We start from the raw sequence: 110,149 nt of genomic DNA, 5'->3' as shown, positions 1-110,149 counted from the left end.
GCAGATGGCGGGTATAGGCATGCTGGGGATTGGCGAAGATCTCGGCGGTCGGCCCGGTCTCGACGATCTTGCCCTTGGTCATCACGCAGACCCGGTCGGCGATCTTGCGCACGATGCCGAGGTCGTGGGTGATGAACAGCATCGACATGCCATGCTCGTCCTTGAGCGTCTTCAAGAGCTCGAGGATCTGCGCCTGCACGGTGACGTCGAGCGCCGTCGTCGGTTCGTCGGCGATCAGCAGTTCGGGCCGGTTGGCGAGTGCCATCGCGATCATCACACGCTGGCGCTGGCCGCCGGAGAGCTCGTGCGGGTAGGCGCTGAGCCGCTTCTCCGGCTCGCGGATGCCGACCTGGTTCAACAGCTCGAGGATGCGCGTGCGCCGCGCAGCACCCTGCAGCCCCTGGTGCAGCTCAAGGATCTCACCGATCTGCCGCTCGATCGAGTGCAGCGGGTTGAGCGAGGTCATCGGCTCCTGGAAGATCATGGTGATGTCGTTGCCGCGCGCATGGCGCAGCTCGGCATCGCTGGCCCTCAAGAGGTCCTTGCCGTTGAACAGGATTTCGCCGCTCGGATGGCTGGCCGACGGGTAGGGCAGGAGCTTCAGGATCGAGTTGGCCGAGACCGATTTTCCCGAACCGGATTCGCCGACAAGCGCCACGGTTTCCCCGCGCTTGATGTCGAAGGAGATGTGGTCGACGGCAACGGAGGTGTTGCCGCCCTGGTGAAAGGCGACGGAGAGGTCGCGGACGGAGAGAAGGGGGTCTGTCATCGTCGCGCTCACCGGAACGTCTTTCTCGGATCGAAGGCATCGCGCGTGGCTTCGCCGACGAAGATCAACAGCGACAGCATCAGAGACATGACGCAGAAGGCCGTAAGACCCAGCCAGGGCGCTTGCAGGTTGGACTTGCCCTGGGCGATCATCTCGCCGAGCGAGGGCGATCCGGGCGGCATGCCGAAGCCGAGGAAGTCGAGCGAGGTCAGCGTCGTGATCGAGCCGGAGAGAATGAAGGGCAGGAAGGTCAGCGTCGCCACCATCGCGTTCGGCAGGAGGTGGCGATACATGATCGTGCCGTTGCCGACGCCGAGCGCGCGTGCCGCGTTGACGTATTCGAAGTTGCGCGCCCGCAGGAACTCGGCGCGCACGACGCCGACGAAGCCGACCCAGGAGAATAAGAGCATGATGCCGAGCAGAATGAAGAAGCCCGGCGGCAGGATCGCGGCGATGATCAGCAGAATGTAGAGAACCGGCATCGACGACCAGATCTCAATGAAACGCTGCATCAGGAGGTCGGTCCAGCCGCCGAAATAGCCCTGGATGGCGCCGGCGGTGACACCGATCACCGCCGAGGCGATGGTGAGCGTCAGGCCGAAGAGCACCGAAAGACGGAAGCCGTAGATCATGCGCGCAAAGACGTCGCGAGCCTGGTCGTCGGTGCCGAGCCAGTTGAGGTTGCCGACGATGCAGTTCCGGTCGCTCGTCTTGTCCGGATAGGCGGAGCAGCGCTCTTCCTTGTCCATCAGCCAGAAGGGCTTGGTCGGCGCCGAATGCGGGATGTTGGAATTGACCGTCTGGTAGGAATAGCGCACCGGCGGCCAAATCATCCAGCCATTGGCCTCGATCTCGTCGCGGATGAAATCGGAGCGGTAGTCGGTCTCGGCCAGGAAGCCGCCGAACTTTTCCTCCGGATAGTCGATGACGACGGGGAACAAGAGTTCGCCCTTGTAGGAGGCGATGATCGGCTTGTCATTGGCGATGAGTTCGCCGACCAGGCTGAGCCCGAACAGCGCCAGGAACAGCCAGAGCGACCAGTAGCCGCGCCGGTTCGCCTTGAAATTCTGCCAGCGGCGCTGGTTGACCGGTGACAGCCAGCCACGCGGCGCCACAGCGGCCGGGGAGGTCGTGACGCTTGCCATCAGACATCCCTCCGCTCGAAGTCGATGCGCGGATCGACCCAGGTATAGATGAGGTCCGACAGCAGACTTACGAGCAGGCCCATCAGCGAGAAGATGAAGAGGGTAGCAAAGACGATCGGATAGTCGCGCTTGACGACCGAATCATAGCCGAGACGGCCGAGGCCATCGAGCGAGAAGATGTATTCGATCAAAAGCGAACCGGTGAAGAAGGCCGAGATGAAGGCGCCGGGGAAGCCGGCGATGATGATCAGCATGGCATTGCGGAACACATGGCCATAGAGCACCTGACCGTCGGTGAGGCCCTTGGCCCGTGCGGTCGTCACATACTGCTTCTTGATTTCGTCGATGAAGGAATTCTTGGTGAGCAGCGTCGTCGTCGCAAAGGCCGACAGCAGCAGCGTGATCAGCGGCAGCGTCATGTGCCAGATGTAGTCGAGGATCTTCTGCCACCAGGGCAGTTGCCAGAAATTGTCGGAGACGATGCCGCGCAGCGGAAACCAGTCGAAGAATGAGCCGCCGGCAAAGACGACGATCAGCAGGATACCGAAGAGGAAGCTCGGCACGGCGTAGCCGACGACGATGATGCCGGAGGTCCACACGTCAAAGGCGGAACCGTCGGACACCGCTTTCTTGATGCCGAGCGGGATGGAGATCGCGTAGGAGAACAGCAGGATCCATAGGCCGAGCGAGATCGAGACCGGCATCTTCTCCTTGATCAGATCGATCACCGAGGTGTTGCGGAAGAAGCTCTCGCCGAAATCGAAGCGCATATAGTTCCACATCATCGTGGCGAAGCGCTCGAGCGGCGGCTTGTCGAAGCCGAACTGCTTTTCGAGCTTGGCGATGAATTCCGGATCGAGGCCCTGAGCGCCGCGATAGCGCCCGCCCTCGTCTCCGCCGGCTTGCATCAGGTCGCCGCTGCTGCCCGACAGGCGATCGGAGCCGCCGGCATTGGTCAGGTCCGAGATCACCTGCTCGACCGGGCCGCCCGGCGCGAACTGCACCACGATGAAGGAAATCGCCATGATCCCGAAGATCGTCGGGATCATCAGAAGCAGGCGGCGCAGGATATAGGCACCCATCAGGCGGGCCTTTCGATCGACGTGTGGGCGGTGGCCCGGACCGGCGAAGCGTCGGCATGCCGTCTATGGTGTCTCAATCCCTGTGTCTCCTTGCGGGCCCCGGATCGGGGCTTGTTTCAGTGATTCGTTTTTTTGCATTTGGAATCGAGACGCCATCCGAGCGCAAGGACTTCATTTGGGGGAGGCGTTTTTCGACCACCAGCTGTCCGGGAAGCCTATTCCGTAGTAGGGAAGCTCCTGCGGGCGGACGAGCTGTTTCCAGTAGGCGACACGAACGTTCTTCGAATAGAACAGCGGCACGACGTAGTGGTGGGCGAGAAGGACCCGATCGAGTGCCCGTGTCGTTGCCACCAGCTCCTCGCGGTTCGGTGCAAAGATGATCCGGCGGATGAGCTCGTCGATTGCCGGATCGGATATGCCGGCATAGTTTCTCGATCCCTGCTGATTGACGGAGCCGGAGCCCCAGTAGTCGATCTGTTCGTTGCCCGGCACGAGCGTCTGCGCCCAGATGCCGTAGATCATGTCATAGTCAAAGCTTCGGACGCGGTTGGTGTACTGCGAATCATCCACCGTGCGGATGCGGGCATCGATGCCGATCTTCTTGACGCTGTTGATGAAGGGCGTGACGGTGCGCTCGAAGGACGGATTGGACAGGAGCAGTTCGAAGGTGAAGGGCTCGCCGGTCTTCGTGTTCACCAGACGCGTGCCCTTGAGCTCGTAACCCGCCTCCTTGAACAGCGCGAGTGCCTTGCGCAGGTTGTCGCGCACCTTCTGCGGCTCGCCGTTGACCGGGTTCGTATAGGGCGTTGTGAAGACCTCAGGCGGAACCTTGTCCTTCAGCTCCTCCAGAATGGCCTTTTCGCGCCCTTCCGGCAAAGCCTTGGAGGCAAGCTCGGTGCCCCAGAAATAGCTGTCGACGCGCTGAAAGGCATTGTAGGCAAGGCTGCGGTTCAGATCCTCGAAATCAAAAGCGTAGTTCAGCGCTTCGCGCACCCGTTGGTCTTTGAACTTCTCGCGGCGCATGTTCGGTACGAAGGCCTGCATGATGCCCGTTGCGCGCAAGGGATTCTCGATCTCCTCGCGGACTACACGGCCATCCTTCATCGCCGGAAAGTCATAGGCGGTCGCCCAGTGACTGGCGCTGTTGTCCTGGTAGAAGTCGACATTGCCGGCGCGGAAGGCCTCGAACTGCACGTTTCGGTCGCTGAAGAAGGCATAGCTGATCACGCCGAAATTATATTGCCCGACGTTGACGTTGAGGTTCTTTCCCCAATAGTCGTCTCTAAGCTCGAAGCGGATCGAGCCGCCGGCCTGGAACGAGGCGATCTTATAGGGGCCTGAGCCCATTACCGGCTCCAGAGTCGTACGGCTGATGTCGCGCTTGTTGCCTTTGGCGTCCTGCCCCTCCCACCAGTGTTTCGGCACGATCGGGAATTGACCGAGAATGTTCGGCAATTCGTGATTGTTCTTTTCGTCGAAGCGGAAGGTGACGTCGCGCTCGCCCGTCTTTTCCGCCGAAACCACGTGGCGGTAGTAGTTGGAGAGCAGCGGATTGTGCTCTTTCACCTTTTCAAACGAAAAGACGACGTCCTCCGGCGTCACGGGCTGGCCATCGGCCCATTTGGCCTCGGAGCGTAAGCGAAACGTCGAGGAGGAGATATCGTCGGGATAGGAAACGCCCTCGGCGAGCAGCCCATAGGCGGTGGTGATCTCGTCCTCGGCCGATTTCATCAACGTATCGAAGACGAGAGAGGTTACGCCGCTCGCCGCCTCGCCCTTGGAGAGTATAGGATTGAAGGTGTCGAAGGTACCGCTCTCCGACAGGCGCAGCTCTCCACCCTTGGGAGCGTCAGGATTGACATAGTCGAAGCGCGCAAAACCAGGCTTGTATTTCAACTCACCGATTGACGATGTTCCGTGACGCCAGACGGGCTGTTCTTGGGCATTGCCTGCAGCAGGGAAGAGAAGAAACGCCGCTGTTAGTAGCGAGGCAGCGAGGCCTGATTTCATGGTCCTGCAGACGTATGGCATCCAGCCCTTACCCCTTTATATTTCAATCTTCTTTTGCGAGAGCATAGGCGAAATCAGGGCAAATGACAGGCACCGCCGCAAATCAGGCCAAATTTTTGAGTCACATCCCGGTGATTCACACGCGTGTAACGCGTAAGGCTGAGGCAAAGACGGGGCCTTAGGATGGGGTTCGCCGGACACGGCATGCGTAGATCGGCGCTGCTGTCTGCGAGACAAACGGGACGAAATTCAATGATTGCTCCATTTCGACGTTGCGGCTCGGCGTTTCTTGCGCTGCTGCTTGGAACCAGCCTCCTGATCGCCGACAACGCCGCGGCCGACGACGTGCCGGCAAAGACGCTCTTCGGCGCCAAGGCTCTGCCTGCCGAGATGGCGGCAAATTCCTACGGCTTCTATGCCAAGGGATGTCTTGCCGGCGGTGTCGCCATCCCGACCGACGGGCCGACCTGGCAGGCAATGCGGCTGTCGCGCAACCGCCGCTGGGGCCACCCGCAGATGATCGCGCTGATCGAGCAGTTTTCCCATGACGCCGCCAACAAGGTCGGCTGGCCGGGTCTGCTGCTCGGCGATATCTCGCAGCCACGCGGCGGGCCGATGCTGTCGGGCCACGCCTCGCATCAGATCGGGCTCGATGCCGATATCTGGCTCACCCCAATGCCGCAACGCACGCTCACCTATCGCGAACGCGAGGATATCTCCGCCACCTCGATGCTGCAGAAGAACAAGTTCCTGACGGTCGACCGTTCGATCTGGACGCCGAAGCACGCGCAGCTGATCATGCTGGCGGCGAGCTATCCGCAGGTCGAGCGCGTCTTCGTCAATCCGGCGATCAAGAAGAAGCTTTGCGATACCTGGACGGGCGACCGCACGAATCTCGGCAAGGTTCGGCCGATCTACGGCCACGACTATCACTTCCACATCCGCATCAAGTGCCCCGCGGGTGCTTCGACCTGCAAGGACCAGGCGGAGGTGCCGGCCGGCGACGGCTGCGACAAGTCGCTGGCCTGGTGGTTCACCGACGAGCCGTGGGCAAAACCGACGAAGAAGCCGGTCAAGCCGAAGGTGACGACGCTTGCCGACCTGCCGAAGGCCTGCGCTCTCGTGCTCAACGGCCCGGCGCCCGCCTCGGAAGCGGCCGCCACTTTTGGCACGGCCTACCGGGCTGCCGCGCCGGCCGCAGCGAGTGATAGTATCGAGCAGGTGATCGGTGCGTCTGGCGATGTCCCGCCGGCCGATATCCCTGTGCCGATGGCGCGTCCGACGCTGCAGTAGGCCAGCGACCCGAGCGGGGTGGGGAGGCATCAGCCTTCCCATTCCCGTGGCGCTCATGTATAGGGCAATCAAATCGATTTAAATATTGATGCGAGGCCCGGCATGGCGGATCGGAAATGTGTTGCGCTGATCGCGCATGATCAGAAGAAGGACGATCTTGCGGACTTTGCCAAGACGCATGAGGCGGTACTGGCTGACTGGCGGATCGTCGCCACCGGCACGACCGGCGGCCGTGTTCTCGACGTCTGCCCAGGCCTCGATATCACCCGGCTGAAAAGCGGTCCTCTGGGCGGCGACCAACAGATCGGCGCGATGATCGCGACCGGCGAAGTGCAACTGCTGATCTTCTTCGTCGACCCACTGACCGCCATGCCGCACGATGTCGACGTCAAGGCGCTGATGCGTCTCGCCATCGTCTACGACATTCCGATGGCGCTCAACCGTGCAACGGCCGAGCAGTTGATCGACCTCAACCCCAGATGATGCGGGCTCCGGCGGGTGGATACGACAATCCTCCCGCACTTTTCCTCATCCCGTTCTGTCTGATAGACAGTTCAGCAACCCAAGATGACGATCAGGATGGATCTTGCGATGTCCGGCACCAATGAACACAGCTTTCCTTTTCCGATCCTGATCGGCGACATCGGCGGCACCAACGCGCGCTTTGCCTTGCTCATCGACGCCTTTGCCGACCCGAAGCAACTGCCGCCGATCAAGACCGGCGATTTCGAGACGATCGAGGAGGCGCTGCAAAAGAGCATTCTCGACAAGACCTCCGTGCAGCCGCGCTCGGCGATCCTGGCGGTGGCCGGTCCGATTCGGGGCGATGAAATTCCCTTGACCAACGCCGGCTGGGTGATCCGGCCGAAGGACATGCTTTCGAGCCTCGGCCTCGAAGACGTGCTGATCATCAACGACTTCGAGGCTCAGGCGCTTGCCGTCGCCGCTCCGGCGGACGAGGACCTGGTGCAGATCGGCGGCGGCAGCATCCGGCCGCTGACCTCCCGCGTCGTGCTCGGACCGGGAACGGGCCTCGGCGTCGGCGGCCTGGTCTTTGCCCAGCACACCTGGTTTCCGGTGCCGGGCGAAGGCGGCCATGTCGATATCGGCCCGCGCACCGAACGCGATTTCCACATCTGGCCATTTCTGGAGCCGATCGAAGGCCGCATGGCCGGCGAGCAGATTCTCTGCGGCCGTGGCATCATGAACCTCTACCGCGCCGTCTGCGCCGCCGATGGCGTGGATCCGGTTCTGACGGACCCCGCGGAAGTGACGACACACGCTCTTGCGGAGAGCGACAGGGCGGCGATCGAGACCATCTCACTGTTTTCGACCTATCTCGGTCGCGTGGCCGGCGACATGGCGCTGATCTTCATGGCCCGCGGCGGCGTTTTCCTGGCGGGCGGTATCTCGCAGAAGATCCTGCCGGCGCTGATGAAGTCGCCCTTCCGGGCCGCCTTCGAGGACAAGGCCCCGCATTCGGCGCTGATGAAAACGATCCCGACCTTTGCCGTCATTCACCCGATGGCCGCGCTCTCGGGATTGGCTGCCTTTGCCCGCACGCCGAGGGATTTCGGTGTGGCAACGGAGGGACGCCGCTGGAGAAGCTGAGACCGTGGCGTGCGCAAAGACTCGCCAAAGCGATATCAAACCACTATAGAGCCCCGGGAAAGATCGGGCCGGATGCCGGCCCTCCAGATTGGTTCCAGGGAAGACGGGCTTTTTGAGCGCCAGCAAGAAAAAACAGCACGCGGTCGATTCGGATACGATCAGCGGGATCCTCAAGCGGGTCATTGCGGAAAACGGTCGTGACCACATTCGCGGCTATGCTTTTGCCATCGGCTGCCTGGCGGTGGTCGCTGCCACGACAGGCTTTACCGCCTCGATCATGGAAACCGTCATCAACGAGGCCTTCGCCAACAAGCGGGCGGACATCGTTCTGCTCGTCTGCGGCGCGATCCTCGCCGCCTTCGTGCTGCGCGGCTTTGCCACTTACGGCCAGGCCGTCGCGCTTTCGAAGATCGGCAACAACATCGTCGCGCGCTACCAGCGCCGTCTTTACGCCCATCTGATGGCGCTCAGCGTCGGCTATTTCAACGAGACCCGTTCGGCGCAACTCGCCGCCCAGATCAGCCAGAACGTCAGCGGCATTCGCGACGTCCTCAATCTGACCGTTACCTCGATCGCGCGCGACCTGCTGACGCTGATCGGCCTGGTCGGCGTCATGTTTGCCAAGGACTGGCTGCTGTCGATCATCGTCTTCGTCGCCGCACCTCCGCTGCTTCTGGGCCTGCGCTATGTGTCCAAGCGCCTGCGTTCGGCCACCCGCGAGGCGATCGAAGTCAACAGCCGCGTTCTCGGCGCGATGCAGGAAACCATTCAGGGCATCACCATCGTCAAGGCCTTTACGATGGAGAGCGAGCTTCGCGGCAAGGTCGAGGCGATCGTCGATCGCGCCGAAAACCGCGCCAACCGCATTGCCCGGTTGAGCGAGCGCACGGCGCCGATGACAGAAACCTTCGCCGGCCTGGCGATCTCGGCGGTGCTTGCCTATTCGGCGTTCCGCGCCATCTATGCCGACGTACCGCCCGGCGCCTTCTTCGCTTTCGTCGTCGCTTTGCTGATGGCCTATGATCCGGCCCGCCGCCTGGCGCGGCTTCAGGTCTCGCTCGAGCGTGCCGCCGTCAACGCCCGCATGGTCTACGAGATCCTCGATACCGTGCCGCACCAGCGCGACAAGCCCGATGCCAAGGAACTGGCGTTTACGAGCGCGACCGTCGAGCTGCGCGACGTGCGCTTCAAGTATCCCAATGGCGACGACGTGCTGCGGGGCGTGAGCTTCATGGCTGAGGGCGGCAAGACGACGGCGCTCGTCGGTCCGTCAGGGGCCGGAAAATCGACCGTCATCAGCCTCATTCCGCGGTTCTACGATCCGGCGTCCGGCCAGATCCTGGTCGACGGTCAGGATATCGCCGACGTCACCAAACTGTCGCTGCGCAAGGGCATCGCCTATGTGTCGCAGCAGCCTTATCTTTTCGAAGGCTCGATCCGCGACAACATCCGCTACGGCCGTATCGACGCGACGGATGCCGAGGTGGAGGAAGCCGCACGGCTCGCCTACGCCCATGACTTCATCCTGGCGCAGCCGCAGGGCTACGATACGCCGGTGGGCGAGAACGGCATGACGCTCTCTGGCGGCCAGCGCCAGCGCCTGTCGATTGCGCGCGCGCTCGTGCGCAACGCGCCGATCCTGCTGCTCGACGAGGCCACCTCGGCGCTCGACACCGAATCGGAAGCGGCGGTGCAGAAGGCGCTCGACCACGCCATGGATGGCCGCACGGTAATTGTCATTGCCCATCGTCTTTCGACCGTCGTCAATGCCGACAAGATCATCGTCATGAAGGATGGTTGCGTCGTCGAGGAAGGCACCCATGCCGACCTTGCACGGCGGCCGGACGGTCTCTACGCTCGGCTCCACAATCTCCAGGGCCAGAATTCGGAGGAGCAGTCTCCGGATGGCGAAACGCCCGAAGCGCCGGCCGGCGCCCAAATCCACTAGCGGACAAGAAGGAACTCACCGATGGGCGCGAACGATATGAAGCTCGTGGTGGTGGGTGCGGCAGGCCGTATGGGCCAGACGCTGATCAGGACGGTTCATGCGATGGACGGCGTGCGCCTGCATGCGGCCGTCGAGCGCACGGGTTCTCCCTTCATCGGCCGCGATGCGGGCGAACTCTCCGGGCTTGGCCCGATCGGCGTGCCGGTGACCGACCAGCCGCTCGAAGCCTTCGTCGAAGCCGAGGGCGTCCTTGATTTCACCGCACCGGCGGGCACCGTCGAGTTTGCCGGTCTCGCGGCCCAGGCCCGCATCGTCCATGTGATCGGCACCACCGGCTGCTCGTCCGACGACGAGGCGAAGATCCGCGCCGCCGCCCGCCACGCCCGTATCGTCAAGTCGGGCAATATGAGCCTCGGCGTCAACCTGCTCGGCGTGCTGACGGAGAAGGCGGCGCGTGCGCTCGGTCCGGCCGACTGGGATATCGAAATCCTCGAAATGCACCACAGGCACAAGGTCGATGCGCCCTCGGGCACGGCCCTGCTTCTCGGTGCGGCGGCGGCGAAGGGGCGGGATATCGCGCTTGCCGACCATTCGGTGCGCGTGCGTGACGGTCATACGGGCCCGCGTCCGGCCGGCACCATCGGTTTTGCCACGCTGCGCGGCGGCTCGGTCATCGGCGAACATTCGGTCATCCTGGCCGGCGAAGGCGAGCAGGTGACCCTGTCGCACAGCGCCACGGACCGTTCGATCTTCGCGCGCGGTGCCGTCACCGCCGCACTCTGGGCTCGCAGCCAGAAGCCCGGTTTCTATTCGATGCTCGACGTTCTCGGGCTCAACTGACCTTTCCACTCTCAAGTCTCAAGGGGAATTCGACATGAGCGGTACTCTCGTCCTCGTCCGGCATGGCCAGAGCGACTGGAACCTGAAGAACCTGTTCACCGGCTGGCGTGATCCGGATCTGACGGAACTCGGCGTCGAGGAAGCCAAGGCCGGCGGCAAGGCGCTTGCCGACTACGGCATCAAGTTCGACATCGCCTTCACTTCGGATCTCGTCCGTGCCCAGCGCACCTGCCAGTTCGTGCTCGACGCCGTCGGCCAGTCCTCGCTCGAGACGATCCGCGACCAGGCGCTGAACGAACGCGACTACGGCGACCTCTCGGGCCTCAACAAGGATGACGCCCGCGAGAAGTGGGGCGAAGAGCAGGTGCATATCTGGCGCCGCTCCTATGACATCCCGCCTCCGGGCGGCGAGAGCCTGCGTGACACCGGCGCCCGCGTCTGGCCCTATTACCTGACCGAGATCCTGCCGCGCGTGCTCTCCGGCCAGAAGGTGCTGGTCGCCGCCCACGGCAACTCGCTGCGTTCGCTGGTCATGGTGCTCGATCGCCTGTCGAAGGAAGAGATCCTGAAGCTCAACCTCGCGACCGGCGTGCCGATGGTCTACAAGCTCAACGCCAATTCGACCGTCGCTTCCAAGGAAGTGCTCGGCGACATGTCCGGCGCCCATTGAGCGCTGATGGCCAGGAAATGAAAGAGGGGCGCTGGGCGCCCCTTTTTTGTGTCTCCGACAATGCCGGCAAACCTGGCGATCAGATCGTGCCGTCGGCCGCCTTTCCGGCTTCCCAGCCGAGGATGGCGCGCTTGCGCGTCAGGCCCCAGTGATAGCCGGTGAGGTCCCCACTCTTGCCGAGCGCGCGATGGCAGGGGACGACGAACGAAATCGGGTTGCGCCCGACAGCAGCACCGACCGCGCGCGATGCCGTCGGCTGTCCGATGTTCCCGGCGATGTTCGAATAGGTGGTGGCGCAGCCGAGCGGGATCTTCAACAGCGCCTGCCAGACCCGGATCTGGAAGTCGGAGCCGATCAGGAAGATGCGCAGCGGCTCGTCCTGTCGCCAGCGCGACGGATCGAAGATGCGCGCCGCATATTGGGCGGTCGCAGCGCTGTCCTCGATGTAGCGGGCGTTCGGCCAGCGTTGCGCCATGTCCTCGAAGCTCGCCTGCTCGCCGCCCATATCGTTGAAGGCAAGGCCGGCGAGGCCGCGCTCGGTGATCATCACGAGGGCCGTGCCGAAGGGCGAGGGGTGGTAGCCGTAGCGGATCGTCAGACCCTCGCCGCGCGCCTTCCATTCGCCTGGCGACATCGCCTCGTGGGTGACGAACAGGTCGTGCAGCCGGCTTGGTCCTGAGAGGCCCACTTCGATGCTGGTCTCAAGCAGCGGCATGTCTTCCTGGCGCAGCAGGCGCTTGGCATGGTCGAGGGTCACGGCCTGGAGGAAGGCCTTCGGCGACAGACCCGCCCAACGGGTGAAGACCTTCTGGAGCTGGGTCGGCGACTGCTTCAGGCGCTGCGCCACGGATTCGAGCGACGGCTGGTCGCGATAGTCCTCGGTGAGCATTTCGATCACGCGGCTGACCGTATCGTAGTCGGTGCCCTTCGGCGTGATGTCGGTGGGTACGGATGTCGCAATGTTCATGGCTCTTCTCCTGTCTTGCCACAGGTAACCACTTGCTGGCCCCGTCAACCACCCGAAACTTGAAAACATGCGATCGCCGGGTGCCGCGATTGCAAGCGCCGGGCGTCAGCGGCGGCGCACGGTCGCAAGCGCCCCCGAGAGCGCCAGCGCAAAGGTCTCGCGATCGTCGCGGTTGAGGAACGAGCCGATATCGGTTCGGCGGCCGCCGCCGCTGATCGTCATCGAGACGATGCCGATTTCCTGATGCCGGGCGACATTCAAGCGTGCCCAGAACGGATTGAAGCGATGTTCGCTGATCTGGCCCGAGGGCGTGAACTTGCGCACCGAAACGTCCGTCCTGCTGACGCTGACCTCTTCGCGGCTCAGCCCCGAGCGGTTGTTCAGCCAGAAGGCACCGAACAGCAGCAGGTAGTCGAGCCCGAAAAAGAACACCACCGGCCAGGCGCCGATGATGAGGAAGACGATGCCGTGAACGAGGCTCAGGAGCCCGGCGATCAGGAAGAACATCTTGAAGCCGCGCCGCCCGAGCGAACGATAGGGCGTGAGCTCGGCGGTGAAGACCGGAGCGTCCTCGGATGGGGTGGTGGCGTTGCCATGGATCATGACCTTTGACTATAGATGCATCATGAAAAACGTGAAGCCGAAATTGCCTGTTCGCGCCGCCAAACCAAAGCCTGCAGCCGGCCGCCGCGCCACGCCGCGGGTGAAGAGCCTCTATAGCCAGGACGAGCTCAAGGAGATTTTCCGGCGCTTCTCGATCCAGCGGCCGGAGCCGAAGGGCGAACTGGAGCACGTCAATCCGTTCACGCTCGTTGTCGCCGTGGCGCTCTCGGCACAGGCGACCGATGCCGGCGTCAACAAGGCGACGCGCGCGCTCTTTGCCATCGCCGATACGCCGGAAAAAATGCTGGCGCTCGGTGAGGAGAAGGTTCGGGACTACATCAAGACGATCGGACTTTTCCGCAACAAGGCAAAGAACGTTATCGCCCTCAGCGAGATGCTGATCCGCGATTTCGGCGGCGAAGTGCCCCGCACGCGGGAGGAATTGGTGAAGCTGCCGGGCGTCGGCCGCAAGACCGCCAATGTCGTGCTTTCCATGGCCTTCGGTCAGTCGACGATCGCCGTCGACACACACATCCTGCGCATCGCCAACAGGATCTGTCTGGCGCCGGGCAAGACCCCGGACGAGGTGGAAGACAAGCTGATCAGGATCATCCCCGATGAGTATCTCTACCACGCGCACCACTGGCTGATCTTGCACGGGCGCTACTGCTGCAAGGCGCGCAAGCCCGAATGCGAGCGCTGCGTCATTGCCGATCTCTGCAAGTCGCCGGAAAAGACCTGCGACATCCCGGCGCCACTGGTCGAACTGCCGCCACAGATGATCTCGGCTGCTGGTTGAGCCGTCAGGCCGAAACCATCCGGTCGATCAGCGTGCCGATCGTTTCGACGTAAACCTCGCTCGACGCGCCATCGGCTATGTCGAGCGCCGCACGATCGAAGGCAGCTGACAGTAGCGATGCCATGGCCGACAACCTGTCGGCCGAAACGGTGGCCGGAGCCATTGCCTCGGCGATCCCTTCTTCGAGCGTTCTTTGCGCGTTGGCCGCGTCGATCGCCATCATTTCCCGCTTGCCGAGGACGGCCGGCCCATCGTGCAAGAGCAGGCGAATACGCCCCGGCTCGCGCATGGCGTCGAAATAGGCGCGGGCGCCGACCTTCAGTGCCTCTCGGGCCGAGAGGTCGCGTGATGTCGCTTGTTCGATCGACGTCGCCACCGAAATTGCTTCCCGCTCTGCCACCGCGCGAAACAGCGCCTTCTTGTCCTCGAAGTGGTGATAGAGCGCGCCGCGGGTCAGGCCGGCGGCTGCGACGATGTCCGGCGTCGAGGTGTCGGCATAGCCCCTGGTGACGAAGAGGCCGCGGGCAGCGTCAAGGATCGCGGCACGGGTCGTGTCGGATCGCTCGCGGTTGGAGCGGCGGGAAATGTCCTGTTGCATACATTCAGCCTGTATGTTAATTAAAGAAACATACAGATTGTATGACATTGCAGGAGCGAGGAAAAGCCATGAAATCGACGAGCTACTATCCGGTCATCATGACGGCTGACGTTGCCGCCACTGCCGCCTTCTACATCGATCACTTCCGTTTCCAGGCGCTCTTCACCAGCGACTGGTATGTGCATCTGCAATCGATCGAGGACGAACATGTGACGCTTGCCGTGCTCGACTACCGCCACGAGACGATCCCCGAAGAGGCGCGCGCGCCCACCCGCGGTCTTCTTCTGAACTTCGAGGTCGAGGATCCCGATCGCATCTATGCGCAAGCGCTTGCCTCCGGCCTGCCGATCCTGAAGACCTTGCGCGACGAGGATTTCGGCCAGCGTCATTTCATCACGGCCGATCCGAATGGCGTGCTGATCGACATCATCAAGCCCATTCCCCCGAGTGCCGAATTCGCCGCCGCCTATGACGAAAGCGCGCTTCCTACGGCGTGAAGCCGCCCGCACGCGTCTTTTGTCTTCCAAATGGCCGGAAAACCGGTATTAACGAACACCGGCCATCACGGAGACCGGACGAGGTTCATGACAAAATACGACGTGCTGACGATCGGCAACGCCATCGTCGATATCATCGCGCGCTGCGACGATGCCTTTCTCAACGAAAACGGCATCATAAAGGGCGCGATGAACCTCATCGACGCCGAGCGAGCCGAGTTGCTGTACTCGCGCATGGGCCCGGCGGTCGAAGCCTCCGGCGGCAGCGCCGGCAACACCGCAGCCGGTGTCGCCAGCCTCGGTGGCCGTGCCGCCTATTTCGGCAAGACCGCGAGCGACCAGCTCGGCGAGATCTTCGCCCATGATATCCGCGCCCAGGGCGTCTATTTCCAGACGAAGCCGCTCGAAACCGTGCCGCCGACCGCGCGCTCGATGATCTTCGTCACCGAGGACGGCGAGCGCTCGATGAACACCTATCTCGGCGCCTGCGTCGAGCTCGGCCCAGAGGACGTGGAGCCCGAGGTCGTCGCCCAATCCAAGGTTACCTATTTCGAAGGGTATCTCTGGGATCCGCCGCGCGCCAAGGACGCCATTCGCGAGACCGCGCGGATCGCCCACGCAAACGGCCGCGAGACCGCGATCACGCTGTCCGACAGTTTCTGCGTTCACCGTTATCGCGACGAGTTCCTGGACCTCATGCGTTCCGGCACGGTCGATATCGTCTTTGCCAACAAGCAGGAAGCGCTGGCACTTTACGAGACCGAGGATTTCGATCTGGCGCTGGAGAAGCTGTCGAAGGATTGCAAGCTCGCCGCCGTGACGCTTAGCGAAGAAGGTTCGGTGGTCGTGCGTGGAGAAGAGCGGGTTCGTGTCGGCGCAACGCCGATCGCCCAGGTGGTCGACACGACAGGTGCCGGCGACCTCTATGCCGCGGGCTTCCTGCATGGCTACACGACGGGGCGTTCGCTGGAAGACTGCAGCAAGCTCGGCAATCTCGCCGCCGGCATCGTCATCGGCCAGATCGGGCCGCGGCCGATGGTGTCGCTGGAAACGGCCGCCAAGCAGGCTGGTCTCGCCTGATCCGACCCAATTGATTTTGGTTAAAGACGGGCGCGGCCTTACTTGAAGGCCTCGCCCGGATAGGCGCCCCAGATTTCGCCCTGGGCGATCCAGCCTTCGACGCCTTGCGCTTCGGCATGGCACCAGTCGCCATTGCACTCGCCGACTTTCACGATGACACCGGGCTCCATGCGGGCGACGATCGGGGAATTGCCCTGCGCGTCGCGGCGCATGTTGACGAAGACGCCTTCGCCCTTGCCGCGCATCCAGGGGGCTGCGACGGCCGTGCGGTCGCCGGAGAGCAGCGCCTGGTTCACCCAGCCTTCGGTGCCGTCGGCGTCGCGGATGCGGCGCCAGTTATCGTATTCCTGGATGATCTCGACCGGCACGCCCGGCTTCATGTAGCGGAAGGCGACCGCGTAATCGACGCTCGGGCCGATCCTGAGATTGACGCTCTTGGATTTCAGGCTGACGAAGCGCGGCAGCGGCAGCCCGCTGGCGCCCTTGGCGGCCTGAGCGTAAGCCGCCGACGTCATGATCGCGGCGCCAAGGCAGGCGGCGATCAACGAGAGCGAGAATCTGGAAATGACGTGACGCATGACGAAGCCCATATTCCGTGGCACTAGCTTTTGCAGGCGCAGTTCACTTGAGGCCCATGGGTCGGGCGGAAATCGCGGGGACGACGACGCGAGTTTTGTTTGTCTTCCCGGTGGGGTCTGGTAGAAATTGCGGCTACAGGGAGAAAGTATCGCCCAACTTGGTTAAGGACCCGTCAACAAGGCCCGTCGCAGCAATGACAAGCAAGAAGAAGCCCACGGTCTACATCACCCGCAAATTGCCAGACATCGTCGAGACGCGCATGCGCGAACTCTTCGATGCGGAGCTGAACATCGACGATACGCCGCGCAGCCAGCCGGAGCTTGTGGCCGCGGTCAAACGCGCCGACGTGCTGGTGCCGACGGTGACCGATCGCATCGACGCGGCGTTGATCGAGCAGGCCGGCCCGCAGCTGAAACTGATCGCGAGCTTTTCCAACGGCGTCGACAACATCGATGTCGATGCCGCCGCCCGCAAAGGCATCACCGTCACCAACACGCCCAACGTGCTGACGGAAGACACTGCCGACATGGCGATGGCGCTGATCCTCGCGGTGCCGCGCCGGCTTGCCGAAGGTGCGCAGATCCTGACCGACCGCAAGGGCGAATGGGCCGGCTGGTCGCCGACCTGGATGCTCGGCCGCCGCATTGCCGGAAAGCGCATCGGCATCGTCGGCATGGGCCGGATCGGGACGGCTGTGGCCCGCCGCGCCAAGGCCTTCGGCCTCTCGATCCACTACCACAACCGTCACCGGGTGAAGGCCGAAACCGAGGAGATGCTGGAGGCGACCTATTGGGACAGCCTCGACCAGATGCTCGCTCGCGTCGACATCGTTTCGGTCAACTGCCCGTCGACGCCAGCGACCTATCATCTGCTCTCGGCCCGCCGGCTCGCCCTGATGCGGCCGGACAGCTACATCGTCAACACCGCCCGCGGTGGCATTATCGACGAGACGGCGCTGATCAAGTGCCTGCGTGAAGGCAAGATCGCCGGCGCCGGCCTCGACGTCTTCGAGAACGAGCCAGCGGTCAATCCGAAGCTGATCAAGCTTGCCGGCGAAGGCAAGGTCGTGCTCCTGCCGCATATGAGTTCGGCCACGCTCGAAGGCCGCATCGACATGGGCGAGAAGGTGGTGATCAACATCCGCACCTTCTTCGACGGCCACCGCCCGCCGGACCGGGTTCTGCCGGGCCGCGACTGATCGCGAAACGCCGCACGATCCTGTCGTGCGGTCGCCAGCTGCTTTGCTGACGTTTGAAAACTAAAGCGCCTTGCGCATCTCGATCGCTGTCGGCCGGGTAAAACCGGGATGGCACATCGTGTCGCTCTGAACGAAGCCCCAGGCGGCAAAAGCGCGGTGGTTGTCGACGAGTTCGACGCGGGTGAGCAGCCTCAGCGCCGGAAGTTTCAGCGCACGCGCCGTCGCTTCGGCTTCAGCGAGCAGCATGCGGCCGATGCCCTTTCCTTGCGTCTCAGGCGCGACGGCAAGCTTGCCGATATAGAGGCAATCGTCCTCGGGTTTGCAGAAGATGCAGCCGACCAGCCGTTCGCCATCGCTGACGCCGAAGGCGATCTCGTCGGCAATCTTGTCGCGCAGCGATTCGATGTTCAAAGCATGCGCCGACGAGGGCGGGTCGATCCGCCCGTCCATGTAGGAGAAGGCGCCAAGGATCAGCGCCAGCAGTTCCTCGTGCCGGTCGAATGCTTCGTCGATACGAAAGATCTGCACCATCGCCTATGCTCTCTTGCGGTAACGGATGGTGTTGAACTGTGCCGTCAGCGCGTCATACATCAACAGCCGCCCGACCAGCGGTTCGCCAAAGCCGGCAATCACCTTGATCGCCTCCATGGCCTGCAGCGTGCCGATGACGCCCGTCAGCGCGCCGACGATGCCGGCCTCGGCACAAGAGGGCACGACGCCGGCCGGCGGCGGCTCGGGAAACAGATCGCGGTAGGAGGGGTTCGGTCGTCCATCGGGGCCGGCGCTGTAGGGCATAAGCACCGTCAGCGAGCCGTCGAAGCGGCCGACGGCGCCGGTCACCAGCGGAATGCCGACCGCTGCCGCCGTATCGGCGGCGAGGTAGCGGGTATCGAAATTGTCCGAGCCGTCGATCACCAGATCGTACTGCCGGAAAAGCGCCTCGGCATTGTCGGCGTTGAGCCGCAGCCTGTATTCGTCGACGCCGACATGCGGGTTGAGCGCGGCGATCGCTTCGGCGGCCCGCTCGACCTTGGCGCGGTCGATGTCTTCGGTGCGGTGGATGATCTGCCGCTGCAGGTTGGAAAGCGCGACCGCATCGTCGTCGACGATGCCGATCCGGCCGATGCCGGCGGCGGCAAGATAGACGAGCACCGGAGCGCCGAGGCCGCCGGCCCCGATCACCAGCACGCGGGCTGCCTTCAGCCGTTGTTGCCCGGCGCCGCCGATTTCCGGCAGCACGATATGACGGGCGTAGCGGGTGATCTCCGATTGGTCGAGCTTGTTCTCACCGGTCATGGCAATCCTCCTCGGTGACTTCTGCTTACCCGGTAACGCTGCCGTGCGAAACGGTCAGGAAGCGGCCGCGTTCGCCGAGCGCCTCAAACATCGATTGGTCCGTCCCGGTCATGAAGGACTGGCCACCAAGCCCATCGACGAGATCGAACAGCGCCGCGCGCCGGTTGACGTCGAGATGGGCGGCGATCTCGTCAAGGAGCAGCACTGGCGCGTGGCCGGTCATGTCGCCGACGAGGCGCGCATGCGCAAGCACCAGCCCGACGAGCAGCGCCTTCTGCTCTCCGGTCGAGCATCGCGCCGCCTCCATGTCTTTCTCCCGGTGACGCACGAGCAGGTCGCTGCGGTGCGGCCCGTCGAGCGTGCGGCCGGCTGCCGCATCGCGCGGCCGCCCGTCGCGCAGCATCGTCAGATATTGTTCTTCCAGATCATAGGCCGGACGATGGCCCTCGTCGTCGAGAAAGCCCGATAGCGCCAGGCGGGCCGACGGAAAGACGCTCTCGTCGACAGTGCGCTCGACGAGAGCCGTCAGCAGGCCAAGCATTTCCTGCCGCGCCAGCGCCATGGAGACGCCGAGGCCGGCCATTTCGCGCTCGATCGCCGTCAGCCAGGCCGGGTCCGGACGGAACTCGCCGAGCAGCCGGTTGCGGCTGCGCATCGCCCGGTCGAATTCGCTGGCGCGCCGGCCGTGTTCCGGGTCGAGCGAAAGCACCAGCCGGTCGAGGAACCGCCGCCGGTCGGCTGAAGGGCCGGTAAAGAGCCCGTCCATCGATGGCGTCAGCCAGAGAACGCGCAGGTGGTCCGTCAGTTCGTCGACGGTCGCCGCCGGGGTTCCGTTGAGCCGCAGCCGCCGCGATTGACCTTCCGTCAGCCCGGCCGTTCCGGTGCCGATCTCGACCGACCCCTCCATGCCCTCGACCTCGGCAAAGACGGAGAACCCGTCGCCGGCGCCGACGCGGGCGACGTCGGCATAGGCCGCACGCCTGAGGCCCCGTCCGGGCGAGAGGAAGGAAACGGCTTCCATTAGATTGGTCTTGCCGGCGCCGTTCTCCCCCGTCAGCACCACATGGCGCTGATCAAGCTCAAGCGACAGCCCCGCATAATTGCGGAACTCGGTGAGCTTCAGGCGATTGAGGAAGACCTTGTGTGGCATCGGCAGACCGGATTCGACGTTGGGCGCCAGCTAGGACGAAAGCGCCTTTCAAGGCAAGGCGAAATGGCCCGGGCGCACCAATCGTTCCAAATAGGCGGATTTCGGCAGGGGAAAGGCGCGGAACCCCTTTGATTCAGTGCTTTTCTTCAAGCAGCTGGTGAAATATGACAGCCGCATGACAATCCACAGATGGATACACATGTGATGCTGGCTTGGTTCCGCAAACTTCTTCCCCGTGAGGATCGCTTCTTCGACCTCTTCGCAAAACACTCGCGCACCGTCGTCGGTGCTGCCGATGCACTCGACAAGCTGCTCGCCGGTGGCGACGACATGGAGAAGCATTGCGACCGGATCGTCGCGCTCGAGGACGAAGCGGATCACATCACCGCCGAAGTGCTGCTCGCCGTACGCCGGTCGTTCATCACGCCGTTTGATCGCGGCGATATCAAGGATCTGATCCAGTCGATGGATGACGCCATCGACATGATGCACAAGACGGTCAAGACCATCCGGCTCTTTGAGCAGAAGAGTTTCGATCCCGGCATGCGCGAAATGGGAACGACGGTCGTCAACGCCGCCCACCTGATCGCCGAGGCCATTCCGCTGCTCGACCGGATCGGCGCCAACCACGACCGCCTCATCGCCATTGCCGAGCAAATCACCCGGATCGAGGGTCGCTCCGACGAACTGCATGAACAAGGCCTCAAGGATCTCTTCCGCCGCCACGGCGCCAGCAACCCGATGGCCTACATCATCGGCAGCGAGATCTATGGTGAGCTCGAAAAGGTGGTCGACCGCTTCGAGGACGTCGCCAATGAAATCAGCGGCATCGTGATCGAGAACGTCTGATGGATGCGACGCTCGCCTTTCCGTTGCTCGTCGGGCTGATCGGCATCGCGCTGTTCTTCGACTTCCTGAACGGTCTGCACGACGCCGCCAACTCGATCGCGACGATCGTCTCGACGCGGGTGCTGCGGCCGCAATACGCGGTCATGTGGGCGGCGTTTTTCAACTTCATCGCCTTCCTGTTCTTCGGCCTGCATGTGGCCGAAACGCTCGGCAAGGGCATCATCGATCCCGGCATCGTCACGCCCCTGGTGATCTTCTCGGCGCTGATCGGCGCGATCGTCTGGAACATCGTCACCTGGCTCTTCGGCATCCCGTCGAGCTCGTCGCACGCGCTGATCGGCGGCCTCGTCGGCGCCGGTCTCGCCAGCACCGGTTTCAGTTCGATCGTCTGGACTGGCCTTTTGAAGACCGTCGGCGCCATCTTCATGTCGCCGGCGATCGGCTTCTTCCTGGCGCTGCTTTTGGTGCTGATCGTCTCCTGGATCTTCGTGCGTCAGACACCGTTTGCGGTCGATCGCACCTTCCGGGTCATGCAGTTCATCTCGGCCTCAATGTACTCGCTCGGCCACGGCGGCAACGACGCGCAGAAGACCATGGGCATCATCGCCGTGCTGCTCTACTCGCAGGGCTATCTCGGTTCGGAATTCTACGTGCCCTTCTGGGTGGTGATCACCTGCCAGGCGGCGATCGCGCTCGGCACGCTGTTCGGCGGCTGGCGGATCGTGCACACGATGGGATCGAAGATCACCAAGCTCAATCCGATGCAGGGCTTCTGCGCCGAGACCGGCGGGGCGATCACGCTCTTTGCCGCCACCTGGCTCGGCATCCCGGTCTCGACCACGCACACGATCACCGGCGCGATCATCGGGGTCGGCGCGGCCCGCCGGGTCTCGGCGGTCCGCTGGGGGCTTGCCGGCAACATCGTGATTGCCTGGTTCATCACCATGCCGGCGGCGGCGGCGATTTCGGCGCTCGCCTACTTCACCATCGATCTCTTGTTCTGATCGATGCGGAAATCGCCTCCCGCCTGCTTTAAGGCGGGAGGCGACTATCATTTCGAGACCCGAGGCGCGGGGCTGTTCTGCCCGCCCTGGTGCAAGGTCAGGCTTTCGGCACGGTCACCCTTGAGCGTGAAGCTGATCTGGGCATCGATGAGCTTCGTAAAGAAGCGGTGCTCGGCCTCCGGAAGGATTTCGAGCCGATCCTGCCCGGTCGCCTGGGCAAAAAGGCTTTCACCATCCCGAAAGATCGTAAGTTCGAAATCCGGCGCCAGCCTGTAGGTGCCGATATAGGCATCATAGCGCGCCGGATCGATCGCTATGGCCGTGCGCTTGACGGTTGGCGGCGCGAGCGGCGCGTTGCGATTGAGCAGATGGCGGCCGATGTCGTCGACGCCGACGTCGGTCGACGCATTCGACAGGGCGACCACGCCGACACCCGTCGACGGACGGTAGCCGACGAAGGATCGGTAACCGCCGGTGCCGCCATTGTGCCAGATGAACTGCTCGTCGCCCTTGCCCGAGACGACCCAGCCGAGCGCCTGCTGATCGCGATCGCCGTTGCCGATCGGTTGGCGGGTCGCCAGCAACGTGGTGAAGGCGGGAGCGAGCGGCGATGCCGTCTTTCCCATGGCCGCCTCGAGGAAAAGCAGGAGATCGTCCACGGTCGAGCGGAGGGCGCCTGCGCCCTGCAGAACGTCGAGATCCCAGTCGCTGACCGGCTCCAGGGCCGCGTCGTGGCCCGTTGCCCGGCGTTCGGCCCAGTCGGGTCGCGACGTGATCGCCGTATCCTTCATGCCGAGGGGAAGGGCGATGCGGCTGACGATGAGATCTTCATAGGAGAGCCCGGACTTCAGCGCGATCGCGTGGCCGAGAAGCCCGGCGCCGAGGTTGGAGTATTCATGCTCGACGCCGGGGCGGCGCTGCGGCTTGTGGCTGGAGAGGAAGGCATAGAGCTTTTCCGCGTCATAGCCGGCATAGGGATTGCTCATGTCGGCCGGCACCAGATTGCTGGGCAGCCGCGGCAGGCCGGACATGTGCGTTGCAAGGTCGCCGAGCGTGATCGAGGTCTGCTTGTCCTCCGGCATGATCACGCGCTCGGGCAGAAGCGTGGCCACAGGTGTGCCGAGGCTGAGCGTGCCTTTCTCCATCGCATCGGCCAGCAGCAGCGCGGTAAAGACCTTGGTGATCGAGCCGATCTCGAACACCGTCTGCCCGTCGACGGCGCCCGGATCGCCTTTGGCCGGATGGCCATGCGCGATGACGCGCCGGCCATTGGCATCGATGATGCCGACGACGATACCGACCGACTGCTGCTGCTTGTCGATCCGGTCGGCCAGGATCTCCTGAATTTCTGCGTCGGTGGGCGGGGGAAGCGGACTTGCGTGAGCGTTGGTGCCAAGCGCCATAAGGACGATCCAGTTCAGAAAGCGGTTCCGCATGAGAGATAGGAATCCAGTTTTCGGTTGTCAGGGGATACGCTGACGATGCCAGCCGGTTTCGGTCAAGCGTTGGTCAAGACTTGATCGGCGATCGGCGCGATACCGTCGCCCGCAACGATTGTGCCGGCATTGCAGCAGCCGTCACGGATCCCAATAGGGCGGATCGCCGAAGGCTTCCTTGAGGTGCTGGGCGATGGCTCTGAGCTTGGTGGAGGCGCGCCGGCCCTCCGGATGCGCCATGTAGATGAACTCCGGCTCTGGACTGAGCCCGACGTCGATCTCGCGCAGTTGCCCCTGGCGCAGCGCCGGACCGGCGATGAAGGCGGGCAACAGCGCGATGCCGAGCCCGGCGACGGCGGCGTCGTGCAGCATGTCGCCATTGTTCATGCCAAGCGCCAGTCGGGCCCGCACGACCGTCGCCCCTCCGGGCCCTTCGAAGCGCCAGTCGGCAGCGCCGCGATTGGTGTAGAAGATGCCGCGATGGCCTTCGAGTTCGGCAAGCGACGCCGGCGTGCCGTGCTGATCGAGATAGTCGGGCGCGGCGACCAGCAGGCGCCTGCTTCTGGCAAGCTTCCACACGACCAGGCGCGAATCGGCGATCACCCCATGGCGCACGATCGCATCGTAGCCTTCGGAGGCGGCATCGACCCGCCGGTCGTCCAGGTCGAGCGTCAGCTCGATCTCCGGGTGTTGGGCAAGGAAGGGATAGAGCGCCGGGCCGAGATGCCGTCTGCCGAAGCTGACCGGGGCTGCGATCCGAAGCGGTCCCGTCAGCAGCCCGCGGCGTTCGGCAAGATCGTCGGCGGCGGCCTGCACTTCGCCGACGATCCGGATGGCGCGCTCGCGAAAGGCGATGCCATCCTCCGTGAGCGTCAGCTTGCGTGTGGTGCGGTGGAGAAGCGTGGCGTTGAGCCCGCGTTCCAGTTCTGCCACTCTCTCGCTGACGACGGATTTCGACAGCCGCAGGCGACGTGCCGCCTCGCTGATCGAGCCGGCTTCGGCCACGGCGACAAAGGCAGCTATTCCTTCGATCTTCATCATCGTTCGGCTTTTCCGAATTCGAGTTCCACAATTGGAAGACTAATCCGAACGAACGTTTTCCGCCATATCTGTGGGCATCGAAGGACGGCCAATCGAACCGGCCTCCTCATCAACCCAGCAAGAGGATTTCATCATGTCACGTTTGGAGAACAAGACGGCGCTCATCACCGGCGGCACCAGCGGCATCGGTCTCGAAACCGCCCGCCAGTTTATTGCCGAAGGCGCACGCGTTGCCGTCACCGGCACCAACCCGAAGAACATCGCGGAAGCTCGCGCTGTCCTTGGCGAGGCCGCGCTTATCATCGAGGCCGATGCCGGCAATGTCGCCGGTCAGGCGGCCGTTGCCGAAAAGATCCGTGCCACTTTCGGCACGCTCGACATCCTGTTCGTCAATGCCGGCATCGCCAAGCTGCAGCCGGTCGAAGCGTGGGACGAGGCAAGCTTCGACCGCTCGGTCGCCATCAACGTCAAGGGCCCGTATTTCCTGATCCAGGCGCTGCTGCCGATATTCTCGAAGCGCGCTTCGGTCGTGCTCAACACGTCGATCAACGCCCATATCGGCATGCCGACCTCCAGCGTCTATGCGCTGACCAAGGCGGGGCTGCTGTCGCTCGCCCGCACGCTTTCGGGTGAACTCATCGGTCGCGGCATCCGCGTCAATGCCGTCAGCCCCGGCCCGATCCGCACGCCGCTCCATGACGGCCACGCCCCGACGCCCGAAGAGAACAAGCAGGTGGTCGATGCGATCGCGGCGCAGATCCCGCTCGGCCGCTTTGGCGACGCGAGCGAGATTGCCAAGGCGGTGGTCTTCCTCGCCTCCGACGAAGCCACCTTCACCGTCGGCGCCGAACTGATCGTCGATGGCGGCATGGCGACGCTCTAGGACGGGCGTCGACCCAAAGCGCAAATGCCTGATCATCCAAGAGCCGCGGGTCCAGCCGATCCGCGGCGCTGTCGTGTTCCCGCCTCTGGCATTGCCCGCCGTTGGCATCGGCTACGGAGAAGAGTATATTTTCCAACTCTAATAAAAGGCATCCGTTTGCGCGAATACGCGAGACGAACACCGATCAGATCCCAGGAGGAGACGATGACGAGTGTCAGATGGATGATGAAGGGGCGTGAGTTCATTCATTGCAATTGCGCCTATGGCTGCCCCTGCCAGTTCAATGCCCTGCCGACCCAAGGCCATTGCAGCGCCGTTGGCGCCTTCGAGATCGAGGAAGGTTATCACGGCGATACGCGGCTCGATGGGCTTCGCGGCGGCCTGATCGCCGCTTGGCCTGGCGCGATCCACGAGGGCAGGGGGCAGGTGGTACCGATCGTCGATATCCGCGCATCGGACGAGCAGCGCGGCGCGCTGCTGCGCATCATGAGCGGCGAGGATACGGAGCCCGGCGCAACCTTTTTCCAGGTCTTCGCGACCACCTTCGAGACCATGCACGATCCGGTCTTTGCCGACATCGATTTCGAGGTTGATATCGGCGCCCGAACGGCGCGGCTGGAGGTGCCGGGCTGGCTGGTCGCGCGCGGTGAGCCGATCCTCAATCCGGTGACCGGCATGGCTCACCAGGCACGCATCAATCTGCCTCACGGTTTCGAATACGATCTTTGCGAGGTCGGACGCGGATGGGCCGATACGAAAGGGCCGCTGACCTTGGCGCTTGCGGATTCGCATGCCCATTTCGCCCGGATGCATTTGACCGAAAGCGGCGTGATCCACTGACGCCGATGGGAGACACGGCCCTCGAAACCCTGCTCAGGCGTGACCGCGTCGTCGTCGTGGCGGCGTTGGTTACCCTGACGGTGATCAGTTGGCTCTACGTCCTGTGGCTGGCGTCGGCCATGGACATGGCTGCTCCCCCGGTTCCCTCCGGCAGCATGGATATGGGCTCCGGCATGGACATGGATATGCCCATGGACATGCCCACGGAGATGCCAATGACCATGGGCGCGCAGGAGGGCTCGATGGCATCGATGGTGGGCACGGTTGCCGCTCCCTGGACCGTCACGACCTTCGCCTATGCCTTCGTCATGTGGGCCGTGATGATGGTCGGCATGATGGTGCCGTCGGCGACGCCGATGATCCTGCTCTACGCCCGCGTCGGCCGCCAGGCGGCACAACAAGGCAAGCCCTTCGCCGCCACCGGTTTCTTTGCCGTCGGCTACCTGTCGGCGTGGCTCCTGTTCGCGCTCGTCGCCGTTCTCGGGCAATGGCTGCTTGATCGCGCCCTGTTGCTCACACCGGCGCTTGCAAGCGCCAGTGGGCTTCTCAGCGGCATCGTGCTGGTCGCTGTCGGCCTGTTCCAGTTCACGCCGCTCAAGGATCGCTGTCTCAGCCAATGCCAGGCGCCGCTGCTTTTCATCCAGAACCACGGCGGCTTTCGTCGCGAAGCGGGCGGCGCCTTTGGCCTCGGTGTGAGGCACGGGCTCTATTGCGTCGGCTGCTGCTGGGCGCTGATGGCGCTGCTGTTCGTCGGCGGGGTGATGAACGTGTTGTGGATCGCTGCCATCGCCATCTTCGTTCTGGCGGAGAAGGTCGTGCCCGGCGGCAGGGTCCTGTCCCGTATCGCCGGGGTAGCGCTCGTTTTGGCCGGGCTGTGGCAGCTCGTGGCCTTGCTCTGAAACAGAAGCGCCGCGCAACCGTTTCCGGCGCGCGGCGCTCTAGAAGCCGTCGGGCTTGAAGCCTTAGTCGCTCAGCGTATCGAAGAAATCCTTCATCCGGGCAAAGAAGCCGGTCGATTCCGGATTGTTGTCCTTGGACGAGATCTGCTCGAATTCCTGCAGCAGTTCGCGCTGGCGCTTGGTCAGCTTCTGCGGCGTTTCGATCTGGATCTGGATGTAGAGGTCGCCCGATTGCGCCGAACGCAGCACCGGCATGCCCTTGCCCTTCAAGCGGAACTGCTTGCCGGCCTGGGTGCCCTCGGGAACGGTGACGCGCGACTTGGTGCCGTCGAGCGTGGTGACGTCGAACTTGCCGCCAAGGGCAGCCGTCGTCATCGAGATCGGCACGCTGCAATAGAGATCGGCGCCGTCGCGCTGGTAGAACTCATGCGGCCTGACCGAGAGGAAGATGTAGAGGTCGCCCGCCGGTCCGCCGCGAAGCCCGGCTTCGCCTTCGCCCGAGAGGCGGATGCGGGTGCCGTCCTCGATGCCGGCCGGAATGTTGACAGAGAGCGTACGCTCTTCAGTGACGCGGCCCTGGCCGTGGCACTTGCCGCAGGGATCCGTAATCGTCTGGCCGCGGCCGCCGCAAGTGGGGCAGGTGCGTTCGATCGAGAAGAAGCCTTGAGCGGCGCGCACGCGGCCCGAGCCATGGCAGGTGCCGCAGGTCTTGGGGCTGGTGCCGGGCTTGGCGCCGGAGCCGGTGCAGACGTCGCAGGTGATCGAGGTCGGAACGCGGATCTGCGCCGTCTTGCCGCCGAAGGCTTCCTCGAGCGAAATCTCCATGTTGTAGCGAAGATCGGCGCCGCGCTCGCGACCGCCCGATGAGCGCCGCTGGCGCCCGCCGCCCATCATCTCGCCGAAGATGTCTTCGAAAATGTCGGAGAAGCCGCCGGCGGCGCCACCGCCGCCGAAGCCGCCACCCATTCCGCCCTGCTCGAAGGCTGCGTGACCGTAACGGTCATAGGCCGCGCGCTTCTGCGGGTCCTTGAGCATCTCGTAGGCTTCGTTGATTTCCTTGAAGGTCTTCTCCGCTGCCGCGTCGCCGGGGTTCTTGTCCGGATGATACTTCATCGCGAGCTTGCGGAAGGCGCTCTTCAGCTCCTTTTCGTCGGCGTTCTTGGCAACACCAAGCGTTTCGTAGAGATCACGTTTCATTCGTAGAAGATTATCCTGTTGGCAAGCCAGCGCGATGGCTCGGCGGCTGCCCGTTTACCTTGCCACCGATTTAGTAAACCTTGAAGCGCGATACCATAGCCCGAACGGCGGTAGATACGGTTTTTTGTCGGAAAAGCTACGTTTGCGGCAAGTCATGGTGCCGATCGCCGATATTGCGCGCCGCGACGGACGACACCGGCAACAAAAAAGCCCGGGCGAACCCGGGCTTCTTCGTCTGTTTGAAGGGTGACTTAGGCCGAACGCTTGCGGTCGTCTTCGTCGTTGACTTCTTCGTAGTCGGCATCGACGACATCGCCGTCACGGGCAGCGTCGGCGGCGGCATCCGCATGGGCGGCTTCCGTCTGCTGCGCTTCGTAGATCGCCTGGCCGAGCTTCATGGAAACTTCCATGAGCGTGTTGGTCTTGGCTTTGATGTCTTCGGCGTCCGGCTCGGAAGCTTCGACGGCGGTCTTCAGCGCGGCAATCGCGTCGGAGATCGCGTTGCGGTCGGTTTCCGAAACCTTGTCGCCGTAATCCTTCAGCGACTTCTCGCTGGAATGGATCAGGCTTTCGGCCTGGTTCTTGGCTTCGACGCCTTCGCGACGCTTCTTGTCGACTTCAGCATTGGCTTCGGCGTCCTTGACCATCTTTTCGATGTCGGCGTCGGAGAGGCCGCCAGATGCCTGGATGCGGATCTGGTGTTCCTTGCCGGTGCCCTTGTCCTTGGCCGAAACCTGCACGATGCCGTTGGCGTCGATGTCGAAGGTCACTTCGATCTGCGGCATGCCGCGCGGTGCCGGCGGAATGCCGACGAGGTCGAACTGGCCGAGCAGCTTGTTGTCTGCAGCCATTTCACGCTCGCCCTGGGAGACGCGGATCGTCACGGCCGACTGGTTGTCGTCGGCGGTCGAGAAGGTCTGCGACTTCTTGGTCGGGATCGTCGTGTTGCGTTCGATCAGGCGGGTGAAGACGCCACCGAGCGTTTCGATGCCGAGCGACAGCGGGGTGACGTCGAGCAGGAGAACGTCCTTGACGTCGCCCTGCAGAACGCCGGCCTGGATCGCGGCGCCCATGGCGACCACTTCATCCGGGTTCACGCCCTTGTGCGGCTCCTTGCCGAACAGCTGCTTCACGGTTTCCTGAACCTTCGGCATGCGGCTCATGCCGCCGACGAGAACGACTTCGTCGATCTCGGCAGCCGAGACGCCGGCATCCTTGAGGGCTGCCTTGCACGGCGCGACGGTGCGCTGGATCAGGTCGTCGACAAGCGCTTCGAACTTGGCGCGGGTCAGCTTCATCGTCAGGTGCTTCGGACCGGAAGCGTCAGCCGTGATGAACGGCAGGTTGATTTCGGTCTGCTGCGACGAGGACAGCTCGATCTTGGCCTTTTCGGCGGCTTCCTTCAGGCGCTGAAGAGCGAGCTTGTCGTTCTTCAGGTCGATGCCCTGTTCCTTCTTGAACTCGCCGGCGAGGTACTGGACGAGACGCATATCGAAGTCTTCGCCACCCAGGAAAGTGTCGCCGTTGGTCGACTTCACTTCGAAGACGCCGTCGCCGATTTCGAGAACCGAGATATCGAAGGTACCACCACCCAAGTCGTAGACGGCGATCGTCTTGCCGTCCTTCTTGTCGAGGCCGTAGGCGAGCGCTGCCGCGGTCGGCTCGTTGATGATGCGCAGAACTTCGAGACCGGCGATCTTGCCGGCATCCTTGGTTGCCTGGCGCTGAGCGTCGTTGAAGTAGGCCGGTACGGTGATGACGGCCTTCTCGACCTTTTCACCGAGGTAGGATTCGGCCGTTTCCTTCATCTTCTGAAGGATCATGGCGGAGATCTGCGACGGGGAGTAATCCGTGCCGTGCGCTTCGACCCAGGCGTCGCCATTGTCGGCCTTGGTAATCTTGTAAGGAACCATGTCCTTGTCTTTTTGCGTGGTCGGATCCTGGAAGGTCCGGCCGATCAGGCGCTTGATCGCAAAAAGCGTGTTTTCCGGATTGGTGACAGCCTGGCGCTTTGCCGGCTGGCCAACGAGACGTTCGCCGTCTTCGCTGAAGGCCACCATCGAGGGGGTCGTGCGCGCACCCTCGGCATTTTCGATCACCTTCGCGTCTTTACCGTCCATGACGGCGACGCAGGAGTTGGTCGTTCCCAGGTCAATACCGATAACTTTAGCCATGTCGTTCTCTCCTTGCAGCGGACTGTCGGAACCCGGTCAGGCATTCGTGAGACAGCCCCTAACGGGATGGTCTTTGGATTTCTTCGCAGCTTAGACTGCGCCGATGCGGCGTATATAAGGACCGGCGTTTCGGACTGCAAGGCATTCTGCGGGGCGTTTGGGGGCAAAAGCAAGCCCGGTATTTATCAGGCCCGAAATGGCTCACGCGCCGGAGCCTGCCCGCGGGCCGGATCCCCTGTAAAATCGCGGTTCCGGCGGGCTCAGCCTCCGGTCAGAATATCGAAAAGCGTGGTGCGGCGCGTGGCCCCGGTCGTCTGGCCGACATCGGCCGGCGGCACCATGCCGTCGTTGCCCTGGTCCGCCGTCTGGCCGCCCCACGGGGCGCCGCCCTGGTCGACCGGACGCTGCCCGACTGCGACACCGCCATCGACGCCGACGGGTGCGTCCGGAAAGGCTTCCGGATCGCCGGACATCAGGTCGCCGGACGGCGGCGCGGTGCCGTCGTCGAAGACCGGCTGCACGCCGGTCGTGCCGAACAGCGGCGACGGCGAAAGCCCTTCGTGGGCCGCCATCATGAAATCGTGCCAGGCCTTGGCCGGCAGGCCGCCGCCGGTCACCTTCTTCATCGACTTGCCGTCGTCGTTGCCGAACCAGACGCCGGTCGTGAGATTCGAGGTGTATCCGACGAACAGCGCGTCGCGGAAGGATTGCGTGGTGCCGGTCTTGCCGGCCGCTTCCCAGCCTTTCAGCTGCGCCTTCTTGCCGGTGCCCTTGGTCAGCACTCGCAGGAGCATCTGGTTCATTTCGCTGACGATCGCTGGATCGAGCACGCGCGGCGGGTTGTCGTAGGTGTTTTCGTAAAGCACCGTGCCGTCCGCCTTGGAAATGCGGCGTATCACGTGTGGCGTTGCCTTGAAGCCGCCATTCATGAAGGGGGCATAGGCGGACGTCAGTTCGACGAGGCTCACTTCCGAGGTACCGAGCGCGATCGAGGCGTTCGCCTGCATCTCGGAATCGATGCCGAGGCGGTGCGCGACCTTGACGACGTTCGAGGGGCCGACCTCCATGACGAGCTGCGCGGCAATCGTGTTCAGCGAATTGGCGAGCGCATCGGCCAGCGTCACCTCGCCGCGGTATTTCTGGTCGTAATTCTCGGGCGTCCAGTTGCCGATCCGGACCGGGCCGTCGTTGCGGATCGACATCGGCGTGCGACCGATCTCCATGGCCGCGGCATAGACGAAGGGCTTGAAGGCCGAGCCGGGCTGGCGCTTGGCCTTGGAGGCGCGGTCGAACTGGCTCTCGGCATAGTCCTTGCCGCCGACGAGCGCCCGGATGGCGCCGGTGCCGTCGACCGAGACGAGGGCGGCCTGCGAGGCGTCGAGCTTCTTGCCGTCGGCGTCCAGCGTCGCGGCGATCACTTCCTCGGCCTTCTTCTCGAGGTTGAGGTCGATCGTCGTGTCGATGACCAGATCTTCCTTGATCTCGCCGATCATGCCGGGAAGCTGGTCCATCACCATGTCGGCGACATAGTGCTCGGCGCCCGACCAATAGCTCTTGGCCTTGGTCGGGGTCTGCGACATCGCCGTCTTGATTTCGCTGTCGGTGACGTAGCCTTCCTCGCGCATGGCGCCGAGAACGACCTGGGCGCGCTCTTCCGCCGCCTTCGGGTCGCGCGCCGGCGACAGGCGGGACGGTGCTTTCAAAAGGCCGGCGAGCAGGGCCGCCTCGCCGAGGTTCACGTCGCGCGCCGACTTGTTGAAGTAGCGCCGCGAGGCCGCTTCGACCCCATAGGCGTTGGAGCCGAAGAACACCCGATTGAGATACATCGCCAGGATCTGGTCCTTGGAATATTTCTGCTCGAGCCAGAAGGCGAGCAGCACTTCCTGCACCTTGCGCTCCAGCGTGCGCTCCGGCGAGAGAAACAGGTTCTTGGCAAGCTGCTGCGTCAGCGTCGAACCGCCCTGGACCATGCGGCCGGTGGTGAGGTTCGTCAGCATGGCGCGGGCAAGACCCAGGGGATCGATGCCGAAATGCGAATAGAAGCGGCGGTCCTCGATGGCGATGACGGCCTGCGGAATATAGGGCGACATGTTTTCCAGCGACAGCGCTTCGCCGCCGGTGGTGCCGCGATTGGCGATGATGTCGCCGCTGACGGCAAGGATCTTGACGTTCGGCGGGCGCTCCGGGATCGACCAGCTTTCGGCGCTCGGCATGCGCGCGCCGTAGTAGAGCACCAGGCCGCCGACGCCCATGGCGCCCCAGATGCCGAGCACGATGCACCAGTAGAACAGCGTGCGAACAAGGCCGATAAGACCACCGCCACCGGAGCCACGACGACCGCCGCCGCGCTTGCTTGCTGGCTTCTTCTTGCCGCGGCCTCTGTTGCTGCTGCCGGAAGGTTTGCTGCGGGGCGCCTTGCGGCTGGTGGTCACGCGGTCGCTGGCCTCGACGCGAAAATCGTCGTCGTCATCGTCCTCGTTTCCGCCGAACGATGGCTCGATCCGCTGTCCTGACCTGCCGCTTGCTGCCATGCCGTTTGATCTACCCCTCACCGCCCAGCGGTGGCCCTTGGCGCTATCGTTGCGGCCAATCGATTTCGACGGCGGTAACGGCGTCCCACGCCCATCCGCCACGGCGACCGGGTGAACTTTAAATGCGGCAATTTAAGGGGTGGTTAAGAAAGTCGTTGTGAAAAAGCCTGACGGTTCAAAACCTTGACGGCGGGCTCGCATACGCCCCAAGTCCCGCCTGTGCGCTTCGGTTCCTACTGGATGGAGGTCCGCAACGGTGTCGCTTCGACCGATGCCGTGGGGCTCACCGGATAGGGATCGGTGAAATCGTAGAGCCATTGGCTGAAGGGCAGGCGCAGCAGAACCCGCTTGCCCAGATGGTTCACGGCCACCTCCTCGCAGTCGGCCGCCGGGTAGGCCTGACGTCCGCACATGCCGAGCGGGCTGTCGACCAGGCGGAAGCCATGCCCCTGATAGACGAGCGCCGTCATTGACCTCAGCTTCAGGGAGCCGGGCGGCAGCACGACGAGACGGAGGCTGGCAAGCCAGGTCGCGAGGATTAGCACAACGATGAGCGCGGTCGGAATCTGGAGCAGCAATTTCATCTGGGCACCTGCAATTATTGAGTGAAAATTTCTTATCAGCTTACGTATAGTCGCATATCGAAAAAGCTGAATAAAAGGAAACGTCCATCAGTGGTTGTGGTTTCCATGAAGTTACCGTGGCTCGCAGACCATTCGGAGCGCCGCCTTGAGGCTGGACATCAGGAAAGATGCCTCTCGACCTGCCTTCTCTTCACGATTTTGTGCAGTGCAAAAATGATGTCTTGAAATTGTTGCGACGCATAACTATTATACGACTTATCGAAGCGCTGCACCTCCTCCCGCGGCGCCCGATGCGGATCGGCGGCACTCCTCCTCCCAGCTGTCGATCAAGTTCGAGAGCCCCGTGTACCTCCTCCCACACGGGGCTCTTTTCATTTGCGCGTACGCCCGTGGCTTTTTGCTCATCGGTATCAGGACGCCCACCGCCTCCCATATCTCCTGAAGTCATACGGATCGCCGGCGCCGCACCGGACGATGGCCTATGCCGTTATCGATCTTCTCGCGAATCCTGCTATGGCTTCGCCTCATTGTTGTGTTCGGCTGCCGCCACGACAAAGGAGGACTGCCATGAAGCTTCGATCCACCGTCTTCGCCCTCGGCGCCTTTGCAGCCCTGAACGGCGAGGCTCTGGCGCAGGACAGCGTCGCCTATGTCGATGACCGGTCCGATGGGGCAGCGCTCGTGCGCTCGCTCTACAATGCCGTCAACCGCAAGGAATATGCCCGCGCCTATGGCTATTTCGGCGAATCGAAGCCTGTCGGCGGCTTCAAGGCCTTCACCCGCGGCTATGAGCGCACGGTGTCTGTCGAGATCAAGGTCGGCAAGGTGAAGACGGAGGCCGGGGCGGGCAGCATCTATTCCGCCGTTCCCATCGCGGTGAAATCGATCGAGAAGCGGGGGCGGGTGCGGTTTTTCGCCGGCTGCTACGTCACCCGCATCATCAATCCGTCGCTGCAGGTGCCGCCGTTCACGCCCTACCAGATCGAAGCGGCGCGCCTGCACGAGGTGAAGGGGCCGCTCGAACAGGCGCTGCCGACGGTCTGCAACGCGCCCTGATAATGGACGTGCCCCTCGCCTAGGGGAGGTCGCTTCCCTTCGGCTGGTGGCGCTCCGCCACGAACCGCGCCCGCTCGAACACCAGGATCACCACCAGCGCCAGGATGAAGGGGATGATCAGGTAGAGCAGCCGGAAGATCGCAAGCGCCGCAAGCACGGCGGCCGGATCCATTTCCGGCAAGGCGGCGATGAAGATCAGTTCCAGCACGCCGAGCCCGCCCGGCGCATGCGAAAGCAGGGCCGCCGAGAACGAGGCGAGGAAGATACCGAGAATGACGATGTAACCCGGATTGCCGGCTTCCGGCAGGGCGAAATAGATGATCCCGGCGGCGCCGATCAGCTCCACCGGCGCGACCACCAGCTGCCGGAACACGATCTTCGGCTTGGGGTAGTGCAGCTGGAACCAGCGGGTGCGGAACGACGGCAGCCCGACGAGGCTGCCGATGACGTAGAGCCCGATGACGATGAGGATCAGCACGCCCGTGGTCAGCGACATTTCCACCGGCAGGAACTCGGCAAAACGTTCGATGATGTCGGGACGCATCAACAGCACGACGGCCGATAGAACCAAGGTGCCGAGCGTGAAGGTGAAGGAGCAGAAGGCGACCAGCACGCCGACTTCGCCCGGGGAAAGTCCCTTGGAGCGATAGGCGCGGTAACGCACGACCGCGCCAGAGAACACCGAGGCGCCGAGATTGTGCGACAGCGCGTAGGTCGTGAACGAGCAGAGCGTGATGAACCAGAGCGAGATGCGGTGGCCGAGGTGGTCGAGTGCCAGCCGGTCATAGGCCGCCAGCGCCGCATAGGCGAGCAGCGTCGAGCCGATCGCCAGGAGCCAGCTTTTCAGCGAAATCGCATTGAAGCTTGCGAGAAACTCGTCGAACGACAGGCCGCGCAGCTCATGGTAGAGCGCGTTGACCGAAAACAGGATCGCGAGAAGGCCGACGACGGGCCAGAAATAGGTCTGCAGCCGCTTCATGCCGGTGCCGCGATCGGTGCGAGGGCGTGGCAGGGGTGTTTCAAGGACACTTCCATTGCAGCGGCCGGAGGGATTCTCCGAGCGGAGACGATTTTTTTTCTGAGCCGCTTTGTCATAGCATCACGCCCGCAGCGCGACGCTTCGGTCCTTACCCTTGCCAACGATCCGATTTCCCTTTGTGATTTGTTTCACAAAAAGGAAGCACCTGAGACCCCGGAGGTCAAGGATTGACGGCCTGCCGACAGCGGAGAAACCGCCGGGAAACAGTGAAGGGGAAACGGTAAAGCGCGGACATGGCGCCGATCGGGCAGCGATGCGTGCGCGTCGAAGCGGGGTTTGCGCGCAAGGGCTGCATCATCGGCGGCCGCGCAATCAAATCGAAAAAGCCGTGGCGGAGGGCTTCGCCACGGCTTCCGGGGTCAAATATGCGGGGCGGGATGCGCGGAAAACCGTGACCCGTCCCGCACGGATCATCAGGCGGCGAGCGCGTCGAGGATGCGGATCCAGGAGCGGATGCCCTTGTGATAGGACTGCAGCTCGTACTTCTCGTTCGGCGAATGGATGCGGTCGTCGGAGAGCCCGAAGCCGACCAGCAGCGATTCCATGCCGAGCATCTTCTGGAAGTCGCCGACGATCGGGATCGAGCCACCCATGCCGATGATGACGGCCGGCTTCGGCCACTCGTCGGAAAGGGCCACCTTCGCGGTGTTGAGCAGCGGCGATTCGTACGGAAGGTGGATCGCCGGCGAGCCGCCATGGGCATGGAACTCGACCGAGCAATCGGCCGGAACTTTCGAGCGCACATAGGCGCGGAACGCTTCGCGGATCTTCTCCGGGTTCTGGTTGCCGACCAGGCGGAAGGAAACCTTTGCCGAAGCCTCGGCCGCGATCACCGTCTTGAAGCCTTCGCCGGTATAGCCGCCGGTGATGCCGTTGACTTCCGCGGTCGGTCGCGCCCAGGTCAGTTCCAGAACCGAGCGGTTCTTTTCGCCCGACGGGATCGACAGGCCGATTTCGCCGAGGAACTTCTCTGCCGTCTGGCCGAGCGTTTCCCACGCCGCCTTGATCTGGGCCGGCGTCTCTTCGACGCCGTCGTAGAAGCCCGGCAGCGTCACGCGGCTGTTTTCGTCGTGAAGGCTGGCGAGAATGGTGGTGAGGATGCGGATCGGGTTGGCGGCAGCACCACCGAAGTAGCCGGAATGCAGGTCGCGGTCGGCCGCCCGGACGATGACTTCTTCGCCGACGAGGCCGCGCAGGCCGGCGGAGATCGCCGGCGTATCGCGGTCCCACATGCTGGTGTCGCAGACCAGCGCATAATCGGCCTTGAGTTCGGCGGCATTGGCTTCGAGGAAGGGCTTCAGCGACGGCGAGCCGGACTCCTCTTCGCCTTCGAACAGGATGGTGACGCGGCAGGGCAGGGCGCCATGCACGTCCTTGTAGGCGCGCACCGCCTCGACGAAGGTCAGGAGCTGGCCCTTGTCGTCGGCCGTGCCACGGCCGGTGATCACCTTGCGGCCGGGCTCGATTTCCTTGATGCCGGGCTCGAACGGGTCGGTGTCCCAGAGGTTCAGCGGATCGACCGGCTGGACGTCGTAGTGGCCATAGAACAGTACATGCGGCGCATCGGGCTTGGCGCCGTCGTGATGGGCGACGACCATCGGATGGCCGGGGGTGTCGCGGACCGACGCGGTGAAGCCGAGAGCGTTAAGCTCGGCCACCAGCCATTCCGCCGCCTTGCGGCATTCCGCCTTGAAGGCCGGGTCGGTCGAGATCGACTTGATGCGAACCAGGTCGAACAGCCGGTCGAGGCTCTTTGGCAGGTTGGCGTCTGCGCGTTCGAGAACGGGGGTGATGTCAGCCATCATGCATATCCTTGCTTCAAGTTTCGCCGGAACCTACTGCATGTGCCGCCAAAGCGAAATCGATTTGAGCGATTTTGGGCAGAGGTCCCAGGTGACGGTGAACGGAGAGCCTGGCGCCTTGGCAAGGGGAGTGCCGGGGCGCCCGGATCGGCGCGTCTGCCCCTGCTTTAGAACGGGCGCACGCCCGCTTTAAGCCAAATTTTTTGATGGGACGATCAGGCCGGGCGATGGCGCGTCAGGCGCGACTGTCGCCGCGTGCCACGCTGGCGAGCGCCATGCGCATATATTCGAGCATCAGTTCGCGCTCGAAATTCCTGAGGCCGGCAAGCAGCGACTGGTCGGCGGCAAGCGCTGCCTCCTTGGCGGCCGCCTCCATCTCCTTTGCCTTTTCGGTCAGGTAGATCTGCTGCGAGCGTTTGTCCTGCGGATGCTTGCGGCGCAGGATGAGCCCGTCACGCTCCATGCGAGCGAGCGTGTTGGCCATCGTCGCCTGTTCGATGTCGAGCCGATCGAGCAACTGTTTCTGCGTCAGGCCCTCTTCGGCCCAAAGCTCAAGCAGGATGGGAAACTGACCTGGCGCGAAACCAAGCTTCTGGCCGCGCTCGTGAAGCGCGCGCGAAAAGCTCTTCGCCAGCAGGCTGGCCAGGTAGGTCGCAGATTCCATACGATTGAAGGCCATGCCTATCGGTACGCCCGAACCGCCATGAAGACAAGTTACAATGCAGGCGATGGACCTTGAGACTGTCGGGGTTCACCGGGATTTGAGCGGAGGTGATCGGACGGCAGAAACAAAAAACCGTCACGGTGCGGAGGCGGCGCCGTGACGGTCTTTTGAAAACGGGACAAAGGCCCGGAGAGGGGGATAAGGCCTTTGTCCTCATCTGGTGCGGGCGGGGGACAGGCCAATCACCAGAAGACGGCATCACTCGGTGCCGTTGAGTAAGATTTGAGGATTCAAATGTGGCTTTTCAAGGATACCAGGGCTGAATCGGACATTACAAATACGTAACGTTTGCGTGAAGCTAAATGGCCGCTTGCGAAGCCTTCGGGCGCTCGATCCCAGGGCGAAATCGGCCTCCGTTTCCGCAATCCGCGGTGGCGATCGCGGCTACCGCGACCGGTGGAGAATGTAGTGTCTGGCGGGAAAACCGCAATGGACCTTTGGCTTGCCCCGCGCTATCCCTTTGCCCATGAAAAACGGTGATCATCTCTTCCTCGTCGACGGCTCCGGATTCATCTTCCGGGCGTTCCACGCCATCCCGCCGCTCAACCGCAAATCCGATGGCCTTCCGGTCAACGCGGTATCGGGTTTCTGCAACATGTTGTGGAAGCTGCTCACCGATGCGCGCGACACGTCGGTCGGCGTTACGCCGACCCATTTCGCGGTTATCTTCGACTATTCGTCGAAGACCTTCCGCAACGCGCTCTACGATCAGTACAAGGCAAACCGCACGGCGCCGCCGGAAGATCTGATCCCGCAGTTCGGCCTGATCCGTCACGCGACCCGCGCCTTCAACCTGCCTTGCATCGAGAAGGAAGGTTATGAGGCCGACGACCTGATCGCCACTTACGCCCGGCTTGCAGAAGCCGCCGGCGCCGACGTCACCATCGTCTCGTCCGACAAGGACTTGATGCAGCTCGTGACCTCGAACGTGTCGATGTACGACAGCATGAAGGACAAGCAGATCTCGATCCCGGAAGTGATCGAGAAATGGGGCGTGCCGCCGGAAAAGATGATCGACCTGCAGGCGATGACCGGTGATTCCACCGACAACGTCCCCGGCATTCCCGGCATCGGCCCGAAGACGGCCGCACAGCTGCTCGAGGAGTATGGCGATCTCGAAACGCTGCTGGCCCGCGCCGGCGAGATCAAGCAGGTCAAGCGTCGCGAAAACATCATCGCCAATGCCGATCTTGCCCGCCTGTCGCGACAGCTCGTCGAACTCAAGACCGACACACCGCTCGACGTTCCGCTGGAGGAGCTGAGCCTGGAGCCGCAGAACGGTCCGAAGCTGATCGCCTTCCTGAAGGCGATGGAATTCACCACGCTGACGCGTCGTGTCGCCGCTGCGACCGGGACGGACGCCGACGCCGTCGAAGCAGCCGCAGTGCCGGTGGAATGGGGCGCCGATGCGCGCGGCCCTGATCTCGACAAGGGCGATGGAGCGGCGAAGGTCAGCGAAGGCTCTTCCACCGCGGCTGTCGCCCGTGGCGAGGCCGCGGAAGCGGCCGCCGTCCTGTCGCGTGGCGCCGAAGCGAATGGCGCGGACGCGACGCCCGAGGCGCTTGCTGCCGCGCGCGCTGAGATATTCGCCAAGGCGCCGATGGATCGAAGCGCCTATGTGACGATCCGCGACATCGCCACCCTCGACCGGTGGGTATCGGACGCGCGCGAAGCCGGTGTCGTCGGCTTCGACACGGAAACGACCTCGCTCGATGCCATGCAGGCCGACCTTGTCGGCTTCTCGCTGGCGATCGCCGACCACAGGGCCGATCCGACCGGCGCTTCCATCCGGGCGGCCTATGTGCCGCTGATCCACAAGACCGGCGTCGGCGACCTGCTCGGCGGGGGGCTCGCCGAAAACCAGATCCCGGTCGCCGAAGCCTTGAGCCGGCTGAAGCGCCTGCTGGAGGACCCCTCCGTCCTCAAGGTCGCGCAGAACCTGAAATACGACTACCTCGTGATGAAGCGGCACGGCGTCACCGTCGAAAGCTTCGACGACACGATGCTGATGTCCTACGTCGTCGATGCCGGCAACGGCACCCATGGCATGGACTCGCTGTCCGAGCGCTGGCTGAACCACAAGCCGATCGCCTACAAGGACATCACCGGAACCGGCAAGTCGTCGGTGACCTTCGACTTCGTCGACATCGACCGGGCGACCGCCTACGCCGCCGAGGACGCGGACGTCACGCTGCGGCTCTGGCATATCCTGAAGGCCCGATTGGCCGCCAAGGGGCTGACGCGCGTCTACGAGCGTCTGGAGCGGCCCCTGGTTGACGTTCTGGCACGCATGGAAGACCGCGGCATCACCGTCGACCGCCAGATCCTGTCGCGGCTTTCGGGCGAGCTCGCCCAGGGTGCTGCCGGTCTCGAGGACGAGATCTACAAGCTCGCCGGCGAAACCTTCACCATCGGCTCGCCGAAGCAGCTCGGCGATATCCTCTTCGGCAAGATGGGCTTTGCCGGCGGCTCGAAGACCAAGACCGGGCAATGGTCGACCTCGGCGCAGGTTCTGGAAGACCTGGCAGCCGAAGGGCACGAACTGCCGCGCAAGATCGTCGACTGGCGGCAGCTGACCAAGCTCAAGTCCACCTACACCGATGCGCTTCCGGGCTTCGTCCATCCGCAGACGAAGCGCGTGCACACGTCCTATGCGCTTGCCGCCACGACCACCGGCCGCCTGTCGTCGTCCGACCCGAACCTGCAGAACATTCCGGTGCGCACCGCCGAAGGCCGCAAGATCCGCACCGCCTTCATCGCGACGCCGGGCCACAAGCTGCTCTCGGCGGACTACAGCCAGATCGAACTGCGCGTGCTTGCCCACGTCGCCGATATCCCCCAGCTGCGTCAGGCCTTCGCCGACGGCGTCGACATCCATGCGATGACCGCATCGGAAATGTTCGGCGTGCCGGTCGAGGGCATGCCGAGCGAAATCCGCAGGCGCGCCAAGGCGATCAACTTCGGCATCATCTACGGCATCTCTGCCTTCGGCCTTGCCAACCAGTTGTCGATCGAACGCTCGGAAGCCAGCGACTACATCAAGCGCTATTTCGAGCGCTTCCCGGGCATTCGCGACTACATGGAAGGCACCAAGGTGTTTGCCCGCGAGCACGGCTACGTCGAGACGATCTTCGGCCGTCGCGCGCATTATCCCGACATCCGCTCGTCGATCCCCTCGCATCGCGCCTTCAACGAGCGCGCAGCGATCAACGCGCCGATCCAGGGCTCGGCCGCCGACATCATCCGCCGCGCCATGGTCAAGATGGAGCCGGCGCTTGCGGAGGCGAAGCTTTCGGCTCGCATGCTGCTGCAGGTGCACGACGAACTGATCTTCGAAGTCGAGGACGCCGAGGTCGAAAAGACCATTCCGGTCGTCGTCTCGGTGATGGAGAACGCCGCCATGCCGGCGCTCGACATGAAGGTGCCGCTGAAGGTCGACGCGCGCGCGGCGACCAACTGGGACGAGGCACACTGATCCAGCCGTGCACACCGGGTTTTCTGATGGAATCCTCTCAGAAAACCTCAAAAGCCGGATGCGACGAATCTTGCAGCGCCCGGGGGCATTTCATGCTCCCGGGCGCCTTTCCATCAGGATGATAGAAAGCGTAAGCCGCCGCAGCCGGAACGATTGCCGGCGCGTTCAACTCCTCATAGGCAGCCCTAGGGAAGGGGCTGGAAGCCTCGTCCGAAACGGCTGCAATCGGAGGAGATCATGGCGCCGAAGACTTTCATTCTTGTCCTGTCCTGCGACGACAAACCCGGCATCGTCGCCGCCGTCACCACGGAACTTGCCGCCCTTGGCGCAAACATCGCCGAGAGCAACCAGTTCTGGGATACCAGGACCAACAGCTTCTTCATGCGCATCGCCTTTCAGGTTGCAGCGAGCGTTCAGGCCGGTGATGTCGAGCGGGCGCTTCGCCCGGCCGTCGAGCGTTTCCAGATGCGGACCACGCTCACGGATGCTGCGGTCAAGCCGAAGATCCTCGTTCTCGTCTCCAGGTTCGACCACGCGCTGCTGCACCTGCTCTACCAGATCCGTGTGGGCTGGCTGAACGCGGAGGTCGTCGCCATTGTCTCCAACCACGAAGACAGCCGGCGCACGGCCGAGGCCGAAGGGCTCGCCTATCACTGTTGGCCGGTATCGAAGGACAACAAGGCCGAGCAGGAGGAAAGGCTTCTGCGCCTGGTTCAGGAGACCGGCGCCGACCTTGTCATCCTTGCCCGCTACATGCAGGTGTTCTCGGACAATCTGTCGAAGCGCCTCTACGGCAAGGCGATCAACATCCACCACTCGTTCCTGCCGAGCTTCAAGGGGGCAAAGCCCTATCATCAGGCGCATGAGCGCGGGGTGAAGCTGATCGGGGCGACCGCGCATTACGTTACGCCGGACCTCGATGAGGGGCCGATCATCGAGCAGGAAACCGAGCGCGTCAGCCATGCGCTGACAGCGGAAGATTTCGTCGCCACCGGTCGCGATATCGAGAGCCGGGTGCTGGCGCGCGCTGTCAAGCTGCACCTGGAGCGGCGCGTCATGCTCAACGGCCACAAGACCGTGGTGTTCAGCTAAGGGTTCCGGAGGGCCCTCGTGTAGCCGGTACCTTCTGGAGTGCCGGCTACGGTGGTTACAGGCGTGCGGCGACGGCCGTTGCCGTGACAGCCGGCGCGCGGAAGCTGGCAAACAGCCGGCTCAGGCCTTCGCGCCCCTCGGCGGTCAGGTCGAAGCGGCGGCCGAACAGCAGCCATTCCGTACAGAGCCCCAGCATCATCCAGTGCAGCGTCCGCGTCGCCGAGGCCGGGGTCCAGGTCTCGTGCATCTGCCCCTTGGCGAGCGCGCGGGAAAAAGCGAGTTCGAGCACGACATTGTGGTGCTCGTCGAGTTCCTTCTGGCGGGCGAGCACTTCGCCGAGGTCGCCGTCGTAATTGGTGCGCAGCATGATCGTAAGGATGCGCTGGCGCTGCTCGTCGGCGGCGAGAACATCCAGCCAGTCGCCCATGGCGCCTTCGAGGATGGAGAGGGTGTCGGCAGCTTCCGCTTCGATCTCGCGGGCGACCATGTCTTCCTGCGGCAGGGGCACGGCATCGTGCAGCGCGAGGAACAGGTCGGTCTTGTTGGCAAAGTGCCAGTAGATGGCGCCACGGGTCACGCCGGCGGCCTTGGCGATTTCTTCCAGCGTCGTGTTCGAGACGCCCTTTTCGTAGAAGACGCGCTCGGCGGCGCTCAGGATCTTCTGCCTCGTTGCTTCTGCATCGGCCTTTGTTCGGCGCATTCATTCCTCCTCATGCGACGGCCCGCCAGAGGCGGGCCGTCCAATCTTGTTTTACTCGGCGGGTGTGGGGTTTTCTGCGGCTGTCGGTGTGTTTTCCACCTTCTTTCGGCTGAAGAGCTTCGTGACGAACACGAAGAAGACAGGAACGAAGAAGATGGCGAGCACCGTTGCCGAGATCATCCCGCCCATGACGCCCGTGCCGATGGCGCGCTGGCTGCCGGAGCTGGCACCCGTGGCGATCGCGAGCGGCAGAACGCCGAGCGTGAAGGCCAGCGACGTCATCAGGATCGGCCGGAAGCGCAAGTGTGCCGCCTCCAGCGTCGCGTCGATCAGCGACTTGCCCTGCTCGCGCAGTTCCTTGGCAAACTCGATGATCAGGATCGCGTTCTTGGCCGAGAGGCCGATGATCGCGATCAGACCGACCTTGAAGTACACGTCGTTCGGCATGTCGCGCATCATCACGGCGAGAACCGAGCCGATGACGCCGAGCGGAACGACCATGATCACCGCGACCGGGATCGACCAGCTCTCATAGAGGGCGGCAAGGCACAGGAAGACCAGAAGGCACGACAGCGCGATCAGGAGCGGCGCCTGGGTACCGGACTGGATTTCCTGCAGGGACTGGCCGGTCCACTCGTAGCCGAAGCCTGCCGGGAGCTCGCCCGCAAGCCTTTGCATCTCGGCGATCGCGTCACCCGACGAGTAGCCATGGGCTGCTTCGCCGCTGATACGCACCGACGGGTAGCCGTTGTAGCCGATCGTCTGGGTCGATGCCTTGACCCACTCGACGGTCGCAAAGGCCGAGAGCGGCACCATGCCACCATTGGCATTGCGTACGTTGAGGTTCAGCAGATCAGTCGTCTGCATGCGCTGACCCTCGTCCGCCTGCACCGTCACGCGCTGCATGCGGCCGGCATTCGGGAAGTCGTTGACATAGGACGAGCCAAGGTTGGTCGAGATCGTCGAGTTGATATCGGCGAAGGTAACCCCGAAGGTGTTGGCCTTCTCGCGGTCGATGGTCACGCTGACCTGCGCCGCATCGGGCATGCCTTCGAAACGAACGCCGGTGACGATCTTGCTCTCAGCCGCAAGGCCGAGAAGCTGGTCGCGGGCCTGGGACAGAGCCGCTTCGCCGAGACCGCCGCGATCCTGCAGACGGAAGGAGAAGCCGCCTGTGGTGCCGAGGCCCTGGATCGCCGGCGGCGACAGCGCGAAGCTGATCGCATCCTTGATCTGGCTCATCGCCATCGTTGCCCGCATGGCAATCGACTGGGCAGCATTGTCGGCGTCGCGTTCGCTCCAGTCCTTCAGCGTCACGAAGGCGAGCGCTGCGTTCTGTCCTGTGCCGAAGAAGGAGAAGCCGTTGATCGCGATGATGCGTTCGACAGCCGGCTCCTTGCTGAAGATGTTCTCGGCCTGCTCCACCACCTCGGTCGTACGGTTGCCCGTCGCCTCGGAGGGAAGCTGCATCATGACGATCACGAAGCCTTGGTCTTCGTCCGGAAGGAACGACGACGGCAGCTTCATGAACAGCCAGCCGAGGCCGGCAAGCACGGCGACATAGACGATCATGTAACGGCCGGTCCGGTGGACCAGGCGCTTCACGATGCCGCTATAGCCATGCGAGGTCTTGTCGAACGAGCGGTTGAACCAGCCGAAGAAGCCGCGCTTGGCGTGGTGGTGGCCTTTGGGAACCTGCTTGAGGAAGCTGGCGCACAAGGCTGGCGTCAGCGACAGGGCAAGCAGCGCCGAGAACAGGATCGACACGACCATCGTCAGCGAGAACTGGCGATAGATCACGCCGACGGCACCCGGGAAGAAGGCCATCGGAATGAACACCGAAGCCAGAACCAGCGTGATACCGATGACGGCGCCGGTGATCTGCTTCATCGCCTTGCGGGTCGCGTCCTTCGGCGTCAGTCCCTCTTCGGACATGATGCGTTCGACGTTTTCGACGACGATGATCGCATCGTCGACGAGAATACCGATCGCCAGCACCATGCCGAACATGGTCAGAACGTTGATCGAGAAGCCCATCGCCAGCATCACCGCGCAGGTGCCGAGCAGGGCGACCGGAACGACAAGCGTCGGGATGATGGTGTAGCGGATGTTCTGTAGGAACAGGAACATCACGACGAAGACGAGCGCGACGGCTTCGAGCAGCGTCTTAAGCACCTTCTCGATCGAAACGGCAACGAACGGCGAAGTGTCGTAGGGAACCGAATATTCGAGACCCTGCGGGAAGAACTTCGACAGTTCGTCCATGCGCTCCTTGATCGCGGCCGATGTCGACATGGCATTGCCGCTCGGCGACAGCTGCACGGCGATAGCCGCAGACGGCTTGCCGTTCAGGCGGGTCGAGAACGCATAGCTCTCGCCGCCGATTTCGACGCGGGCGACATCGCGCAGCCGAACGGAGGAACCGTCCGGATTGGCGCGAAGCACGATCGCTCCGAATTCCTCGGCGCTCGACAGCTGGCCCTTGACGACGACGGGGGCACTGATCTGCTGTGTGATCGGGTTCGGCTGGGCGCCGATCGAGCCGGATGCGATCTGGGCGTTCTGGGCCTGGATCGCATTGGTCACGTCGCCGGCCGTCAGGTTGAGGCCGAGCATCTTGTCCGGATCGAGCCAGATGCGCATCGAGCGTTCGGTGGCAAACAGCTGCGCACGGCCGACGCCGGGCACGCGCTGGACTTCGTTCAGAACGTTGCGGCTGAGATAGTCGCCGAGAGCGATGGCATCCATCTGACCGTCGGTCGAGGTGAGCGCGACGATCATCAGGAAGCCGGAGCCGGCTTCATCGACCTGCACGCCCTGGCGCTTGACCGAATCGGGCAGGCGCGGTTCGACGCGGCGAACGCGGTTCTGAATGTCGACGGCCGCCTGTCCCGGGTCGGTGCCCGGTGCAAAGGTGGCGCTGATTTCGACCGAGCCGGAGGCGCTGGAGGTCGACTCGAAATAGAGCAGGCCTTCGACGCCGTTCAGCTCATTTTCGATCAGCCGAGTGACGCTCTGGTAGGTGTCCTGGGACGACGCCCCGGGATAGCTCGTGTTGATGGAGATCTGCGGCGGTGCGACATCAGGATATTGCGATACCGGCAGAAGCGGTATCGCGATGATGCCGGCGAGCATGATGAAGATCGCCACCACCCAGGCAAAAATAGGCCTGTCGATGAAAAAACTGGGCATTAATCAGCACTCACTTTGTGGCTTCAGCGGGCTTTTCGTCGGCAGAGGCCGTCGTCTGCGCTGCTTCGGCAGTCGGCTTGGCGTCCGGGTTCCAGTCCGTCGGTTCGACGGGGGCACCGGGGCCGATCTTCTGGAAGCCCTCGACGATGACCTTCTCGCCGGCCTTGAGACCGGAGGTCACCTGCCAGCGGGTGCCGATCGTGCGGCCGAGGGTCACGTTGCGGAACTCGACCTTGTTGTCGGCGCCGACGATATAGACCTGCGACTGGCCGGCGTTGTTGCGCTGGACGGCCTGCTGCGGAACGGTGATCGCGTCCTTCTCGACGCCCTGCTGCACGAGCACGCGAACATACATGCCGGGAAGCAGGTCGTTGTCGGGGTTCGGGAACTCACCGCGCAGGGTTACCTGGCCGGTCGTCGCATCGACGGCGGCTTCCGAGAACAGGAGCTTGCCCTTGTGCTCGTAGGCCGTGCCGTCGTCGAGCACGAGCTGGACTTCGGCTTCCTCGCCGTCGCCGTTCATCATCTTGCCGTCCTCGAGCGCCTTGCGCAGGCGGATGAGGTCGGTCGCCGACTGGGTAAAGTCGGCGTAGAGCGGGTCGAGCTGCTGGATCGTCGCGAGGTTTTCCGAGCTGTTGGTGCTGACAAGCGCGCCTTCGGTGATCAGCGCACGGCCGATGCGGCCGCTGATCGGTGCGGTCACGTCGGCATATTGCAGGTCGAGCTTGGCCGCCGCGAGGCCGGCTTCGGCGATCGCGACATCGGCGTCGGCGGTCGCAAGCAGCGCAGCCGCATCTTCCAATTGCTGCGCGGCGACGACGTTCGCCTTCCTCAGCTGTTCCTGGCGATCGGCCTTCTGCTGGGCTTGCTGGCGAATGGATTGGGCGCGCCGAAGCGTTGCCTCTGCCTTTTCGACCTGAACGCGGAAGGGCGCAGGATCGATGCGGTAAAGCACATCGCCCTCATTGACCTTGGAGCCCTGCTGGAAGACGCGTTCGACGACAATGCCGGAAACGCGCGGACGGACCTCGGCGACGCGGGTCGCGGCGATGCGGCCCGGCAACTCGTTGGTGATCGGCAGGGTTTCGGCCTTGGTCGTGAAGACCGCGACGGCGGACGGTGGGAATGCGGCGGCGCCCTGTTGTGCTTCCTCTTTCTGGCAGCCGGAAAGAAGAATCACAGTTGCCAAGGCGGCGGCCAGTGTCGGTCGGTTCATGCGCATAGCGATGTCCATATTCGGTGACCGCAGGCGACAGGTGCATCTCGCAAGGTGCCCGTACGGTCCGGAAGTGAAGGGGAGCAGAACCGGTATCGCTTGGGGAAAATACCGGAAAGCTAATATACAAACACAAATGTATGTTAAATTGCTTTGCGGTGCAACAGAGTCGTTCAGCACGGACAATCAAAAAATAAATCAACCGCCACAGGGGTTTAAGCCCATGGCGGTTGCTTTTCACGTAGCTGTGATGAGGCCTCGGCCTCAAAGCGGATCAGGCGAGAACGCGGTCGTCGTCGCCGAAACGGTGCATGGCGCCGACCGTCGGCGTCGCATAGACGATGTCGTCAGGCGCGTAGCGATGTTCGCCGAAGAGGCGGACGGTGATGGTGCCGACCTGCTCGCTGTCGATGTAGACGATGGTGTCGGCGCCGAGGTGCTCGACATGCACCACCTTGCCCTTCCAGTCGCCGCTCTCGCGCGAAAGCGCCATGTGCTCCGGGCGGATGCCGATCGTCTTGGCTTTGACATCGCCGAGCCGGGCGCCCTCGATGAAGTTCATCTGCGGCGAGCCGATGAAGCCAGCGACGAAGACGTTGGCAGGCCTGTTGTAGAGGTCCATCGGCGAACCGATCTGCTCGATCTGACCGGCGTTCAAGACGACGATCTTGTCGGCGAGCGTCATCGCCTCCACCTGGTCGTGGGTCACGTAGATCATCGTTGCCTTCAGGCTGCGATGCAGCCGGGCAATCTCGAGCCGGGTGTTGACGCGCAAGGCTGCGTCGAGGTTCGAAAGCGGCTCGTCGAACAGGAAGAGCTTCGGTTCGCGCACGATCGCGCGGCCGATCGCCACGCGCTGGCGCTGGCCGCCGGAAAGCTCGGCCGGGCGACGGGCGAGGTAGGGATCGAGCGACAGCATGCTCGCTGCCTTGCCGACCTTGTCCTCGATCTCGGCCTTCGGCGCGCCGGCCTGCTTCAGGCCAAGGCCCATATTGTCCTTCACCGACAGGTGCGGATAAAGCGCGTAAGACTGGAACACCATGGCGATGCCGCGCTTGGCGGGCGCCACATGGCCGACTTCCGTGCCGTCGATCTGTACGCTGCCGGAGGTCGCGTCCTCGAGACCGGCGATGGTGCGCAGCAAGGTCGACTTGCCGCAGCCGGACGGGCCGACGAAGATGACGAATTCGCCGTCCTTCACCTCGAGGTCGATGCCCTTCAGCACCTCATGGCTACCGTAGGCCTTGCGGATGGATTTGAGTTGAAGCGATCCCACCTGGTTGCCCCCTTTAAAGTTTGACTGGTCTGCCGGTGCGCACGCTTTCGTCTGCTGCAAGGCAGATGCGGAGCGACTGCACGGCGTCGTTCATGTGACGGTCGAGGTCGATGTTTTCGCGAATGGCCTTCAGCACATAGGCCTGTTCGCGGTCGCAGAGTTCCTGGTGGCCGGGCTCGCCGTCCATCTTCAGGTCCTCGTCGGCTTTGAGGAATCGGCCATCGGGACCGGTTTCGGCATTGTGCAGCCGGATCACCGCGGTCTTGGTGTGCATGTCGATGTCGTCGGACTTGGCGTTCTGGTCCATGACGATCGACACCGATCCCTTCGGCGACATCACGTCCTTCACGAAGAAGGCGGTTTCCGAGATCATCGGCCCCCAGCCGGCTTCGTACCAGCCGGCCGAGCCATCCTCGAAGATCACCTGCAGGTGGCCGTAATTGTACATGTCGGGCGCGATCTCGTCGGAGAGGCGAAGCCCCATGCCGCGCACTTCCACCGGCTTGGCGTCGGTGATCTGGCACATGACGTCGACATAGTGCACGCCGCAGTCGACGATCGGCGACGTCGTCTTCATCAGCGACTTGTGCGTTTCCCAGGTCGGTCCGCTCGACTGCTGATTCAGGTTCATGCGGAAGACATAGGGGCCGCCGAGCTTGCGCGCTTCGGCGATCAGCCGGATCCACGAGGGGTGATGGCGCAGGATGTAGCCGATCACCAGCTTGCGGCCGTGTTTCTTCGCCGCCGCGACGACGCGCTCGGCGTCGGCGACGGTGGTCGCGAGCGGCTTTTCGACGAAGACGTCGGCGCCGGCCTCGAACGCCATGACCGCAAAGTCGGCATGGCTGTCCGAATAGGTGCAGATCGAGCAGAGTTCGGGCTTCAGTTCGGCCAAAGCCGCCTTGAAGTCCGGATGGATCGTGTAGCCGCTCAGTTCCTCCGGCAACGGTACCTTCGAGCGGTTGACGAGGCCAACGATCTCGAAGCCGGGATTGTTGTGATAGGCGAGCGCGTGGCTGCGCCCCATGTTGCCGAGCCCCGCGACGAGGACCCGGACCGGTTTGCTGCTTGCACTCACTTGACTGCTCCTGCCGTGATGCCGCGGATCAGTTGCCGCGAGAAGATGACGTAGAGGACGAGAACCGGAAGGATGGCGAGCGACAGCGCCGCCAGAACCGCGTTCCAGTTGGTGACGAACTGGCCGATGAAGATCTGCGAGCCGAGCGTCACCGTCTTGGTCGCTTCCGCCGGTGCGAGGATCAGCGGGAACCAGAGGTCGTTCCAGATCGGGATCATGGTGAAGACCGCGACCGTTGCCATGGCCGGCCGGACGAGCGGCAGAACCAGGCGGAAGAAGATCGAGTATTCCGACAGCCCGTCGATGCGTCCGGCATTCTTCAGGTCATCGGAGACCGTGCGCATGAACTCCGAGAGAATGAAGATCGCGAGCGGCAGGCCTTGGGCCGTATAGACGAGGATCAGCGCCGTCAGCGTGTTGACGAGGTTGGCAGCGACCATGCCCTGCAGAATGGCGACGGTGCCGAGGCGGATCGGGATCATGATGCCGATCGCGAGATAAAGCCCCATCAGCGTGTTGCCGCGGAAGCGGTATTCCGACAGCGCGAAGGCGGCCATCGCCCCGAAGAGCAGCACCAGCGCGATCGAGACGATCGTGACGATGAAGCTGTTCTGGAAATAGGTGGCGAAGTCGCCCTGGCCGAGGACCGTTTCATAGCCGATCAGGCTGAAGGTCTGCGGCGTCGGGATCGTCAGCGGCGCCCGGAAGATCGCGTTGCGATCCTTGAACGAGTTGATGATCGTCAGGAACACCGGGAACAGCGAGATGAGCGTGTAGGCGATGAGCGCTGCATGCACGAAGCCGGTGCGGAGAAATGAATCGCGTGCTTTCGACATCTCCGGTCTCCTCAGAACTGGTAGCGGCGCATGCGGCGCTGAATGACGAAGAGGTAGAGCGAGACGCCGGCGAGGATGATGAGGAACATCACCGTGGCGATCGTCGCGCCCATCGAGCGGTCGCCGAGCTGCAGCTGGAAACCGAAGAAGGTGCGGTAGAGCAGCGTGCCGAGAATGTCGGTCGAGCCGTCCGGGCCGGCAAGCGCGCCCTGCACCGTGTAGACCAGGTCGAAGGCGTTGAAGTTGCCGACGAAGGTCAGGATCGAGATGATGCCGATCGCCGGCAGGATCAGCGGCAGCTTGATCTTCCAGAACTGGCTCCAGCCGGTGACGCCGTCGCATTCGGCAGCCTCGATCACCTCATCCGGAATGTTGAGCAGGGCGGCGTAGATCAGCATCATCGGGATGCCGACATATTGCCAGACCGAGATCAGCGACACGGTGACGAGCGCCGAACCGGGCTTGCCGAGCCAGGGGGCAAACAGCGACTTCAGGCCGACGAGATCGAGCATGCCGGGCGCAACGCCCCAGATCGGCGACAGGATCAGCTTCCAGATGAAGCCGACGATCACGAAGGAGAGCAGCGTCGGCAGGAAGATCGCCGTGCGGTAGAAGGTCACGAAGCGCAGCTTCGGGATCGACAGCATGGCAGCGAGCGCGACGCCGATCGGGTTCTGCACGCACATATGGATGATGAAGAAGATGACGTTATTCTTCAGCGCGTTCCAGAAATCGTGCGCCCAGCGTTCGTCGCCGAACAGCGTCTGGAAATTCGCAAGGCCGACAAAGGTCGGCTGGCCGTCGACCGTGTTGAACAGCGAAAGCCTGAGCGTCTCGATCAACGGCAGGATCATCACCGCCGAATAGACCAGGAAGGCCGGCAGCAGGAAGACGAGGATGTGCCAGCGTTTCGGCCGCCTTGCGGTCGGCTGTCCGTCTTGCACTGAAAGAGCGTCACTCATGGATCCATCCGTTTCTAGAAGACCGGTCCCCAGGCAATCATGATGCGCACTGGCGCCACGCGGCCGGTCGCGCCGCATGCCGTCTGCCCCTTTATCGAGGGCTCATGACGAAGGTTAAGTCTATCGCGTTCTTTTGCAAACGACTGCGTCGGTGGCCTCCCACTGGGGGAGGCCGGTGACGCTTCGGCTGGGGGAGTGCCGTCATTCGGCATGTCGCCCCGCCCGGTCCCCACGGCATCCTTAAATCCATCCGGCTTAAGGTGCTCTATGCACGTCCAGGACGTGCGGCGCTGTAGGGCCGACCCTCCCCCGTCAAGGGGAGGGAACCTGTTGCGCTTACGTCTTACTTCGCCGGCTTGTACCAGCCGTCGAGGCCCTTCTGCAGCTTCTCGGCGGCAACCTCAGGCGTATCCGTGCCGTTGATCACGTTGGCCGATTCGACCCAGGTCTCGTTTTCCAGGTTCGGCGTGCCGCGCGACAGGATCTGGTAGGTCGAGCGGATCGTCGGCTTGCACTTTTCGCGCCAGGAAACGAATTCCTGCGCCAGCGGATCGGCCATCTTCACCGGCTGCGAGTTCAGGCTGAAGAAGCCCGGCAGCGCGTTGGCGTAGATTTCAGCGAATTCCGGCGAGGAGATCCAGGTCAGCAGCTTCTTGGCTTCTTCGGCATGCGCGCTCTTGGCGTTCAGGCCGACACCGATGTCGTTGTGGTCGGAGATGTAGCAGGCGTCACCGGCGTTCTTAACCGGCGGCGGGAAGGCGCCCATCTTGAACTGGGCCTGGGTGTTGAACAGGCCGATTTCCCACGAGCCGGCCGGGTAGATGGCAGCGCGGCCGAGCGTGAAGAGGTTCTGGCTGTCCGGATAGGTCTGGGCTTCGAAGCCGTCGCCGAGATAATCCTTCCACTTGGCAAGAACGCGATAGGGCTCGACCCATGCGTCGTCGGTCAGCTTCTCTTCGCCCTTGATCAGCTTGGCGCGGCCTTCTTCACCCTTCCAGTAGGTCGGGCCGATGTTCTGGTAGCCCATGGTCGCGGCTTCCCAGAGGTCCTTGGTGCCCATCGCCATCGGGATGTAGTTGCCGTCGGCCTTGATCTTGTCGAGGGCGGCGAAGAATTCCGCTTCCGTCGTCGGGATCTGGATGCCGAGCTGGTCGAAGGCGTCCTTGTTGTAGATGAAGCCGTGGATGACCGAAGCCATCGGCACGCAGAACGTGGCCTTGCCGTCGTCGGTGGTCCAGGCGGACTTGGCGACCGGCGAGAAGTTCTCCATGCCGGCCAGACCCGTCAGGTCGGCGAGGTGCTTCTTGTTGTAAAGCTCGAGCGAGGCGTCGAACGGACGGCAGGTGATGAGATCGCCTGCGGAGCCGGCATCGAGCTTGGCGTTGAGCGCGGCGTTGTATTCGGTCGGCGCGGTCGGCGCGAACTTGACCTTGATGCCCGGGTGCTTGGCTTCGAACGCCGGGATCAGTTTTTCCTGCCAGATCGCCAGGTCGTCGTTGCGCCAGCTTTCGATGGTCAGCGTCACATCCTCGGCGTGCGCCAGCCCGGCCGTGCCGAGAATGCTCGAAGCGAGCAGCAGGCCTTTGATTGTCGTACGGATCATGCAGTTTCTCCCTCTTTATAAGCGCCCTCCGGCGCGGTTTGGATCCCGGAATTACTCAGGCCGAGAAGATGTCGATCGCCTGGCGCAGATTCTGCCTGGTCTCTTTCAGTGCCGCCTCCGCGACCGCAACGTCCTTCGCGCCAGAGGCGAGCAGGATCGCGACCTTGACCGAGCCGGAGGCCATGTTGATCAGCCGGCCGGCCTCGGCAGCGCTGATGTCGGTAATGTCGGTAACGATGCGGATTGCGCGGCCGTGCAGCTTGATGTTGTCGGCGCGCAGGTTGACCATGTGGCCGTCGAGCACGTGGCCGAGCTGAATGCCGACCAGCGTCGAGAACATGTTGAAGGCGATCTTCTGCGCGGTGCCGGCGCCCATGCGGGTCGAGCCGGAAACCACTTCCGGCGGCGTCTGCAGAAGGATCGAAACGTCGGCGTCCTTGAACAGCGCCGCACCCGGATTGTTCGCGACCCCGATCACCTTGGCGCCGAGCTTGCGGGCCTCGTCGGCCGCAGCAAGCGCGTAAGGGGTGGAGCCGCTGGCTGAAACGGAAACGAGGCAGTCGCCCGCGCCGATGCCGGCCTTGCGCACGTCTTCACGGGCAAGGTCCATGTCGTCTTCATAGCCGCCCGCAAGGTCGCTGAGGCTGGCGGTGCCGCCGGCAAGCAGAACGACGATCTGGTCCTGGGCAATGCCGTAGGTGCCGGGCAGTTCGAGCGCGTCGGCCATGGCCATCAGGCCTGAGCTACCGGCGCCGGCATAGGCGAGACGCCGGCCGGATGCGAGGGATTCGGCCGCGATCGATGCGGCAGCCGAGATCGATTCGATCGCCGCGTCGACGGCCTTGGCGGCCGCCTGCTGGCCGGACGCGAGCAGCCGGAGCGCCAGCGCCGGATGCATAAGATCCAGGCCTTTGGCGTTGTCGTGGCGCTCTTCGGTCTTGGCTGACGGCATGGGTTGTGTCTCCTCTTGGTCAAATTAATGCCAAAAAAATACCAATTGTCCAGCAGAATTTAAGTTTTGGCGTCTGAAAAAACTAAACAGCTAAATTAGCCCTTAGATTTCAAACGTATTGCAATGAAATCGAAACCGCGAGTGGATTCAGGCTTGGATATTGGTATTTTTTTGGTATCCTCAATGGGCGGAGGTGCTCATGACAAATTACCTGATCGGAATCGATGGCGGCGGAACGAGCTGCCGGGCTGCCGTGGCAACGGCGGACGGGCGCATTCTCGGGCGCGGCAAATCCGGCGCCGCCAATATCCTGACGGATCCGGAAACCGCGCTTGCCAATATCGGTGAGGCCGCACGCGCCGCCTTCGTAGAGGCGGGCCTTGATCCCCAGGGTATTAGCGCCGCCAAGGCGATCGTCGGTGTCGCCGGGCACAATGTCGGCGACGCCGTGCATTATGTGAAGCGCCGCCTTCCGTTCGCCGCCGCCGACATCGAATCCGATGGCTTGATCGCCCTGCAGGGCGCGCTCGGCAATCGTGACGGCGCGGTCGCCATTCTTGGTACCGGCAGCATCTATATCCTGCGCCAGGGCGAAACTGTCAGCTATGTCGGCGGTTGGGGCTTCACCATCGGTGACCATGGCAGCGGCGCCCGCATCGGCCATGCGCTTCTGCAGGAAAGCCTGCTTGCCTTCGACAATATTCATGAAGCCTCGGCGGTGACGGCATCGGTCCTTGCCGAATTCAACAACGACGCGCGGGACGTCGTCGATTTCGCCCGCCTCGCCAAGCCCGGCGAATTCGGCCGCTATGCGCCGCGCGTGTTCGAAGGCGCCGCATCCGGTGATCCGGTTGCCGTGCGCATCCTGAAGGCCGCCGCGCTTACAGTGGACGAGGCACTTGATGTCGTCGTCGCAAGGGGCTGCGACAGATTGTGCCTTCTCGGTGGATTGGCGCCGCTCTATCGCCCCTGGCTTGCCGATCGGCATCAGGCCTTGCTCGTCGAAGCGGAGGCCGACGCGCTGACCGGATCGGTCGCCGTTGCCGCCCAGCGTTTCGGTACCCAGGCGAGGGCAGGCGCATGACGCACCAGCTCGCTTCCATTCTGCCGCTCGAGGGCCTGCAGTCCGGAGGGTCGGGGCCGCTCTATCTCAAGCTCAGGCAATCGCTCGAAGACGCGATCCAGTCGGGCAAGCTCAATCACGGCGACGCTCTGCCGCCGGAGCGCGACCTTGCCGACTACGCCAATATCAGCCGCGTCACCGTGCGCAAGGCGGTGGACGATCTCGTGCGCGACGGGCTGCTGGTTCGCCGCCACGGCTCCGGCACCTTCGTCGTCAAGCCGGTCTCCAAGGTGCAGCAGTCGTTGTCGCGGCTGACCTCGTTCACCGAAGACATGGCGCGCCGCGGCCTGAACACCCATGCCCGCTGGCTGGAGCGCGGCCTGTTTCATCCCTCGCCGGATGAAATGATGGCGCTCGGCCTTCCGGCCGACGCGCTGGTCGCCCGCCTCGGGCGCCTGCGCATCGCCGACGACATGCCGCTTGCGATCGAGCGTGCCAGCATTTCGGCGGAGTTCCTGCCCGACCCGCAGACCGTCACCTCGTCGCTCTATACTGCGCTCGACAAGACGCGCTCGCGACCGGTGCGCGCCGTGCAGCGCATCTCCGCCTGCAACATCAAGGATCCGGATGCCTCGATGCTCGGCGTCGCCGTCGGTTCGGCCGGCCTTTCCATCGAACGTGTTTCCTATCTCGCATCGGGACGCGTCGTCGAATTCACCCGCTCGCTCTATCGGGGCGATGCCTATGACTTTGTCGCGGAACTGACGCTGTCGGAATCCTAAAGCGACGGCTCCGCCAAGAAAGGGAATTGATCATGCAGACCAATATGCGCCGAGAAATCGACGAGATCCCCGAAGCCGCCCAGCGTCTGCTGGAACGCTCCGCCGACCAGCTCAAGGCTGCCGGTGCGGCACTCCGCGCCAAGGATCCGGCCTTCCTCGTCACCATCGCCCGCGGCTCCTCCGACCATGCGGCGCTGTTCCTCAAATATGCGATCGAGCTGCAGGCTGGCGTGCCCGTCGCCTCGCTCGGCCCGTCGCTCGCCTCGATCTACGGTGCCAAGCTGAAGCTCGGCGGCGCCGCTGCGATCGCGATTTCGCAGTCGGGCAAGAGCCCGGACATCGTCGCCATGGCGAAGGCTGCAACCGATGCCGGCGCGGTCTCGATCGCGCTTACCAACACGCTGCCCTCGCCGATTTCCGAGGCTTGCACCAACCCGCTCGACATCCTGGCCGGTCCGGAAATCGCCGTCGCTGCCACCAAGTCCTACGTCAACTCGATCGTCGCCGGCCTTGCGGTGCTTGGCGAATGGACCGGTGATGCGGCGCTTCAGCGCGCGGTCGCCGACCTGCCGAACCAGTTTGCCAAGGCCGTCAAGCTCGACTGGCAGGGCTTTGCCGACGATCTCGGCGAAGCCGAATCGCTCTATGTGCTCGGCCGCGGCCCGGCGCTCGCGATCGCCAGCGAAGCGGCGCTGAAGTTCAAGGAAACCTCCGGCATGCATGCGGAAGCCTATTCCGCGGCGGAAGTGCTGCACGGGCCGGTGGCGCTCGTCGGCGCCAAGTTCCCGGTGCTGACACTTGCCGCCCGTGATGCGGCCGAGACGTCGGTTGCCGGCATTGCCGACGGTATGGCGGAAAAGGGTGCAGTGGTTCATGCTACCTCGAACCTCGCCGCCAAGGCCAAGCGTCTGCCCTTCGTCGAGACCGGTCACCCGATCACCGACGCGCTGACGCTGATCCTGCCGTTCTACGGTTTCGTCGAGGCTTGGTCGCGTTCGCGCGGTCTCAACCCCGATGCGCCGGCAAGCCTCAAGAAGGTAACGGAGACGAGATGAGCGAGAGGAAGGCAATCACCGGCGCCCGCCTGTTCGACGGCGTCGAATGGCACGACGGCTGCGCCCTCGTGATCGAGGCCGGCCGGGTCAAGGCGATCGTAGCGTCAGCCGACGTTCCCGCCGACGCCGAGCGGATCGATGCCCACGGCATGCTTTTGGCGCCGGGGTTCATCGACCTGCAGGTCAACGGCGGCGGTGGTGCGCTTCTGAACGAGGAGCCGACGGTCGAAGGCATCCGGCAGATCTGCTCGGCCCATGCCAAGTTCGGCACGACGGCACTTCTGCCGACACTGATCACCGATACGCGCGAAATTAGAAGCGCCACCATCAAGGCCGGCCTTGAGGCCAAGGCTGCCGGCGTGCCCGGTTTCCTCGGGCTGCATCTCGAAGGCCCGCATCTTTCGGTCGCGCGCAAAGGGGCGCACGATCCGAAACTGATCCGCCCGATGGACGACGCCGATCTCGCCGAAATGCTCGATTGCGCCAGGGCGCTCGGCGTGCTGATGGTGACCGTGGCGCCGGAAAACGCCACGAAGGAACAGGTGCGGGCGCTTACTGACGCCGGCGCCGTCGTCAGCCTCGGCCATACGGATGTCGGCTATGAAACCGCGGTCGCCTATGCCAAGGCGGGCGCACGCACGGTAACCCATCTCTTCAACGCCATGAGCGGCCTCGGCCATCGTGAGCCGGGCGTGGTCGGTGCAGCGCTTGCCACCGGCACGCTGCATGCGGGCATGATCGCCGACGGCTATCACGTCGAGCCGGCGTCGATGGGCGTGGCGCTGCGCGCCAAGGTGGGGCCGGGCCAGATCTTCCTGGTCACCGACGCGATGTCGCCGATCGGCACCGACATGAAGAGCTTCCAGCTCAACGGTCGCGAAATCCTGCGCGAGGGCGGCCGCCTGACGCTTGCCGACGGCACGCTCGCCGGTGCCGACATCGACATGCTGTCCTCGGTTCGTTTCGTGCACGAAAAGCTCGGCCTGCCGGTCGAGGAAGCGCTGCGCATGGCCTCCGCCTATCCGGCCGACGCCATGGGTCTCGCCACCCACAAGGGCCGGTTGAAGCCCGGAGCGGACGCCGATTTCGTGCTGCTCACGCCGGAACTCGGCATGGGTTCCACCTGGATCGGCGGCACGCAGGTTTACGCAGCCTGATTGCGATGTCACGGACAACAAAGACCTGACAGAAAGACCCGGAAAGCGCTTCGCTCTCCGGGTCTTCTTCTTTGGGCTTTTTTGTTAGCGCGGGCTATGGGCCGCAAGCTTCGCCTTCATCGCCCGCACCGTATCCGCATCGGTGCGACGCCGGTCGGCGGAGACGAAGCCCATCTCCACCAGTCGCGGATCCTGAGCCGGCTCACGAACGGAGCAGGAGGAGTGAACCTCCCCGACAGCAAGCTTGCAGAGGAGGGCGTCAACCGTGTCCAGCGTCACGCCCGAACCGGGCATGATCGACAATCGCCCGGCCGCACGCTCGATGATTTCCGCGAGGCGGTCGATCGCCTGCGGCGCACTCTTCGCGCCGCCCGAGGTCAGGATGCGCTCGAAGCCGAGTTCCACCGCCGTTTCCATCGCCTCGGCAAAATCAGGCACGAGATCGAACGCCCGGTGCAGCGTCATGCCGAGCCCGGCCGCATGACCGGTGAGCTTGATGAGCATCGACGCGTCGAGCCGGCCATCGGCCAGCGATGCGCCGAGCACGACACCGGCCAGACCGGCGTCTCGCGCCGCGTCGATATCGCGACGCATCACGTCGAGGTCGGCGGTTGAGAAGATGAAATCGCCCGGCCGCGGCCGGATCATCGCGTAGACGGGCACGGGCGGCGGGCCAGCCAGCGCCATCAGGCCGGGATTGGGCGTGAGGCCACCGACGGAAAGGGCGGCGCAAAGCTCGATCCGATCGGCACCGCCTTCGATGGCCGCGTAAAGTCCGTCCGCGTCGTCGACGCAGACTTCGAGTTTGATGTCGCTCATACCTTGTCTCCTGAAAGCCCGAGCAGCGCCGCGCCGATCAGGCCGGGCTCGATCCGGCATTCGCCGCGCACGACCAATGGCCGGTCGAATTGTCTCAGAATCCGGCTACGCACCGCCCTGTCGATCTCGGCAAGCAGCTCCTCTGCATTGGAAAGGCCGCCACCGACGGGCACGATCGTCGCGCCGGTGATGTTGATGACCAGCGCCAGCGGCGAGCTGACGAGGTCGATGAGAAGGCCAACCGTGCGCTTGGCTTCGAGGTCGCCAGTCTTCCAGGCTTCGATGATCTCGTGGCTCGAAAGCGTCTTGCCATGGGCGGTCTGGTGCAGGCGTTCCAGCCCGCGGGCGCCGCCGACGGTATCGACGCAGCGCTTCTGGCCGCAGCCGCAGGAATAGGCGGGAATGGCGATGGGCGGATCGCCCGCTTCCGACGCGATCGCCGGGCCATGGCCCCATTCGCCAGCAAAGCCGCCATCGGCATTGATCAGCCGGCCATCGATGACCAGGCCGCCGCCGACGCCGGTGCCGAGGATGGCGCCGAAAACGATGCGGTGGCCGCGCCCGGCACCCGCGCCGGCCTCAGCCAGCGCAAAGCAGTCGGCGTCATTGGCGATCTTCACCGGAAGATGCAGCGCCGCTTCCAGCTCGGCGACCAGTTCGCGACCGTCGATGCAGGGGATGTTGGCGCATTTGATGCGCTGCGTCTCGGGATCGATGACGCCGGTGATCGAGATCGCCACGCATGCCGGGTGTCCGCCCGCTTCGTCGAGGACCGATTCGAGCGCCTGCACGAACTGGCGGAAATTGGTAAGCGGCGTGGTTCGGCGCGGCAACGGAAAGATCCGGTCGCGCGAATGCACGATCGCGCCCTTGATTGCCGAGCCGCCGATATCGAAACAGACGATCATGCCTCACCCCGGATGATCGCCTCGGCCGAAAGCGCCACCGAAAGCAGCCTGTCGTCCTGATGATGTGGGGCCGCAAGCTGGAAGCCAACCGGCATTTCCGCCGCTCCGAGCCCGCAAGGAATGGAGATGCCGCAGAAATCCAGGAAGTTGCCGATCGAGGTGTTGCGCAGCGTCTTGCCGTTGATCTTGAAGAACAATTCGTCGTCTTCGAGAAGCGGCGCGACCGGCGGGGCGACATGCGGCAATGTCGGGTGGGCGATGAGTTCGTTCGGCCTCAGGCTTTCGACCGTCTCGTGGATCAACTGGTCGCGCGCGTCGAGGAGAGCGATGTAGTCGGGCATGGTGATCTTCTCGCCGAGCCGTGTGCGGGCGACGACGCGCGGATCGATCGCGTTTGCTTCAGGGCCGGCGAGGCGCTCGCGGTGCAGGGCATAGGCCTCGGCCGTTACCAGGGCGCCATGACGGGCCATCAACCCGAACACCGCCGAGAAGGACGGGAAAGCGCGGCGGCTGACGGCAACTCCCGCCTTTTCGAGCCGCTTGATCGCGTCCTCGAAGGCTTCGACGACCTCCGGTTCCGCATCGTCGAAGACCACCGTTTCCGGGATCACCAGCGCGACGCCCGTAAGATCTGCGCGGCGCACGGTCGGCGCCGTCAACCCGTGCATGGCGGCATCGACCCAGACGGCATCCTGCACCGTGCGGCAAAGGGGCCCGAGCGAATCCAGGCTTTCCGCCAGCGGAAAGATGCCCTTCATCGCGTAACGGCCACGGGTCGCCTTGTAACCGACGATGCCGGTGAAGGCTGCGGGAATGCGGACGGATCCGCCGGTGTCGGTACCGACGGCCGCCGGCACCAGCCCGGCCGCAACCGCGACCGCCGAGCCCGACGACGAGCCGCCGGGTATGCGCTCGACGTCGGTGGCGGCGGGATTGCGCGGCGTGCCGTAGTGCGGGTTGATGCCAAGGCCGGAGAAGGCGAATTCGCTGAGATTGGTGCGGCCGACACTGACCATGCCGGCGGCGGAAACGGCGGCGACGACGGGCGCGTCGCGCGTCGCCGGCGCGTTCGTGCGCAGCACCGCCGAGCCGGCGGTCGTGACGCTGCCGGCGGTGTCGAACAGATCCTTCCAGGCGACCGGCAGGCCGTCGAGCAGGCCGAGCGACCGCCCCGCCCTCAGGCGCTTGGAGGCAGCCTCCGCATCCCGCGTCGCGCGCTCCGGCGTCAGTTCGACAAAGATGGCGTAGTCGCCGTGGGCGTCGATCGCCGCATAGGTTTCCTTGGCGAGTTCCACCGGATCCAGCTTGCCGCTCTGCACCAGCACGGAAAGGCTGGCGAGTGTCTTTTGTTCTGTCATGTCATCCTCCGCGGAGCGCTGCTGCCGGCATCCCATATGTCTACAATATCGCCGCTCCCGGCGTTTTCCATGCTTCCCTTAGATGAGGTGCATGAATCTTGCATAAAGACGGATGCCTGCCGGAACGATCTTGTCGCCGGTAGTGCCTCTGCCTACATGCACCATCGAACCTTGGCTCATGCTGGAGAGCGATGATGATCCTGGACGCGGCGCGGCTGTCGCTTGCCAACCTGTTTGCACCCGAGACCCGATCGGTCTTCTGGAAGGTGCTGGGGCTGACGATCCTTGCGCTTGTCGCCCTGTGGTTTGCGGTGCGCGAGGTGTTCGTCTGGCTGGCCTTGCCCTGGATCGACACGCTGATGCCGGGCACGCCCGTCTGGGCCGGCTGGCTGACCTTCGTGCTCGGCATCTTCGCAAGCCTTGGCCTGGCCCTTGTGCTCGCCTTGCTTCTTGCCCCCGTCACCGCGCTCATTGCCGGCTTCTTCCTCGACGACGTCGCCGATGTCATCGAGAAGCGTGACTATCCGAACGAACCCCAGGGCCGGCCGCTGCCGCTCGGCGAGGCGATTGCCGGCTCGCTCAAGTTCCTGGGCGTCGTCATCCTCGGCAACCTCCTGGCGCTCGTGCTGCTGCTCGTTCCGGGCGTCAATCTCGTCGCCTTCTTCCTGGTCAACGGCTATCTGCTCGGCCGCGAATTCTTCGAGTTTGCGGCGATGCGTTATCGCGCGCCGGCGGAGGCGCGGCTCTTCCGGGAAAAGCATCGCTCGACCGTCTTTCTCGCCGGGCTGCTGCTCGCCGGCTTCCTGGCGGTACCCTTCGTCAACCTTTTGACGCCGCTCTTTGCCGCCGGCCTGATGGTGCACCTGCACAAGCGGCTCTCGGCGAAAGATCCCGGGTTCTCGCTGCGTGTCGCGGCGAAGGCATAAGGCTCTCGCTTGACATAAGGCCGGCGGTGGCCAATCTGCCGGCAAACGGCGCCGCGCGCCCATGGAGTTTGCAGGAATGAGCAACACGGACGAACGGATCACCCGCCTCGAGGAGACCGTGGCCCACCAGGCCAAGACTATCGAGGAGCTTTCCGATCAGCTTGCCGAGCAGTGGAAGGTGGTCGAGCAGACCCGCGCCAAGCTCGACCGGCTGACCGAAAGGTTCCTGACGCTCGAAGAGCAGTCGCTCGACGCGCCGGCAATCACGAAGCCGCCGCATTACTGATCGCCACGACAGCGACAGGACAAACAAAAGGCCGCCGGTCCAATGAACCGGCGGCCTTTTTCATGACGCAAGCGCTGCTCTTAGTAGGGGCAGGACTCGTCGCTCATGTAGTCGTGGACCTGGACCTTGCCGGCAATGATTTCGGCCTTCACCTTTTCCACCGCGTCGAGCATCTCAGGCGTGATCAGCGCCTTGTTGTTGTCGTCGAGGGCATAGCCGACGCCGTCTTCCTTGAGGCCGAGGTTGGAAATGCCGAACTCGAACTTGTCGTTCTTGGCCGCCGTGAAGGCTTCGTAGACGGCAACGTCGACGCGCTTCAGCATCGAGGTCAGGACCTTGCCCGGCTGCAGGGCGTTCTGGTTCGAATCGACGCCGATGCCGAGCTTGCCCGCGTCCGCAGCTGCCTGCAGAACGCCGACGCCGGTGCCGCCGGCTGCGTGGTAGACGACATCCGAGCCCTGGTCGATCTGGGACTTGGCGATTTCGCCGCCCTTGACCGGGTCGTTCCAGGCGTCCGGCGTCGTGCCGGTGTAGGCTTCCAGAACCTTGACGTCAGCGCCGGTCGACTTGGCGCCGCCAACGTAGCCACAGGCGAACTTGTGGATCAGCGGAACATCCATGCCGCCGACGAAGCTGACGGTCTTCGACTTGGAAGCGAGACCGGCGAGAACGCCGACGAGGTAGGAGCCTTCCTGTTCCTTGAAGACGACCGACTTGACGTTCGGCTTCTCGACGACCATGTCGATGATCGCGAACTTGATGTCCGGATATTCCGGGGCGATCTTTTCGAGCGAAGCCGCCCAGTTGAAGCCGGCCATGACGATCGGGCTGTTGCCGTCGCTGGCGAAGCGGCGCAGCGCCTGTTCGCGCTGGGCGTCGTTGGCGATTTCGAACTCGCGGTATTCGACACCCGATTCCGTCTTGAACTTCTCGGCGCCGTTAAAGGCAGCCTCGTTGAAGGATTTGTCGAACTTGCCGCCGAGATCGTAGATGATCGCCGGCTTGATGTCGGCGGCCAAGGCCGTCGCGGACATCATCGAAAAGGCAAAGAGACCGAGAATTGTTTTTTTCATCGTGCAGCCCTGTTGTCGCTATTGATCTTATTGGGTCCTCCCGCCGGCTCCCTGACGGAAGCCTGTCTGCGGAACCCACCCCCTTCTCCTTGGGGCTAGGGTGGCGCATCCTTGCACGGTCACGGCAAAAAAACACTCAAAATTTTTCAGATGGTAAAAATTGAAGCTACGGATACCGGCACCCGTAAGGCACCGGTTCTGTTGCGTTTTTGAGATCCTGGCGAGGTGTCCCGACCGGCCCGGCGCGGCCTCAGGGTTGTGGGTATCGCGACCGCACGCGGAATACCACCCGAGGGGTATGCGTCTAGTGCCCGATCGGGCAGCTGACGCCGGTGCCGCGCAGGCCGCAATAGCCGCTGGGGTTCTTGGCCAGATATTGCTGGTGGTAGTCCTCGGCGAAATAGAACGCGCCCGCCATGCCGATCTCGGTCGTAACCCTGCCGCCGTGGTTGGCGTGCTTCAGCGCGGTCTGGAACGTGGTGCGCGCGGCCTTGGCTTCGGCCAGCTGCTCGTCGTCATAGGCATAGATCGCCGAGCGGTAGGTGGTGCCGATGTCGTTGCCCTGGCGCATGCCCTGCGTCGGGTCGTGTTCCTCGAAGAAGGTCCTGAGCAGGCTCGCGAGCTTCACCTTTTCCGGATCATAGACGACCAGGACCACTTCGGCATGGCCGGTAAGCCCGGTCGTCGTTTCCTGATAGGTCGGGTTCGGCGTCAGCCCGCCGGCGTAGCCGACCGCCGTCACGTAGACGCCGGGGATGTTCCACAGCAATCGTTCGGCGCCCCAGAAACAGCCCATGCCCAGAAGGATGCGCTTGGTGCCGTCGGGGTAGGGGCCTTTCAACGGCCGGCCGGAAACGAAATGCGTCTCGGCCGTGGGGACCGCGGCGTCACGGCCCGGCAGTGCCGTCTGCGCGTCCGGCATGATCGTCTTCTTGTTGAACATGTCGATCAGGAACATCAGCATACTCCTTTCGATGCGAAGGTGGCCCGCGCCGTGTCAGGCGGCGAACCGTCCAGCCGCCGGCCGCTTCTTGTATCCGGCCATCCACAGGATCAGGGCGATCAGCGCCAGCACCGCGAAGGCCGGCTGCTGCAGCAGCCAATGCAGCATCCCGTGCCAGATCGTCGGTGCGGTATCGGAACGTTGGGCAAACTGGACCCAGCTTGCCGTGTCGGCGCCAAGCGCCTCCAGGTCGTCGCCGAGCGACGTCATCACCAGTTCCGATGCGGCGACCGACTGGATCGCGTCGACGGCACCGGCAAGCACGGCGGCAAACAACACGATGGCGCTCGCCAGCCTCAATAGAAATCGCATCGCACGGCATTCCCTTCAATTCGCTGGCTGGCGCCCAGTCATCGGCTCGGCGCGTCGCCCCGCCGCATCTTCTCCGATCGCCCGTGCCTCGGACAAGGCCCGGCAATGAAAATATGCGGCAACCTGCAGGCCGGAGGATGTGGCCGAGACCGGCCGGACGCATCGGACACGCCCTGACGCAAGAGATAAGCCCCTTGCCCGGAGCGCACAATGGGAACCGGAAACCCGCTCGCGTCACAAGATGTCAATAATCTGTCAGAAAGCAGTTGATCCCGGGCAAATCATCGGTATATAGACGCGCGTCCGCCGGTTCTAAGCTGGCTGACGCCGAAGGGCCCCGCCCTTCCCATCCAGCCGGATTGACCGTCGGCTGCTGACGGATGGACAGGTGGCCGAGTGGTTGAAGGCGCACGCCTGGAACGCGTGTATACGTGAAAGCGTATCGAGGGTTCGAATCCCTCTCTGTCCGCCATTTCCTCCTCGTTCTGCTTCCCATGCCAATGCGTTCACAGCGCTACCCATTCCTGTCTGCTGGCAGGTATCGATCCGCGGCGCCTTGACCGCATCTTGCGGCGCGCAAAAGCCCGATCCTTTCTTTTCTCCTCCTGCTGAACAGCGCACTTGTCATTGAGATAAGTCCGTGCTTATGTGTTGTTTATGATCGAGAACGAGATATTCCGAGCCCTGGCTGACCCGACGCGCCGCGCCATCTTCGAGAAGCTTGCCGACGGAAGCAAGAATGCCAGTGCCTTGCGGGAAGGCATGGACATCAGCCAGCCGGCGATGTCCCAGCACATTTCGGTGTTGCGGAGTGCCGGGTTGGTGAAGGAGCAGCGGCAAGGCCGGTTCGTAAACTACGAAGTCGATCCCGACGGACTGGCCCAAATTGCGCAGTGGCTTGCGAAATACCGTGCCTACTGGCCCGCACGCATCGAAGCGCTCAAGATCTTGCTGAAGGATATGGACCAATGAACCGTGAAAGCAGCGCCCCGAACGAAGGCAGCCTCGAGCTGGAATACGAACTCGACGAGGCGCCGCAGAAGGTCTGGCGCGCGATCAGCATCCCGGCGTTTCGTGAAAACTGGCTACCGAAGGAGGCTTTGGCTGATCCCGAAGGCGCCGTTGTCGTGCCTGGCGAGGAGGTCCGCTACAGGCTGCGCGAAACCGAGGCTCCGTATCTCGAAAGTACCGTCACCTTCCGGATCGCGCCGATCGGTTCCGACAGAACCAGGCTGCAGATCGTGCACGAACTGCCGAACGTTCGCAGCGGTCGCGTGATCAGGAAGGCCGCAAACAACAACGATACCCTCATGCTCGCCGCGTAAGCCGACGAGCTTCCCCACAAACTCTGGATGAATGGAGTTCGCCGATGCGCGAAGCGATGCAACTCGTCCCTATGGTCGTTGAGCAGTCGAATGGTGGAGAGCGATCGTTCGACATCTATTCCCGCCTGTTGCGCGAGCGAATCATCTTTCTCAATGGTGAGGTGAACGACACGGTCTCCGCGCTGGTCTGCGCCCAGATGCTTCTTCTCGAAGCGGAAAACCCGAAGAAACCCATCCATCTCTACATCAATTCGCCGGGCGGCGTCGTGACCAGCGGTTTCGCCATGTACGACACCATGCGCTACATCCGGGCGCCGGTGCATACCTTATGCATGGGGACTGCACGCTCCATGGGTTCGTTTCTCCTGATGGCCGGTACGCCGGGACAGCGGGCCGCCTTGCCCAATGCCAGCATCCTCGTGCACCAGCCATCGGGCGGTTTTCAGGGCCAGGCATCCGACATGCAGATCCATGCCGAAGAGATCCTTCGCACCAAGCAGCGCATGACGCGCCTCTATGCGGAGCATTGCGGACGAACCTACGAGGAGTTCGAGCGCGCCATGGACCGGGACCGTTTCATGACCGCCGAGGAAGCTCTGGAGTGGGGGCTGATCGACACCATCCTCAAGGTTCGCGACGACGGCGAGCCGGTGGCCGCCGGCGGCTTTGCTCTCTGACGGTCGGTCTCTGTGTGGGCTGGCTATCGGCCGATAACGGATGGTCTCCGCACAAGCCGTCTGGGAACACTGCTCCGTTGAGGGAGTATGTCTGTGTAGAGGGCGCGTGTCCTCTGCGGCCCGCAGATATGTAACATCCCGTATCCAAGATTTGGGTCAGCATCTCTCGGTCGAGGTTAGGCTCCGCGTCAGTTCGAGCTTACTCCGCCTGACAGCATCCCACCATCGCGCAGGCGCGCCCATAGAGCCGGTCCGTTACGTCGAGCCACCAATTGGCCACCGCCAGAACATCCCGTATGGTCTCTAAAAGCGGCCCCTCGATCTTTCCCATCACTTCTGCGAGGAGCGGATTAAGCGCCTGGCTGGGGTCGGTCAGAGCCGTTGCAATCAAATCCTGATGTTCGGAGAGATTGATGGCGGCCGCGGCGTTTTCCGGATCAAAGTATGGAATGCCGAGATTCGCCAGAAGGGCTGATACAACGAGCTTGCACAATGCCTTGCAAAGTTTGCAGGAGAACTCTTCCTTGGCCTCGTGAAATGCCTTCTTGAAAAAGCCGACGGTGGCTCGAAATGCCGAGCCGGCATGGGATTTGATCGACAGTTTGAAGCTTTCGATCGCGGGCCCCGCCCGGAGAATATAGAGCTCCACCCTGTCTCGAAGCCGATCGCCCGCCAAATTTTCGGGAGTGTTGCGCGTGTAGACGAGGCCGCGCAGCTTCTCGATCAGGATGACAACGTAGCCGTCATCCTCCGTTATAAGGAGCTCACGGTTGTACAGATATTCCCCTTCGCCCTCGATTTGGATGATCTCAAGCGCGTTTTCCCGGAACGTACTCTCGCTCAGAAACATCGTTCAGCCTCCCATTCTCTCAGAAGTTGAGATTAGCGCATCGCAACTTTGGTCGGAATTCGCCTAAAAGTGGTATGAAGCATGGCTGGGGAAAAATCTTCGCGCGCGCGATCCGTTTCGCCTCTTCGCTTCGTCTTTGCTGCATCCGCAACGAAGGAGAAGCACCATGGCCACTGCACCCGTCACTCTCGTCAACGTTCTGAAGGTCGAACCCGGCAAGCAGGCGCAACTGATCGCGCTTCTGAAGCGCAACATCGATACCGTCATCCGCACGCTCGACGGCTGGCGGACGAGCCGGCTGATCGCCGCCAGGGACGGCACAAGTGTCATCATCTATTCGGAATGGGAGACGCCCGCGGCCGTCGAGGCGATGCGCGCCGATGCCAGGATGAAGGCCTATTTCCCACAGATTCTCGAACTGGCGAGCCTCGAATCGGTCGTCGGTGAGGTGGTTCTCAGCGATAACAGGTGACGCTGCACGGTAGTCCGCTGCCAGGACCGGTCGCGATCAATCAGGCAGCGGACATTTTCTTTCGTCCACGCTATCGTCCGAACCGGACGCCTGGAGATATCCCGATGGAACTCGATACCATGAATGCGGAAGACTTCGAGGATCGGCTGAGGGAACTCCGGCCGCGGCTGCATCGCTATTGCGCGCGCATGACCGGCTCGGCCGTGGATGGCGAGGACGTGCTGCAGGACACGTTGATCAAGGCCGTGCAGGCACGGGCGGATGGCGTGAAAGTGGACAATCTCGAAGGCTGGCTGCTGCGCATCGCCCACAACACCAGCCTCGATTTTCTGCGCCGACGGTCCCGGCACAAGATCGTCCCGCTTTTCAATGACATGGAAGACGCGCCGCTGCCCGAGGCGGACATCGTCGCGGTCGGCTTTCAAACCTTCCTGCAGCTGCCGGAACTTCAGCGCTGCGCCGTGATCCTGAAAGATGTGCTCGGCCATTCGATCGAGGAAATCGCCGATATCGCCGACTGCACGCCGGCGGCGGCCAAGTCGGCGCTGCAGCGCGCCAGGGTGGCGCTCCGGCAGCTGGCCCAACGCCGGGAAGATATGCGGCTGCCGCTGATATCCGATGCGAACCGGCAGAAAATGGCAAGCTTCGTGCGCTTCTTTCAGGGCGGCGACTTCGACGCCATCCGCGCCATGCTGGCCGACGATGTGAAGCTTGAGCTGGTCAACAGGCTGAAGCTGGAGGGCCGCGAGGGGATCGGCCGCTATTTCACCCGCTACGCGCAGGAGACGCGGTGGCGTTTTGCGCTGGGGGCGATCGAAGGCCGGCCGGCCATGCTGGTTTTCGACAGTGTCGGCCCGATGGAAAAGCCGGCGCACTTCGTCGTTCTCGACTGGCGCGGCGACGAGATCGGCGCGATCCGCGACTTTCTCTTCGCCCCCTATGTGCTTGAAACCGTCGATTGGGTTGGGCTCGCTTGAGTGGCGGAAGAGCGGCTCTTTGCCGATTGAGGGGCGGTTCTTCGCCAACTGTTGACGGTCCGCGCTACTGCTGAACCTTCGCTGGTGTCGGCAGCCGTTGGGTCTTGGCAGGTTTCGCTGGCCGGTCTCGCACCAGCCCGGGCGTCGCAGCGGGGGGGACTGGTTGCGATCTGGGGAGAGGCAGCATGAGTTTGGCGAGCGACGCGCGTTTCTGGGACCGGACGTCGCGGCGATACGCCAAGGGCACGATCGCGGACCCGGCCGCCTATGAACACACGCTCGACCGCACCCGCGCCTTGCTTCTACCCGATGACCGGGTGCTTGAACTTGGTTGCGGCACGGGAACGACGGCGTTTCGGCTGGCGGGCGATGTGCGCGATTATCTTGCGACCGATTTTTCGACCGAGATGATCGCCATTGCTCGGGAGAGGTATGCCGTCGACCTGGTTCCGAATCTCGCCTTTCGCACCGCGACGGCCGAAACGCTTGCGGCCGAACGCGGACAGTTCGATGCGGTGCTGGGCTTCAACTACCTGCATCTCGTACGCGACCTGCCCGCCACGCTCGACAACATTCACACCCTGCTTGCTTCCAGGGGAGTGTTCATCTCCAAGACGCCCTGCGTCGGCGACATGAACCCGCTCGTCCGGCTCCTGCTGCTGCCGGCGATGCGGGCGGTCGGCTTGGCGCCCTATGCGGGAGCCTTCAGTGCGGCCGAGCTCAGCCGGCACATTGTCGCTGCCGGCTTCGAACTTCTGTCGGCGGAAAATCACGCATCGGCGAGCAACGACAACCGCCCCTACATCGTCGCTCGCAAGCGCTGAAGACCGGAGCGGTGGCGCCGCCCCGGTCTTGATGCGTCCTAGACGCGCGCAGCCGGTTCGGCGGCATGTGCCCGATGCAGCAGGCTGATAAACGCCTCCGCGTCCGGGATCGCCGTCGAGCCGATGGCGCTGACGGCGATGCCAGGCGTCCAGGAATTGAGCACCGCGGCGCCGGAGAGCGTCTTCAGCCGGTCGAGGGTGACTTCCTCCTGCCGCTGCGGAACGCCGAGACGTTCGAGTTGCCGCTGGACCGTGCCCATCATCGTGCCGGTCAGCATCTCGGCCTTGGGCCAGATGACGGCTTCGCCATCCCAGAAGACCAGATTCCAGATCGTCGCCTCACTGAGATGCCCTCGACGGTCGATGAAGGCGGCATCGTCGAAGCCCTGCCTGATCGCCTGATGCAGGTAATAGGTCTTGCCGGATTCTCCGACGTGCTTGATGGCCGCGAGCGGGCGTTCGTGCTCGACGACGGCGAGCCTGAGCGGTCCCTTCGGCCCGTTGGAGGGCGGGCCGCTGCGTACGAGGACCGAGAGGTCTCCCTGCATGCTGTCGGCGGTGAACTCGCCATCCGGCGAATACACTGTGACGGTCAGGGACTGGTCGGCCGGGCCGGCGTCGACCGCGGCCCGGATGCGGGCGCGCAGGGTTTCTTCCGGCACGGCACGGCCGAAAAATTCGATCGACGCGCCGTGCAGGCGCTTGAGATGCAGGTCCAGGCCCTTGATCCTGTGGTCCCGGACCTGGATCGCCGTGAAGTGCGCGAAGCCGGCGAAGGCGAGCGCAGTCAGCTCCGCCGCGTCGGCCGGGCGGCCGTCGATTGCTGCCGGATAGTGGTGGGCTTCGGTCGCCATGATTTTGCTCCTGGGTGCGGTTTGCATAAGGGAGCCATAGCTTTAAGGTCTGACAGCGCTGTCAGAGTCAAGGGTGTGTTGAAGGGTGATTGCATGAAGATCGGCGAGCTGTCGAAACGGACCGGCGTCAGCATCCGGATGCTGCGCTACTACGAGGCGGAAGGTCTGTTGAAGCCGGAGCGCACCGAAAGCGGCTATCGTGATTATGACATGGCGGAGGTGCGCACCGTCGAGCGCATCAAGCTGCTCGGGGCCGGCGGCATGACCCTTCCGACGGTCCTGCAGTTCCTGGCCTGCGTGCGCGGCGAGGGGCCGATTTTCGAGCCCTGCGACGAGTTGCGGGTGACGTTGCGCCAGCAGATCCGCCTCGTCGAGGAAAAGACGGAAAAGCTGGCGCAGAACCACACTGTGCTGACGAGCTTCCTGGCCGAGATCGGCGAAGGTTGAGCCGCCCGCCGAGCCGCCGTTGTTGACGTTCAACGCCTGCGCGACAGGATCGATACCAGCGTCAGGCCGCCGATCACCGAGACGTGCTCCAGCGCAACGGTCATGTCGCGGAAGGCCTCTTCGCCCTGCTTCAGCCAGAAGGGATGGGCGAGCGGGACCGTCAGCACGGTGAAGACGGCGAGCGCGCCGGCGGCAAGCCAGACCCAGCGGTTGAGGATGATCAGGAGAGAGGCGCCGATCTGCAGGATCAGCGTCGCCGTATTGAACAGCCATCCCGGCGTCAGGCCGAAGCCTTCCATGACCGCGGCGTTGGCGTTGAAGTCGAAGAGCTTGGCAAGGCCGCTCGACCAGAAGACGAGCGTCAGCAGCACGCGGGCGAGGATGCCGAAGGTGCGCGAATCGAGAATGCTTGCGATAGGGCCGGACATCGGATCATTCCTTCCTTGCCGTGAGGAGGGAGGCGTTGCGCGCGCTTGTACTTGGCAATACCGGCCCGGTGGCGAGGCCTGCGAGCCAGTCGGCGGCGTTCGATGCGCCGCCGGGCTCGGCGATGCCCGCGGATGCCGTGCCGGTCCCGGTATTTTCAGTCCTCATTTGGTTTTTGAATGCCACGTCGGCCCCCTTGTCCTGTTGAACCGACAGGGTTTGTAGAATCTCAACCACGCTTGAGGTCAAGAAAACGCGATGTGACAAATTGGCTGCCGCCGGTGGCTTCGCGTCGATCAATAGTTAGCTCTTGCGCTAAGTATTTGCGCATGATACTTAGCCTTATGGAACAGTATTCAGACCGATTGGACGTGATCTTTCAGGCGCTCGCCGATCCGACCCGGCGTGCGGTGCTTTCGCGGCTCGGCGGCGGTCCGGCGAGCATCAGCGATCTCGCCAGACCCTTCGACATGGCCCTGCCTTCTTTCATGAAGCACATCCACTTCCTCGAAGGCAGCGGGCTCATCCGCACGCACAAGCAGGGCCGGGTGCGCACCTGCGCGATCGAGAAGGCGCAATTTGCTGCAGTCGAAACCTGGCTCTCGGCGCAGCGCGCGCTCTGGGAAGGCCGTGCCGACCGGCTGGAAAAATTCGTCACTGAACACGAGGAGCAATGACATGACCCGCTCTCCCGATCCTGAACTCGACCTGACGATGGCCCGCGTCATCAAGGCGCCACGCGCGACCGTCTGGCGCGCCTGGAGCGATCCAACGCGGCTCGAGCAGTGGTGGGTTCCCGAGCCGGCAAGATGCAAGGTGATCGACATGGATCTCAGGCCCGGCGGCAGTTTCGTGACGCGGATCAGCGAAGGCGGCGGCGCTTTCGTGCCGCATATCGATGCCTGCTTTCTCGCGGTCGACGAACTCTCGCGCATCGTCTTCACCGACACGCTGCTTGCCGGCTGGCGCCCGGCGGAAAATGCCTTCATGACGGCGATTATCACCCTCAGCGATCATCCTGGCGGTACGGAGTACGCCGCCCATGTGATGCATCGCAGCGGCGCGGACCGGAGGATGCACGAGGAGATGGGCTTTCACGACGGCTGGGGAACGGTCGCCGGGCAACTGGCCCGGTTCGTCGAGCAAACCCACTGAGGAGACGATCCCATGCGCAACATCGTGCTGCAGATGATGACGACGCTGAATGGCCGCCTCGACGATCCGCTTGCCTGGATGGGCACGGTGGTCGAGGAACAATACCGGGCGATCGACCGCCTTTACGCCGGCTACGATACGGTACTGGTCGGCCGCACGACCTATGAGGAGATGGTCGGCTACTGGCCGGGCGCACTGAACGACGAGTCGGGCGGCGAGACCAATCGGGTGATGGCAGGGCGCATGCACGACTATCGCAAGATCGTGTTCTCCCGCACCGGTGAGCAGGCAATCAGCCCCTGGCACAATGCCGAGCGGGCGGTGGTTCCTGATGATGCGGCGCTCTCGCGCTTCCTGACCAGCCTTAAGGCTGAACCCGGCCGGGATATCCATCTGTCCGGCGGCGCGAGCCTGGCACAGACCGTGATCGGCCTCGGCCTCGTCGATCGCTACCACTTCTTCGTCTACCCGGTCGTATCGCCGGGCGAACCATGGTTCGCCCGGCTGCGTGACAAGAACGAGCTGCGGCTGATCGGCAGCGAGCACTACGACAACGGCGTCGTCGGGCTCCACTACGAGACGGTGCGCGACCCAAAGTCGGCGCGCCCGAAAAGCTTCTCGGAGCTCATTGCCTAAAAGCAATTCCAGGAAAAGTGCGCAGCGGTTTTCCGTCCGGAATTGCGCCCAGCAAGACAAGCCAATTCCAGGAAAAGTGCGTAGCGGTTTTCCGTCCGGGATTGCGTCAGCGAGACAAGCAAATTCCAGGAAAAGTGCGCAGCGGTTTTCCGTCCGGAATTGCGCGGCTTGTAAGTTCATTCCCCGGCTTGCAGGGCGGAGAGCAGCCGGTCGTAGGTCGGCGCCAGCAGGCGCAGGCTTTCGGCCGCCTCGGCATCCTTGCGCAGGACTAGCGGATACTGCAGCGCGCCGATCAGCCGTGCCTGCTCGCCGGCGATGGCGGCGGATTTGGCAAGGCCCGCCCGCGCCAGGCAGGATGCCGCGTCGCCGGCGCGGCGGGCGCCGACGCGAACGGCGAAGTGCACGAGGTGAGCCCGCAGGTTCTTGTCGCAGTTAGCTTCGATCCGAGCGGCGAGCGCTTCGGCAGCGTCGGCATTGCCAAGGCTGCCCACCGGCACCAGCCGGTCCGTGGTCATCGAGAGCCAGTGGATGGCGGCCGGCACCGAGGCGCGAATTGCGTCGATCTCGCTCACGTCGGCGACACAGGAAAATCCCCATCGCATGGTGTAGGGGTCGCCATAGCTCAGCGTCTCGGCGCCCCAGGCCGTCATGAAATCGTGGAGCGGCAGGGAGGCGTAGGGATATCCCTGCGGGTCGTGCATCAGCACGCGCGTCTCGTCCAATGCGAGGACCACGACGTAGTGATCGGCCTCGATCGGTCCTGTCATGCCGGGCTGGTGCCGCAGATGCCCCATCTCCACCGGGCCGACCCAGACGGGGCCATCCTTCAGCGCCGAGCGCAGGCGGGAAAGCGCGTCCTCGGGCTCGCCGCCGCTGCTGACCTGCGACGTCCAGCCGAGCGCCTTCAGCGCGCCGTCGAACCCCGCCTCCGGATCCCAGCCATAGGGATCGAAGAACGGCAGTGTGCCGCCGACGATCTGCATGCCGAAGGGACTGCCGGTGGCAAGCTCGATGGTCGAGGTCGAGGGTGCGGCCTCGCCGAACATCATCGCGAACGAGTTGGCGTAGCAATAGGGGCCGGAACCCACATAGGAAAAGTGCTGCATCGGTTGGTCCTTGAATCGAGGGGGAGTAATTGGGACGTGCGGGGATTGGCTTAGCGCACGATGGGGTAGGCGACATCGAAGCGGGCGCTGCCGCTGCCGGGGTAGATTTCGTAAGGGCTGCCGAAGCAGCTGAGGTCGTCGCCTTGCTCGAACCAGGCTTCGATCGCGTCATAGACGCGAAGCACGGCCGGAAAGGTCTCGAACGGTTCGGCCACGGCGAGGAACGCTTCGCGCCCCGCCGGCTGGAGGCGGATGCGCAGATCGCCAGTGGGTTCGAGACTGCCGTCATAGCCGATCGCGACCTCGACGAGACCCTTCCCGTCGTGATTGACCGGCTCATGGAAATGCAGCGTCATTGGCCCGTCGTCGCTCTTGCCCGACTGCGCAAGATAGCCGCGGATCTCCGCTTCGGCGCTTTCGGTGAAGGCCTCGAGCGCATCCACCGTCACATGGTTTTGGCGATAGACGATTTTCGAAGGCGCGACGTCGCGCACGGCAACGGCGCTGACAAGCGGATCGTCGCCGCCGCTCGATTGCCGGATGATGGCCTCCACCAGCTCGCGCTGATCCTCGAGCCGCTTGCTCTGCACCTCCAGCCAGGCGCGCAGCTCCGTCAGGCGAACGTCGGGCTGAAGATCGATCAGCCGCGCGATCCGGGCGATCGGCAGGCCCAGCTGCCGCAGCCGGGCAATCAGTCTGGCGCGGCTTGCCTGCGTGGCGGCGTAGTAGCGGTAACCGGTTATGGGATCGACATGGGCAGGCACCAGCAGGCCCTGCTCGGCATAGAGCCGGAGCGCCTTCGGCGACAATCGTGTGGCGGCGCCGAAGCGGCCTGCGAGGAAGTAGGAATCGGTCATGAGAGCAGTCTGGGGCCAGCCCTAGGGGCGAGGTCAAGGGGCATGTTGCCGTCTTTCCGGTTGAAGACCTCCCGGAGCGGGCGACCGCTCCGGGAGGGGCAGGGCTATCGATTTTTGCGCCGGTCGAGAAACGCCAGCGCCAGCAGCGTGATTGCCGCCATGCCCAGGCAATAGCCGACGAGCGGCCAGGCCGTATCGCCACCAAGCAGCAGCACGGCGCCGGTGCCGACAAGGCTGACGATCAGGCTCTGGATCGAGAAGTAGAGCGCCACCGCCGTCCCGGCGATGGCATCGAAGGCCTTGAGCGCCCCATTGGCGGTGACCGAGGCGGTCATGACGATGCCGAAGGCGATCACCCACATCGGCAGCACGAAGCTCTCGAACGACGGAGCGGCCAAGACTTCACCCGCGCCAAGCAGTAGCCCGCCGAGGATGATCAGCGCCATGCCGCGGGTCAGGCAACCGGCTGTCCCGTAGCGGGCGACGAAGCCCCTGGCGAAGCGCGTGGCGATGATCATCACGACGGCAGCGGTGGCGAAGGCCAGGCTGAAGCCCAGCTGCGAATAGCCGGCGCGATCGATGAGCAGGCGTGGGGCAGTGGAGAAGAACACGAAAAACGCGCCCATCGCCGTGCTGAAGCCAAGCGTGTAGGTCCAGAAGGCGCCACTTGTGAGCATGGGCATGAAGCTCGGCTTTGCCGGTGCAGCGGCGTCGGGCCGGGTTTCCGACCAGCGCGGCAAGGCCTGGCCGAGTGCCGCAAGGCCAAGAACGCCGAGCGTCACGAAGATCGCTTGCCATCCGAAAGCGCCGGCGATCAGCGCGCCGGCGATCGGCCCGAGCGCCGGCACGAAGGAGAGCATAGCGCTGAAGAGGCCATAGATAGTCACGCCTTCCGGACGCGCGCCATAGACGTCGCGCACGGTCGCGAAGGTCGCGACCAGCGCGGCCGAGGCGCCGGCCGCCTGGACGAGCCGTAAGGCGACGAAAACCGGCGCCGAGGTGGTTGCCGCCAGTCCTAGCGACGACAGGGCAAACAGCGTCGCGCCGCCGAGAAGCACGGGCCGGCGGCCGAAGCGGTCGGACAGCGGGCCGAACAGCAGCTGGCCCAGGCCCAAAAGCAGCATGTAAAGGCTGAGCGTGAGCTGGACGACTGCCGGCGACGTGCCGAGAATGCCCGGCATGTCGGGCACGACGGGCAGATAGATATCCATGGCGAGCGACGCCAGGATGTCGAAGGGCGCCATCAGCAGAAGGGCTGCCGGCAGCGAGTAGGACCAGGTGGGGGAATTACGATTGGGCATGATGATACATCCGCGCAAATGAAAACATTCGGCGGCGATCTGCCACTTCATCAACTGTTCTGAGTGTGAGCCGACAGACGCCGCAACAACTTATTCAACCGTTGTTGCGGCTTACCTGGTTGCTGACGGGTCGGTCCTCATCTGCGGCTCCTATGGCGGCTCTCTGGCGGTAGCGCCAAGCCTGCCGAAATCTCATGCCGGCATGTCCTATCATCCGGATTTCCGCACGGCAACCGCTCGCTCAGCTATCAGCCTCGCCCGCGCCCGGCGTCACTGCCAGCCGGTTCTCGACGCTGGTGACGCCGATCACAGACGCTGCGGCGTCGCCGGCACAGGCGATGTCGGACGCCTGCGCCACATGGCCGGAAAGCACAACGACCCCGCCGAGCGCCATCACCGAGATGTCGCGCGTATCGATCATCGCCGCGTACTGGATGTAGCGCAGCACCTTGTCGGCGAGCGCATCGTCGATGAGATGCGGATCGTCGTCCCTATGTGCGTATATCGGCTTCTCTGTCGGCATGGCTCGTTCCTCATGCTGTTTCGGAACGCCTGCGGGCGGTGAATGTTCCCCTCTCTCTGCCGGCTGTTCGCGCGCTTGCGGCGCAGGTGCGAACAACGTTATTGCTGGCAGGACCACTCCAGGAGCCGGAAGAGGAAAGCATCTGCGGTCTTCCGCCCGGCTCCCGCTCACCTCATGACAACCGACCCCGAAGACTTGGATCGATCCGCTCCAAGGCCATCGTGATCCAGGGCCCGCGCATGTCCGACATCTTCCAGAACGTCCTGCCCATCTTCATCCTGATCCTTGCCGGCTGGCTGCTGGTGCGCCTGAAGTACCTGAAACCGGCCGTCGGCGAAGCCCTGGGCGATTTCGTCTTTCGCGTCGCGGTGCCCATCCTGCTGTTTCGCACGATCGCCGAGGCGGATTTCAAGGACGGTTCGCCCTGGCCGCTCTGGGTCGCCTATTTCTCGGGCGTTGCGGTCACCTGGACGTTGGGACACGTGGCGGCGACGCTCGTCTTTAAGCGGGATGCGCGCATGGGCGTTCTCGCCGGCGTCTCCTCCGCCTTTGCCAACACGGTCTTCATCGGCCTGCCGCTGGTGTCACGCATCGTCGGCGAGGAGGGCATCGTGGCGATCTCGATCCTGCTTTCGGTGCATCTGCCGGTCATGATGATCGCGGGCACGCTCCTGATGGAGCGTGCGGAGCGGCGCGCCGGTGGCAAGCCGGGGCAGAGCCCGCTGCAGCTCCTGGCCGGGGTCGCCCGCAATCTGGTGCGCAACCCGCTGGTGATCGGCCTTGCCTGTGGTGCCGCCTTCCATCTTGTCGGCCAGCCGCTTGGCGGTCCGGTCAAGACCGTCGTCGATCAACTGGCATCGATGGCCGCACCCGCGGCGCTGATCTCGATTGGCATGGCGCTGGATAAGTACGGCCTTGCCGGCAATCTCGGGCTCGCCTCCGTCACGAGCGCCTTGAAGCTCGTCGTCATGCCGGCGGTCGTCTATGCGAGCTGCCACCTGCTCGGCCTCAACGACAACTGGACGACGGCGCTGGTGCTGACGTCGGCCGTTCCGACGGGTGTGAACGCCTGGCTGATCGCCAACCATTTCAATGTCGGCCATGGTCTGGCGTCCTCGACGATCACGCTGACGACCGCGCTCGGCGTCGTCAGCGTTTCGGTCTGGGCCTATCTGCTGATGTGATTGTCGCACTTTCCGGCAAACTGTTTCGCCGGAGAGGGGTGGATCCGTCCCAACATTCCGTGCGCACCATCCGTCGCTGTGCCCGAATACGAAAAAGGCCCGGCGCGAGCCGGGCCTTTTTGCAATGGGGTCGTTTCCGACCGCTGAGCTTATTGCGCCGGTGCCGGCTGGCCTTCGGCCGGCTTGGTCTCGGTTGCCGGGGCTTCGGCCGGCTTTGCACCTTCGGCGCCAGCAGCCGGAGCTGCTTCGCCGGCAGCCGGTGCGGCTTCGGCAGAACCGGCTGATGCGTCCGGCAGTGCTGCCGGAGCGTCGGCCTGCTCGCGCAGCCAGGCAATCAGGTTGGCGCGCTCGTCGGGCTTCTTGACGCCGGCAAAGCCCATGGCGGTGCCCGGAACGTGCTTCTTCGGTGCTTCGATAAAGTAGCTGAGGTGGTCGTAGTCCCAGACGACCTTGCCGCCTTCGGCAAACGTCTTCATGCCGGCCGAGTAGCTGAAGCCCTCATGCGAAGCGATCGGGCGGTTGACGAGGCCCCAGAGGTTCGGACCGACTTTGTTTGCGCCGCCCTTGTCGGCGGTGTGACAGCTCGCGCATTTCTTGAACACGGCTTCACCGGCAGAAGCATCGGCCTTGAGCAGCAGCGGCTTGATGTCGACTTCGACTTCTGCGGCACCGCCGGCACCGGCTTCAGACGTGCCTTCTTCGGCGACGATCGTAAAGCCTTCCTTTTCGGGAGCTTCGGAATGGAAAATGCCTTCCGATGCAATGGACACGGACATCAGAACGAAGACCGTTCCCAGAAAGGCGCCCACGCCCATGTTCACATATGAATTCATCTGCAAACGCTCCCTTTGCCACCGGCGCAAACAAAAACCCGGCCTATCTTGAAATCGCGCGGAACCTATGTCTTTTGGCTCTGCGTTGCAACAGTGATTATCGGCCCCTAACTGAGACTTATTGACACTTTCGGCGGGGTTTTTGAAGGCCAGATCATGAATCGCGAAAATTCAGGTAAAGTCATCGTGCTCATTCCGGCGCGCATGGCTTCGACACGCCTACCCGGAAAGCCGCTCGCCGACATTTGCGGCCTGCCGATGATCGTCCAGGTAGCGACCCGAGCGCAGGAAGCGGACGTCGGCCGCGTCGTCGTTGCCGTCGACGACCAGCAGGTCTTCGACGTGGTGCGCGAGGCCGGCTTCGAAGCGATCATGACCCGCATCGACCACCAGTCCGGCTCCGACCGGATCTACGAAGCGCTGCAGAAGGCCGATCCGAACAGCGAGGCCGAGATCGTCATCAACGTCCAGGGTGACCTTCCGACGGTCGAGCCGGCATCGATCCGCGCGGCGCTGAATCCGCTCGAAAATGCCGCCACCGATATAGCGACACTGACGGTGGCTATCACCGAAGAGAGCGAGAAGACCAACCCGAACATCGTCAAGGTCGTCGGTTCGCCGCTTTCGGACACGCGCCTGCGCGCGCTCTATTTTACCCGCGCGACCGCGCCTCATGGCCAAGGCCCGCTCTATCACCACATCGGGCTCTATGCCTATCGCCGCCAGGCGCTGGAGCGTTTCGTCTCGCTTCGGCCCTCCGTGCTCGAGCGCCGCGAATCGCTGGAGCAGCTGCGCGCGCTCGAAGCCGGCATGCGCATCGATGTCGAGATCGTCGATTCGGTCCCGCTTGGTGTGGACACGCCGGTGGAGCTGGAAAAGGCCCGCCGCATCCTGTCCGCCCGTAACCGCTGATATCAGAACCTGAGAAGGACGCTACCGTGACCGCCAAGACCAACAGGATTTCCTTCCAGGGCGACTATGGCGCCAATTCCGACATGGCCTGCCGCGACATGTTCCCGTCGATGGAGCCGTTGCCCTGCCAGACCTTCGAGGATGCCTTCGTCGCGGTCGAGAACGGTGATGCCGATCTCGCGATGATCCCGATCGAGAACACGATCGCTGGCCGCGTTGCCGACATTCATCACCTCCTGCCGGAATCGCGGCTGCACATCGTCGGCGAGTATTTCATGCCGATCCGCTTCCAGCTGATGGTGCTGCCGGGTGTCACGCGAGACGAGATCCGCACCGTGCACAGCCATATCCATGCGCTTGGCCAATGCCGCAAGATCGTGCGTTCCAACGGCTGGAAGCCGGTCGTCGCCGGCGATACCGCAGGCGCGGCAAAGCTCGTTTCCGAAAAGGGCGACCGCTCGATGGCAGCGCTCGCGCCGCGGCTGGCCGCCGATCTCTACGGCCTCGAAATCATCGCTGAAAATGTCGAAGATACCGAGAGCAACGTCACCCGCTTCGTCGTCCTGTCCCGCGAAGAGCAGCGCATATCCCGGACCAGCGACGAAGAGCTGATCATCACCACCTTCGTCTTCAATGTCCGCAACATCCCGGCAGCGCTTTACAAGGCCATGGGCGGTTTCGCCACCAACGGCATCAACATGACCAAGCTCGAGAGCTACCAGCTCGGCGGCCGGTTCGTGGCGACGCAATTCTATGCGGATATCGAAGGGCACCCGGACGATGTCGGCGTGCGCCACGCCATGGACGAGCTGCGTTTCTTCTCCGAAAAGGTCCGCATCCTCGGAACCTATAACGCACACCCGATGCGCGGCGTCCTCTGAACAGATCCGCTTCGGCGCCAGACTTCTGAGAGAAAAGCCTGCGCAGGCAGGCGCCGACCGCCTCCGGCAAAGCCGTGGCGCGGTCGCTTTCGTTTGCCCGCAGCTTTGCCCTCAGCTGGAGGCTGCAGGTCCCGGGTGCGCCTGATTTCTAGTCAAAATAAAGCCTATGGTTGCGGTCTTCTTGCGCCGTGTATTCGCGGATCTGCCATCTGGCTAAGATTTTTACAGCATCACGCTTAAGTCCTGCGCGTTCCGTCCACAATGATTCTCCGAGAGAATCATTGGTTTCGCCACGCCCTACGGGGGCGAAAGTGGCAAAAGTTCGTTAACCGGCTACGCGTCTGGTGCATGCCTAGTTTGCAATCGTGGCGCTACACAAATTTTAGGCAAATGCCTATTTGACGCTCGTCAAGTAAGGAGTTTTAAAGATGAAGATCCGTCAGAAGATCATGGAATATGCGAAGACCCGCCGTGCGATCCGCGAGCTGAACGCTCTCGACGATCACGCACTGAGCGACATCGGTCTGTCCCGTTCGCAGATCCAGGCCGCCGTTTACGGCCGCTAATCCGCACCATTCGCGCATCCCGCCGCTTCAGGCTGGCGGGATGCGCGCTGCAACCCTCTCGCTTAAGAATCGTAGAGGCAGACGCGCAGCCGGTGACCATCCGGATCGAGCGCGACGAAAGTCGGACCGAAATCCATCTCGGTCAATTCCTGCGCAATCGGCAGGCCTTTCCCCTTCCAATCCTCGTAATGTGCGCGCACCGCGCTCTCATCCTCCACCATGAACGCCAGTTCCGATCGGCTGCCCGATGCCGCCGGCTCCGGCGAGACCGTATGTTCGGCCCAGAGCCCGAGCGTGAAACCGCCCGGCAGCTCGAAGGACGAGAAGGTCTGGTAGGCGACCTGCGGTTCCTGCGCGAGAACCGCCCGGTAGAACGTCACGCTTGCGAGCGGATCCTTGACGTAGAGAACGATGAGATTTGCCTTGGCCATGGCTTCCTCCTTGTTGCGGGAGTGCCAAGGCTAGGACTGGCCGCTGCCAGTTTCTGTCAGCATCGGCGCATGAGCGTCCCTCAGGAGCCGACCGTCTGGCGTTTTGATGCCGCCATGTTCTGGCTCGCGCGCCAATCCTTCATCAGCACCTGCCGGCGGCGGGGATAGCGCGCCTCGGTCACCGCCATCCGCTGCATGCGGTCGGCGCGAAAGTGCCGGAAGTCCAGGCGCAGCTCGCACCAGGCCATGACCATGCGCACGTTTTCGAAGAAGCCGAGCGCAAAGGGCCAGATGGTGCGCTGCGTCGCGCTGCCGTCATTGTCGACGTAGTCGAGCTCCACCTTGCGTTCGTTGCGGATCGCGCGCCGGAGCGCCGCGATGTCGATGCCATTGGTGGCCGGCGGGCTCGGGCCGACAAGCAGGGTCGAACTGTCCAGTTCCTCGCGAAGCTCGGCAGGCAGCACGGCGGCGATCTTGGCGAGCGCATTGGCGGCAGCTCCGGCGAGATCGTCGTCGGTGCGCTTGGAAACCCAGCGCGAGCCGAGCACCAAGGCTTCGATCTCCTCGGCGGAAAACATCATCGGAGGCAGCATGAAGCCGGGCTTGAGCACGTAGCCAAGCCCCGGCTCGCCCTCGATATCGGCGCCCTGGGCCTGGAGGCTGGCGATGTCGCGGTAGAGCGTTCGGAGGCTGACGCCGGTTTCTTCCGCCAGCCGCTGGCCGCTCACCGGCTGGCGGTAGCGCCGGAGCACCTGCAGGAGGTCGAGCAACCGTTCGGAGCGGGACAAGGCCGGTCTCCTCTAGAGCGCGTCTACGCCCGCTCGCCCCAGGCGAGCCAGTCGCGCATCAACTGGTGTGCGATTGCGCCCTTGGGTGGCGGAATATGCGCGTCGCCGGTGTCGGCGACCCCGGTCGAGCGTTCGAGCATCGCGGTCGTTTCCTCGCGCGTGAACCAACGCACGTCCTCCAACTCCTGCTCGTCGCGCTTGATGACGGTCGATTTCGCCTCGGCATAGCAGCCGATCATCAGCGTGTGCGGCATCGGCCAGGGCTGCGAAGCATGGTAGCGCACCCGGCCGATATGAATGCCGGACTCCTCGAGCGTTTCGCGGCGCACGGCGTTTTCGATCGTCTCGCCCGGCTCGACGAAGCCGGCAAGGCAGGAATACATGCCCGGCGCGAAATGCGGGCTGCGGCCGAGCAGGCAGAGGTCTCGCTCAAGGTCGATCGTCATCATGATGACGACAGGGTCGGTCCGCGGGAAGACCATGTGGCCGCAGGCGGTGCAGATCCGGCGGTAGCCGCCGGCCTTGCCTTCCATCGGGCCGGCGCAGCGGCCGCAGAAGCGGTTGTTGGCATTCCAGGTAATCAGGCTCGAGCCTTGCGCGAACTGGCCAAGCAGTTCCTCCGGCAGCATCTGCTGGCGATAGAGGGTGCGGCCATCGGCGATCTTGAAGGGCTCGGTAATCGTCTCTTCCGTGAGGCCCGTCGGCACAGCCAGCCGGGGTTCGCCGTTTGCGAGGTAGCCGAGCAGGATCGTCTCGTCGAGAACGGGTTCGAGGCCTTCGAGCTCATAAGGCGCAAACAGCGGGTCGATGATCTTCTCGTCATGCTTGACGATGAGCTTCGGACCGGAGAAGGCGAGGAAGTGCGCACCCGGGTGCTTCAGCGCCACCTCGACGCAATCGTCGGCCCGGTGTTCCGACTGGCGATCCAGATGATTCTCCGAGAAGGCGACGAGGGTGCTTGGCTCTGGATGCGGGCTGCGAAGGTCAAAGATCGATTTCGTCATGTTCAGAGGTTTTCCAGAATGCGGGCTGCGAAGGTCTGATGTTCTTTCTCGTCCCACGGCTCCGCCTTGCCGAAGCCCCAGACCGGCCCCGGCCAGTTCGGGTCACCGTCGCTGCGGGCGATGATATGCACATGAAGCTGCCGGACGATGTTGCCCAACGCGCCAATATTGATCTTCTCGGCGCCTGTGACCTTCTTCAGCGCTGTCGCCGCCATGGTCGTCTCGAAGGTCAGCATCGTCTGGTCGAGCGGGGTGAGGTCGAAGATCTCGGAGATGCCTTCACGCTGCGGAATGAGCACGAGCCAGGGCCAGCGGCGGTCGTTCATCAGCCGCATCTGGCAAAGCCCGATCGAGGCGATCGGAATGCCGTCGCGTTCGAGCCGCTCGTCGAGGGTGAAGGTCGTCAACGGGTTCTCCTCGGCTATCGAGAATGGCGGATTCGCCTTGTTTTGCATATCGATATCAGTTTTTTGATGGCTTGGCTTGCATTTGCTTTCGATATTGCCGATATGGAAGCCGGGAGGTTGGTGGTGGACGAGCCACTCGCCAACCGGGTCAGGTCCGGAAGGAAGCAGCCCCAACGAGCTCCGGCACGGGTCATCGTGCCAGCCTCCCACCTTTTCCGTCCTGTCGGGACAAGAGTTCGAACAGCGGCAGGGTCGATGAGCGACGATACGTCCATTTCATCCGTTGAGAAACCAGCCGCCTACCGTGTTCTGGCGCGCAAATATCGCCCGAAGGATTTCTCCGACCTGATGGTCGGACAGGAACCGATGGTGCGCACGCTCACCAACGCGTTCGAAACCGGTCGCATCGCCCAGGCCTATATGCTGACCGGCGTACGCGGGGTCGGCAAGACCACCACCGCCCGCATCCTCGCTCGCGCGCTCAATTACAAGACGCCGGATATTGACCGGCCAACGATCGATCTCAGGGTACCGGGCGAACATTGCCAGGCGATCATGGATGGACGTCATGTCGACGTCATCGAAATGGACGCCGCTTCGCACACCGGCATCGACGATATCCGCGAGATCATCGAGCAGGTCCGCTACCGCCCGGTTTCGGCCCGCTATAAAGTCTACATCATCGACGAAGTGCACATGCTCTCGACCCAGGCTTTCAACGGCCTGCTGAAGACGCTCGAAGAGCCGCCGGAGCACGTGAAGTTCATCTTCGCCACCACCGAAATCCGCAAAGTGCCGATCACGGTTCTGTCGCGCTGCCAGCGCTTCGACCTGCGCCGCATCAGCGCATCGGATCTCGTCGGCCTGTTTTCGACGATCCTCGGCAAGGAAGGCGTCTCCTTCGATCCGGAGGCGCTCGCCATGGTCGCCCGCGCCGCCGAAGGCTCTGCCCGAGACGGCCTGTCGCTGCTCGACCAGGCGATCGCCCATGGTGGCGGCGCCGTCGAGGTGGAGACCGTGCGCTCGATGCTTGGCCTTGCCGACCGCGCCCGCATCGTCGATCTCTTCGAACACGTCGTCAAAGGCGATGTCGCGGCAGCACTCCAAGAATTTACCGCACAGTACGAGGCCGGCGCCAATCCGACGGTCGTGCTGACCGATCTTGCCGATTTCACCCATCTCGTCACCCGCATGAAATACGTGCCCGAGGCGGTCAACGACCAGTCCTTGAGCGAAATCGAGCGCACCCGCGGTGCTGCTTTCGCCGAAAGCGTCGCGGTCACCGCGCTGTCGCGCATCTGGCAGATGCTGCTCAAGGGTATTCCGGAAGCCGAAAGCTCGTCGCGCCCGGCGGGTGCCGCCGAAATGGTGCTGATCCGCCTGGCGCATGCGGCACATCTGCCGGCGCCGGAAGAGGCTGTGCGGCGCTTGCTGGAGCTTTCCGGCAATGAAGGCGGCGGCGCTCGTCCTGGCCCTTCGGGTGGAAACGGCGGCGGCGCTCAGGCCCAGGCTTCCGTGTCCGTGTCGGCCCAGGCATCGCAGCCGATGCCGGTGCAACGCCCGACGAGCAATGGCGCGACCATGCTGCGCGCGGTGCCGGACGTAGCACCCCAGGCGGTTGCCGTCGGCCGCATCGAAGAACGCCCGATGGCGGCGCCTGCGGCCAAGCCGCAGCCGTCGGTGCCGGTCAATTCGATCGCCGACATCGCCGATCTCTGCGCCAAGAACCGCGACATCAAGCTGAAGACGCTCGTGCGCGGTTTCCTGCGGCTCGTGCGGATCGAGCCCGGACGCCTCGACGTCAACGTCTCGGACGACGCGCCGAAGACCCTGCTTGGCGAAGTTGCGGTCAAGCTCAAGGAATGGACCGGTATCCACTGGATCGTCAGCTACAGCCGCGAGGCCGGCGAGCCGACACTGATCGAGGCGGAACAGCGGGCGCAGGAGCAGCGTGTCAACGACGCACGCCAGGATCCCGATGTCGCCGCCATTCTCGCCCGGTTCCCGGGTGCCAAGATCACCGACGTGCGCATTCGCGCCGTTGAAGAAGAGGTCGAGAGCCAGGCTCCGGCCACAGCCGAATCCGCCGACGGCGATATCGTCCCTGGCGACGACATCGAATAGTCCCGTCTGCGAGCAGAAACGAAAAGAACAGGAGACGACGATGCGCGACATCATGGGGATGATGGGCAAGGTCAAGGAAATGCAGGCCAAGATGGAGAAGATGCAGGCGGAAATCGCCGCGCTCGAAGTCGACGGCACCTCCGGCGGTGGCCTCGTCACGGTTCGCCTCGACGGCAAGGGCACCCTCAAGAGCCTGAAGATCGACCCCTCGCTGTTCAAGGAAGACGACGTCGAGATCCTCGAAGACCTGATCGTCGCCGCCCACAAGGACGCCAAGGACAAGGCCGAGGCCGTGCAGGCGGAAAAGACCCGCGAGCTGACCGCCGGCCTGCCGATCCCGCCCGGCATGAAGCTGCCGTTCTGATCGCATCCAGGCCTTAAGTTCGGGAAGCGGGCGGTCTCGTCGGCCGCTTCCTTCGCATGCCGGCGGTGAAGGCCGCCGGATGCCGCCTTGACGGCGTTTCGAAGGCGATTCCGTTTCGGGCCGATATGGGCTAAAAGCGCCGCATGGCAAAACGAGTCACCGGCCCCGAAATCGAAAAACTCATCCAGCTCCTGGCGAAAGTCCCGGGGCTTGGGCCACGCTCCGCACGGCGTGCCGCCCTCCATCTCGTCAAGAAGAAGGACCAGTTGCTGGGTCCGCTCGCCGACGCGATGGGCGAAGCGCACCGCAAGGTCCGCATCTGCTCCTGCTGCGGCAATGTCGATACGATCGATCCCTGCACCGTCTGTTCCGACGAGCGTCGCGACCACTCCGTGCTCATCGTTGTGGAGGACGTCTCCGACCTCTGGGCGCTGGAGCGCGCCGGCGCGATGAACGCCGCCTATCACGTGCTTGGCGGCACGCTCTCGCCGCTCGACGGCGTCGGTCCCGACGACCTCAACATCAAGGGCCTGGTGCAACGCGTCGCCAATGGCGGTGTCCGTGAGCTGATCATCGCCGTCAACGCCACCGTCGAGGGCCAGACCACGGCGCACTACATCACCGACCAGCTCGAAGGCATGGAGGTGAAGATCACCCGGCTTGCCCATGGCGTGCCCGTCGGTGGCGAACTCGACTATCTCGACGAGGGCACGCTGGCAGCGGCCCTTCGTGCCCGCACGTCGATCTGAAGGGATGCCGATGCGTTTGAAGTCTCTGGTTCGTTCGCTGTTTTCCGGTCGTGCAGGGGGAGGCAAGCCCCGTGCACACCTCCTCGCCGCCGTTGCAGCGCTTCTCGCTCTCAGCCTCCCCGCTCACGCCGCCACCAAGGCCGATGTCGAGGCGCAATTCCGCACCTGGCTGCAGAATGACCTCTGGCCGGAAGCGAAGAAGGCGGGCATTTCCGCCGGATCCTTCAAGGCGGCGTTTTCCGACGTGAAGCTCAACTGGGACCTGCCGGATCTGGCGCCCCCCGGCTTCCCGAAGCCGAAGGAGCAGAAGCAGAGCCAGGCGGAGTTTTCCTCGCCCGGAAACTACTTCTCGGAAAAGCGCCTGCAGGGGCTCGCCGGCACCGGCCGCAGCCTGGCGTCCACCCACGCCTCGACGCTCAAGAAGATCGAGCGCACCTATGGCGTGCCGGCCTCGGTGATCGTGGCGATCTGGGGCAGGGAATCCGGCTTCGGTCGCGCCAAGATCCCCTATCCGGTGGTCGATGTGCTCGCGACCAAAGCCTTCATGTCGACGCGGCCGGACCTCTTTCGCCGCGAGCTGATCGCGGCGCTGCACATTCTCGACAGCGGCGATGTCGATGAGGCGGCGATGCGCGGGTCCTGGGCCGGCGCGATGGGCCAGCCGCAGTTCATGCCGTCGAGCTTCCTGCAATATGCCGTCGATTTCGATGGCGACGGCCGCCGCGACATCTGGAATTCGGTGCCCGACAGTCTGGCGTCGATCGCCAACTATCTCGTCAAGAAGGGCTGGCAGCGCGACCGTGACTGGGGCTTTGAGGTGTCGATCCCGGAAGCCGTCTCCTGTGCGCAGGAAGGCCCGGATCTCGCCCAACCCCTGTCGAATTGGGCGAACAAGGGCATTACTCGGATTTCGGGCAAGGCCTTCCCGTCGCACGAACTGTCGGCATCCTCGATGATGCTGGTGCCTGCCGGCCGGCACGGGCCGGAGTTTATCGTGACGCCGAACTTCTACGTGCTCAAGGAATACAACAATTCCGACCTCTACGCGCTGTTCATCGGCAACCTTGCCGACCGCATCGCCACCGGCGGCGGCGCTTTCCGCGGCACGTGGGGCGATGTTGGCAATATGCTGCGTTCGGACGTTCTCAAGATGCAGAAGGCGCTGGTTGCCAAGGGTTACGACGTCGGCAAGGTCGATGGTCTTCCCGGCTACAAGACGCGCCGCTCGCTCGGCGACTGGCAGGCAAAGAGCGGCCTTGCCGCTACCTGCTTCCCGGATGCCTCGCTGAAGGCGAAGCTGCGGTAAAGCCAATTGCAGCCGGTGGCGCCGGCGTGCCGATTGCCGAAACGAAAAAGGCCCCGGTGACGGGGCCCTTTTTCGTTGCATGATTCCTTGTCGGCGCAAGAGCCAGTACCTAGTGCATGTCCACATTCACCTGTCGCTTGTAGCGCTCGTAATGCGTCGGGACGATCGTCTGACGCTCGATCATCCGGTGCACCCGCGGTGGTGTCTTGCCGCTATGCAATGCCGTCAGCCGGTCGCCGACGGCGGCGTCGGCCTGGGTGCGGCGCTGGTTGTGGCGCACATATTCGACCCAGGTCGGCACGTGATAGGTCTCGGTCCATGTGGTCGGGTTTTCGAGATCGCGCATCAACGCCCAATGCCCGGCGCCGTCGCGAATGCGAATGCGCCGCCGTTCCGCCATCGTCGTCAGGAACTCCGGGATATCGTCGTCGGCGATCTCGTAGTCGATCATGATGACGATCGGGCCGCTGCGCGGTTTCAGGTCCAGTTCGAGCGGCGGCTCGTTGAAGCGGTTGAGCGGATCGAGGTTGAGCGAGGTGAACTCCGGCAAGGGCAGGCGGAAGCCGACCACGACCCCGGCGAACATCAGCAGACAGGAGCCCATCAACGCGTTGGCCGCGCCATATTGCTCGGCGGCCGTACCCCAGAGCCAGCTGCCGCCGGCAATGCCGCCGAAGGTCATGGTCTGGTAGAGCGACAGCGCCCGGCCGACCACCCAGCGCGGCGTCGAAAGCTGCACGGTGGTGTTGAACAACGACAGCGCCAGCACCCAACAGGCGCCGGAGATCAGCAGCACGAGACAGCTCAGCCAGGCATAGGTGCTCCAGGCCGTGATCGCGGCGCTGGCGGCAAAGCCGGTAAAGGCGATGCGCACGATCGCCTCGCTCGAAAGCTTTTCGCGCAGCCGGGCAGAGAGCAGCGCCCCGCCGATCGCGCCGAGGCCGAAGGCGCCGAGCATCAGGCCGTAGGTGAGCGGCCCGCCCTGGACGAGGTCGCGGGCAACGAGCGGCAGAAGCGCGAGGATTGCGCTCGCCGAAAGGCCGAAGAGGAAGCCGCGCAAGAGCACCTTGCCGATGTTGGGCGACATCGCGACATAGCGCAGGCCAGCCGAAATGGCGCGACCCAGCGTCTCGCGCGGCAGCGTGTTCGTAGGCACCTCGCGACGCCAGCGCACCAGCGCAAAGAGGATGGCGAAATAGCTGAGCGTGTTGGCGAAGAAGGCCGCCGCCGCGCCGAGTGCCGCAACGATGGCACCGCCGATCGCCGGGCCGACGCTGCGGGTGATGTTGAAGCCCATGCTGTTGAGCGCGACTGCCGCCGGCAGGTCTTCGCGCGGAACCATGTCGCCGACCGACGCCTGCCAGGACGGGTTGTTGAGCGCCGTGCCGCAGCCGATGAGGAAGGTGAAGAGCAGGAGCAGCCAGGGTGTGATCAGCCCGACATAGGCAAAGATCGTCAAGAGTGCCGAGACGAAGAGCATGAAACACTGCGCCACCAGCATGATCCGCCGCCGGTCGAAATTGTCGGCAAGCGCGCCGGAGACGAGCGAAAAGAGCATGATCGGCAGTGAGGTGGAAGCCTGCACCAGCGCCACCATGTTCGCTGATGAGGAAATGGAGGTCATCAGCCAGGCGGCGCCGACCGATTGAATGAGGCCGCCGAAATTGGAGGCGAGGCTCGCGATCCAGATCGTGCGGAAGATGTCGTGCTTGAAGGGGGCAAGCGGCGAAATACGGGTGGGCACCTCGTCTTCTCTCTTCGTTTCTTGATTGTCGTCTCGAAGCGGTTCGTTACCTGTTATAGGCCGGACAACGCGAAGCGCCACCCGCTGAAACTGACCTTGTTGGCGAAGATGCTTGCTGGCGGATCGTCCGGCCATTTGCGGCGGGCGGCCCAATGCCTTGCAATTTGCGGCGATGGGGCGTATATGAGCCTCAAATTCTTGATCGGTAGATGAAGAGTGGGCCCGTCAGGACCCGCTCTTTTTTATTAGCCGGTCCGATGAGGAGATGATCGTTTGTCCGATACGACAACGGCTGAAAATGCACATGAACCCCGCCTGATCACCGAAACCGGTCTCGACCAGCGCGTCGCCGACATCATCGAGCCGGTCATCGTGCCGATGGGCTACCAGCTCGTGCGCGTGCGCATGTCCGGCCAGAACGGCCTGACGCTGCAGATCATGGCCGAGCGCACCGACGGCACCATGACCGTCGAGGACTGCGAAGAGATCTCCAAGGCCATTTCGCCGGTGCTCGATGTGGAAGATCCGATCGACAAGGCGTATCATCTCGAAGTGTCGTCGCCGGGCATCGACCGCCCGATGGTGCGCAAGTCCGACTTCTTCCGCTGGCAGGGTCACCTGCTGAAATGTGAGACGTCGGTTCTGGTCGACGGCCGCAAGCGGTTCCGCGGCAAGATCGTTTCCGTCGATGACGACGGTTTCCGGCTCGAGCGCGACCAGGTTGCCTATGGCGAGGAGCCCGTCGTCGTTATCCCGTTCACCACGCTTTCCGAGGCGCGGCTGATCCTGACCGACGATCTGATCCGTGATGCGCTGACCGCCGACAAGAAGGCGAAGGCGGCACGCGCTGCGAATGAAAATTTCGAAGACGAAGATTCACCTATTGAGGAATAAGTCGGGCGGAGCGTGAAGCCCCCTGCAACCCAACGGAGACAAGACATGGCAGTCAGTGCTAACCGGCTCGAGCTTCTGCAGATCGCGGATGCTGTCGCGCGTGAAAAGGTGATCGACCGTGAGATCGTTCTGGCCGCGATGGCCGACGCGATCCAGAAGGCGGCCCGCTCGCGCTATGGGTCGGAATCGAACATCCGCGCCGACATCAACTCCAAGACCGGCGAAATCCGCCTGCAGCGTCTTCTGGAAGTGGTCGAGAAGGCTGACGATTACTCCACGCAGATCCCGCTCGAGCTTGCTCGCGATCGCAACCCGGATGCCAAGCTCGGCGACTTCATCGCCGATCCGCTGCCGCCGATGGATTTTGGCCGCATCGCCGCCCAGTCGGCCAAGCAGGTCATCGTGCAGAAGGTTCGTGAAGCCGAACGCGATCGCCAGTTCGACGAGTTCAAGGATCGCGTCGGCGAAATCGTCAACGGCACCGTCAAGCGCGTCGAATACGGAAACGTCATCGTCGACCTCGGCCGTGGCGAAGGCATCATCCGCCGCGACGAGATGATCCCGCGCGAAAACATGCGCTACGGCGATCGCGTCCGCGCCTTCGTCTACGACGTTCGCCGCGAACAGCGCGGCCCGCAGATCTTCCTGTCGCGTACCCATCCGCAGTTCATGGTGAAGCTCTTCACCATGGAAGTGCCTGAGATCTACGACGGCATCATCCAGATCAAGTCGGTTGCCCGTGATCCGGGTTCGCGCGCCAAGATCGCCGTTGTCTCCAACGATAGCTCGATCGATCCGGTCGGCGCCTGCGTCGGTATGCGCGGTTCGCGCGTTCAGGCCGTCGTCGGCGAACTGCAGGGCGAAAAGATCGACATCATTCCGTGGTCGCAGGACCCGGCATCGTTCATCGTCAACGCGCTGCAGCCGGCAGAAGTCGCCAAGGTCGTTCTCGACGAGGATGCAGAGCGCATCGAAGTGGTCGTTCCGGACGAGCAGCTGTCGCTCGCCATCGGCCGTCGCGGCCAGAACGTTCGCCTCGCCTCGCAGCTGACCGGCTGGGATATCGACATCCTCACCGAGCAGGAAGAGAGCGAGCGCCGCCAGAAGGAATTCACCGAGCGCACCAACCTGTTCATGGACGCGCTCGACGTCGACGAAATGGTCGGCCAGGTTCTGGCTTCCGAAGGCTTTGCCGCCGTCGAGGAGCTTGCCTATGTCGACCTCGACGAAATCGCCTCGATCGACGGCTTCGACGACGAGACGGCGACCGAAATCCAGACCCGCGCCCGCGAGTTCCTGGAAAAGCTGGAAGCGGAACTGGATGCCAAGCGCAAGGAACTCGGCGTCGCCGACGAACTGCGCTCGATCGACGGCCTGACGAGCCAGATGCTCGTTGCGCTCGGCGAAGAAGGCATCAAGACGGTTGAAGACTTTGCCGGTTGCGCCGCGGACGATCTCGTCGGCTGGAGCGAACGCAAGGACGGCGACACCAAGCGTTTCGAGGGCACCTTCTCGAAGTTCGAAGTTTCGCGCGCCGAAGCCGAAGGCATGATCGTTCAGGCCCGCCTTGCGGCCGGCTGGATCACGGAAGAGGACCTGGCAAGCGACGAGGTCGAAGGTGAAGAGCCGATCGACGTTGCCGAAGGCGCCGAGCAGGACGCTTAAGGGCGATGACCGTCTCTGATGAGGCCGACAGCCTGCCTTCGGACACCCTGCCTGTAGATGGGGGTCCGAAGGATCGCAGCGGCAGCACGCGGACCTGCATCGTCACCCGCGAAAGCGGATCGCCCGACGAGCTGATCCGCTTCGTGGCCGGGCCCGACGGTCGCGTCGTTCCGGATCTGAAGCGTCAGCTTCCGGGGCGCGGCTGCTGGGTGAAGGCCGAGCGGGCGCTGATCGAGAAAGCGGTGGCGAAGAAGTTCTTCGCCCGCGCACTCAAGGCGGACGTCAAGGCTGACGCGACGCTCGCCGACGATGTCGACCGGCTGCTCGGTGAGCAGCTGGCCGGAATGATGAATTTGGCGCGCAAGGCGGCCCAGTTCATTTCCGGCGCGACGAAGACGGAGCAGGCCGTGCGCGGTCTGGCAGCGCTTGCCGTGTTCCACGCGGCCGATGCTGCCGCCGACGGCGTGCGCAAGATAGACCAGGCCCGCAAGGCGATGAGCTTCGTGGCCGACGACGAAACGGAAATACCTTCGTTCCGTCCCTTCACCGGGGCGGAAATGGAGGGCCTTTTAGGAAGTAATGCTTTTATCCATGCCGCAGCGCTTGCAGGGCAGGCGGGTGAGGGTGTAGTGAAGCGCGCAATCATGCTCGAAAAGTACCGAGGATCCGTCCCGGTCCGGGCCGAAGGCGGCGCTGGCAAGCCACAGCAATGACCCGAGTCACCGGCACAGTCTGGCATCGCGTACATTGTTTGAGACAATTTGGAAGACAGGGTCAGGTGATACGCATCCGGCCCTGATCGCTAGGAACGGAACGGAATGACCGACAACAACGACGACAAGACAGGCAGCGCAGCAGGCAAGAAGACGCTGACCCTGAAGCCCCACGGGGTTTCGCAGGGGACCGTGCGTCAGGACATGGGCCGTGGCCGCACCAAGGCGGTCGTGGTCGAAACCAAGAAACGCCCCTTCCACCGCCCTAAGGACGAGCGCCCGATCACGCCGGTTGCCGCGGCTCCCGCCGCACGCCCGGTCGAGCAGCGTCCGGCTCAGCCGCAGCCTTCCGGCCGCCCGGCCCCGCAGCCGCAGCAGCACTCGACGCGCCAGGAAGCCAACCAGGCCAACCGGCCGCGTGTGGGTGTCGTTCTGAACCAGCTTTCAGCCGGTGAGATCGACGCACGCCGCCGTGCTCTGGCCGAAGCGCAGATCCGCGACGCCGAAGAAGCGGTCATCCGCGCCGAGAACGAAGCACGTCGCAAGCGCGAGGAAGAAGCCCGTCTCCTGCGGGAGAAGGAAGAAGCTGCACGCCGCGCCGCTGAAGAAGCAGCCCGTCCGGCAGTCGAGCCCGAAGCAAAGGTCGAAGAGGTTGTCGAAGAGCGCCCCGCGGCAGCTCGCGCACCCGCTTCCACCGAGCGTCGCGCCGACGGCCGCCCGCAGGCTGCACGGCCTGCCGAAGCTGCAACTGGACTTCCGACCCCGGCTCCGGCCGGCGCGCTGCGCGGCCGCAAGGTCGACAATGAGAAGGATGAGGATCGTGGTCCGCGTCCTGGCGCAGGTCCGGTTCGCGGCAAGGTCGTGCGTCCGGAGCCGGCAAAGGTTCCGGCCCGCCCGAAGGGTGACGATGGTCGCCGCCAGGGCAAGCTGACGCTGAGCACCGCGGGCGACGAGGATGCGGGCCAGCGCGCTCGCTCGCTGTCGGCCATGCGTCGTCGCCAGGAGAAGTTCAAGCGCAGCCAGATGCAGGAAACCCGCGAGAAGATTTCTCGCGAAGTCATCCTGCCCGAAACCATCACCATTCAGGAACTGTCGCAGCGCATGTCTGAACGCGCCGTCGATGTCATCAAGTACCTGATGAAGGAAGGTCAGATGATGAAGCCCGGCGATCTGATCGACGCCGACCTGGCTGAACTCATCGCTGGCGAATTCGGCCACACGGTCAAGCGCGTTTCGGAATCCGACGTCGAGGAAGGCATCTTCAACGTTTCGGACTCGGACGAAGAAATGGAGCCGCGTCCGCCGATCGTTACGATCATGGGTCACGTCGACCACGGCAAGACCTCGCTGCTCGACGCCATCCGTCATGCCAACGTGGTTGCCGGCGAAGCGGGTGGTATCACCCAGCATATCGGCGCCTACCAGGTCGAGCAGAACGGCAACAAGATCACCTTCATCGACACCCCCGGCCACGCGGCGTTCACCGCCATGCGTGCCCGTGGTGCCCAGGCGACCGACATCGCGATCCTCGTGGTTGCGGCTGACGACAGCGTGATGCCGCAGACGATCGAATCGATCAACCACGCCAAGGCTGCGGGTGTTCCGATCATCGTGGCGATCAACAAGGTCGACAAGCCGACGGCAAACCCGCAGAAGGTTCGCACCGAACTGCTGCAGCACGAAGTCTTCGTCGAATCCATGGGCGGTGAAGTTCTCGACGTGGAAGTCTCCGCGAAGAACGGCACCAACCTCGACAAGCTGCTGGAAGCGATCCTGCTCCAGGCGGAAATCCTCGACCTCAAGGCCAATCCGAACCGGACGGCCGAAGGTACGGTGGTCGAAGCCGAGCTTGACCGTGGCCGTGGTGCGGTTGCGACCGTGCTCGTTCAGAAGGGCACGCTGCGTCCGGGCCAGATCATCGTCGCCGGTGATCAGTGGGGCCGTGTGCGCGCGCTCGTCAACGACAAGGGCGAACACGTCAAGGAAGCTGGCCCCTCGATGCCGGTCGAAGTTCTCGGCCTGTCGGGTACGCCGGCTGCCGGTGACAAGTTCGCCGTCGTCGAAAACGAAAGCCGTGCTCGCGAGATCTCCGAATACCGCCAGCGTCTCGCCCGCGAAAAGCAGGTTGCCCGTCAGTCCGGCTCGCGCGGCTCGCTCGAGCAGATGATGACCCAGCTCCAGACCTCCGGTCTCAAGGAGTTCCCGCTGGTCATCAAGGGCGACGTGCAGGGCTCGATCGAAGCGATCGCCGGTGCTCTCGAAAAGCTCGGAACCGACGAAGTGCGTGCACGCATCGTGCATTCGGGTGCCGGTGGTATCACCGAGTCGGATATCTCGCTCGCCGAGGCATCGAACGCCGCGATCATCGGCTTCAACGTCCGCGCCAACTCGCAGGCCCGTTCGGCCGCCGAGCGTGCCGGCATCGAAATCCGCTACTACAATATCATCTACGATCTGGTGGATGACGTGAAGGCGGCGATGTCGGGTCTGCTCTCGCCGGAGCGTCGCGAAACCTTCCTCGGCAACGCCGAGATCCTGGAGGTGTTCAACATCACCAAGGTCGGCAAGGTTGCCGGTTGCCGCGTCACCGAAGGCAAGGTCGAGCGTGGCGTCGGCGTCCGTCTGGTTCGCGACAACGTCGTTATCCACGAAGGCAAGCTCAAGACCCTCAAGCGCTTCAAGGACGAAGTCTCTGAAGTCAACGTCGGTCAGGAATGCGGCATGGCCTTCGAGAACTACGAAGACATCCGCGCCGGCGATACGATCGAGTGCTTCCGCGTCGAGCATATCACCCGGACGCTCTAATGGGGCTGAAAGCCCGGCAAATCTGCACAACGGCGGCCTTGGCCGCTGTTGTGTCGTTTTGGCGGACGCCGGCTTTCGCCGAAGTCTGCGACAAGATCTATCCCGGATGGGATGGGCAGAATTTCTCGGTTTTCAACGAGGTGGCCGCTTTCCTGACCAATTGGGTCGGCTTGGCGGCGCTTTTCTGTCTGTTTATCGGTTCAGTGGTTTTGCGCCTTCGGGCGCTGCTTTGGGTCGGGAGTCTTCTCGGCGGCCTCCTCCTGATGATGGCTATCACATCCTGGGGAGATGCCGAGCACCAGGTATGGCAGTCGGCTATCAATGAGGGTTGCGCTCATCCGCAGTTCGAACTGATCCATCTGCTGTCCGCGCTCGTGTTGACCGCTACGGGCGTCTTTCTGGGGCTGCGTCAAAGAAAGCGGGCGCAGGCAATCAGGGCTACCCGTGCCTGAGGCAGGGACGCTATATTACGCTTAAGAATAAAACGGATTGCCGCCCCGGGCGGGCGCAATACCTTGGAAAGCCAACGACCATGACCAAAGCCACATCCTCTGCCCCTTCCCAGCGCATGCTGCGTGTCGGTGAACAGGTGCGTGCTGCGATCACGCAGGTTCTGCAGCGCGGCGAAGTTCGCGATCCCGTGATCGAGAAGACCGTCATCGCGATCTCGGAAGTGCGCATGTCGCCGGATCTGAAGATCGCCACCGCCTACGTGACCCCGCTCGGCGTACCCAACCATGACGAAGTCATCGAAGCGCTGAACCGCAACGCCAAGTACATTCGCGGCCGTCTCGGCCCGCAGCTTCGGCAGATGAAGTACATGCCCGACGTTCGTTTCCGCGACGATACGAGCTTCGACAACTACAAGAAGATCGATGAACTCCTGCGTTCGCCGGAAGTTAGCCGCGATCTCGACCAGACCGAAGACGAAGAATAGTAGATTTCATGTCCAAACCGCGTAAGCCCAAGGGCCGCCCGATCTCGGGCTGGCTGATCCTCGACAAGCCGCTCGACTTCGGCTCCACCGAAGCCGTCTCGAAGATCAAGTGGCTGTTCAAGGCCCAGAAGGCCGGCCACGCCGGCACCCTCGATCCGCTCGCCTCCGGCATGCTGCCGATTGCGCTTGGCGATGCGACGAAGACCGTCCCTTACGTGATGGATGGACGCAAGATCTACGAATTCACCGTCGCCTGGGGCGAGGAGCGCTCCACGGACGATCTCGAAGGCGAGGTCACCCATTCCTCGGCCGAGCGGCCGAACGAAGAGGCGATCCGCGCGCTGCTGCCGAAATATACCGGGGTCATCAGCCAGGTCCCGCCGCAGTTCTCGGCGATCAAGATCGATGGCGAGCGCGCCTATGATCTCGCCCGCGACGGCGAGACGGTCGAGATCCCTGCCCGCGAGGTCGAGGTTCACCGGCTGACGCTGCTGGGGGCTGCACCCAATCTCGCCCATTTCGAAATCGAATGCGGCAAGGGCACCTATGTGCGCTCGCTCGCCCGCGACATGGGCCGCGATCTCGGGTGTTTCGGCCACATCGCGTCGCTGCGCCGTACCTTCGTCGCCCCGTTCGGGGAAGAGGACATGGTGCCGCTTGCCGACCTGGTGGCTCTGGAAAAGATCGAGGACGACCAGGAACGTCTGGCGGCACTCGACGCCTATCTGATCGAGACCGGCGAAGCGCTTTCCAGCCTGCCGCACGTGCCTGTTAACGACGACCAGGCGCACCGTCTCAGAATGGGCAATCCCATCATCCTGCGCGGCCGCGACGCACCGCTGGCGACGCCCGAGGCCTATGCCACGGCGCGCGGCAAGCTGGTCGCGATCGGTGAGATCGCCGAGGGCGAATTCCGCCCCAAGCGTGTCTTCGCCGGAAGCTAAGCGCCCGGAACAATTTGCCTTTGCTTGATCCTTGACGCATGATCCCGGCATGGGTTCCCAGTCCATCCGAGGTGATTCCGTTTCCGTATCGCGTTTCGTTGCCGTTTGGCGGTTGCGCCATTTGCGGCGACGTGCGCCCAAGGCGTTGATGCCGCCGGCAGGGAACGGAAAGGGACGTTGCAGGTGACCGGTGTGACGGAGGAAGGAAAACGCAGGGCAAGCAATGGCCTGGCGGCGATGGTCGATCGCGCCCGCCATGGGCTGACCCGCCCGTTCAGTTTCTATCTGACGTCGCTGCTGCTGGTCGCCATCGTTCCGGCCTTCATCTTTTCGCTCGTCGTGCTGAAGCGCAGCGTCGACGCGCAGGAGCAGGTTATCACCTCGCTACTGCAGGCCTCGACCGGATCGGTGACGCGCATCGTCGAGCGCGACATCGAGGGCATGCTGACGACTCTGAAGGTGCTGTCGACCTCGCGGGCGATCGAGGACGCCAATTTGCAGGCCTTTTACGAGAGAGCCTCGACAGCGCTGGCGCAGACCGATTCCTACCTGATCGTCATCGATCGCAAGCACGAGCAGCGGCTCAACACCCGCGTTCCCTTCGGCACGCAGCTCGGCAAGGGGTCCGACCCGGACTCCATCGAGCGCGCCTTCACCAACAACGGCGCGCCGCTCGTCTCCAATGTCTTCTTCGGCAAGACCGCCGGAAAATGGGTGTTCAACGTCTATCTGCCGGCCAAACTCTCGACCGGTGAGGAATACCTGCTGGCCTTGACGCAGAACGCCGAGAACATGGCCAAGGCCGTCAACCGCGATACGCTGTCACCCGGCTGGAACGCGGCCCTCGTCGACGGCGCGGGAAAGGTCATCATCTCCTCGGATGCGGCGGTCAAGGCCGGCAAGCCGTTCTTTCTCGACAAGGTCCCGGCGATCAGCATCGGCGTTCGCAACATCAAGGAGAACGGCACGGAATATCGGGTGGCGACCGAATTCTCTGTCATCACCGGCTGGCGGATCATCGCCTGGGCGCCGCGCTCGATCGTCGATGCGCCCGCCGTCTGGTCGTTCCTGTGGCTTTCGCTCGGCGGCATCATCTTTGCCGGCATCGCGATCGCCGGTTCGCTGGCCATCGCGCGGCTCCTGTCGCAGGGTGTGAAGCTGGTGGCGCAGGATGCGCGCCGCCTTGGCGCCGGCGAGCGGATCGAGCCGCGCCCGCACATGATCGCCGAGGTCGAGCAGGTTTCAGCGGCATTGGCTCGGGCGGCAGCCGCACGCACCAAAGCGGAGAGCGAAATCCGGTTCCTGATGCGCGAGGTGGCGCACCGCTCGAAGAACCAGCTGACGGTGATCCAGTCGATGTTGAACCAGTCGGTCTATTCGGCCGAGAGTGCCGCCGATTTCGCCGACAGTTTCCGCAAGCGTATCGCCGGGCTCGCCCGCTCCACCGACCTGATGATCGCCAATGCCGCCCAAGGGGTGGATTTCCGGGAACTGGCCCAGAACCAGCTGCAACCGTTCACGCCTGACGATCCGAGGCGGGTGATCCTGTCCGGTCCGCCTTTGCGGCTCGAAACCCAGATCGCCCAGACGCTCGGCATGGCGCTGCACGAACTCGCGACCAATGCCACCAAATACGGCGCGCTCGCCAATACCACCGGCGTCGTCAAGCTGAGCTGGTCGCTGGAGGATGAGGGCATCGCCATTCGCTGGCGGGAGGAGGGGGCCGATCTCGCGGGCAAGCCCTCAGATCCGATCCGCAAGGGTTTTGGCACGCTCGTGCTCGAACGCATGCTCGGCATGGCCCTGAATGCGGTGCTGGAGCGGACGATGCATGCCGACGGTATCGAGTGGCGGATCACCGTGCCGCGACAGGCCGGCGAAGATGACGCGCCATGACCGGCCGCCGGCGGGTTTTCTCCGCCAATCCGAGCCGTACACCTGCCGATCGCGGCCGGATAAAATCGCCCCCGATGGAGCGGTGCCCGACCGGTTATTGAGGCCATCCGCCCGCCTTCGCGAGCGCCGGTCCATGACCCTTTCCTTTTTCATCCAATTCGTTTATAGGCACGCCAGCAAAAGGCTAAATGCCCGTTGCATTCACGGCCGCAGCTGGACGACATCCCGGCTGACGGCGTCCCTAAATCCTCGAAATCGAAAGGATCATCCGATGTCGATTGCTGCAGAGCGTAAGGCTCAGCTCATCAAGGAATTTGCAACCGTTGAAGGCGACACCGGTTCTCCGGAAGTCCAGGTTGCTATCCTGACGGAACGGATCAACAACCTGACCGAACACTTCAAGGGCCACAAGAAGGATAACCATTCCCGCCGTGGTCTGCTCGCGATGGTTTCCAGCCGTCGTTCGCTCCTCGACTATCTGAAGAAGAAAGACGAAGCGCGCTACACCAAGCTGATCGGTGCCCTGGGCATCCGTCGCTAAGCGACTTATCCGGCGGGTCTTTGCGGCCCGCCGGCTTTTTTATGGAGCGTTGAACGCTCGACGATTAAACTCTCCAGCCGCATAGGAAACGTGGCTAAGCGAGAGCGTCCAGCGAGCCGGATGGGCCGGTGTCGCGGATCAACCGATGGCCCGTCATGGGGCAGGATTGCAGGATGCTTCGGCCCCTGCTTGCCGGAAACGCCGCTTCAAAGCGGGTGGACGGGCAAAGCGGAAACCAGCCGACTAAAGCGTGAAGCCTCCCGTTGTCTTGCCCGTGATGCGCCATTTCATGCGGCCCTTCGACCGCCCGCGCTGCAACAGCCGCGGAGAGGTCCGCCGCACACGAAGGACAGAACATGTTCGATACCCACAAGGTTGAAATCGAATGGGCTGGGCGTCCGCTCAAGCTCGAAACCGGCAAGGTCGCCCGTCAGGCTGACGGCGCCGTTCTCGCCACCTACGGCGAAACCGTCGTTCTCGCCACCGTCGTTTCGGCCAAGGCGCCGAAGCCGGGCCAGGACTTCTTCCCGCTGACCGTCAACTACCAGGAAAAGACCTACGCCGCCGGCAAGATCCCGGGTGGCTACTTCAAGCGCGAAGGCCGTCCGAGCGAAAACGAAACGCTTGTTTCACGCCTGATCGACCGCCCGATCCGCCCGCTGTTCCCCGAGGGCTACAAGAACGACACCCAGGTCGTCGTCACGGTCATGCAGCATGACCTCGAAAACAACCCCGACGTCCTGTCGATGGTTGCCGCTTCTGCTGCGCTGACGCTGTCGGGTGTCCCGTTTATGGGCCCGATCGGCGGCGCGCGCGTCGGCTACATCAACGGCCAGTACGTGCTGAACCCGCATCTCGACGAGATGGACGAATCGACCCTCGACCTCGTCGTCGCCGGCACCCAGGAAGCGGTGCTGATGGTCGAATCGGAAGCCAAGGAACTGGCGGAAGACGTCATGCTCGGCGCCGTCGTATTCGGCCAGAAGGGTTTCCAGCCGGTCATCGACGCGATCATCAAGCTCGCTGAAGTTGCCGCCAAGGAGCCGCGCGACTTCCAGCCGGAAGATCATTCCGCGCTCGAAGCCGAAATGCTCGGCATGGCCGAAGCCGAACTGCGCGACGCCTACAAGATCACCGAGAAGGCTGCCCGCTACGCTGCCGTCGACGCCGTCAAGGCAAAGGTGAAGGCACACTTCTTCCCGGAAGGCGCTGAGCCGAAGCACACTGCCGAAGTCATCGGCGCCGTCTTCAAGCACCTGCAGGCCAAGATCGTTCGCTGGAACATCCTCGACACCAAGAGCCGCATCGACGGCCGCGATCTCGAAACCGTTCGGGCGATCGTCTCGGAAGTCGGCCTTCTGCCGCGCACCCACGGTTCGGCCCTGTTCACCCGCGGTGAGACGCAGGCGATCGTCGTTGCCACGCTCGGCACCGGCGAAGACGAACAGTACGTCGACAGCCTGACCGGCATGTACAAAGAACGCTTCATGCTGCACTACAACTTCCCGCCCTACTCGGTCGGCGAAACCGGTCGCATGGGCTCCCCGGGCCGTCGCGAAATCGGTCACGGCAAGCTCGCCTGGCGCGCTATCCGCCCGATGCTGCCGGAAGCCGAGCAGTTCCCCTACACGCTGCGCGTCGTTTCCGAGATCACCGAGTCGAACGGCTCGTCCTCGATGGCGACCGTCTGCGGCACCTCGCTTGCCCTCATGGACGCTGGCGTTCCGCTTGCAAAGCCGGTTGCCGGTATCGCCATGGGCCTGATCAAGGAAGATGAGCGCTTCGCCGTTCTCTCCGACATCCTCGGCGACGAAGACCACCTCGGCGACATGGACTTCAAGGTCGCTGGTACAGACGCCGGTATCACCTCGCTCCAGATGGACATCAAGATCGAGGGCATCACCGAAGAGATCATGGGCATTGCGCTCAAGCAGGCCAAGGGCGGCCGTCTCCACATCCTCGGCGAAATGGCCAAGGCCATCTCCGAAAGCCGTGGCCAGCTCGGCGAATTCGCCCCGCGCATCGAAGTCATGAACATCCCGGTCGACAAGATCCGCGAAGTCATCGGTTCGGGCGGCAAGGTCATCCGCGAAATCGTCGAAAAGACCGGCGCCAAGATCAACATCGAAGACGACGGCACCGTGAAGATCGCCTCTTCGTCGGGCAAGGAAATCGAAGCGGCCCGCAAGTGGATCCACTCGATCGTCGCTGAGCCGGAAGTCGGCCAGATCTACGAAGGCACCGTTGTGAAGACCGCCGACTTCGGCGCCTTCGTCAACTTCTTCGGCGCCCGTGACGGCCTCGTCCACATCTCGCAGCTCGCTTCCGAGCGCGTCGCCAAGACGACCGACGTCGTCAAGGAAGGCGACAAGGTCTGGGTCAAGCTCATGGGCTTCGACGAGCGCGGCAAGGTTCGCCTCTCGATGAAGGTCGTCGATCAGGCCACCGGCAAGGAAGTCGCTGCCGAAAAGTCCGAGAAGAAGGGCGACGGCGAAGCCGCTGAATAAGCGCGCTTCACCCGAATGCATTCGGGGCGCGGGGCGGTTCGCTCCGCGCCCCTTTCTTGTAAGAAGATGACGGATAGACCGATGAGCCGAGATTCGTTGAAGACCCTGTTTTACCCGTTCGACAGCGGCGTGATCGACCCGCCGGGCGCGGGCGAGCGCGTGCTGTTCCTTGGCGCGGAAGCGGGCTACAGGCTGCCCCAGGGCTTCGAGGCGTCGATCTCCGCCGTGCAGCCGCTGCGGCCGCTCTATCGCGCCCTGGAGGCCGCCCGTGCCGACGTGGCGCCCGAAATTACCGGCGAGGACTACGACGTCACGCTGATCCTGTGCGGCAAGCACAAGGGCGAGAACGAAGACCGGATCGCCGAGGCGCTGAAGCGCACGCGCGAAGGCGGCCTGATCGTCGTTGCCGGCGGCAAGGAAGATGGCATCCAGTCGCTGAAGAAGCGCATCGCCAAGTTCGAATGGGACGGCGACCATCTGCCGAAATACCACGGCGTCGCCTTCTGGTTCACCCGTCCAGAAGATGTCACCGACGCCGTACAGAAGCTCGCCAAGGTGCCGGTGCGCGTCGATGGCCTGTTCGAGGCTTCGCCCGGCATGTTCTCGCATGATCGTATCGATGCCGGCTCCGAACTGCTGGCCTCGCGTCTGCCGATCGATTTCCACGGCCATGCCGCCGATTTCGGCGCCGGCTGGGGCTATCTCGCAGCCAAGCTCGCTCAAGCGTCGCCGGGCACCAAGGGGGTCGATCTCTTCGAGGCCGATCACGAGGCGCTCGAGGCGGCCCGCGTCAACATGATGGCGAACGCGCCGCGCATGCCGGCCCGTTTCTACTGGTTCGACCTGACGAGCGAAGAGCCGCGCGACAAGTACGACCTCATCGTCATGAACCCGCCCTTCCATGAGGGCCACGCGGCCGAGCCGGCGCTCGGCGTCGCCATCATCAAGACGGCGCTGAAGGCGCTGAAGCAGGGTGGCAAGCTGATGATGGTTGCCAATCGCGGCCTGCCCTACGAGCAAGTGCTGGCCGAAAACTCCAAGGAATATGGCGAGACCTGCCGCAACGCCCGTTTCAAGGTGCTCTGGGCCAGGCGCTAGGCCCAGTAGGGCCCATTTTGCACGAACCGAATGGAAAAGCCGGGCGAATGACCCGGCTTTTTTGCATCTGGCCGCACGCCAGACTTTGCCCGTTGCCTTCGCCGCAGATCCGGCTCACCATGTGCCCGGTTTTGCTGCCGGAGGATGAGATCCATGACGTCGGGAGTGAACAGGCCGCCTTTGAGCGAGGATGCGGCCGAAGCTATCGCCAAGGACATCAAACAGGGCGAGGGGCATGGTGCGACCTCCGAGGTGCCCATGTCGTTCCTGCAGAGCCTCTACCGCTCGCCGCTTGACCCCGCACGCCGAACCCATACGGGTTTCGTCGTAGCGGCGGTCATCGTGGCCTTGTTCGTGCTCTTCATCCTGGTTTGAGGCAGCCGGCAGAAAGCAGGCGGACCGGGTCCGTCAGCTGCGGCTTCCCTTGGCGATCAACAGCCCAGCGAGGCCGGCGCAGAGCAGGCCGAGAGACAGCGGCAGGCCGTGGTGTCCGGTCACTTGCATGGCAAGTCCCGTTGCCGGTGAGCCGACCATGCCGCCAAGGCCCCAGGCGAAGGCAAAGGCGGCGTTGCCGGCGATCAAGGCCCGGCCGCTGAAGCGCTCGCCGAGCTGGATCAGCGACAGCGTATAGATCCCGAACGTCACCCCACCCCAAACGAAAACGAGCGGCCAGATGAGCCAGCTGTCGAACAGCCATGGCAGCAGCAGGCATCCGGCCAGGGATGAAAGCACGCAGAACAGCATGGTCCGCCTCGATCCCCTGCGTTCGGAGAGCCGTCCGAGCAGGACCTGCAGCGACGCATTGCCGGCAATGAAGCAGGTGATGAGCGGTGCGACGCGCGCCTCGTCGCTGCCAAGCGCTGCGCCATAGACCGCAAGCAGCGAAAGCAGGGTCTGCTCGAAGGCCGCAGCCGTCGCGACCGCAAACAGCAGCAACGGCGCCAGCGCGAAAAAGCCGGCGACCGAAGTCGCCTCCCCATGCCGCGGCATCTCCGGCAGGCGCGACACCAGGGCAAGCAGGATCAGGCCGCAGGCGAGGAAAGCCACGATGCCGATCAGGAATGGCGACCAGCCGGCCGTTCCGACCATCCCCAGCGACAGGGGCCCGATGGCGAAACCGGCCGAAACGACGGAGGAATAGAGACCCATGATGCGGCCCCGGCGGGACGCGGGCGTAATCGCCACCAGCCAGGTCTCGCTGATCACGGATAGCGGATTGGCGAAGACGCCCAGCAGAAAGCGCAGTGGCATCCAGGCCCAGACGTCGGCGGTCCAGGCAATGGCGGCAATCGTGCTGGCGGCCAGCACCGAACACAGGACCGCGAGCCGGGCACCGCCCAGCCGCCGTGAAAGCATCGGGATCAGAGGCGCCGACAGGATGAACCCAAGCGGCGTCATGGCCGCCGACAGACCGATGAGGGCAGGTTCCGTCCGCTGCCGCTCCAGGATGAAGCTGAGCAGCGGATAGGTGAGCCCCTGCGCCACCGCAAAGACGGTGACCGTCGCGATGATGCCCGCCATCGCCGCCCATGGGGCCTGATCTTCCCGGAGCGTTGTGATCGCCTCGCCAAGGATCGGCGTCGGTGGTGGCTGCTGGTCCGATGTCATTGCGCGGATCACCTCAAAGCACTTGCCAGAAGGGTCTGGCGAGCTCCTCCTCGACCTGGCGTCGCGTCAGGCCGATATCGTCGATCAGATGCGGATCGCCCTTGAGCTTTCGCTCGAGCTCGATGTGAAACTGGTTCCGTTCACGCCAGGCGGCGACCATCCGTCTCAGCGTCTCGACAGGGGAAAGCGAACGCGTCGGGCTCCCCCGCGTCTTTGGCGCCGCTGGCTGAGGGGAAACGATGGGAGAAAAGGGGGCGTTGTTCATGACAACCTCGCTATCGGCTTTGAGGGATCCGGAGATCCTCGATCTGAAGGAGGTTGGATTCTGCGAAATAGGATCGACGCCGTACTTAAGGCCTTCCAAAAAGTTCTCAAAAACTTCCAAACGGGCTATAGATCGCCGCATGCAGGATACGCGTTTTGCCTTTGGTCCATTCGTGCTTGATCCGGGTGCGGGAACGCTCCTGCGGAACGATGATCCTGTTGCGGTCGGGCATCGCGGCGTGAAGCTGCTTGCGGCGTTCGTGGAACGGCCAGGTGAAATCCTTGCCAAGACCGAGCTGATGGACGCCGCCTGGCCGGGCACGGCCGTCGAGGAAGGCAATCTCACCGTACAGATCGCACAGCTCAGGAAGCTGCTCGGCCGGGCTGCCGACGGCGGCGAGTGGATCTCGACGGTTCCGCGCGTCGGATACCGTTTCATGGGCAATATCGAGCGGCTGGCAGGCGGGCGAAAGCCGTTGCCGCTCCCGGGCCGGCCTTCGATTGCCGTGCTGCCCTTCGTCAATCTTAGCAACGATCCCGAGCAGGATTCCTTCGCGGACGGGCTGACGGAAGACCTGATCACCGATCTCTCCCGGAGCGGTGGTCTGTTCGTCATCGCCCGCAACTCCACCTTTGCTTACAAGGGAAGGGCGATGGACGTGCGCGCGATCGCGGAGGATCTTGGCGTCCGCTACCTCTTGGAAGGAAGCGCACGGCGCGCCTCCGGACGCGTGCGCATCAATGCCCAGCTGGTCGATGCGCTAAGCGGAGAGCACCTGTGGGCCGAGCGCTTCGATCGCAATCTGGAAGACATCTTTGCCGTTCAGGACGAGGTGACGGCGAAGATCGTCGAGGCGCTGCTTGGCCGGCTGCGCACCCCGCCGTCACGCAATCGCCCCAGGAGCCTCGAGGCCTATGATCTCTGTGTGCGGGCGCGCAAGTTGATCGACGATTCGCCGCAGGCCGCCCGGGAAGCGCATCTGATGCTCACCCGCGCCGTTTCGCTCGACCCTGATTATGCCGAGGCCTATCGCTGGCTCGCCATGAACCACTGGATGGGGTGGGTGCACTGGGGCGCGCCGATCGAGCCGACCCGCGGCATCGCTCTGGAATTGGCGCGCAAAGCCGTTGCAATCGATCCCAGCGACGCCGGCTGCCGCTGGGTGCTTGCCAACCTGCTTGCCTACGAGCGCAACTTCGCCGAGGCCGACGCCGAGTTTGCCAGGGCCATCGAGCTTGATCCGAACGAAGCAGACACCTGGGCGACATTGTCCGACATCACGGTGCTGGCGGGCCGGGTCGAGGAAGGGCTGGAGCACATTCGCAAGGCCTTCCGGCTGAACCCCTATCCGGCAAGCTGGTACTATCTGACCCTCGGCCAGGCGCAGTATGCGGCCGGAGACTACGAAGCCGCAGTCGAGACTTTGCGCAAGGATGAGACCTACCGCACCAGCTCCCGTCGCTTCCTGGCGGCGAGCCTCGCGCAATTGGGGCGGTTCGACGAGGCGCGCGCCGAGGTCGACCTGTTCCTCGTCGCCAACCCGCATTTTACGACCGGTTTCTGGGCGACGACCGAGCCGTTTCGTGACGCGGCGACGCTGGCGCACTTCGTCGACGGCTTCCACAAGGCCGGCCTTCCGGATTGATGTTTCTCGAGCCTTGCCGACCCCAAAATGAGAAACCCCGGCGAGATACCTCGCCGGGGTTTTCGGTAGAAGCTGCGTCGTTCGTCAGCGGCGTTCGCCGCTGCCGTTACTCGGCGTCGGCGGTCCTAAGCGCATCGAGTGCCGGCATCGACGTAATGTTGTAGCCGGAATCGACATAGTGGATTTCGCCGGTCACGCCGCGCGAAAGGTCCGAAAGAAGATAGAGGGCCGAACTGCCGACATCGTCGATCGTGACGGTACGGCGTAGCGGCGAGTTCTTCTGCTGCCAGGAGAGCATCGCCCGGGCGTCGGAAATGCCGGCGCCGGCAAGCGTGCGGATCGGGCCTGCCGAAATCGCGTTGACGCGGATGCCGCGAACGCCGTAGTCGGCGGCGAGGTAGCGCACGGACGCTTCGAGTGCCGCCTTGGCGACACCCATGACGTTGTAGTTCGGCATGACGCGCATGGAGCCGCCATAGGTGAGCGTCAGCATCGAGCCGCCCTCATCCATTAGCTCGGCCGCCCGCTTGGCGATCTCGGTGAAGGAGAAGCAGGAGATCACCATCGTGCGGCTGAAATTGTCGCGCGAGGTGTCGGCGTAGAGGCCCTTCAGCTCGTTCTTGTCCGAGAAGCCGATGGCATGGACGATGAAGTCGAGCTTGCCCCAGCGTTCCTTGATCGCATCGATGGCCGCATCGACCGACGCAATGTCTTCGACATCGCAGGGAAGCAGGAAGTCGGAACCGAGTTCGGCCGCCAGCGGCTTGACGCGCTTGCCCAGCGCTTCGCCCTGATAGGTGAAGGCCAGCTCCGCGCCTTGCGCTGCAAGCGACTTGGCGATGCCCCACGCAATAGAATGGTTGTTGGCCACACCCATGATGAGGCCACGCTTTCCAGTCATCAGTCCCGTCATGGTGTTATCCGTTGTAGCGCTGGAAGACGAGCGTTGCGTTGGTGCCGCCGAAGCCGAAGGAGTTCGAAAGAACCGTATCGATCTTGGCATTGTCGATGCGCTTGCGAACGATCGGAACGCCATCGAACTCCGGGTCGAGTTCGCTGATATGCGCGCTTTCGCCGATGAAGCCGGCCTGCATCATCAGCAGGCCGTAGATCGATTCCTGTACGCCGGCCGCACCGAGCGAGTGGCCCGTGAGCGACTTGGTCGACTGGATGTGCGGAATCTTGCTGCCGAAAACTTCGCGGATCGCGCCGATTTCCTTGCTGTCGCCTACCGGTGTCGAGGTGCCGTGGGTGTTGATGTAGTCGACATCGCCCTTCACGGTCGAGAGCGCCTGACGCATGCAGCGGGCAGCACCTTCGCCCGACGGAGCCACCATGTCGTAGCCGTCGGAGGTCGCACCGTAGCCGACGATTTCGGCGTAGATCTTCGCGCCGCGGGCCTTGGCGTGCTCCAGTTCTTCGAGAACGAGAACGCCCGCACCGCCGGCGATGACGAAGCCGTCGCGGTTGGCGTCATAGGCGCGCGAAGCCGTCGACGGCGTTTCGTTATACTTCGACGACATGGCGCCCATGGCGTCGAACAGGTTGGACATGGTCCAGTCGAGGTCTTCGTGACCGCCGGCAAACATC

Annotated in this window: 108 protein-coding genes, 1 tRNA gene and 1 other RNA gene (2 of these 110 running past the window's edge); 57 read left to right on the top strand and 53 right to left on the bottom strand. The window is 63.6% G+C overall.

Annotation, left to right across the window (positions count from 1 at the left end):
* The 4 genes from ACIQUG_RS20410 to ACIQUG_RS20395 all read right to left on the bottom strand — a co-directional run.
* Positions 1–769, bottom strand: the 5' end (the start) of a protein-coding gene (locus ACIQUG_RS20410; protein WP_402323704.1) for an ABC transporter ATP-binding protein. The gene continues 860 nt to the left of window position 1, outside the view; the window shows 769 of its 1,629 coding nt (coding positions 1–769); it begins with the start codon at positions 767–769; its stop codon lies beyond the left edge, outside the window.
* 8 nt (positions 770–777) lie between these two features.
* A complete protein-coding gene (locus ACIQUG_RS20405; protein WP_043622749.1) occupies positions 778–1,914 on the bottom strand; it encodes an ABC transporter permease in 1,137 nt (378 codons plus the stop codon).
* On the bottom strand, positions 1,914–2,996 hold the full coding sequence (locus ACIQUG_RS20400; RefSeq protein WP_043622746.1) for a microcin C ABC transporter permease YejB: 1,083 nt from the start codon (positions 2,994–2,996) through the stop codon (positions 1,914–1,916). Before ACIQUG_RS20400 ends, ACIQUG_RS20405 begins: the two co-directional genes overlap by 1 nt.
* A gap of 171 nt (positions 2,997–3,167) precedes the next feature.
* Positions 3,168–5,027, bottom strand: coding sequence for an extracellular solute-binding protein (locus tag ACIQUG_RS20395; RefSeq protein WP_402323703.1), 1,860 nt, complete (start codon positions 5,025–5,027; stop codon positions 3,168–3,170).
* Positions 5,028–5,258: 231 nt separating this feature from the next.
* On the opposite strand from ACIQUG_RS20395, the gene mepA reads away from it, so the two are divergent.
* The 6 genes from mepA (at position 5,259) to ACIQUG_RS20365 (ending at position 11,368) form a co-directional block, all read left to right on the top strand.
* Entirely contained in the window at positions 5,259–6,299 is a 1,041-nt protein-coding gene (mepA, locus tag ACIQUG_RS20390; RefSeq protein ID WP_402323702.1) for a penicillin-insensitive murein endopeptidase, read from the top strand.
* A gap of 102 nt (positions 6,300–6,401) precedes the next feature.
* Positions 6,402–6,782, top strand: a complete 381-nt coding sequence (locus tag ACIQUG_RS20385; protein ID WP_402323701.1) for a methylglyoxal synthase — start codon at positions 6,402–6,404, stop codon at positions 6,780–6,782.
* A gap of 108 nt (positions 6,783–6,890) precedes the next feature.
* Entirely contained in the window at positions 6,891–7,910 is a 1,020-nt protein-coding gene (locus tag ACIQUG_RS20380) for a glucokinase (protein WP_402323755.1), read from the top strand.
* 112 nt (positions 7,911–8,022) lie between these two features.
* Positions 8,023–9,858 carry an ABC transporter ATP-binding protein gene (locus ACIQUG_RS20375; RefSeq protein WP_402323700.1) on the top strand — a complete coding sequence of 612 codons (1,836 nt, stop codon included), beginning with the start codon at positions 8,023–8,025 and terminating at the stop codon, positions 9,856–9,858.
* Between the two features lie 21 nt (positions 9,859–9,879).
* A complete protein-coding gene (gene dapB / locus ACIQUG_RS20370; protein WP_402323699.1) occupies positions 9,880–10,698 on the top strand; it encodes a 4-hydroxy-tetrahydrodipicolinate reductase in 819 nt (272 codons plus the stop codon).
* 34 nt (positions 10,699–10,732) lie between these two features.
* Positions 10,733–11,368 (top strand): 2,3-bisphosphoglycerate-dependent phosphoglycerate mutase, encoded by a 636-nt coding sequence (locus tag ACIQUG_RS20365; protein ID WP_043622730.1) that lies wholly within the window; start codon positions 10,733–10,735, stop codon positions 11,366–11,368.
* A gap of 79 nt (positions 11,369–11,447) precedes the next feature.
* Here the strand turns inward: ACIQUG_RS20365 and ACIQUG_RS20360 are convergent, their stop codons facing one another.
* Positions 11,448–12,335, bottom strand: coding sequence for a bifunctional helix-turn-helix domain-containing protein/methylated-DNA--[protein]-cysteine S-methyltransferase (locus ACIQUG_RS20360; RefSeq protein ID WP_192448242.1), 888 nt, complete (start codon positions 12,333–12,335; stop codon positions 11,448–11,450).
* 105 nt (positions 12,336–12,440) lie between these two features.
* Positions 12,441–12,938: a DUF2244 domain-containing protein gene (locus ACIQUG_RS20355; RefSeq protein WP_402323698.1), complete on the bottom strand. Its 498-nt coding sequence runs from the start codon at positions 12,936–12,938 to the stop codon at positions 12,441–12,443.
* A 22-nt stretch (positions 12,939–12,960) separates the two neighbouring features.
* Between ACIQUG_RS20355 and nth the strand changes: the two genes are divergently transcribed.
* Positions 12,961–13,737, top strand: a complete 777-nt coding sequence (gene nth, locus ACIQUG_RS20350) for an endonuclease III (RefSeq protein WP_402323697.1) — start codon at positions 12,961–12,963, stop codon at positions 13,735–13,737.
* A gap of 4 nt (positions 13,738–13,741) precedes the next feature.
* Here the strand turns inward: nth and ACIQUG_RS20345 are convergent, their stop codons facing one another.
* On the bottom strand, positions 13,742–14,335 hold the full coding sequence (locus ACIQUG_RS20345; RefSeq protein WP_402323696.1) for a TetR/AcrR family transcriptional regulator: 594 nt from the start codon (positions 14,333–14,335) through the stop codon (positions 13,742–13,744).
* A gap of 68 nt (positions 14,336–14,403) precedes the next feature.
* Here ACIQUG_RS20345 and ACIQUG_RS20340 point away from each other — a divergent pair, with 68 nt between their 5' ends.
* Both ACIQUG_RS20340 and ACIQUG_RS20335 read left to right on the top strand, forming a co-directional pair.
* On the top strand, positions 14,404–14,832 hold the full coding sequence (locus tag ACIQUG_RS20340) for a VOC family protein (RefSeq protein ID WP_043622718.1): 429 nt from the start codon (positions 14,404–14,406) through the stop codon (positions 14,830–14,832).
* Between the two features lie 87 nt (positions 14,833–14,919).
* Entirely contained in the window at positions 14,920–15,912 is a 993-nt protein-coding gene (locus ACIQUG_RS20335; protein WP_402323695.1) for an adenosine kinase, read from the top strand.
* 38 nt (positions 15,913–15,950) lie between these two features.
* Here the strand turns inward: ACIQUG_RS20335 and ACIQUG_RS20330 are convergent, their stop codons facing one another.
* Positions 15,951–16,502 (bottom strand): SH3 domain-containing protein, encoded by a 552-nt coding sequence (locus ACIQUG_RS20330; protein ID WP_034804952.1) that lies wholly within the window; start codon positions 16,500–16,502, stop codon positions 15,951–15,953.
* Positions 16,503–16,684: 182 nt separating this feature from the next.
* Here ACIQUG_RS20330 and ACIQUG_RS20325 point away from each other — a divergent pair, with 182 nt between their 5' ends.
* Positions 16,685–17,689 carry a D-glycerate dehydrogenase gene (locus ACIQUG_RS20325; RefSeq protein WP_043622710.1) on the top strand — a complete coding sequence of 335 codons (1,005 nt, stop codon included), beginning with the start codon at positions 16,685–16,687 and terminating at the stop codon, positions 17,687–17,689.
* A gap of 60 nt (positions 17,690–17,749) precedes the next feature.
* Here ACIQUG_RS20325 and ACIQUG_RS20320 read toward each other — a convergent pair whose 3' ends face one another.
* The 3 genes from ACIQUG_RS20320 to recF are packed head-to-tail and all read right to left on the bottom strand — an operon-like array spanning position 17,750 to position 20,135.
* Positions 17,750–18,217, bottom strand: coding sequence for a GNAT family N-acetyltransferase (locus ACIQUG_RS20320; RefSeq protein ID WP_402323754.1), 468 nt, complete (start codon positions 18,215–18,217; stop codon positions 17,750–17,752).
* 6 nt (positions 18,218–18,223) lie between these two features.
* The gene (locus ACIQUG_RS20315; protein WP_402323694.1) at positions 18,224–18,985 is read right to left on the bottom strand and encodes a molybdopterin-synthase adenylyltransferase MoeB; all 762 of its coding nucleotides are present in this window, start codon (positions 18,983–18,985) and stop codon (positions 18,224–18,226) included.
* A 25-nt stretch (positions 18,986–19,010) separates the two neighbouring features.
* Positions 19,011–20,135 carry a DNA replication/repair protein RecF gene (gene recF / locus ACIQUG_RS20310; RefSeq protein WP_402323693.1) on the bottom strand — a complete coding sequence of 375 codons (1,125 nt, stop codon included), beginning with the start codon at positions 20,133–20,135 and terminating at the stop codon, positions 19,011–19,013.
* Positions 20,136–20,339: 204 nt separating this feature from the next.
* Between recF and ACIQUG_RS20305 the strand changes: the two genes are divergently transcribed.
* Both ACIQUG_RS20305 and ACIQUG_RS20300 read left to right on the top strand, forming a co-directional pair.
* Positions 20,340–20,984, top strand: a complete 645-nt coding sequence (locus ACIQUG_RS20305) for a DUF47 domain-containing protein (RefSeq protein ID WP_402323692.1) — start codon at positions 20,340–20,342, stop codon at positions 20,982–20,984.
* Entirely contained in the window at positions 20,984–21,988 is a 1,005-nt protein-coding gene (locus ACIQUG_RS20300; RefSeq protein ID WP_043622704.1) for an inorganic phosphate transporter, read from the top strand. The genes ACIQUG_RS20305 and ACIQUG_RS20300 overlap by 1 nt, the downstream gene beginning before the upstream one ends.
* 47 nt (positions 21,989–22,035) lie before the next feature.
* Here the strand turns inward: ACIQUG_RS20300 and ACIQUG_RS20295 are convergent, their stop codons facing one another.
* Both ACIQUG_RS20295 and ACIQUG_RS20290 read right to left on the bottom strand, forming a co-directional pair.
* The gene (locus tag ACIQUG_RS20295) at positions 22,036–23,424 is read right to left on the bottom strand and encodes a serine hydrolase (protein ID WP_402323691.1); all 1,389 of its coding nucleotides are present in this window, start codon (positions 23,422–23,424) and stop codon (positions 22,036–22,038) included.
* A 141-nt stretch (positions 23,425–23,565) separates the two neighbouring features.
* Complete coding sequence (locus ACIQUG_RS20290) at positions 23,566–24,465, bottom strand: LysR substrate-binding domain-containing protein (protein ID WP_402323690.1); 900 nt, start codon at positions 24,463–24,465, stop codon at positions 23,566–23,568.
* A 133-nt stretch (positions 24,466–24,598) separates the two neighbouring features.
* On the opposite strand from ACIQUG_RS20290, the gene ACIQUG_RS20285 reads away from it, so the two are divergent.
* From ACIQUG_RS20285 to ACIQUG_RS20275, 3 genes are all read left to right on the top strand, one after another.
* Entirely contained in the window at positions 24,599–25,348 is a 750-nt protein-coding gene (locus ACIQUG_RS20285; RefSeq protein WP_402323689.1) for an SDR family oxidoreductase, read from the top strand.
* A 204-nt stretch (positions 25,349–25,552) separates the two neighbouring features.
* The gene (locus ACIQUG_RS20280; RefSeq protein WP_402323688.1) at positions 25,553–26,188 is read left to right on the top strand and encodes a DUF1326 domain-containing protein; all 636 of its coding nucleotides are present in this window, start codon (positions 25,553–25,555) and stop codon (positions 26,186–26,188) included.
* A 5-nt stretch (positions 26,189–26,193) separates the two neighbouring features.
* Positions 26,194–27,087 carry a DUF2182 domain-containing protein gene (locus ACIQUG_RS20275; RefSeq protein ID WP_402323687.1) on the top strand — a complete coding sequence of 298 codons (894 nt, stop codon included), beginning with the start codon at positions 26,194–26,196 and terminating at the stop codon, positions 27,085–27,087.
* A gap of 63 nt (positions 27,088–27,150) precedes the next feature.
* On the opposite strand, the gene dnaJ is transcribed toward ACIQUG_RS20275, so the two are convergent.
* The 4 genes from dnaJ to ACIQUG_RS20255 form a co-directional block, all read right to left on the bottom strand.
* On the bottom strand, positions 27,151–28,284 hold the full coding sequence (dnaJ, locus tag ACIQUG_RS20270) for a molecular chaperone DnaJ (RefSeq protein WP_043622691.1): 1,134 nt from the start codon (positions 28,282–28,284) through the stop codon (positions 27,151–27,153).
* Between the two features lie 251 nt (positions 28,285–28,535).
* Positions 28,536–30,458 carry a molecular chaperone DnaK gene (gene dnaK / locus ACIQUG_RS20265; RefSeq protein WP_043622688.1) on the bottom strand — a complete coding sequence of 641 codons (1,923 nt, stop codon included), beginning with the start codon at positions 30,456–30,458 and terminating at the stop codon, positions 28,536–28,538.
* Positions 30,459–30,718: 260 nt separating this feature from the next.
* The gene (locus ACIQUG_RS20260; protein ID WP_402323686.1) at positions 30,719–32,989 is read right to left on the bottom strand and encodes a transglycosylase domain-containing protein; all 2,271 of its coding nucleotides are present in this window, start codon (positions 32,987–32,989) and stop codon (positions 30,719–30,721) included.
* A 233-nt stretch (positions 32,990–33,222) separates the two neighbouring features.
* Positions 33,223–33,573 (bottom strand): hypothetical protein, encoded by a 351-nt coding sequence (locus ACIQUG_RS20255; RefSeq protein ID WP_043622682.1) that lies wholly within the window; start codon positions 33,571–33,573, stop codon positions 33,223–33,225.
* 567 nt (positions 33,574–34,140) lie between these two features.
* On the opposite strand from ACIQUG_RS20255, the gene ACIQUG_RS20250 reads away from it, so the two are divergent.
* Positions 34,141–34,629 (top strand): hypothetical protein, encoded by a 489-nt coding sequence (locus tag ACIQUG_RS20250; RefSeq protein ID WP_402323685.1) that lies wholly within the window; start codon positions 34,141–34,143, stop codon positions 34,627–34,629.
* 19 nt (positions 34,630–34,648) lie between these two features.
* Here the strand turns inward: ACIQUG_RS20250 and ACIQUG_RS20245 are convergent, their stop codons facing one another.
* The 3 genes from ACIQUG_RS20245 to ACIQUG_RS20235 all read right to left on the bottom strand — a co-directional run bounded on the left by ACIQUG_RS20245 (position 34,649) and on the right by ACIQUG_RS20235 (position 38,149).
* Entirely contained in the window at positions 34,649–35,608 is a 960-nt protein-coding gene (locus tag ACIQUG_RS20245) for a YbhN family protein (protein WP_043622677.1), read from the bottom strand.
* Between the two features lie 473 nt (positions 35,609–36,081).
* Positions 36,082–37,473, bottom strand: coding sequence for a M20/M25/M40 family metallo-hydrolase (locus ACIQUG_RS20240; RefSeq protein ID WP_402323684.1), 1,392 nt, complete (start codon positions 37,471–37,473; stop codon positions 36,082–36,084).
* Between the two features lie 232 nt (positions 37,474–37,705).
* The gene (locus ACIQUG_RS20235; protein WP_043622674.1) at positions 37,706–38,149 is read right to left on the bottom strand and encodes a MarR family winged helix-turn-helix transcriptional regulator; all 444 of its coding nucleotides are present in this window, start codon (positions 38,147–38,149) and stop codon (positions 37,706–37,708) included.
* A gap of 511 nt (positions 38,150–38,660) precedes the next feature.
* On the opposite strand from ACIQUG_RS20235, the gene polA reads away from it, so the two are divergent.
* The gene (gene polA, locus ACIQUG_RS20230) at positions 38,661–41,669 is read left to right on the top strand and encodes a DNA polymerase I (protein ID WP_402323683.1); all 3,009 of its coding nucleotides are present in this window, start codon (positions 38,661–38,663) and stop codon (positions 41,667–41,669) included.
* A 237-nt stretch (positions 41,670–41,906) separates the two neighbouring features.
* Positions 41,907–42,761, top strand: a complete 855-nt coding sequence (gene purU / locus ACIQUG_RS20225; RefSeq protein WP_402323682.1) for a formyltetrahydrofolate deformylase — start codon at positions 41,907–41,909, stop codon at positions 42,759–42,761.
* A gap of 55 nt (positions 42,762–42,816) precedes the next feature.
* On the opposite strand, the gene ACIQUG_RS20220 is transcribed toward purU, so the two are convergent.
* The 9 genes from ACIQUG_RS20220 to ACIQUG_RS20180 form a co-directional block, all read right to left on the bottom strand.
* A complete protein-coding gene (locus ACIQUG_RS20220; RefSeq protein WP_043622665.1) occupies positions 42,817–43,461 on the bottom strand; it encodes a TetR family transcriptional regulator in 645 nt (214 codons plus the stop codon).
* A gap of 51 nt (positions 43,462–43,512) precedes the next feature.
* Positions 43,513–46,653: a multidrug efflux RND transporter permease subunit gene (locus ACIQUG_RS20215; RefSeq protein ID WP_402323681.1), complete on the bottom strand. Its 3,141-nt coding sequence runs from the start codon at positions 46,651–46,653 to the stop codon at positions 43,513–43,515.
* 10 nt (positions 46,654–46,663) lie between these two features.
* Positions 46,664–47,887 (bottom strand): efflux RND transporter periplasmic adaptor subunit, encoded by a 1,224-nt coding sequence (locus ACIQUG_RS20210; RefSeq protein WP_402323680.1) that lies wholly within the window; start codon positions 47,885–47,887, stop codon positions 46,664–46,666.
* A 256-nt stretch (positions 47,888–48,143) separates the two neighbouring features.
* On the bottom strand, positions 48,144–49,145 hold the full coding sequence (locus ACIQUG_RS20205; RefSeq protein WP_402323679.1) for an ABC transporter ATP-binding protein: 1,002 nt from the start codon (positions 49,143–49,145) through the stop codon (positions 48,144–48,146).
* A 13-nt stretch (positions 49,146–49,158) separates the two neighbouring features.
* On the bottom strand, positions 49,159–50,223 hold the full coding sequence (locus ACIQUG_RS20200; RefSeq protein ID WP_205237395.1) for a Gfo/Idh/MocA family protein: 1,065 nt from the start codon (positions 50,221–50,223) through the stop codon (positions 49,159–49,161).
* Positions 50,220–51,059, bottom strand: coding sequence for a carbohydrate ABC transporter permease (locus ACIQUG_RS20195; RefSeq protein WP_043626614.1), 840 nt, complete (start codon positions 51,057–51,059; stop codon positions 50,220–50,222). The genes ACIQUG_RS20200 and ACIQUG_RS20195 overlap by 4 nt, the downstream gene beginning before the upstream one ends.
* Before the next feature lie 11 nt (positions 51,060–51,070).
* A complete protein-coding gene (locus ACIQUG_RS20190) occupies positions 51,071–52,021 on the bottom strand; it encodes a carbohydrate ABC transporter permease (protein WP_402323678.1) in 951 nt (316 codons plus the stop codon).
* Positions 52,022–52,364: 343 nt separating this feature from the next.
* Entirely contained in the window at positions 52,365–53,624 is a 1,260-nt protein-coding gene (locus tag ACIQUG_RS20185; protein WP_402323677.1) for an ABC transporter substrate-binding protein, read from the bottom strand.
* Positions 53,625–53,679: 55 nt separating this feature from the next.
* The gene (locus tag ACIQUG_RS20180; RefSeq protein WP_402323676.1) at positions 53,680–54,576 is read right to left on the bottom strand and encodes an N-acetylmuramic acid 6-phosphate etherase; all 897 of its coding nucleotides are present in this window, start codon (positions 54,574–54,576) and stop codon (positions 53,680–53,682) included.
* A gap of 199 nt (positions 54,577–54,775) precedes the next feature.
* Between ACIQUG_RS20180 and ACIQUG_RS20175 the strand changes: the two genes are divergently transcribed.
* From ACIQUG_RS20175 to nagA, 4 genes are read left to right on the top strand one after another with little or no spacing between them, the layout of a single operon-like run.
* Positions 54,776–55,660 carry an N-acetylglucosamine kinase gene (locus ACIQUG_RS20175; RefSeq protein ID WP_192448214.1) on the top strand — a complete coding sequence of 295 codons (885 nt, stop codon included), beginning with the start codon at positions 54,776–54,778 and terminating at the stop codon, positions 55,658–55,660.
* Positions 55,657–56,421, top strand: a complete 765-nt coding sequence (locus tag ACIQUG_RS20170) for a GntR family transcriptional regulator (RefSeq protein ID WP_043626596.1) — start codon at positions 55,657–55,659, stop codon at positions 56,419–56,421. Before ACIQUG_RS20175 ends, ACIQUG_RS20170 begins: the two co-directional genes overlap by 4 nt.
* A gap of 32 nt (positions 56,422–56,453) precedes the next feature.
* Complete coding sequence (locus tag ACIQUG_RS20165) at positions 56,454–57,476, top strand: SIS domain-containing protein (RefSeq protein ID WP_402323675.1); 1,023 nt, start codon at positions 56,454–56,456, stop codon at positions 57,474–57,476.
* Positions 57,473–58,633: an N-acetylglucosamine-6-phosphate deacetylase gene (gene nagA / locus ACIQUG_RS20160; RefSeq protein ID WP_402323674.1), complete on the top strand. Its 1,161-nt coding sequence runs from the start codon at positions 57,473–57,475 to the stop codon at positions 58,631–58,633. The genes ACIQUG_RS20165 and nagA overlap by 4 nt, the downstream gene beginning before the upstream one ends.
* An 84-nt stretch (positions 58,634–58,717) precedes the next feature.
* Here the strand turns inward: nagA and ACIQUG_RS20155 are convergent, their stop codons facing one another.
* From ACIQUG_RS20155 to ACIQUG_RS20145, 3 genes are read right to left on the bottom strand one after another with little or no spacing between them, the layout of a single operon-like run.
* The gene (locus tag ACIQUG_RS20155; protein WP_402323673.1) at positions 58,718–59,452 is read right to left on the bottom strand and encodes a copper homeostasis protein CutC; all 735 of its coding nucleotides are present in this window, start codon (positions 59,450–59,452) and stop codon (positions 58,718–58,720) included.
* Positions 59,449–60,360, bottom strand: a complete 912-nt coding sequence (locus tag ACIQUG_RS20150) for an ROK family protein (RefSeq protein ID WP_402323672.1) — start codon at positions 60,358–60,360, stop codon at positions 59,449–59,451. Before ACIQUG_RS20150 ends, ACIQUG_RS20155 begins: the two co-directional genes overlap by 4 nt.
* A complete protein-coding gene (locus ACIQUG_RS20145; protein WP_402323671.1) occupies positions 60,357–61,718 on the bottom strand; it encodes an amidase in 1,362 nt (453 codons plus the stop codon). Before ACIQUG_RS20145 ends, ACIQUG_RS20150 begins: the two co-directional genes overlap by 4 nt.
* Before the next feature lie 194 nt (positions 61,719–61,912).
* Here ACIQUG_RS20145 and ACIQUG_RS20140 point away from each other — a divergent pair, with 194 nt between their 5' ends.
* Together ACIQUG_RS20140 and ACIQUG_RS20135 are read left to right on the top strand one after the other, a co-directional pair.
* On the top strand, positions 61,913–62,644 hold the full coding sequence (locus ACIQUG_RS20140; protein WP_402323670.1) for a sulfate transporter family protein: 732 nt from the start codon (positions 61,913–61,915) through the stop codon (positions 62,642–62,644).
* A gap of 76 nt (positions 62,645–62,720) precedes the next feature.
* Positions 62,721–62,930 carry a SlyX family protein gene (locus tag ACIQUG_RS20135; protein ID WP_043626575.1) on the top strand — a complete coding sequence of 70 codons (210 nt, stop codon included), beginning with the start codon at positions 62,721–62,723 and terminating at the stop codon, positions 62,928–62,930.
* A gap of 80 nt (positions 62,931–63,010) precedes the next feature.
* Here the strand turns inward: ACIQUG_RS20135 and ACIQUG_RS20130 are convergent, their stop codons facing one another.
* From ACIQUG_RS20130 to ACIQUG_RS20120, 3 genes are all read right to left on the bottom strand, one after another.
* The gene (locus ACIQUG_RS20130; RefSeq protein ID WP_034804831.1) at positions 63,011–64,003 is read right to left on the bottom strand and encodes a BMP family protein; all 993 of its coding nucleotides are present in this window, start codon (positions 64,001–64,003) and stop codon (positions 63,011–63,013) included.
* Between the two features lie 304 nt (positions 64,004–64,307).
* Positions 64,308–64,961, bottom strand: a complete 654-nt coding sequence (gene msrA, locus ACIQUG_RS20125; RefSeq protein ID WP_402323669.1) for a peptide-methionine (S)-S-oxide reductase MsrA — start codon at positions 64,959–64,961, stop codon at positions 64,308–64,310.
* 39 nt (positions 64,962–65,000) lie between these two features.
* Entirely contained in the window at positions 65,001–65,318 is a 318-nt protein-coding gene (locus ACIQUG_RS20120) for a membrane protein (protein ID WP_043626572.1), read from the bottom strand.
* Positions 65,319–65,700: 382 nt separating this feature from the next.
* On the opposite strand from ACIQUG_RS20120, the gene ACIQUG_RS20115 reads away from it, so the two are divergent.
* The 4 genes from ACIQUG_RS20115 to ACIQUG_RS20100 all read left to right on the top strand — a co-directional run bounded on the left by ACIQUG_RS20115 (position 65,701) and on the right by ACIQUG_RS20100 (position 67,320).
* Positions 65,701–65,790: transfer RNA gene (locus ACIQUG_RS20115), tRNA-Ser, on the top strand.
* A 185-nt stretch (positions 65,791–65,975) separates the two neighbouring features.
* The gene (locus ACIQUG_RS20110) at positions 65,976–66,290 is read left to right on the top strand and encodes an ArsR/SmtB family transcription factor (RefSeq protein WP_402323668.1); all 315 of its coding nucleotides are present in this window, start codon (positions 65,976–65,978) and stop codon (positions 66,288–66,290) included.
* The gene (locus ACIQUG_RS20105) at positions 66,287–66,643 is read left to right on the top strand and encodes an SRPBCC domain-containing protein (protein WP_402323667.1); all 357 of its coding nucleotides are present in this window, start codon (positions 66,287–66,289) and stop codon (positions 66,641–66,643) included. The genes ACIQUG_RS20110 and ACIQUG_RS20105 overlap by 4 nt, the downstream gene beginning before the upstream one ends.
* 44 nt (positions 66,644–66,687) lie before the next feature.
* A complete protein-coding gene (locus ACIQUG_RS20100; protein ID WP_192448204.1) occupies positions 66,688–67,320 on the top strand; it encodes an ATP-dependent Clp protease proteolytic subunit in 633 nt (210 codons plus the stop codon).
* A 199-nt stretch (positions 67,321–67,519) separates the two neighbouring features.
* Here the strand turns inward: ACIQUG_RS20100 and ACIQUG_RS20095 are convergent, their stop codons facing one another.
* Positions 67,520–68,170, bottom strand: coding sequence for a hypothetical protein (locus tag ACIQUG_RS20095; protein ID WP_402323666.1), 651 nt, complete (start codon positions 68,168–68,170; stop codon positions 67,520–67,522).
* A 166-nt stretch (positions 68,171–68,336) separates the two neighbouring features.
* Here ACIQUG_RS20095 and ACIQUG_RS20090 point away from each other — a divergent pair, with 166 nt between their 5' ends.
* The 3 genes from ACIQUG_RS20090 to ACIQUG_RS20080 all read left to right on the top strand — a co-directional run bounded on the left by ACIQUG_RS20090 (position 68,337) and on the right by ACIQUG_RS20080 (position 70,443).
* Positions 68,337–68,642 carry a putative quinol monooxygenase gene (locus ACIQUG_RS20090; RefSeq protein ID WP_402323665.1) on the top strand — a complete coding sequence of 102 codons (306 nt, stop codon included), beginning with the start codon at positions 68,337–68,339 and terminating at the stop codon, positions 68,640–68,642.
* Between the two features lie 104 nt (positions 68,643–68,746).
* On the top strand, positions 68,747–69,619 hold the full coding sequence (locus ACIQUG_RS20085; protein WP_402323664.1) for a sigma-70 family RNA polymerase sigma factor: 873 nt from the start codon (positions 68,747–68,749) through the stop codon (positions 69,617–69,619).
* A gap of 185 nt (positions 69,620–69,804) precedes the next feature.
* Positions 69,805–70,443, top strand: a complete 639-nt coding sequence (locus ACIQUG_RS20080; RefSeq protein WP_402323663.1) for a class I SAM-dependent methyltransferase — start codon at positions 69,805–69,807, stop codon at positions 70,441–70,443.
* A gap of 38 nt (positions 70,444–70,481) precedes the next feature.
* Here ACIQUG_RS20080 and ACIQUG_RS20075 read toward each other — a convergent pair whose 3' ends face one another.
* Positions 70,482–71,297: an aminotransferase class IV family protein gene (locus tag ACIQUG_RS20075; protein WP_402323662.1), complete on the bottom strand. Its 816-nt coding sequence runs from the start codon at positions 71,295–71,297 to the stop codon at positions 70,482–70,484.
* Between the two features lie 93 nt (positions 71,298–71,390).
* Here ACIQUG_RS20075 and ACIQUG_RS20070 point away from each other — a divergent pair, with 93 nt between their 5' ends.
* Entirely contained in the window at positions 71,391–71,744 is a 354-nt protein-coding gene (locus ACIQUG_RS20070) for a MerR family transcriptional regulator (RefSeq protein ID WP_402323661.1), read from the top strand.
* Positions 71,745–71,773: 29 nt separating this feature from the next.
* Here ACIQUG_RS20070 and ACIQUG_RS20065 read toward each other — a convergent pair whose 3' ends face one another.
* Positions 71,774–72,172, bottom strand: a complete 399-nt coding sequence (locus ACIQUG_RS20065) for a DoxX family protein (RefSeq protein WP_402323660.1) — start codon at positions 72,170–72,172, stop codon at positions 71,774–71,776.
* A 4-nt stretch (positions 72,173–72,176) separates the two neighbouring features.
* The gene (locus ACIQUG_RS20060; RefSeq protein ID WP_402323659.1) at positions 72,177–72,470 is read right to left on the bottom strand and encodes a hypothetical protein; all 294 of its coding nucleotides are present in this window, start codon (positions 72,468–72,470) and stop codon (positions 72,177–72,179) included.
* 44 nt (positions 72,471–72,514) lie between these two features.
* On the opposite strand from ACIQUG_RS20060, the gene ACIQUG_RS20055 reads away from it, so the two are divergent.
* The 3 genes from ACIQUG_RS20055 to ACIQUG_RS20045 are packed head-to-tail and all read left to right on the top strand — an operon-like array spanning position 72,515 to position 73,961.
* Positions 72,515–72,847 (top strand): ArsR/SmtB family transcription factor, encoded by a 333-nt coding sequence (locus tag ACIQUG_RS20055; protein WP_402323658.1) that lies wholly within the window; start codon positions 72,515–72,517, stop codon positions 72,845–72,847.
* A gap of 1 nt (position 72,848) precedes the next feature.
* Positions 72,849–73,325 (top strand): SRPBCC family protein, encoded by a 477-nt coding sequence (locus tag ACIQUG_RS20050; RefSeq protein ID WP_402323657.1) that lies wholly within the window; start codon positions 72,849–72,851, stop codon positions 73,323–73,325.
* 12 nt (positions 73,326–73,337) lie between these two features.
* Positions 73,338–73,961, top strand: a complete 624-nt coding sequence (locus tag ACIQUG_RS20045) for a dihydrofolate reductase family protein (protein WP_402323656.1) — start codon at positions 73,338–73,340, stop codon at positions 73,959–73,961.
* A 176-nt stretch (positions 73,962–74,137) separates the two neighbouring features.
* Here ACIQUG_RS20045 and ACIQUG_RS20040 read toward each other — a convergent pair whose 3' ends face one another.
* The 4 genes from ACIQUG_RS20040 to ACIQUG_RS20025 form a co-directional block, all read right to left on the bottom strand.
* Positions 74,138–75,067: a hypothetical protein gene (locus ACIQUG_RS20040; RefSeq protein WP_402323655.1), complete on the bottom strand. Its 930-nt coding sequence runs from the start codon at positions 75,065–75,067 to the stop codon at positions 74,138–74,140.
* A 50-nt stretch (positions 75,068–75,117) separates the two neighbouring features.
* Complete coding sequence (locus ACIQUG_RS20035) at positions 75,118–75,924, bottom strand: MerR family transcriptional regulator (protein ID WP_402323654.1); 807 nt, start codon at positions 75,922–75,924, stop codon at positions 75,118–75,120.
* Positions 75,925–76,028: 104 nt separating this feature from the next.
* Positions 76,029–77,225: a CmlA/FloR family chloramphenicol efflux MFS transporter gene (gene cml / locus ACIQUG_RS20030; protein ID WP_402323653.1), complete on the bottom strand. Its 1,197-nt coding sequence runs from the start codon at positions 77,223–77,225 to the stop codon at positions 76,029–76,031.
* Positions 77,226–77,466: 241 nt separating this feature from the next.
* A complete protein-coding gene (locus ACIQUG_RS20025; RefSeq protein ID WP_402323652.1) occupies positions 77,467–77,748 on the bottom strand; it encodes a BON domain-containing protein in 282 nt (93 codons plus the stop codon).
* A gap of 239 nt (positions 77,749–77,987) precedes the next feature.
* Between ACIQUG_RS20025 and ACIQUG_RS20020 the strand changes: the two genes are divergently transcribed.
* Positions 77,988–78,932 carry an AEC family transporter gene (locus tag ACIQUG_RS20020; protein ID WP_205239500.1) on the top strand — a complete coding sequence of 315 codons (945 nt, stop codon included), beginning with the start codon at positions 77,988–77,990 and terminating at the stop codon, positions 78,930–78,932.
* Between the two features lie 149 nt (positions 78,933–79,081).
* Here the strand turns inward: ACIQUG_RS20020 and ACIQUG_RS20015 are convergent, their stop codons facing one another.
* A complete protein-coding gene (locus ACIQUG_RS20015; protein ID WP_192448190.1) occupies positions 79,082–79,765 on the bottom strand; it encodes a cytochrome c family protein in 684 nt (227 codons plus the stop codon).
* Positions 79,766–79,921: 156 nt separating this feature from the next.
* Here ACIQUG_RS20015 and ACIQUG_RS20010 point away from each other — a divergent pair, with 156 nt between their 5' ends.
* The 3 genes from ACIQUG_RS20010 to ACIQUG_RS20000 all read left to right on the top strand — a co-directional run bounded on the left by ACIQUG_RS20010 (position 79,922) and on the right by ACIQUG_RS20000 (position 82,124).
* On the top strand, positions 79,922–80,677 hold the full coding sequence (locus ACIQUG_RS20010; RefSeq protein ID WP_402323651.1) for a 3-deoxy-manno-octulosonate cytidylyltransferase: 756 nt from the start codon (positions 79,922–79,924) through the stop codon (positions 80,675–80,677).
* Between the two features lie 26 nt (positions 80,678–80,703).
* Positions 80,704–81,558, top strand: coding sequence for a prephenate dehydratase (locus ACIQUG_RS20005; protein ID WP_043611803.1), 855 nt, complete (start codon positions 80,704–80,706; stop codon positions 81,556–81,558).
* A gap of 428 nt (positions 81,559–81,986) precedes the next feature.
* The gene (locus ACIQUG_RS20000) at positions 81,987–82,124 is read left to right on the top strand and encodes a DUF1127 domain-containing protein (RefSeq protein ID WP_064817013.1); all 138 of its coding nucleotides are present in this window, start codon (positions 81,987–81,989) and stop codon (positions 82,122–82,124) included.
* Between the two features lie 62 nt (positions 82,125–82,186).
* Here the strand turns inward: ACIQUG_RS20000 and ACIQUG_RS19995 are convergent, their stop codons facing one another.
* The 4 genes from ACIQUG_RS19995 to ACIQUG_RS19980 all read right to left on the bottom strand — a co-directional run bounded on the left by ACIQUG_RS19995 (position 82,187) and on the right by ACIQUG_RS19980 (position 84,802).
* Entirely contained in the window at positions 82,187–82,555 is a 369-nt protein-coding gene (locus ACIQUG_RS19995) for a VOC family protein (protein WP_402323650.1), read from the bottom strand.
* A gap of 80 nt (positions 82,556–82,635) precedes the next feature.
* Positions 82,636–83,343: a YafY family protein gene (locus tag ACIQUG_RS19990; RefSeq protein ID WP_043611807.1), complete on the bottom strand. Its 708-nt coding sequence runs from the start codon at positions 83,341–83,343 to the stop codon at positions 82,636–82,638.
* 23 nt (positions 83,344–83,366) lie between these two features.
* Positions 83,367–84,347, bottom strand: a complete 981-nt coding sequence (nudC, locus tag ACIQUG_RS19985) for an NAD(+) diphosphatase (protein WP_402323649.1) — start codon at positions 84,345–84,347, stop codon at positions 83,367–83,369.
* Positions 84,348–84,349: 2 nt separating this feature from the next.
* A complete protein-coding gene (locus tag ACIQUG_RS19980) occupies positions 84,350–84,802 on the bottom strand; it encodes an HIT domain-containing protein (RefSeq protein WP_402323648.1) in 453 nt (150 codons plus the stop codon).
* Positions 84,803–84,866: 64 nt separating this feature from the next.
* Here ACIQUG_RS19980 and ffs point away from each other — a divergent pair.
* The 5 genes from ffs to ACIQUG_RS19955 all read left to right on the top strand — a co-directional run bounded on the left by ffs (position 84,867) and on the right by ACIQUG_RS19955 (position 89,297).
* Positions 84,867–84,964: signal recognition particle sRNA small type (gene ffs, locus ACIQUG_RS19975), an RNA gene on the top strand.
* A 45-nt stretch (positions 84,965–85,009) separates the two neighbouring features.
* The gene (locus ACIQUG_RS19970; RefSeq protein WP_402323647.1) at positions 85,010–86,878 is read left to right on the top strand and encodes a DNA polymerase III subunit gamma/tau; all 1,869 of its coding nucleotides are present in this window, start codon (positions 85,010–85,012) and stop codon (positions 86,876–86,878) included.
* 40 nt (positions 86,879–86,918) lie between these two features.
* Complete coding sequence (locus tag ACIQUG_RS19965) at positions 86,919–87,242, top strand: YbaB/EbfC family nucleoid-associated protein (RefSeq protein ID WP_029742357.1); 324 nt, start codon at positions 86,919–86,921, stop codon at positions 87,240–87,242.
* A gap of 143 nt (positions 87,243–87,385) precedes the next feature.
* On the top strand, positions 87,386–87,991 hold the full coding sequence (gene recR / locus ACIQUG_RS19960) for a recombination mediator RecR (protein ID WP_029742358.1): 606 nt from the start codon (positions 87,386–87,388) through the stop codon (positions 87,989–87,991).
* A 10-nt stretch (positions 87,992–88,001) separates the two neighbouring features.
* Positions 88,002–89,297, top strand: coding sequence for a lytic murein transglycosylase (locus ACIQUG_RS19955; RefSeq protein ID WP_402323646.1), 1,296 nt, complete (start codon positions 88,002–88,004; stop codon positions 89,295–89,297).
* A 109-nt stretch (positions 89,298–89,406) separates the two neighbouring features.
* Here the strand turns inward: ACIQUG_RS19955 and ACIQUG_RS19950 are convergent, their stop codons facing one another.
* A complete protein-coding gene (locus ACIQUG_RS19950) occupies positions 89,407–91,041 on the bottom strand; it encodes an MFS transporter (RefSeq protein ID WP_192448182.1) in 1,635 nt (544 codons plus the stop codon).
* Positions 91,042–91,314: 273 nt separating this feature from the next.
* Between ACIQUG_RS19950 and rimP the strand changes: the two genes are divergently transcribed.
* The 12 genes from rimP (at position 91,315) to ACIQUG_RS19890 (ending at position 105,416) form a co-directional block, all read left to right on the top strand.
* Positions 91,315–91,935 (top strand): ribosome maturation factor RimP, encoded by a 621-nt coding sequence (rimP, locus tag ACIQUG_RS19945; RefSeq protein WP_043611825.1) that lies wholly within the window; start codon positions 91,315–91,317, stop codon positions 91,933–91,935.
* Between the two features lie 45 nt (positions 91,936–91,980).
* Positions 91,981–93,600 carry a transcription termination factor NusA gene (nusA, locus tag ACIQUG_RS19940; RefSeq protein WP_402323645.1) on the top strand — a complete coding sequence of 540 codons (1,620 nt, stop codon included), beginning with the start codon at positions 91,981–91,983 and terminating at the stop codon, positions 93,598–93,600.
* 5 nt (positions 93,601–93,605) lie between these two features.
* Positions 93,606–94,313, top strand: coding sequence for an RNA-binding protein (locus tag ACIQUG_RS19935; protein ID WP_043611830.1), 708 nt, complete (start codon positions 93,606–93,608; stop codon positions 94,311–94,313).
* Between the two features lie 105 nt (positions 94,314–94,418).
* Positions 94,419–97,118 carry a translation initiation factor IF-2 gene (gene infB, locus ACIQUG_RS19930; protein WP_402323644.1) on the top strand — a complete coding sequence of 900 codons (2,700 nt, stop codon included), beginning with the start codon at positions 94,419–94,421 and terminating at the stop codon, positions 97,116–97,118.
* Positions 97,118–97,570: a hypothetical protein gene (locus ACIQUG_RS19925; protein ID WP_402323643.1), complete on the top strand. Its 453-nt coding sequence runs from the start codon at positions 97,118–97,120 to the stop codon at positions 97,568–97,570. Before infB ends, ACIQUG_RS19925 begins: the two co-directional genes overlap by 1 nt.
* Positions 97,571–97,650: 80 nt before the next feature.
* Positions 97,651–98,055, top strand: a complete 405-nt coding sequence (rbfA, locus tag ACIQUG_RS19920) for a 30S ribosome-binding factor RbfA (RefSeq protein WP_192448178.1) — start codon at positions 97,651–97,653, stop codon at positions 98,053–98,055.
* An 8-nt stretch (positions 98,056–98,063) separates the two neighbouring features.
* Positions 98,064–98,999 carry a tRNA pseudouridine(55) synthase TruB gene (truB, locus tag ACIQUG_RS19915; protein ID WP_034804752.1) on the top strand — a complete coding sequence of 312 codons (936 nt, stop codon included), beginning with the start codon at positions 98,064–98,066 and terminating at the stop codon, positions 98,997–98,999.
* 183 nt (positions 99,000–99,182) lie between these two features.
* The gene (locus ACIQUG_RS19910) at positions 99,183–100,895 is read left to right on the top strand and encodes a sensor histidine kinase (RefSeq protein WP_402323642.1); all 1,713 of its coding nucleotides are present in this window, start codon (positions 99,183–99,185) and stop codon (positions 100,893–100,895) included.
* A 271-nt stretch (positions 100,896–101,166) separates the two neighbouring features.
* Positions 101,167–101,436, top strand: coding sequence for a 30S ribosomal protein S15 (rpsO, locus tag ACIQUG_RS19905; protein ID WP_029742369.1), 270 nt, complete (start codon positions 101,167–101,169; stop codon positions 101,434–101,436).
* A 356-nt stretch (positions 101,437–101,792) separates the two neighbouring features.
* Positions 101,793–103,943, top strand: a complete 2,151-nt coding sequence (pnp, locus tag ACIQUG_RS19900) for a polyribonucleotide nucleotidyltransferase (protein ID WP_402323641.1) — start codon at positions 101,793–101,795, stop codon at positions 103,941–103,943.
* Between the two features lie 81 nt (positions 103,944–104,024).
* The gene (locus ACIQUG_RS19895; RefSeq protein WP_402323640.1) at positions 104,025–105,041 is read left to right on the top strand and encodes a class I SAM-dependent methyltransferase; all 1,017 of its coding nucleotides are present in this window, start codon (positions 104,025–104,027) and stop codon (positions 105,039–105,041) included.
* A gap of 153 nt (positions 105,042–105,194) precedes the next feature.
* The gene (locus ACIQUG_RS19890; protein ID WP_402323639.1) at positions 105,195–105,416 is read left to right on the top strand and encodes a hypothetical protein; all 222 of its coding nucleotides are present in this window, start codon (positions 105,195–105,197) and stop codon (positions 105,414–105,416) included.
* Between the two features lie 33 nt (positions 105,417–105,449).
* Here ACIQUG_RS19890 and ACIQUG_RS19885 read toward each other — a convergent pair whose 3' ends face one another.
* Both ACIQUG_RS19885 and ACIQUG_RS19880 read right to left on the bottom strand, forming a co-directional pair.
* Positions 105,450–106,649: an MFS transporter gene (locus ACIQUG_RS19885; protein WP_402323638.1), complete on the bottom strand. Its 1,200-nt coding sequence runs from the start codon at positions 106,647–106,649 to the stop codon at positions 105,450–105,452.
* A 13-nt stretch (positions 106,650–106,662) separates the two neighbouring features.
* Positions 106,663–106,914 (bottom strand): DUF1127 domain-containing protein, encoded by a 252-nt coding sequence (locus tag ACIQUG_RS19880; protein ID WP_402323637.1) that lies wholly within the window; start codon positions 106,912–106,914, stop codon positions 106,663–106,665.
* 139 nt (positions 106,915–107,053) lie between these two features.
* On the opposite strand from ACIQUG_RS19880, the gene ACIQUG_RS19875 reads away from it, so the two are divergent.
* A complete protein-coding gene (locus ACIQUG_RS19875; RefSeq protein WP_402323636.1) occupies positions 107,054–108,559 on the top strand; it encodes a winged helix-turn-helix domain-containing tetratricopeptide repeat protein in 1,506 nt (501 codons plus the stop codon).
* Between the two features lie 106 nt (positions 108,560–108,665).
* Here ACIQUG_RS19875 and fabI read toward each other — a convergent pair whose 3' ends face one another.
* Positions 108,666–109,472 (bottom strand): enoyl-ACP reductase FabI, encoded by an 807-nt coding sequence (gene fabI, locus ACIQUG_RS19870; RefSeq protein WP_402323635.1) that lies wholly within the window; start codon positions 109,470–109,472, stop codon positions 108,666–108,668.
* A 4-nt stretch (positions 109,473–109,476) separates the two neighbouring features.
* On the bottom strand, positions 109,477–110,149 hold the 3' portion of the coding sequence (gene fabB, locus ACIQUG_RS19865) for a beta-ketoacyl-ACP synthase I (protein WP_402323634.1). The gene runs 551 nt beyond the window's last position; 673 of the gene's 1,224 nt are visible here — the last part of the coding sequence; its start codon lies beyond the right edge, outside the window — the gene reads right to left on this strand; its stop codon occupies positions 109,477–109,479.

The sequence above is a fragment of the Ensifer sp. NPDC090286 genome (assembly GCF_044769565.1).
Taxonomy (GTDB): domain Bacteria; phylum Pseudomonadota; class Alphaproteobacteria; order Rhizobiales; family Rhizobiaceae; genus Ensifer.
This window is presented reverse-complemented; position numbering and strand designations above follow the sequence as displayed.

Bases quoted from the DNA above. Each gene is read 5' to 3' on its own strand.
- ACIQUG_RS20405 (WP_043622749.1), bottom strand. From the start codon at position 1,914: ATGGCAAGCGTCACGACCTCCCCGGCCGCTGTGGCGCCGCGTGGCTGG.
- ACIQUG_RS20400 (WP_043622746.1), bottom strand. From the start codon at position 2,996: ATGGGTGCCTATATCCTGCGCCGCCTGCTTCTGATGATCCCGACGATC.
- ACIQUG_RS20395 (WP_402323703.1), bottom strand. From the start codon at position 5,027: ATGCCATACGTCTGCAGGACCATGAAATCAGGCCTCGCTGCCTCGCTA.
- mepA (WP_402323702.1), top strand. From the start codon at position 5,259: ATGATTGCTCCATTTCGACGTTGCGGCTCGGCGTTTCTTGCGCTGCTG.
- ACIQUG_RS20385 (WP_402323701.1), top strand. From the start codon at position 6,402: ATGGCGGATCGGAAATGTGTTGCGCTGATCGCGCATGATCAGAAGAAG.
- ACIQUG_RS20380 (WP_402323755.1), top strand. From the start codon at position 6,891: ATGTCCGGCACCAATGAACACAGCTTTCCTTTTCCGATCCTGATCGGC.
- dapB (WP_402323699.1), top strand. From the start codon at position 9,880: ATGGGCGCGAACGATATGAAGCTCGTGGTGGTGGGTGCGGCAGGCCGT.
- ACIQUG_RS20365 (WP_043622730.1), top strand. From the start codon at position 10,733: ATGAGCGGTACTCTCGTCCTCGTCCGGCATGGCCAGAGCGACTGGAAC.
- ACIQUG_RS20360 (WP_192448242.1), bottom strand. From the start codon at position 12,335: ATGAACATTGCGACATCCGTACCCACCGACATCACGCCGAAGGGCACC.
- ACIQUG_RS20355 (WP_402323698.1), bottom strand. From the start codon at position 12,938: ATGATCCATGGCAACGCCACCACCCCATCCGAGGACGCTCCGGTCTTC.
- nth (WP_402323697.1), top strand. From the start codon at position 12,961: ATGAAAAACGTGAAGCCGAAATTGCCTGTTCGCGCCGCCAAACCAAAG.
- ACIQUG_RS20345 (WP_402323696.1), bottom strand. From the start codon at position 14,335: ATGCAACAGGACATTTCCCGCCGCTCCAACCGCGAGCGATCCGACACG.
- ACIQUG_RS20340 (WP_043622718.1), top strand. From the start codon at position 14,404: ATGAAATCGACGAGCTACTATCCGGTCATCATGACGGCTGACGTTGCC.
- ACIQUG_RS20335 (WP_402323695.1), top strand. From the start codon at position 14,920: ATGACAAAATACGACGTGCTGACGATCGGCAACGCCATCGTCGATATC.
- ACIQUG_RS20330 (WP_034804952.1), bottom strand. From the start codon at position 16,502: ATGGGCTTCGTCATGCGTCACGTCATTTCCAGATTCTCGCTCTCGTTG.
- ACIQUG_RS20325 (WP_043622710.1), top strand. From the start codon at position 16,685: ATGACAAGCAAGAAGAAGCCCACGGTCTACATCACCCGCAAATTGCCA.
- ACIQUG_RS20315 (WP_402323694.1), bottom strand. From the start codon at position 18,985: ATGACCGGTGAGAACAAGCTCGACCAATCGGAGATCACCCGCTACGCC.
- recF (WP_402323693.1), bottom strand. From the start codon at position 20,135: ATGCCACACAAGGTCTTCCTCAATCGCCTGAAGCTCACCGAGTTCCGC.
- ACIQUG_RS20305 (WP_402323692.1), top strand. From the start codon at position 20,340: ATGCTGGCTTGGTTCCGCAAACTTCTTCCCCGTGAGGATCGCTTCTTC.
- ACIQUG_RS20300 (WP_043622704.1), top strand. From the start codon at position 20,984: ATGGATGCGACGCTCGCCTTTCCGTTGCTCGTCGGGCTGATCGGCATC.
- ACIQUG_RS20295 (WP_402323691.1), bottom strand. From the start codon at position 23,424: ATGCGGAACCGCTTTCTGAACTGGATCGTCCTTATGGCGCTTGGCACC.
- ACIQUG_RS20290 (WP_402323690.1), bottom strand. From the start codon at position 24,465: ATGATGAAGATCGAAGGAATAGCTGCCTTTGTCGCCGTGGCCGAAGCC.
- ACIQUG_RS20285 (WP_402323689.1), top strand. From the start codon at position 24,599: ATGTCACGTTTGGAGAACAAGACGGCGCTCATCACCGGCGGCACCAGC.
- ACIQUG_RS20280 (WP_402323688.1), top strand. From the start codon at position 25,553: ATGACGAGTGTCAGATGGATGATGAAGGGGCGTGAGTTCATTCATTGC.
- ACIQUG_RS20275 (WP_402323687.1), top strand. From the start codon at position 26,194: ATGGGAGACACGGCCCTCGAAACCCTGCTCAGGCGTGACCGCGTCGTC.
- dnaJ (WP_043622691.1), bottom strand. From the start codon at position 28,284: ATGAAACGTGATCTCTACGAAACGCTTGGTGTTGCCAAGAACGCCGAC.
- dnaK (WP_043622688.1), bottom strand. From the start codon at position 30,458: ATGGCTAAAGTTATCGGTATTGACCTGGGAACGACCAACTCCTGCGTC.
- ACIQUG_RS20260 (WP_402323686.1), bottom strand. From the start codon at position 32,989: ATGGCAGCAAGCGGCAGGTCAGGACAGCGGATCGAGCCATCGTTCGGC.
- ACIQUG_RS20255 (WP_043622682.1), bottom strand. From the start codon at position 33,573: ATGAAATTGCTGCTCCAGATTCCGACCGCGCTCATCGTTGTGCTAATC.
- ACIQUG_RS20250 (WP_402323685.1), top strand. From the start codon at position 34,141: ATGAAGCTTCGATCCACCGTCTTCGCCCTCGGCGCCTTTGCAGCCCTG.
- ACIQUG_RS20245 (WP_043622677.1), bottom strand. From the start codon at position 35,608: ATGAAGCGGCTGCAGACCTATTTCTGGCCCGTCGTCGGCCTTCTCGCG.
- ACIQUG_RS20240 (WP_402323684.1), bottom strand. From the start codon at position 37,473: ATGATGGCTGACATCACCCCCGTTCTCGAACGCGCAGACGCCAACCTG.
- ACIQUG_RS20235 (WP_043622674.1), bottom strand. From the start codon at position 38,149: ATGGCCTTCAATCGTATGGAATCTGCGACCTACCTGGCCAGCCTGCTG.
- polA (WP_402323683.1), top strand. From the start codon at position 38,661: ATGAAAAACGGTGATCATCTCTTCCTCGTCGACGGCTCCGGATTCATC.
- purU (WP_402323682.1), top strand. From the start codon at position 41,907: ATGGCGCCGAAGACTTTCATTCTTGTCCTGTCCTGCGACGACAAACCC.
- ACIQUG_RS20220 (WP_043622665.1), bottom strand. From the start codon at position 43,461: ATGCGCCGAACAAAGGCCGATGCAGAAGCAACGAGGCAGAAGATCCTG.
- ACIQUG_RS20215 (WP_402323681.1), bottom strand. From the start codon at position 46,653: ATGCCCAGTTTTTTCATCGACAGGCCTATTTTTGCCTGGGTGGTGGCG.
- ACIQUG_RS20210 (WP_402323680.1), bottom strand. From the start codon at position 47,887: ATGGACATCGCTATGCGCATGAACCGACCGACACTGGCCGCCGCCTTG.
- ACIQUG_RS20195 (WP_043626614.1), bottom strand. From the start codon at position 51,059: ATGTCGAAAGCACGCGATTCATTTCTCCGCACCGGCTTCGTGCATGCA.
- ACIQUG_RS20190 (WP_402323678.1), bottom strand. From the start codon at position 52,021: ATGAGTGACGCTCTTTCAGTGCAAGACGGACAGCCGACCGCAAGGCGG.
- ACIQUG_RS20185 (WP_402323677.1), bottom strand. From the start codon at position 53,624: ATGATCCGTACGACAATCAAAGGCCTGCTGCTCGCTTCGAGCATTCTC.
- ACIQUG_RS20180 (WP_402323676.1), bottom strand. From the start codon at position 54,576: ATGCCGTCAGCCAAGACCGAAGAGCGCCACGACAACGCCAAAGGCCTG.
- ACIQUG_RS20175 (WP_192448214.1), top strand. From the start codon at position 54,776: ATGACAAATTACCTGATCGGAATCGATGGCGGCGGAACGAGCTGCCGG.
- ACIQUG_RS20170 (WP_043626596.1), top strand. From the start codon at position 55,657: ATGACGCACCAGCTCGCTTCCATTCTGCCGCTCGAGGGCCTGCAGTCC.
- ACIQUG_RS20165 (WP_402323675.1), top strand. From the start codon at position 56,454: ATGCAGACCAATATGCGCCGAGAAATCGACGAGATCCCCGAAGCCGCC.
- nagA (WP_402323674.1), top strand. From the start codon at position 57,473: ATGAGCGAGAGGAAGGCAATCACCGGCGCCCGCCTGTTCGACGGCGTC.
- ACIQUG_RS20155 (WP_402323673.1), bottom strand. From the start codon at position 59,452: ATGAGCGACATCAAACTCGAAGTCTGCGTCGACGACGCGGACGGACTT.
- ACIQUG_RS20150 (WP_402323672.1), bottom strand. From the start codon at position 60,360: ATGATCGTCTGTTTCGATATCGGCGGCTCGGCAATCAAGGGCGCGATC.
- ACIQUG_RS20145 (WP_402323671.1), bottom strand. From the start codon at position 61,718: ATGACAGAACAAAAGACACTCGCCAGCCTTTCCGTGCTGGTGCAGAGC.
- ACIQUG_RS20140 (WP_402323670.1), top strand. From the start codon at position 61,913: ATGATCCTGGACGCGGCGCGGCTGTCGCTTGCCAACCTGTTTGCACCC.
- ACIQUG_RS20135 (WP_043626575.1), top strand. From the start codon at position 62,721: ATGAGCAACACGGACGAACGGATCACCCGCCTCGAGGAGACCGTGGCC.
- ACIQUG_RS20130 (WP_034804831.1), bottom strand. From the start codon at position 64,003: ATGAAAAAAACAATTCTCGGTCTCTTTGCCTTTTCGATGATGTCCGCG.
- msrA (WP_402323669.1), bottom strand. From the start codon at position 64,961: ATGTTCCTGATCGACATGTTCAACAAGAAGACGATCATGCCGGACGCG.
- ACIQUG_RS20120 (WP_043626572.1), bottom strand. From the start codon at position 65,318: ATGCGATTTCTATTGAGGCTGGCGAGCGCCATCGTGTTGTTTGCCGCC.
- ACIQUG_RS20110 (WP_402323668.1), top strand. From the start codon at position 65,976: ATGATCGAGAACGAGATATTCCGAGCCCTGGCTGACCCGACGCGCCGC.
- ACIQUG_RS20105 (WP_402323667.1), top strand. From the start codon at position 66,287: ATGAACCGTGAAAGCAGCGCCCCGAACGAAGGCAGCCTCGAGCTGGAA.
- ACIQUG_RS20100 (WP_192448204.1), top strand. From the start codon at position 66,688: ATGCGCGAAGCGATGCAACTCGTCCCTATGGTCGTTGAGCAGTCGAAT.
- ACIQUG_RS20095 (WP_402323666.1), bottom strand. From the start codon at position 68,170: ATGTTTCTGAGCGAGAGTACGTTCCGGGAAAACGCGCTTGAGATCATC.
- ACIQUG_RS20090 (WP_402323665.1), top strand. From the start codon at position 68,337: ATGGCCACTGCACCCGTCACTCTCGTCAACGTTCTGAAGGTCGAACCC.
- ACIQUG_RS20085 (WP_402323664.1), top strand. From the start codon at position 68,747: ATGGAACTCGATACCATGAATGCGGAAGACTTCGAGGATCGGCTGAGG.
- ACIQUG_RS20080 (WP_402323663.1), top strand. From the start codon at position 69,805: ATGAGTTTGGCGAGCGACGCGCGTTTCTGGGACCGGACGTCGCGGCGA.
- ACIQUG_RS20075 (WP_402323662.1), bottom strand. From the start codon at position 71,297: ATGGCGACCGAAGCCCACCACTATCCGGCAGCAATCGACGGCCGCCCG.
- ACIQUG_RS20070 (WP_402323661.1), top strand. From the start codon at position 71,391: ATGAAGATCGGCGAGCTGTCGAAACGGACCGGCGTCAGCATCCGGATG.
- ACIQUG_RS20065 (WP_402323660.1), bottom strand. From the start codon at position 72,172: ATGTCCGGCCCTATCGCAAGCATTCTCGATTCGCGCACCTTCGGCATC.
- ACIQUG_RS20055 (WP_402323658.1), top strand. From the start codon at position 72,515: ATGGAACAGTATTCAGACCGATTGGACGTGATCTTTCAGGCGCTCGCC.
- ACIQUG_RS20050 (WP_402323657.1), top strand. From the start codon at position 72,849: ATGACCCGCTCTCCCGATCCTGAACTCGACCTGACGATGGCCCGCGTC.
- ACIQUG_RS20045 (WP_402323656.1), top strand. From the start codon at position 73,338: ATGCGCAACATCGTGCTGCAGATGATGACGACGCTGAATGGCCGCCTC.
- ACIQUG_RS20040 (WP_402323655.1), bottom strand. From the start codon at position 75,067: ATGCAGCACTTTTCCTATGTGGGTTCCGGCCCCTATTGCTACGCCAAC.
- ACIQUG_RS20035 (WP_402323654.1), bottom strand. From the start codon at position 75,924: ATGACCGATTCCTACTTCCTCGCAGGCCGCTTCGGCGCCGCCACACGA.
- cml (WP_402323653.1), bottom strand. From the start codon at position 77,225: ATGCCCAATCGTAATTCCCCCACCTGGTCCTACTCGCTGCCGGCAGCC.
- ACIQUG_RS20025 (WP_402323652.1), bottom strand. From the start codon at position 77,748: ATGCCGACAGAGAAGCCGATATACGCACATAGGGACGACGATCCGCAT.
- ACIQUG_RS20020 (WP_205239500.1), top strand. From the start codon at position 77,988: ATGTCCGACATCTTCCAGAACGTCCTGCCCATCTTCATCCTGATCCTT.
- ACIQUG_RS20015 (WP_192448190.1), bottom strand. From the start codon at position 79,765: ATGAATTCATATGTGAACATGGGCGTGGGCGCCTTTCTGGGAACGGTC.
- ACIQUG_RS20010 (WP_402323651.1), top strand. From the start codon at position 79,922: ATGAATCGCGAAAATTCAGGTAAAGTCATCGTGCTCATTCCGGCGCGC.
- ACIQUG_RS20000 (WP_064817013.1), top strand. From the start codon at position 81,987: ATGAAGATCCGTCAGAAGATCATGGAATATGCGAAGACCCGCCGTGCG.
- ACIQUG_RS19995 (WP_402323650.1), bottom strand. From the start codon at position 82,555: ATGGCCAAGGCAAATCTCATCGTTCTCTACGTCAAGGATCCGCTCGCA.
- nudC (WP_402323649.1), bottom strand. From the start codon at position 84,347: ATGACGAAATCGATCTTTGACCTTCGCAGCCCGCATCCAGAGCCAAGC.
- ACIQUG_RS19980 (WP_402323648.1), bottom strand. From the start codon at position 84,802: ATGCAAAACAAGGCGAATCCGCCATTCTCGATAGCCGAGGAGAACCCG.
- ACIQUG_RS19970 (WP_402323647.1), top strand. From the start codon at position 85,010: ATGAGCGACGATACGTCCATTTCATCCGTTGAGAAACCAGCCGCCTAC.
- ACIQUG_RS19965 (WP_029742357.1), top strand. From the start codon at position 86,919: ATGCGCGACATCATGGGGATGATGGGCAAGGTCAAGGAAATGCAGGCC.
- recR (WP_029742358.1), top strand. From the start codon at position 87,386: ATGGCAAAACGAGTCACCGGCCCCGAAATCGAAAAACTCATCCAGCTC.
- ACIQUG_RS19955 (WP_402323646.1), top strand. From the start codon at position 88,002: ATGCGTTTGAAGTCTCTGGTTCGTTCGCTGTTTTCCGGTCGTGCAGGG.
- nusA (WP_402323645.1), top strand. From the start codon at position 91,981: ATGGCAGTCAGTGCTAACCGGCTCGAGCTTCTGCAGATCGCGGATGCT.
- ACIQUG_RS19935 (WP_043611830.1), top strand. From the start codon at position 93,606: ATGACCGTCTCTGATGAGGCCGACAGCCTGCCTTCGGACACCCTGCCT.
- infB (WP_402323644.1), top strand. From the start codon at position 94,419: ATGACCGACAACAACGACGACAAGACAGGCAGCGCAGCAGGCAAGAAG.
- ACIQUG_RS19925 (WP_402323643.1), top strand. From the start codon at position 97,118: ATGGGGCTGAAAGCCCGGCAAATCTGCACAACGGCGGCCTTGGCCGCT.
- rbfA (WP_192448178.1), top strand. From the start codon at position 97,651: ATGACCAAAGCCACATCCTCTGCCCCTTCCCAGCGCATGCTGCGTGTC.
- truB (WP_034804752.1), top strand. From the start codon at position 98,064: ATGTCCAAACCGCGTAAGCCCAAGGGCCGCCCGATCTCGGGCTGGCTG.
- rpsO (WP_029742369.1), top strand. From the start codon at position 101,167: ATGTCGATTGCTGCAGAGCGTAAGGCTCAGCTCATCAAGGAATTTGCA.
- pnp (WP_402323641.1), top strand. From the start codon at position 101,793: ATGTTCGATACCCACAAGGTTGAAATCGAATGGGCTGGGCGTCCGCTC.
- ACIQUG_RS19895 (WP_402323640.1), top strand. From the start codon at position 104,025: ATGAGCCGAGATTCGTTGAAGACCCTGTTTTACCCGTTCGACAGCGGC.
- ACIQUG_RS19890 (WP_402323639.1), top strand. From the start codon at position 105,195: ATGACGTCGGGAGTGAACAGGCCGCCTTTGAGCGAGGATGCGGCCGAA.
- ACIQUG_RS19885 (WP_402323638.1), bottom strand. From the start codon at position 106,649: ATGACATCGGACCAGCAGCCACCACCGACGCCGATCCTTGGCGAGGCG.
- ACIQUG_RS19880 (WP_402323637.1), bottom strand. From the start codon at position 106,914: ATGAACAACGCCCCCTTTTCTCCCATCGTTTCCCCTCAGCCAGCGGCG.
- ACIQUG_RS19875 (WP_402323636.1), top strand. From the start codon at position 107,054: ATGCAGGATACGCGTTTTGCCTTTGGTCCATTCGTGCTTGATCCGGGT.
- fabI (WP_402323635.1), bottom strand. From the start codon at position 109,472: ATGACGGGACTGATGACTGGAAAGCGTGGCCTCATCATGGGTGTGGCC.